Below are 115,343 nucleotides of genomic sequence, written 5' to 3'. Positions count from 1 at the left end.
TTTTCTCCTGATTTTTCTCCTGGTTTTTCCCACATTTTATTAGTCAAAAAAGCAATGATTGCAGCAAATCTATTTAAGGTTCCTCAAAAAATGCAACTCTGTGAGTTGGGGTTAGTTAAGACCTTTCGGTTCATAACTTAAATTTGAAATTTTTTATTTATTTATTTATTTATTTATTTATTTATTTATTTTTATGGAAATTAATAAGTTAATAAGCGAGAATCTGGAAATATTTCGCTTTGGATTTCCTAAGAATTTGTCTATTCTATTGTCTATTCTATTGTCTATTCTATTGTCTATTCTATTGTCTATTCTATTGTCTATTCTATTTCTAAAAATTCGGCCTGAACTGTCAATTTCACCTAGATTGAAGAAAGCGCTTAACAAAAGTGAAGAAAGATTGGAAAAGACAAAAATTGAAAAGACAAAAATTAGAAAAGACAAAAATTAGAAAAGACAAAAATTAGAAAAGACAAAAATTAGAAAAGACAAAAATTAGAAAAGACAAAAATTAGAAAAGACAAAAATTGAAAAAAATTCAAAGATTTTAGTTTGCTAATCTCTTTCAATTTTGATCTTTTTCTCTTTCTAAATGTAAAAAGATAAATTTGTAAAGATAAAAGCTCTGTTATGTAGACCCCTTTATTTCCAGTGCAACCTTTAAATAGGACCGGGACCCCATGATTTCGACTGGAGGGGTTTTGAAATTTTGGGTAACGAAATAAAACAAAGTTTTATTTAGTTATGGTAACAAAACAATGTTGTTGTGTTATAACATTAATTGTATATATATTTTGTTAAAAAAAGTTAATTTTGTGGAGGGATTTAAAATAAAATGGAAAAATGAAAAAATGAAAAAAAACATTGCTAAGTTTTATTTTATTAATTTCTGTTCTCCATTAGAAACGTTTTCCAGTGGAAATCATGGGGTCCCTCTCTGCAAACTTCTTACTAAAATTCTATTTGCTCAATCTCGTTCTAAAGTTATTTTTTAACTCTTTTTTTCCAGGTAATCAAAACAACTAACTTCATACAAATTTTAAAAAATTCACATTGGAGTGTCTTGAGCATTCCATCTTCCTGTAAGAATTTTCATAAACACATTCCATAAGTATTTTAAATAGAATTGTTTTTAGTTTATCCATATGAATGAGCAGGGTCTTTCTGAAAAAGAGGTTTTATCCCTCCTGAAAAAGGCGAAATCAGAGGATACAGATTATTATCGTGTTTTAAGTTCAATGTGCACTCATCCCCATGCAATTGCAGCGGAGGCTCACATGCTTTTTATTGAGGCCAACCTGGGGGATCTCGGGCTCTTTCCGGGAACTTATGGTTTTGAAAAGGAAGTCATCAGCATGCTGGGAGAGTTGCTCCATGCTCCTTCCCTTAGAAATTCCGGTAAGTTTTCCGACGGGGAGTTCTGTGGTTATCTTACAACCGGGGGGACAGAATCCAATATCCAGGCAATCAGGGCAATGAAGAACCTGAGTGCTCACAGAAAACCTCAGATCACAAATCCCAACATCGTAATCCCGGATTCGGCTCATTTTTCTTTTGATAAGATCGCAAATATGCTTGGAATAGAGATCCGAAGGGCTGGTCTGGACCCTGATTTCAGGGTTGATCTGGCTTCCGTGGAAAAACTAACCGATAAAAATACCATAGGGCTTGTGGGAATAGCCGGAAACACGGAATTCGGGCAGGTAGATCCTATAGAAGGTCTCTCTGAACTTGTGCTTGAAAAGGACCTTTTCCTGCATATTGATGCTGCTTTTGGGGGTTTTGTAATTCCCTTCCTTGAAAAGTCATATCCTTTCGACTTTGAAGTGCCAGGTGTTACTTCCGTCGCCATTGACCCGCACAAGATGGGCCTTTCCACAATTCCCTCGGGAGCTTTGCTCTTCAGGTCGCACAGCTTCCTCGATTCCCTTCAGGTCAAAACTCCTTATCTCACCACAAAATCCCAGTTCACCCTCACAGGCACCCGAAGTGGGGCCTCAGTTGCTGCAACCTACGCTGTGATGAAGCACCTTGGAAGGGAAGGATACAGGAAAAACGTGGAATACTGCATGGAGCTTACTGAAAAACTTGTAAAAGGTGCCAGAAAACTAGGCTTCTATCCCCTGCTCACCCCTGTTATGAACGTCGTCGCCCTCGGTGTGCCCGAACCTGACCTTGTCCGGGAACAGCTCCATGAAAAATTCGGCTGGAACGTCTCAATTGTCCGCAGCCCCAGAGCCCTCCGCCTCGTCCTCATGCCCCACACTACAACCCAGGATATCGAAGAATTCCTGAAGGCTCTGGAGAAAGTAGTAGCAGAACTTTGAAACGGCTTCGGACTTTGAAAGAGCCTTAAAATACCTTAAACTTTGGATTAGCCTTTCTCTGACTTAACTGGTTTTTTAGTTAGCTGGCTTCTGAGTTAATCGATGGTTCTGAAGCAACCAGTGATTTTGGAATATCGGTAGATTTTAAGTGGATTGGGTTTCAAGCGGCTTACATCTGAGCGCAGGCTATTCGGTCAGGTTTTTATTCTAACTATGTGAATGGTCGGATCTGATCTTATACGATCTTTTTTTCAGGTCACTCTTTTGGACTTCAGTTTATGTACAGTAAATATCTATAGGGTTATTATGTACAGTAAATATCTATAGGATTATTATGTACAATAAATATCTATAGGGTTATTATGTACAGTAAATATCTATAGGATTATTATCAAAGTAATAACATGGGGATTTGAGTAGTACATGGGATTTGAGTATATTATGTATTCTTCGGATCCGGGGTCTTCGGATCAGGGATCTCCTGATTAAAATTATCTTAATGAGAGGGGGATTTTATTTATGCAATCTTCATTGAAAATCGGAAGTGTAATGGGCATACCAATCAAGCTACACGTTACTTTTCTCCTGATATTGCCCGTTTTTGCGTACGTCTTTGCGATCAATCCGCAGCCTTTCGGGTTTTCGGGGGTTGAGCCTCCGCTGACCAGATATGCGCTCTCGACACTGACAGCTATCCTGCTCTTTGTGTCCATTCTTCTGCATGAACTTGCACACTCCTACCTGGCGATGCGGTACGGGGTCAATATTGACAGCATTACACTCTTCCTTTTCGGGGGTGTTTCGTCGATGGAAGAGATGCCAAGGGTACCTTCACAGGAAGCCAAGATGGCGTTTGCAGGGCCTTTAACGAGCCTGGTGATAGGTTTCGTTTGTCTTTTCGTTTACGGAACCTTCATATCTCCTAACTCGGCGCTTGCGGAGAACCCCGTTTTCCTTACAATCTGGATCCTCGGGGCAATGAATGTGGTGCTTGGAGTCTTTAATCTCCTGCCCGCTTTTCCCATGGACGGGGGCCGGGTGCTCCGGGCACTTTATGCCAGGAAAATGTCGTACGTAAAGGCTACCCAAAGTGCGGCAGCTGTCGGGAAGTTCTTTGCAATCCTTATGGCTATTTTCGGTATCCTGATTGGCAACCTCTGGTTCCCCCTGATAGCCCTTTTCATTTATGTCGGGGCATCGGAAGAAGAACGTTCCACTCAGGCTTCGGTGACCCTCGAAGACATAGTTATCCGGGATATAATGACCCCGGTTGTGGTCTCGGTCCACCCTTCCATGAGTGTTGAAGACCTGGTTCACTTCATGTTCGAAAATAAACACATGGGTTACCCTGTCATGGAAGGCGGTGTCCTGAAAGGAGTAGTGAGCTTTACCGATGTCCAGAGGGTTCCCATACTCGAGCGGCCTGTGCTTCTTGTCTCGGATATAATGACTAAAGATATTGTATCCATACCCTCTGACGGCCATGCGACCGATGCTCTGAAACTGGTCTCGAGCCGGAATATCGGTAGGCTCCTTGTCATTGATAATGGGAATCTGGTTGGAATCCTTTCCAGGACAGATCTTGTGCGGACCCTGAAGCTAATGAGTGAGTGAGTTCTTACAAATGAGTTCTTACAAATGAGTTCTTATGGGATCCATAACTGGATAGGTTCTTACAAATGAGTTCTTATAGGATCCATAACTGGATAGGTTCTTACAAATGAGTTCTTATAGGATCCATAACTGGATAGGTTCTTACAAATGAGTTCTTACAAATGAATTCTTACAAATGAGTTCTTACAAATGAGTTCTTATAGGATCCATAACTGGATAGGTTCTTACAAATGAGTTCTTACAAATGAGTTCTTGCAGGATTGAGTTCTTACTGTTCAAGATTCTGGAAAAAATTTCAAGGAGCAAAAAATTATAAATTGCTGGCAGGTAATTACCATACTCCAGATCTTTAAATCTTTAAACGAAGCGGTTTCAGGGTTCAGAAAAATTTTTCTCTTTTCTGGGCCGCCGCAACAGAGAGACTGATAATGGAAAAATCCGATGTCACAGATTCTCAGGACAGAGAGCCTGAGTACTACTTTCAGAGTTCTTCTCAGGATTCTATATACTCTGTGGATGAACTTGCTACCAAATCTGCGGAAGGTGATGTTTCTGCAGGAAAGTCTGAACTGTCTAATTCTTCAGCCTCCAAGCCGGAGAATGCCGAGGCGGAGGTACTTGAATCTGCGGCTGAGGCAGGAACTGTGGTCGAGGGAAAGCTGGACCTGAGCTCTGGCTTTGTTGCAGAACCTTTGGCCGGTTCAACTCCCGTTTCAAAGTTTCAGTCCACTCCGGGGGTTCAGGTTGTTGAAACCCGGGAGGCTGAGCGTCAGCCTTCAAAAATAGTGATCATAGGTACCGCTCATGTTTCGGAGAAGAGCGTGGAAGAGGTCAAGACAACCATCAGGAAGTTAAAGCCTGACATTGTGGCTGTTGAACTCTGCCGGGGGCGCTATGATTCCCTGAAGGGTAATGTCCCGGAGACGCAGCTCCCTATTAAAGATATCCTGGGTGGAGGAAAGGTCTACTTTTACCTGATCCACTGGCTGCTTGCCTATGTCCAGAAGAAGATCGGGGAAGATATGGGTGTCAAACCAGGTTCCGAGATGCTTATGGCAATTGAGGAGGCTGAGGCTGCAGGAGCTAGGGTAGCCCTTATAGACCGGGACATCCAGATTACGCTCCAGCGTTTCTGGGGTAGGATGAAGTTCCTTGAAAAAATCAGAATGCTTGGTTCTCTTGTCGGAGGGTTGATCGGAATCGGGAAAGGAGCTGATATCGATATTGATAGCATCACGGAACAGGATGTGGTCACGGCCCTTGTTAGTGAACTCAGGGACTTTGCCCCGACTGCGGCCGAAGTCCTGATAGATGAGCGGGATGCTTACCTTGCAGGTAGTATTCTCAGGACAGCAGCAGGCGGGAACAAAACTATTGTTGTGGTTATAGGGGCAGGGCACAAGCCCGGGGTTCTCAAATACCTCCAGGAGCCGAAGAGCATTCCTCCCCTGCGCAATCTCATGGAAATCCCTAAAAAGCGCTTCAGTGCGGGCAAAGCAATTGGTTTCGGGATTGTCGCCCTGGCCATAGCGGTGTTTTTGCTCCTGTTCCTCTCGGGCACACCTCTGGAACTCCTGCTAATAGCGTTTGGCTGGTGGTTCCTTATCAACGGAACCCTGAGTGCGGCCGGGACTCTGCTTGCGGGTGGTCACCCCTATTCCATTGTCACGGCTTTCCTGGTGGCCTGGCTGACTTCCCTGAACCCCATGATGGCCGCAGGCTGGTTTGCCGGTCTCGTCGAAGCAAAACAGCGTAACCCGACCACCGAGGACATAAAGGCTCTTGCAGGGATCGATACCTTCGGGGAAATGTTCAAAAACAGGTTTATGCGAGTCCTTCTGGTAGCCAGCTTTGCAAACGTAGGCAGTGTGATAGGAACTTTCCTAGGTGCCTATGTCATGGTGCAGGTAACCGGCATCGACCCGCGGGAAGTTATTCTTTCAGGTTTCAGTGCCCTAGGGTTCTGATTCTCTTTTTCTTTTATTCCTAATTTTTTTCCTTAAAAAACATTCATTCGGGCTCACAAACGGATTCGAATACTTCTGTTTTCACTTTTTCCCTCCTGAAGAAATTTCTCGTTGTGCACACGATCCATCTCCAGTGGAGGATGAGATGGAAAGCTACGATAATTGTCATCAGGATTGCGGATTTGTTGTGAATCCAGAGCCATGTGGCTTTTGTGAGCCCCATATAGACGACATACATACCATGGGGGACTCCCGAGGGTATGAAAAAGTACATGTAAAGGCCTGTGAAGGCAACGATTAGAAACAGAATTGTCAGACAAAAGTCCACCATGTAATTTAGTTTGGTTCTGTTCAGTTTTTCCACTCCGTTTATTTTTTGGTTTTTTTAATTTTACACTTTGTTTATGATCACCGGTGTTAAAATCACACTTCCTGAAACCCTTAAAGGCGAGTGTGTCCTGAAGAGGGATTATGTCCTGAAAGTTATCCACTTTATGTCCTGAAAAGCAATATGTCACTTATCTGAGTATGTTCTAAAAGTAATATGATCTGAAAAATAAAAAGAGTATCTGAAAAAGTGGAAAAGAAAGGGGTAAAACAGAAAAATAAAGGAAAAATACGTTAGAAAAGTAAAGGAAAAATACGTTAGAAAAGTAAAGGAAAAATACGTTAAAAGTAAAGGAAAAATACGTTAGAAAAGTAAAGGAAAAATACGGTAGATAAAAAGAAAGGAAAAATACGGTAGATAAAAAGAAAGGAAAAATACGGTAGATAAAAAGAAAGGAAAAATACGGTAGATAAAAAGAAAGGAAAAATACGGTAGATAAAAAGAAAGGAAAAAGCAGCCGGGCTCAGAAGAGCTCGTGCAGCTTGAACTGGTACTTGCCGAGTTTTCCGCCGTAGTTTCCTGCGGTGATCTTCTTTACACCAGGAACGGTAACTGCGGTCTCAATTCCGATTTTCATTGCCTTCTTGATGCTTTCCTCGTCAATCCCGTTGATTACTATTTCATATACAGAGTTGACGTCGGCCGGAATTTCAGTGCCTTCTACCTTGTCCTTGATGGAGGGGCAGAACTTTTCATTGGCGGTGGCTTTCATGAACGTGTATTTGTTTGCTCCGGACTTGGAGCCGCTGGCCACGATGCCTCCGGGGAAGGGAGTGATACAGCCATCAAGTTCGGCAATTGCGTCCACGGCAGCTTCGGCTGCGGTGAGGGCGCTCATCTGGGAATCTCCAAAGATGAAGAAGTTTCCACCGGCAATCCCACTTATGCCCCCGATGTTTTCCTCTGCCAGGAAGTCCCCTTCCATAATTGGAATCTTGAAGACCTTCTTGCCTGCGATTTCGGTTTCAGACTCTGTACCGTCTGCGAAGAACTTAAGTTTAAATCCTATGTTGAACTGTTTCTCAGCTTCAGGGAGCCCGTTGAATACTGCGGTGGTGGGTGCGGTCAGTACGCACTGTCCGATCCTTTCGAGAAGCTGTTCGTCGAGTGCCTTGTACCCGAAGGTGCAGATCTGGATGTAGACTCCGGGCCTGCCGTCAGGGGTCTCACTGGGGCTTGCAAACCTTTCGATCCCGGCTTCTGCGGGGCACATGATAACGGAAGTCCCAAAGCCGGTAGCTTCATTGGCTGCCACCTGAGCCCAGCGCTTTGTAGCACCGGTTATGAGGACCCTTGCAATCTTGATCGGAAACGCTTCTGCATATGTATCTTCGATTTCTACGCCATTGAGTTCTATATAAATCCCTCGTTCTTTTTTTTCGGTTGTTTTATGTTATTTTGTTGTTGTTTTTACTGTTATTCGGTTGCTATCGCTGTATTGGGATATTCTTTACTGTACATATCTTACTGTACATATAATATCGCATGTACCAATATATCAGGGCAGGTACTGTTCAACACTATCCGGCACTGTTACCTGTTTGCATCTGTTAGCAACGGTCTGAAACTGTCTGACGCTGCTCCTGCCAGTCTGCCGGCATCCTGAACACAGCCACATGGAAGTATACCTGCGACATGGAAGTATACCTGCGATTTTCTGCAGTTCATCTGCGAGTTTTCTGCAATTTCCTCCCATCATTTGCAGTTTCAATCGCAACTATCACCCGTTTACGCAGTACATGCTAAACTTTGTAATACTATTCGTATTATTAATGTCAATTATAATATTTATATTGGATATATAATTTTTCAGAGAAATGGAAATGGACCTTTTTTCAAAGAAGTTTTGAATGACCTTGAAGATATTCTTGTAGTTCAATTCAAAGGAATTGGTGTAAAGAAGTGGTGTAAAGAAGTGGTGTAATGAAGTGGTGTAATGAAGTGGTGTAATGAAGTGGTGTAATGAAGTGGTGTAAAGAAGTGGTGTAATGAAGTGGTGTAATGAAGTGGTGTAATGAAGTGGTGTAATGAAGTGGTGTAATGAAGTGGTGTAATGAAGTAGTGTAAAGAAGTAGTGTAAAGAAGTGGTGTAATGAAGTAGTGTAAAGAAGTAGTGTAATGAAGTAGTGTAATGAAGTAGTGTAATGAAGTAGTTTAATGAAGTAGTGTAAAGAAGTAGTGTAAAGAAGTAGTGTAAAGAAGTAGTGTAAGGAAGTAGTGTTAATGACCGGTTGTAAGTTCGCTTTTTAAGTACAACCTTAGATCTTTTTGCAGCCGTAGAGAGCACTTTTTACATAAAGAATTCCATTAGAGGCATCCAGTATTATCGTGCGTCCGTAATTTTTCCCGGTGTCATCCGCAACAATCGGAATACCGAGTTCAGCTAACGTTTTTTTAGCACATTTTATGTTTCTTTCTCCTATGTTCAAAAAGGTATTCGGAAACATGCTTGCTCCACCGACGATTTTTGCTTCGAGTCTTTTTCTGGAGGCTCCTGTTTTTATTGCTTCTTCTATTATGTACTCTATCCCGGAGTCTGCGTACTTTGCAGGGTTGTTCTCAAGGCGATCTCCCTTTGCACTCGGAAGCATTGCATGGACCAGACCTCCGATTCGCTCTTTCCGGTCATAGATCGTTACTCCTACACAGGAGCCAAGTCCTGAGGTTTTTAGTCTTGCAGGGCTTCTGGCTATTGCAAAGCCTCCTATCCCCACAATAATCAAGCTGGAATCAGGCATATCAGGCATTTTTCAAAGCCCTCCTTTGTGAGGGATATGATTGATTTTTGCCTTCATCCGGACCCCATTCAGGGCAGGCCTGCCGGGTGAAAATGTCTGAACTTGAGAGGGCATGGAACACACTTCAAATTTGATTTTCATACCTGATTTAACTAATTTCTGTTTCAATTTTCCGATCAATTCCTTTTCCTGTCAATATTCATTGTATAGTTAAGTTCGGCTTTTATTTTCCTGTTTGATAGTCCTCATTTCATGGTTTATTTCATGGATTATTTAACATTCCATTGATTTTTTCTAACAGGTAGTCAAGGGAAACCGGATCAAAAAGGGTAACAAAAATTCCTTTTATTTTATTTTCTTTTACCAAAAATTCGGAATCCAGTATGAGAGCTAAATCCGCCTTATAACACATCTCAGTTAGCACGTAATTGAGGATTGAGCCTAACATATCGTATGCATTGTAAGGTGTTGAAATGGAAACGTCTATATGTAAAAAATCCGCAAGGGAGGTGATATAAGTCCCTGCGAGGATGTGGCTAACCTCTTCGATCACAGACCTGTTAATCCTGTCCGCAAGGTTTGCTTCACTTTCTCCGGTTATGGCCTGGCAGAGATTTCTGGCGCTGTCTTCAGGGAAAAAGATCAGGATATAACCATTCAACTCTTTTTTGACATGCATGAAGGTTCCCATAACAAGGGAGTCTGAGGTGCCCGTGATTTTCGGTATATTTTCAATTAATTCAAACCCTGCACCCAAAATATTGGCGTGGACACCAGTATGTGTGAGCTTTGAAAGGGAAGTTGCAGAACTCCCCATCCCTATGTTTCCGATCTCTTTTAATGCTCCATACTCGAAGTTACTTAGCTTCCTGATCTCTTTTCCCATGGATATCTCCTCTTTTCCCATGGATATTTCCTTCATTTTCCTTTACGTAAAGGCGTTCTCTTGTATTGTAAGGCTTGAAATAACCGGCTGCTGTTCCGAGCAGAGTTTCCGCTTTTCCTATTATGAAAAAGCCCCCCTGGCTCAGGGATTTATAAAATTCAAGATGCAGTTGTTCCTGGATTTCTTTATTAAAGTATATCATGACGTTCCGGCAGATAATCATATCAAAATGACTCAACTTCGATCCGGATATCAGGTCATGCTGCTTGAAATGCGTGATGTTCTTCAACTGGTCGGTGACCTGGTACATCTCGTCTTTCTTTATGAAATAGCGTTCCCTTGTTTTTTCATCCACGTTTTTAAGTGAGTTTTCACTGTAGACACCTTTCCTCGCCTTTTCCAGGCTAGAAGAATCAATGTCCGTGCCCATAATGCTTATCCTGTATTTCCCAAAGTCCTTTTCCAGAAGCATGTGCAGCAGTATTGCAAGGGAATAAGCTTCTTCCCCTGCTGCACAGCCTGCGCTCCAGATGCGAATTGCTTTCACCAGTGACTTGGATTTGGATTTTATCAGGGTTGGCAGGACTTCTTTTTCAATCACCGTATAGGTTTCTGGGTTCCGGAAAAATTCACTGACATTTACGGTAAGGGCTTCAATCAGATTCCTGTATTCATCCTGATCTTTTTTAAGGATTTTAAGGTACTCTGCATAGCTACTTGAATTGGTGGCTCTGACACGTACGTTAATTCTACGCCTGAAATGAGACTCCTTATACTGCTCGCAGTTAAAGCCTAGATTTTTTTTGATGGCTTTCTTCAGCAGCTCCAAATCCGGGTCTTCCTCCTGGATTTCATCGGTTCTTAATTTCTCATTTTCCATTTTGTCCACATTTTCCAGTATCTAAGAAAATTGTTTTCCAGAGAATTTTCCAGATTTTTCTAGTGCTTTTTCCAGAGATTTTTTTAGAGATTTTTTTAGAGGGCTTTCCGGAGATTTTTCAGTGAGTAGTTTTTTCAGACAAGAGTATTGATATCAAGGATCAAGACCACATTCCCATCGCCCATAATTGTCGCACCTGCAAACCCTTTTGTCTCCTCAAGTAGTTTGCTTTTGAAAGTTTTTATTATAACTTCCTGTTTTCCCAGCAGTCTGTCAACTACAATTCCTATAACCTGTCCAGCTTTTTCCGCTACTACGACAACGAGTTTTTCTCTCTCTTCAACGGGTAACCCAAAAAGACTGTGCAACCTTAGTAAGGGGAGCACTTTTCCGCTTTCCATAGTAACTTCTTCGCCGTTGATATGCCGAACGGCTTCCTTCTGGATTTCTATATTTTTTATTATGTTGGTGAAGGGGATTGCATACCTTTCATTCCCGACTTCTACCAGCATGGCCTGATAAAGGGCGATAGTCAGGGGCAGTTTTAATTCGAACCTGGTCCCTTTCCCGGGTTTTGATTCGATTTTTATGGACCCTCCGAGATTTTCAATCCGGTTTTTTACGACATCCATCCCCACACCCCTGCCAGAAACATCAGTGACCCTGCTGGCAGTACTGAAACCATGGTTAAAGATCAACTGCATTGCTTCCCTGTCAGGAAGCTGTTCCGCTTCTTCCCGGGAGATAATCCCCTGTTCTTCGGCAGCCTTCCGGAGTTCTGTCGGGTCTATTCCCTGCCCGTCGTCTTCGATTTTTATGATGACGTAATTTTCCTGTCTCGAAGCCTTGAGCATTATCGTCCCTGTCTCTTTTTTCCCGAGTTCAAGGCGCTTTTCCGGGCTCTCAATCCCGTGATCTACTGCATTTCTCAGGAGATGGACCAGGGGGTTCCCGATTTCGTCCAAAACGGTCCTGTCAAGCTTGATTTCCTTTCCCCTTATAATGAAATCGAGTTTCTTGTTTTCTGACTTTGCAAGGTCTCTTACCATTCTGGGGAAGATATTGAGAATATGGTCAAGAGGCACCATCCTTGCTTCTATCACTTCTTCTTGCATTTCCCCGGTAAGTTTTCGGAGTTCCGAAAGTGTCTCCTCCAGTTCCTTGGATTTAAAGTCCAGAGTCAGCTGGTTGATCCTGCTTCTCGTGATCACGAGTTCTCCTGCAAGGTTCATCAACTTGTCAAGCTGTTCAGTGCTAACCCTCACGCTCTGGATGTTCTTTATTTTCGGATTGGGTTTGGAAAAGAAAGGCATTTTTCCGCCTGTTACTGCCTCACCTTCCATTTTCTCCGGCTCAAACCTGGTTTTTTCCAGTGAAGGGCCTTCAGATAAGTTTTCAGATGATATTTCAGATAAGTTTTCAGATGATGTTTCAGATGATGTTTCAGATAAGGTTTCAGACAATTTTCCAGTGGTTTTTTCATGTACAGGGACAGGTTCTCTGTAAGCCTCTCCGTAGCCCTCTTCGGAGCTCAAACTCCTTATTGACACGTCTTCTATTTCAGAAATGTTGCTAATTTCGGTTTTGATGGTGTATCCATCTTTTTTTGTTGAAAAAACCACTTCAAAATCAAGCCCGAAATTTTCTTTTTCAAGTTCATTAATACTCGGAAAGGTCCTGATAATCTTCCCATTTTCCGAAATCTTACGGATTACCAGGGCTGAACGGGCGGATTTCAGGAGACAGGTATCCTGCAGGGCAATGTGGGCGAGCATCACCTTCGCCCCATCCATTTCCGCTTCTTCCATTAATGCCCTTTCTTTTTCTGAAAATTCGATTTCTGTAGTGGGGATGCCTTCTTCTGTTATTGAAAAGGTTGTTGAGGAGCTTTCTGTTATTGAGGAGTCTTCTCCTGTCTCCGGAACTTCTTTTCTTGCCCCTAGATATAGGGAATCTTTTCTTGCCGGATATTGAGAAGTTTCTTCATCTGGATATAGGGGCACTTCTTCACTATTTTTCTCTTCTTTAGTCTCTCTCTCTTTTTCAGCCTCTTCCTCTCTGGAAAAAACCTTCTTCCCTATTGTTTTTTCTTTTGTGTTTGCAGTTATGGGTGTGTTTATGGCTCTGAGTGCTTTCAAAACTTCTCCGGGGTCAGGATAGGTTTTGCTTTTCTCTTCCTCACCGGTTTTACCTCTGCTAGGTTTGATGCCTGCATTTTTACAGGCGTTTTCCACAAGCCCTTCCAGGGAATCAAGGCATTCGAACAGAAGGTCGATTAGAGAGGCATCTAGCTTGAGCTGCTGGGTACGGATTCTTTCAATCAGATTTTCCATTTCATGGGTAAGCTCGACGATTTGCTTAAATCCCATCGTCGCTGCCATACCTTTGAAAGTATGGGCCAGACGAAACACTATATTCACATGTTCCGTATTTTCAGGGTTTTGCTCAAGTGCAAGCAGTGAATCGTTCAATTGTTTGAGGTTTCTTTCGGATTCTTCCCTGAAAATGCCCATATACTTTGACAGATCCATGATCTTTTCCCATTCGATCCTTAACTTTAGGAAGTTCTTTATTTTGCTCTACTTAGCCCTTTTTTGTGATTAATTATAAATTTCGGAAGCATTTTTAGCCAGAAGCATCTTTAGTTAGAAGCATCTTTTATCATGTTCAAGAGCTCCTTCGCAATCCTGTCCAGTGGGAGCACGAAGTCGGCAAGCTTTCTTTTTACTATTTCTCCCGGCATTCCATATACAACGCATGAACTTCGAGCTTCGGCGATAACCTTGCCACCCTTTTTTTTGATTTCTTCTGCCCCTTCCGCTCCGTCACAGTGCATTCCCGTCAGGATAAGCGAGATTATTTTCGGGCCGTAAAGAGGGGCAATGGACCTGAAAAGGACGTTGACGGAAGGCCTTGAACCCAGCTCTTTGGGTGCCCGGCTCAGGCGGACAACATCTTTTTCCCTTCCTTTTACCTTTTTTCGGACAATTTCCATATGATAGTCACCGGGTGCAATAAGCACGACTCCGTTTTCCACCACATCTCCTTCCTTTGCCTCCCTGACTTCGAGGGCTGACTTCGCATTAAGTCTCCTTGAAAGGGATGCCGTAAAGCCCAGAGGCATGTGCTGTACGATTAGGACTGCTGCGGGAAGATCAGCCGGAAGGGCGCTTATAAGCTTTCCCAGGGCTCTGGGACCCCCTGTGGACGTGCCGATTGCAATAACGTTTTTTACAGTGCCTGAAAAGGTCTCGTCACCTACCTTTCTTTCTGCCTTTTTAATCTTGTCCAGTCTTTCTTTTTCCGGGGGCTGCATGCATTCCAGGTTGTCAAGATTGGCTTTTGAGGCGGTCTTAACTTTTTTGCGGATTTCCTCCGCCATTTCCGGAATGCTCTGGCTGAAGACCCCTTCAGGCTTTGGAATTACGTCCACAGCTCCGTATTCAAATGCCGTGAGGGTTATTTCTTCAGCCTTTTCCCCGAGTGCGGAAACCATTATCACAGGGGTCGGGTACTCCTTCATTATCCTGGCAAGGGCTTTAAGACCGTCAAGTACGGGCATCACATTATCTAGAAGTATGACATCGGGCCTGAATTTTTTGATCTTTCCAAGTGCGTCCTTTCCATTGAATGCAGTCCCTATTACCTCGATTTCAGGGTCGTTGTTCAATATATCCGAAAGGACTTTTCGGATCAGGGCTGAGTCGTCTACAACAAGTGCAGTAATGGTCATTTCAGCACTTCATCTTAAAGAAGGTCTTTGTCTTGAAGCAAGTCCTTAAGGTACTTTTTCGAAAAGTGTTTTTTCAATTATCCGGTTCAATGACCTTTTTGATTACTTCCAGTACTTTATCGGGTTCAAAGGGTTTAACTATGAAGTCTTTTGCACCTATTTTTATGGACTCCATCACCACAGCCTTCTGTCCCAGGGAAGAGCACATCACTACTTTCGCCTCGGGATCCAGGTCAAGAAGCTTTTGCAGGGTTTTGGTACCCTCCATATCCGGCAGAATAATATCCATCAGCACGAGGTCCGGTTTCACTTCCTGATATTTCTGAATTGCACATTCTCCATCAGCTACTTCAGCTGCCACTTCGTGTCCCTGCTTTACGAGAATGTCCCTGATCACCATCCTCATAAATTCGGCATCGTCCACGATCATAATCCTTGCCATGTCTTTCCCCTTTTTTAGTTTTTATGAAGCGAGCGACAATAAATTATCTTCTTTCCATTTTTACTATTGCTACTTCCAGCATTAGCTGTTTTTACTATAGTGTTTTTACTATAGTGTTTTTACTATAGTGTTTTTACTAGTGTTTTTACTAGTTTTTTTACTATAGTGTTTTTACTATAGTGTTTTTACTATAGTGTTTTTACTATAGTGTTTTTACTAGTTTTTTTACTAGTGTTTTTTATAATTATTGTTTTTACGAACAAGTGTTTATATTAATTGCCGCACTTTACTAAATTTCTTGCAAATTCCCGCTTTTAATTTAGATATTCGCTTATATTCTCATATATCCTTCTTTACAGACTGCTAGTGGCATTCGCCAACCTCTGATTGAACGTATGAAGATTCTTATTTATGAAAATAAACAACTTACAGTCAAACTACTTACAATCGAGCGATTTACAACTTGTTCCAGGTTTTGAAAGTGAGACTATAAGATATATTGCTGGAATGATTGTCTCGAGGGAAAAATAATGAATTTTTTCCGATTCGAGACCGAAAGTGTAAGATATCAGAAGTCTTCGGTGATATCAATCAAAATTTTGTCTAATCACGTAAATAATATGCTGGCCGTACTATATTAAACTTTTTTGATAACTTGTAAACAAGCTACCAACTAATCTTAGAGTCTCTCGTATTTAAGAAAACGAATTTTTAAATTCTGTTTTAATATTAAAATCATGAAATATGTCATGATAAATAACTTTATATTCTTCTACAGTTTATATAGTACTTTGCAAGTTGGGGTAATCTATCTGTGGTGTCTTAATCCCTTTGTTTTATCCCTTTACCTATTATATCCTAAATTCCAATTAACAACACTTCCGGAAACTGTGTAAGAAAATATTCGTACAAAATGAAAATATTTACATACAATGAAAATATTCACGTAATTCAGAACAATGGTGTACGATAGCAGTAAAATCATAGTAAACAAGTGTTTGAAAAAGCTGGTTGGTCTGTAATATAGCCAACCTGTACAATCATTTACTCTGGTACAATTCTTTAATCTTTAGAGTTCTTATCTTGAGAGCTTGTTAATCTTGAGAGTTGAGTCATATGTCCGAAATCCTTGTTGTTGAGGATAATTTACTTAACCTTATGATTGAGGCAGATCTGCTGAAGTCTTTTGGATATGAGCCGAAGAAGGCAAAAAACGGGGTGGAAGCACTGGAAGTGCTTAATGAGGGTAGAGTTGATTTGATACTGCTGGATATGGAACTCCCGAAGATGAACGGTCTTGAATTTCTTAAAATAATAAAGTGTGATTCTGAGACCAGGGACATCAGGGTGGTTGCCGTAACAGGATACAGTGATTCTGAAAGTGAACAGCAGTTCCTTGAAGCCGGATGCTATGCTGTCCTGCCCAAGCCTATAAATTTCGGCATTTTCAGGTCCCAGATCGAAGAATTTCTGACAGGTTAAGTCCGATTCCCAAGTCCTGTACCTAAGTCCGGTTCCTGAGAGTACCGGAAGAGTTCACGATTTTAATCGCCTATTTACCAAAGGTATCAAAAAATTTATGAATTCTTAAAAATAATACCTATCGAGATATTCGGACTAAACAATCTTTAACAGGATGAGCTTGAATATTTATTTTATTCAGTTTACTTTTCCGGCAAACGCCGCTGGTGGGCTGGAAATTTGATTATGCAGGGTGGAAAAGGCTTTAATACGGACAGGTTGGAGGCTAAGGTGAAAAAAGATGCTTAAACCGGAGTTTATACTTTGTGACTAAAAACGATATCTTGCGGCTTCATTCCTGTAGGGTCTAACTATAATTAAATAATTGTTATCAGATCTGTAATATGAATTGATAAAAAAAACAATCAATATACATTATTTTTTCGAAATAGAAACTAATATTTTAGAAAAATTTATTAATAAGTAGGGTATAATACACATATGCACTTCAAGATTAAAACTATATCGGGCCACAAATACCTTTACGTCATAAAGAATGAACGAATTGATGGAAAAGTTGTCCAAACAATTCAAAAGTATGTTGGGACTGCTGACCAAGTTTATGACCTCATAATGGAAACAAAAGAAACAAGAATAGCATCCTACTCTTTTGGCAAACCAGCTGCCTTACTCAAGGCAGCTGAAGAAGTAGGCCTCATTGAAGCTATGAACAAACACATTGACAGAAAAAGCATAAAAGGCCTTACGCCTGCAGAATATCTCCTTTTAATCATCATCGGAAGATCCGAACATATCCTTAGCAGGAATGTTCTTGATGAATACTTCAAAGAAAGTTTACTCAAATTTTTCTGGAATCCCTCATATAAACTCTCAAGTCAGAACTTCCTTAACTACATGGAAAGATTGGATGAAGAAACAATCCGTAAAATCGAAATTGATGTCTCCAGAACACTAATCCAAAAAGGAATAAGGCCAACTAAACTAACATTTGACACGACTAACTTTTACACTCATATCGAGCATGGAGAGGAACTCCCAAAAAAGGGGTTCTCTAAGGATAAACGGTATGATAAGAACCTGATAGGTGTTGGCTTAACAACTTCAAACAAGAACATTCCTTTTCAGACAATTACCTACCCGGCAAACATACCTGATGTAACTTTGTTTTCAGGTTTAATTGACAACATTTGCAAACGTGTAGAAGAAATCGAGATTCCTCTTGATGAGATTACTATCGTTTTTGATAGGGGAATGAACTCAATAGATAACATAGAACATGTTCTGGATAAAATGCATGTTGTTGGGGCTCTACCTTCTTCGATGTGTAAAGATTTGTTTCAAATTCCTTTGTCCGACTTTGAAGAGGAATGGGAAAATGGAAAAAACAATATCATTAAAGCTCATCGTATTATGGGGAAATGGTATGAACAGAATTTCACCGGAGCAATAAAGTACAGTGAAATTACCAGGAGAAAACAGATGCATGAGTGGGAAACAAAAAGAGTCATGATTCTGGAGAAAATCGAAGAACTAAGATCAAGGCTTAACCACAAAGGAAGGGGAAGAAAAATGACATCAAAAGGCCTTATGAACCGGGTCGTTGATACGGTACCAAAGCAATATAGAGGACTCTTTGATTACAATGTCATTGAAAATGAAGGGAAGTTACAACTTAATTTCAGTTTAAATGAAAGTCGGGAGAAAGAGTTTCTTTCAGGGATGGGAAAGACTGTTGTATTTACTGATAAGGAAAACCTTGCAACAAAAGAAATTGTGGAAATGTATGATTCCCGAAATATGATTGAAGAGGACATAAAGTGGCTAAAGGACAGGTTACTGATACCGATAAAACCTGTATATGTAAGGAAGGATGTGAAGATAAGAGCACACGTGTTTCTTTGTGTAATGGGATTACTGCTCCACAATTATTTACTCCATTTGATTGATGATCCTGAACTGACAATTCAAAAATTGGCCACTAATCTCGAAAAGATAAGAATGAGTCTTGTCTATAGTGCAAAAGAAGAGAAAAATGCAGAGTTTGTTATAGAAGAAATGAACAAAGAAACTGCAAAAATATTTACAAAACTTCAACTTGGGAAGTATATCCCAAGTTGAAATCGTTAACTTAATTAATTTTTTATTAGACTTCAAATTATCGTAGCCAAGAGCCTTTATTTTTCAAGATCTTAGAAACTCCGGTTAAAAACACAAAAATAGGGCACGTGGTAATAGGATTTGCCCTTCTTCTGGTTTTGATCTTTTTTGTTGGGTACACGGGTTACAGCGGTATGGATGAGGTTGAGAAAAAGACCCGAGCCATTGAAAATATGACCTTTATTATTGATAGTATGGAATATGCTGTAATTTCTGAGCAAAACTATATTATTAATGGAGATCCGGCAGCAAAAGATGATGTATATAAGTATCTGGATCTTGTGCCCGAACAGGCAGAAATATCGAAGAACATATATGCAGACTATCTCGACGATGTAAATCAAGGCAGAATGGAGTTTGCTCTGGAGGCTTCCAGTGATTTCAGGGCAGAGTTTGATGATTATGTTGAGGCAGAAGAGGAACAGGCTGCCTTAGAAAGTGGGTTTGTTGTAAGAAGGGGAGAAATGTTGCAGCTGGTCGAAGAGATTTATCTGGACCAGATGGAGCAGTATAAGCAATATACTGAGGAAGGGGCTTCAAATGAGGTTCTTATTGAAAAATTGTCCAATGCGGAGGATACACAGGAAATTATAGTAATGATGCTGCAGGCCAAAAGTGAATATCAGAGTTATGCTGTTACCGGAGACCCGCAGCACGTTGAAAATTATGATCAGCTTGCAGTGGCTGTCATTGAGGAGGTTGCTGATTTAAGTTTACGCCTGGAAAAGCAGGAAAATATTGATCGTGCAGAGATGGTAATTTCTGAGTCCGAGAAAATCCGTGTAGATGTAGGGCGACTTGTAGTTCTGGAAAACAGGAAAGATGAGGCGGAGGAAAATATGCTGGTAATAGCCAGGCAGGTAGAAACCGTCACTAAGGCTGCAAGTGCTGATCAGAGGGAACAATTGAACACCCTGATCCGCGGGTCTATCAATGAAATCCTCCTGGTAACGCTCTTTTCGGTATTTCTCGGTGGTTTTCTCGTTTTCGTGATTTTGAACCTTTACAGAAAGCCGATTTACGAACTGCTAGATGCTTCCGAAAAAATATCTGAAGGAGATCTAACTGTTGAAATCAAGGGCACTTCCCGCAGTGAAATATCCCTTCTCTCCAAAGCCTTCGGCAACATGGTTGCAAACCTGCGCCAGCTTATCAGGGAAGTCCAGAAAGGTTCACTCCATCTTGCCACACTTTCGGAAGAAATGTCTGCTTCTTCCGAGGAAGTAGCTTCTGCATCAAGAAAGATTTCGGATACTGCAACTGAAATCTCGCACGGCGCAGAAATGCAGACTTCAAAAATAGTGGATATAACCCATGCAATGCAGGACATGACCCACAACATCCAGGAAGTTGCCGATAATACCCAGAAAGTTTCTAAAAACACAAACTTTGTAAATGATACGGTTAACAACATCGGGAACGTTTCCAAAGAAGTCCTGGTAAAAATGGGACGTATCCAGTCCTCCGTAGATGAAACCGAAAGCGTGATCAAAGGTCTTGACGTCAAATCATGGCAGATCAATGAGATTGTGGCGCTCATTACCGGGATTGCAGACCAGACCAATATGCTTGCACTCAATGCGGCAATTGAGGCTGCAAGGGCAGGTGAACACGGGAAAGGTTTCTCTGTTGTAGCCGATGAAGTCCGCAAACTTGCCGAAGAATCCGGGGGTGCTGCCAAGAATATTTCAGGACTGATCGATGAAATCAGGACCGTTATAGGTGACACTGTAGAGTCTATAGAAGCCAGCAAGGGTGATGTGAAGGTCGGTTCCAGTTCCGTGAAGGAGGCTCTTGAGATGGTCAACGGGATTGTTTCCACGGTCAACGAGATCACAAACATGATCGAGGACGTTGCAGCAGCTACTGAGGAACAGTCTGCGTCCATCGAAGAGATTACCTCTACCCTGGAGGATATATCTTCAATATCGGAGCAGTCCGCTGCCGGAACCCAGGAAGCTGCGGCAGCTCTCGAGGAACAGAGCGCTTCAATGTCAGAACTTGCCAGTATGGCCAACGAACTCTCTTTGCTCGGGGAAAGAATGAGGAGAGCCACCGAAAAGTTCAAGCTTGGGGATTTTGAAGAAAGGCCGGAAAACAAGGAAGATTAAGCCCCTTATTGAGGAATTGCCATGTTTGAAGAAACATCAGGACAGGATTCGGGAGTGTCGGATGAGGGACTTCAGCTTGTGGTCTTTGAGCTTTCGGGAGAAGAATTCGGGGTCGATATTATGCAGGTCTCCGAAATTATCCCGGTTCCCAGGATCACCCGGGTCCCCCAGGCCCCGGAGTGTGTAAAAGGGCTGATCAACCTGCGGGGAAAAATCATTGTCTTGATCGACCTGAATATCCGCCTGGGTTTCAGCCCGAAGGAGCGCGATGAGCTCTCCAGAATCATTATCGTGGAAGTAGGGGATACTGTCATCGGTATGCTCGTAAATTCCGTGAAAGAGGTCATGAGGCTCCCTCTCTCTTCCATTGAACCTACACCTGAAATGATAAAGTCAAAAATAAATGCCGAATACCTGAAAGGAGTCGGAAAGCTGGATGGTCGGCTTCTCATCCTCCTGAAACTGGAAAAGGTGCTTGGAGAAGAAGAAGTGGACGAACTCAATCAGCTTTCTCTGCCCGAAGAAACTACCTGATAATACCACCTTTTTTCCACTCCTTTCTTTCCGCCCCTTAGCACCCTTTTTCTGCTCTTTTCTTTCCCTCCCTTCCTAACAAAACCTTGTAGAACAGTAACTTTCTCTCCTCAACAAACTTTTTTCCCCAACAAACTTTTTTCCCCAACAAACTTTTTTCCCCAACAAATCTCTCTCTTCAACTATATTTTTATATGTTCGGATGAAATTCTAAGTTGCATGAATCCGGTTCTTATCTTCCTTTTTGCCCTCATCTGCATTCTGCTCCTGACCGCAAAATTCAGGATTCATCCTTTCCTGAGCCTGGTTTCGGTATCCATCCTCACGGGAGTTCTGGCAGGTGAACCCCTCAGGACAGTGGAAACGGTAAGTTTGGGTATGGGTAGGGTATTTTCCCACTTTGCAATTATCATTACCTGTGGGAGCATCATTGGAATCGTACTCCAGAGGACCGGGGGTACCTCCGTGATTGCCGACGATATCATTCGTTTTTCCAGGAAACCTCTTTTGGCTCTGAATTTCCTCGGTTTTCTCTTTTCCGTGCCCGTGATGTGCTGCATCCTGGCCTACGTTATCTTTGTTCCGATCGCAAGAGAGTTGGCAGCCAGGATCAACACCCCCTCGATTTCTAGTGCAACCGCCCTGGCGCTGGGTACGCTTGCCTCTTTCAATCTTGTCTACCCCTCCCCCGTGATAATCTCGGCAGCAGAAGAGCTTGGGGCAAATATTAACCTCCTGATCCTGTTGGGATTTTTGATTTCAGTTCCCACGTCCATTGCAGGGTACCTCTATGCCAGGAAATTCAGTGCTGGTGAAGGGGCAGGGACTTTAGGGCCTTTAAGGAAAAGTGAACAGGAGCTTTCAGGGCTCAAGGGGTCAGTAATCAAGGAAGGGGAATTGGAAAAGACAAATGGAAAGTTTAGAAGGCTTGAAGCCTATGCTCCTGTTTTTTTCCCCCTACTCCTTATTCTCTCCCGCGCGATCTTTGAAACCCCTCCTCCGCTACTCATGTTCTTCGGCGACCCGAACATAGCTCTTCTGATCGGGGTACTCCTTTCCTTTCTTTCCGGGAGGAGGCTGGGACTTGAAGTGCTCAGAACTCTTATAGAAAAAGCCGTGAGAAGGGGTGGGGTTGTCCTCCTTGATCTATGCGGGGGTGGGGCTCTTGGGGCAACTCTTGCCATGACAGGTTCCGGGGAGGCCCTGGGACAGATGTTCATGCAGCTGAACCTTCCCCATATCATGGTGCCCTTCCTGGTTGCTGCTGCCCTCCAGACCGTTCAGGGCTCAAGGGTCGTGACAATGCTCGTTGCTCCTTCTCTTATGATGCCTCTACTGCCCGAACTCGGGCTTCCTGTGGAAATTCTCATCCTGTCCATGGCATCGGGCACTTTCCTGTTCTCACACGTCAATGACCCCTTTTTCTGGATTTTCGGGGAACTGGCTGAAATTGAGCCTCAGCAGGTATTCAGGGCATATACCCTGGGAGGAGCCCTGATGGGTGTTGTTAGTTTCCTGCTTGTCTGCGGAGTCTATTTGATCGGTTACTGAAAAAAATGCATTATCAGTTCATCTGCCAGTTTTCTTATTCCCTTTTTTCTTATCTCTTGTTTTCTTATTCCCTTTTTTATCCATTTTTCTTACCTCTTGTTTTCTGATCTCAACTTTTGCAGGGCTTCGATATTTTAAAGGCAATGGTTTTCCCTGCAACGTTTTTCCTTTTTCACATAAGATTCTGAAAATTTGGGGTAGTACCAAAAAATTCCAAAGAAATAAATATCTGTTTTTTTATTATACTATTTCATGACGGTAATTACGGGTCTCGAGCTTTCTCCCCGGAAAGTAGATTACCTGAAATTCATTTTAAAAAAAGGAAGGACAGTGAAGACTACTGAAATTTCTTCCAGCTTTAAAGTGGATCCTTCCACGACAAGCAAGACCCTTAACGAGCTTGCAGCTTCAGGTTACCTGAACCATGTTCCTTACAAAGGGGTCGACTTAACGAAGCAGGGGGAGATGTATGCGGAGTTCCTGATCAGGAGACACAGGATCATGAGCCTTCTCCTGAGTCACTACGGGCTTTCCTCGGAAGAGGCTTGTGAGGAAGTCTCAAGGTTCGAAGCTTACGTTTCAAAGGAAGCTGTGGACAAGATCTGCAGTGCAATGGGGCACCCGATGTTCGGAGTGTGTGGAGAAATCACGCACGAAAAGTGTTTCCATGATGAGCACCGGCATGAATGACCGTCGATTGATCCCATAAATCGATTGATCCCATAAACCGATTAACCCTTAAATCGATTTACCCCCAAATAGGGCGACCTCTAAGTAGATTGACCCGTGATTATAATTTGGGTAAGTACCAACTATTAATGAAAATGTTTTAAAAATTTGGGCTTAGACCAAATTTGGAATGTACCAGACCTGATAGATTCCGGATTTATGCTGAAAAACAAGGATGAAGAGAGTGGGATTAGAGCATGAAACTTAAAATTTTGCCTATATTAGTTTTGCTGGTTGTAGGTTTTTCCCTTTTTGCCAGCGGCTGTGCGGATACGGCTCCTGAAAATAATTCTGCGGGACAGGGGGCTGAAACCGGCGAGGACGAAGAGCCCATTGTGGTGGCTGTGAGCATCCTGCCCCAGGCCGAGTTTGTGGAGAAGGTCGGGGGAAATAAGGTGAAGGTCATTGTTATGATCCCTCCGGGGGCAAGCCCTGCAACTCATGAACCTTCTCCCGGACAGCTCAGAGATGTTAGTGAAGCCAGGATGTATGCTACTGTCGGGTCCGGGCTTCCATTTGAAGAAGTCTGGATGGACAAAATAGAGGCCGTAAACAGTGAGTTTCTGATCGTGGACTGCTCGGAAGGGGTTGAACTAAGGGAAATTGCAGCCCATAATCACTATGATGAGCTGGAAGGGAGAATTGTTGAGGAAGATGCCGGGGTAGATGCCGGAGAGCGTGAAGCTGAGGAAGATGTTGAGCATGAAGTTGAGTCTGAAGCTGAATCTCACGTGGGCATGGACCCACACATCTGGACTTCCCCTGTGAATGCAAAGATCATGGTCGAGAATATCTACACTGGGCTTGTGGAAATAGATCCTGAAAATGAAGCCTACTACGCCGAAAACAGGGATTCTTACCTTGAAGAACTGGACGCTCTGGATGCGAGGATCAGGGAAAAACTGGAAGGGAAGGAAGGGCGGAGTTTCATGGTCTTCCACCCGTCCTGGGGGTATTTTGCTGCAGAGTACGGGCTTACAATGATCCCCATTGAAATCGAAGGTAAAGAGCCGAGTGTGCAGGACCTGGCACGCCTGATCTCCGATGCAAAGGAAAAGGACGTAAAGGTTATCTTTGTCCAGGCCCAGTTCAGCACCCGCAGTGCGGATGCAATTGCCGAGGAAATCGGGGGCGAAGTCGTTGTAGTGGACCCCCTGGCAAAGGACTACGTCTCAAACATGGATGAAGTATCCGATATCTTTGCCAGGAACCTTGTGTAAAGTTCCAGTATAAAGCTAAAAAAAGGATGATTGAAGGCGGACGGGAAGTTTATGGAGAAAGTGATTGAGCTTAAGGATGTCTGGGTTCGTTACGGAAACCAGGTGATTCTGGAGGCCGTGAACCTGGAACTTGAAAAGCCGGAGGGCCTGCTAGGGATTATCGGTCCTAACGGCGGGGGAAAAACAACCCTTTTAAAAGTGCTCCTCGGGCTTTTGAAGCCGTATAAGGGAAGCGTAAAACTCTTCGGTAAGGCGTCGGAAAAAAGCAGGGACCTGGTTGGCTATGTTCCTCAGTACAAGCGTTTTGACTTTGACTTCCCGATCAGTGTCTGGGAAGTCGTTTTGACCGGCAGGATGAGCCACACAGGTTTCCTGAAAAAATACAGTGATGAAGATAAGAAGGCTGCTGAGGATGCCCTGGAGACCGTGGAGATGTACCAGTATAGGGACCGTCAAATCGGGCAGCTCTCGGGAGGGCAGAGGCAGAGGGTCTTTATTGCCCGGGCTCTTGCCACAAACCCCAAACTCCTGCTTCTGGACGAGCCCAACTCCGGCCTTGACCCTCACATGCAGGACGAACTCTACCGCCTGCTGGACCGGCTCAAAAATGACATGGCAATCATCATGGTTACGCACGACCTGAGTGCAGTGTCCGTCTACGTGGACAAGATAGCTTGCCTGAACCGCAAACTGCACTACCACAACTCCAAGGAAATCCCTGTAGAGGACCTTGAGGCCACCTACCAGTGCCCTGTTGAACTTATTGCCCATGGAGTGCCTCACAGGGTGCTTGAAAGACACAACGGGGGGTCCTGATGATGACGGAGGGTTCTGAAAAAGTGAATTTAAAGCGCGATCTAAAAGAGCGATCTGAAAAAGGAGAAAGAAAAAATGTTTGAGCTTCTGCAGTACGGCTTTGTCCAGAATGCTCTAGCTGCCGCCGTCCTGGCCAGCATCGCCTGCGGGATAATCGGCGTCTACGTTGTTGTCAAGAAGATTGTCTTCATCAGCGGCGGGATTGCACACGCCTCTTTTGGTGGGATCGGGCTTGGCTATTACCTTGACATCAATCCCATGTTCGGGGTTCTGCCTTTCAGCATCCTTTCAGCCCTTGTAATGGGTACGGTGAGCAAGAAATCTAAAATCCCCGAAGACAGCGCTATTGGCATCCTCTGGTCTCTGGGTATGGCCATAGGCATAATTTTCGTTTACCTAACTCCCGGTTATGCCCCCGACCTCATGACTTACCTCTTCGGAAACATTCTAACTGTCCCCCGCCTTGATATTTACCTGATGCTCGCTCTTGACCTGGTAATTGTAGGTGTAGTCTATCTCTTCTATAAGGAGTTCCTGTCGCTTTGCTTTGATGAGGAGTTCACCACCGTCCAGGGAGTCCCGACCCAGAAGCTTTACCTCCTGCTCCTCTGTATCATCGCCCTGACCATCGTTGTGCTGATCAAGGTCGTCGGGATCATCCTGGTAATTGCGCTCCTCACTATCCCAGCCACTCTCAGCCGTAAATTCACCCATGACCTGAAGCGGATGATGCTGATATCCACCGTTTTTGGGATCGTTATCAGTATTGCGGGAATAGGGCTTTCCTATGCAATTGACGCTCCTTCGGGGGCCACGATCATCCTGGTGCTGAGCCTTGTGTACGGGCTGGTGGCTTTCGGGATGGAGGTTTTTGAAGGGAGGGGTGCCTTAAATTGAATGTCTTTTCACTATGTATATTTCTATATAATTATAATATTTTAGGTATATAACCAAAATATTATATAGAGTGAAATGCAAGACTTCTTTATACGTATCCAGTTTACTTTACATAACTTCCGTAAACAAAGCCCCAGTATTAAAGCTACAAAGGAAAAACAGTACTTTTAGGCACAATAAGGAAAAAGGGAGAATCTCGTATTCAGGTTGGGAAGTAACCTGGCTTGTAAAAGGACAAAATCGAAAAATATAAATACACATCCCCTATGAGTCGCCAGCTAAAAACGGGTAGAATGCCTGGACTCTTTGTAGCAAAAAAATTATCAGTGCCACCTATTAAAACGAAAAAAAAGAAAAACATACCCCAGGGTGATAAAATGGACCGTGATACAACCCAGGATCAAAACATAGAAGAAAACGAACATTTCGAAGGTGAACGTCTGGACCTTCCAAATATCTGCCTTCCTGAAACAGACAACGTGTTACATTCGATTTTAAACTCCTTAAATCAGAACATTGCAGATTTTTATACCTTTATGAAATTCAATAATTATCTGTCCGAGGGCCACCTCAACGTTGAACTGCTAAAAAGAAGTATGAGCATTCACAGGGATTTTGCAGCCCTGTTTCTGCACACCAAAGAAGACCTGGTATTAATTTACCCGGATTTTATAGAAAAAACGGAAAAGCTGCTTTTCAAAGGGGGAGCAAGTTCCGATTGCATAAAACATACACAAAAGATGTGCAGAGCAATAAACGATTACAAAATAGCTTTACACAGGGATGGGTTTTTGCCAGATCTTAGAAGGAATTTGCCATTAGCTGATATCTAATCAGCTTTTTTCATTTCTTTTTCACTTCTTTTTCACTTCTTTTTCACTTCTTTTTCACTTCTTTTTCACTTCTTTTTCACTTCTTTTTCACTTCTTTTTCACTTCTTTTTCACTTCTTTTTCACTTCTTTTTCACTTCTTTTTCACTTCTTTTTCACTTCTTTTCACTTAAGTTACCAGATTAAATTTACCGAAATTTGCCAGCAGCCCGAAAGGTTAAAATATAAAATGAGTGAATAGGCAGCTTAGCTAAAAAGTTTTTAACCCCTTCATTTCCACTCGAAAACAAGTTCAGAAAAGCTCACTATTGAAATATAACTCAATTATTATTTTTCACCGGCGGGCCACAAAAACAGCGTACATCTCGTACCAGTAAGGACAGAAAATCCGCTCGAACCCTGCCTCTTCCATCCTCTCCCTGAACCTCTTATGAGTATCGATTTTTTCCTGAATGTCGTCAAACGTCTGCAGCATCTCTTCAGCTTCTTGAACAGTGAGCTCCTGCTCAACCATGTACTTTTTCCAGTGAGCCCTGTAAATCTCCTCTTTCCATTCACTCCCGGGCCTGAAGATGTCCCCTTCAATAAAGCTCCCATCCGGCTTGAGAGCCTCATAAATCCGCCTGAAAACCCGGGTCTTTGCATCCTGGGGGAGGAAGCAGAGGCACTGCGTGGAAACCACGACATCAAACTTTCCTTCTCCCTCCGGGCCTTCTTTCCCCCCTGGCTCTTCGTGCCTTCCGGTTTCTTCTTTCCACTTTTCACACTCTTCCAGAATATCTCCTTCAATAAAGGTGACGTTCTTCTGCAGTTCTGGCTTCTCCTTTGCCACAGCTAGCATTTCCGGGTTTCTATCAATGCAGGTGATTCTGGCATCAGGTCTTTCTTTCCTTATCAGGCTCGTAAAAAAGCCGGTCCCGCTCCCAAGTTCGAGGATCTCGATTTTCTGGTTCTGCCTCTCATTCTTTCCCTCTGTTTTTTCATGAACCGACTCAGGTATTGATTCAGGGATAAATTCGATTATTGTAGAGAAGAAGGCCTGCCAGTTGGGAAGGCATTGTTTTTGCAGGATGTCGTAACTTGAGGGAAGGTCGTTGAAGACTGAGCCTTTTGAGGTCATTTAGCCATCTCCGGAAAAGATGTTCATTGATTCTCGGAAAACATGACTTAAATAATGGCGAGTTGCATATTATATTGCAGACAAATCTTAATAAGATGTCTGTGTATGTCAGATTAAAACAACTTTATTTTTATTTTTATATTTGGTTATACCCAAACGTTCTCTTAATGGTAAGGAAAGAAAATGCAAGAAGATACCTCGGACACCTCAGACACTTCAGATATCTCAGACACTCCCGATTCGTCAGAAGACCCTTTCGAATTACTGCAGCAAGCCACAGCTCTCTACAAGCAGGGAAACCTTGAAGAAACCCTCGACTTTCTTGTCCGGGCCGAGCACTCTGCCTTCATATCCAGAAAACCCGAGGCTCTTGTAGTCATTTACAGTATGGCAGGGGATGTCTTTTCAAGCCTTGAAGACTTCGAAAGGTCCCTGAGATATTTTGAAAAATCCCTTCAGGTCATAAAGCTGTTTGAAACCGACGATGTCGGCGATGCCGACGATACTGGTGTTGTAGAAGATAGCGGAGCAGACCTCGTTCTTACTGAATGGTCGGCGTCAAATGAAAACAAGATCGGAAAGCTCCTTTTCCGACTCGGGCAAACGGAAGATGCAGAAAAAAGGTTCAACCGGGCACTTGGGCTTTATGAAAAGCTGCTTACAGCAGATCCCGTAAATGTGCAGCACCTTTCTTCTCTGGCAAAAGTCAAAGACAACATGGGTAATTTGCTTTCCAGCAGGGGCCAGATTGATGAAGCTTGTGTGGTTCATACGGAGGCGGCTGATATCCGTAGAAGTTTACGTAAAGGAGAGTCGGAATAAGTTAGGATGCACAAATTAAGCAACGTTAAAAAAGTCATAATTACCGAAAGCTTTCCGCTCATTTTCCCTTCCTTTTGCTCTTACTTCAGGGAAAATCATCCCGTGAATCGCAGGTTTCCTGCCTGAGCATGAAGCCGGTAAATTCTGAATTTCAGGGTCATGAAGCTGATTTTATGTGGAAACCTCCACTGTATTAATAATTCGCGGCACTTCTCATATTTTGTAAAAAATCTCAGTACACCCTTAGTCTTATATTCAGTAAAAAGCATTTGGCATACAAGGCATCTGTGAAAAACGGTGTCTTAAAAACGGTTCTTTAAAAACGGTTCTTTAAAAACGGTATCTTATACACAGATGCCTACCCCTTCAACGCAAAAATCTTTTCTCCATTTCACTTGTGTCTACGATGTTTATTTTGATATTTATTTTTTTGGGTAGCATATTTTGGTTCTCTTTACGTCGATATATACCGTTTTAGGTTTTGTTGTTCCAGCCGCGCCGAAGGCGCGGGACAAGACAGCCCGGAATACACCATTCACGTAACCCCGGTTATCAGCAAAAAACCGAAAGTTCACAAATAGGTCATAGTCAAAAAAGTAGGCATCAAACCTTAAAAACAGACTTGAAAATTAAAAATCCGGTAAAAAGAAGTTGAGGCTAAAAAAGATTCAGAAACCAAAAGTCTGAATGAAAAAAAATAAGATGAAGGGATCAAGCCTTCATCCAATTATTTTTCTTAATTCAATTCCTTTCGCTCTATTTTTTCCTTATTTGCTTGTTTTACTTTCTTTTATACAGGAATAGGGCAAGCAGGCAGGTCATACAGTAAACTATTTCAAATCCAGGTGCACTTGTGCTTTCTTCCTGCTCGGCTTCCTGTTCAGCTCCCATTCCCTTATTTCCAATACCTTTTTCATTAAGCATTTCGGGCTCTGATTCAGGCTGTATATTCTTTGAATTTTCTTCCGAAACGCTTCTCATCTTACCTGTTATTGCAAAGGAAGAGAATCCAGGAGTTTCGGCTGTGAAATACAGGAATTTATCGTCTTGCTTTAGCAGGCTGACTGGAGCCTTGTCCCATTTTCCATCATTATACCTGTTAAGGATGATGGAAGATTCATCGATGTCATTTTCCTGTAGCCAAGATTTTTCGACCTTGAAGCATATAACCGCGTTTTCGATATTTTCTGGGGTCGCAAACCCTCTGTTTCCAATCCAGATATTAAAATACCTGTAAACTGCGTCGGTAGGCATTTCGGAAACCAGTGAGGATTTTCCCTTCAGCATCTCGACGATGGTTGTGGTCTTGCCTGCAGTTTTCTTTGCGTCAAAGTTAACAGACATAACGCAGGTGGCATTCTTTCTGAAATTGATTTCTACATTGTTGCTGTTTTCTATGAAGACCTGCGAAAGTTCCTTAACCTCAATGTTTTTTGCAGGCTCAGGGGAACTGCCGCCAACACCTCGACTTCCTGCGCTGCGGTGGCTGCTACCGCTGTCTCTGGAATCACCGTCCTTGGAATCATCATCTTCACTCTCTTCCGGAGAAGTTATTGTGTCTGATTCTGAATCCGTATCTTTTTCATCAGTCGCGGTATTTTCATCGGTCTCTTTAATGTCAATTGCCTGTTCCACAGAGCTGTTTTCATCCGGGAGCTCGTTACTGCTTACTGTTGCCGTGTTCTCTATGAATCCGTCTCCGCCCCCATCAGTGCTTATGTCTTCCTGGGTCACGGTATAGGTCCCTTTATAGGTCCATATCTCTCCAACATTCAGGACTCCCGGATCTACATTGTCTCCTGCCGGTCCTGTAAGTGTTATCAGTGAATCTTTCACTGAAACTCCTGTCAGGTCAACATTTCCATCATTGTTCACGGTTATCTGGTAGCTTATTACATCTCCAGCGTCTGTTACGCTGGCTTCTGCTCCCTATCCACCTACATCCGTTACCGTCTTGTTGATGGTGTATGCTGGTTCCTCTTCGATGGGTGCCTGTTCCTCTTCTATGGGTACCTTTTCACTATCTGTTTCCGGTTGCAGCTGATCCGATTCCACTGTTGCCGTATTATCTATGAATCCGTCTCCGTTCCCATTGTTGTTTATGTCTTCCTGGGTTACTGTGTAACACCCTTTATAGGTCCATATCTCTCCAACATTCAGGACTCCCGGACCCTTGTCATCTCCTGTAGGTCCTGTGATTGTTATCAGTGAATCTTTCACCGAAACTCCTATCAGGTCAATGTTTCCGTCATTGGTCACAGTTATCCTGTAGCTTATTACATCTCCTTCATTTGTTACGTAGCCCTCAGGTCCCTGACCTGCTACATCTGTTACGGTCTTGTTAATGCTGTATGAAGGTGCTCCCTATATGGATACCTGTTCACTATCCGTTTCCGGTTGCAGCTGATCCGATTCCACTGTTGCCGTATTTTCTATGAAGCCGTCCCCATCTCCGTTTGTGTTTATGTCTTCCTGGGTTACTGTGTAACACCCTTTATAGGTCCATATCTCCCCAACATTCAGGACTCCTGGATCCTTGTCATCTCCTGTAGGTCCTGTAAGTGTTATCAGTGAATCTTTCACCGAAACTCCTGTCAGGTCAACATTTCCATCATTGGTCACGGTTATCTGGTAGCTTATTACATCTCCAGCGTCTGTTACGCTGGCTTCTGCTCCCTATCCACCTACATCCGTTACCGTCTTGTTGATGGTGTATGCTGGTTCCTCTTCTATGGGTGCCTGTTCCTCTTCTATGGGTACCTTTTCACTATCCGTTTCCGGTTGCAGCTGATCCGATTCCACTGTTGCCGTATTTTCTATGAAGCCGTCCCCATCTCCGTTTGTGTTTATGTCTTCCTGGGTTACTGTGTAACACCCTTTATAGGTCCATATCTCCCCAACATTCAGGACTTCTGGATCCTTGTCATCTCCTGTAGGTCCTGTAAGTGTTATCAGTGAATCTTTCACCGAAACTCCTGTCAGGTCAACATTTCCATCATTGGTCACGGTTATCTGGTAGCTTATTACATCTCCAGCGTCTGTTACGCTGGCTTCTGCTCCCTATCCACCTACATCCGTTACCGTCTTGTTGATGGTGTATGCTGGTTCCTCTTCTATGGGTGCCTGTTCCTCTTCTATGGGTACCTTTTCACTATCCGTTTCCGGTTGCAGCTGATCCGATTGCACTGTTGCCGTATTATCTATGAATCCGTCTCCGTTCCCATTGTTGTTTATGTCTTCCTGGGTTACTGTATAGGTCCCCGTATATGTCCAGGTCTCTCCTACGTTCAGGACTCCCGTGTCCACATCGTCTCCAGTCGGCCCTGTCAGTGTTCCCAGCAATGGATCCGTCACAGTTACATTTGTGATGTCAACGTTTCCGTCATTGGTCACGTTTATCTGGTAACTTATGACATCTCCCACACCAGTTACGTTCCCTTCCGGTCCCTTTCCCGCTACATCCGTTACTGTCTTTTCTATAGTGTATGCCGGTGCTCCTTCTATGGGTACCTTTTCACTATCCGTTTCCGGTTGCAGCTGATCCGATTGCACTGTTGCCGTATTATCTATGAATCCGTCTCCGTTCCCATTGTTGTTTATGTCTTCCTGGGTTACTGTATAGGTCCCCGTATATGTCCAGGTCTCTCCTACGTTCAGGACTCCCGGGTCCACATCGTCTCCAGTCGGCCCTGTCAGTGTTCCCAGCAATGGATCCGTCACAGTTACATTTGTGATGTCAACGTTTCCGTCATTGGTCACGTTTATCTGGTAACTTATGACATCTCCCACACCAGTTACGTTCCCTTCCGGTCCCTGTCCCGCTACATCCGTTACTGTCTTTTCTATAGTGTATGCTGGGTTTGGCACAAACTCAACAATCACGGTGGCAGTGTCATTATCAGTCAGCGTGGTCGGCTGGATGATGGAGTCATCCCCTGTGGCTGTAGCGGTGTTGATGGCAGTGCCTGCGGTGGATAGAGTTACCAGTGCCGTGCCTGTGGCTGTACCTCCTGCTGCAAGGTCGTCTGCAGTCCCGTCCCCATCGATATCAGTCAGCCCTGAGGACAATGTGACAGTGAAATCATCGGCTGGATTTGAGGGTGTGCCTGCGTCGTCAATAACATTCAAATTATATAGTGGAGCAGATCCCGTGTTGATCACTACATAGCAGTACTTGACCGTATCACCTGTGGTCACTGTCAGCGATTCCACGCCGGGACAGGTGCCGTCGGATGTAGTCACAGTCTTCTGAATATTAAGCTCGGGAGCTTCTAGGTCGCCAATCTGCCTGAAGGGAATTGTTTGTTCACCACCAGGGATGGCCTCTGGAGGTTCTACGGGAACACTATCCTGGATAAAAGTCAACCGGGCATCTGTAAGAGCTCCCTGCAGGTTTCCGGTGGGGTTACTGCCAGGCTGGCAGAAGAGCTTGACGTCTATCCGAACCACTACCTGCTCCCCGGCATCGAGGTCAGTGAGTTCCACTGTACCGTGGAGTTCCGAACCTGCTGTGAAGAGAGGGCCAGTTAGGTATTCATCTGTAAGTGTTGCCACACTTCCCCCGTCATCAATTATCCCGTCGTCAATGTCGTTTTCACCGGGGATCAGGTCTTCGATTGTGCCGTAGTTAACCTTGACGTTCACGATGTCCCCGATGGCTGCACCTGACTGTCCGGTAGTATCAGCCAGGAACGAAAAGTTCATTTCGATGGTCTGTGGCCCGTCATCAATTGCTGATTGGGTATTATCTACTGCGACGGTAGCGAAGAACGTGATAATGTCCCCACAAGCAAAGTCACCGCCTTCAAGTGACTCTACGACATCCTTGTCCACGCCGATGGTTCGATTATCATAGGCGCCACCTCCTGTTAGGTGGTTATAGGACTCAGGGGATGCTGCTACAAAGTCAATAGAAAAGTCCCCGGAGGCTGCTGAAGCTGCTGGCATTGCAGGCAGCGCAATGGTCATGCTCAACATCAATGAGAGCATCAGTAAGAACGCCGAACGTATATCGGGTTTCCTGAGACGCCAATGTATGTTCATCAATCTATTCGTTAGCGTTGTGGCACTGGCCATTCTCAGTACCAAAGTCGGCAATAGCATGGGTATTGCCACAGTATTTGCAATTTTCTTATTCATTTATTCACTTCCAGTTTTCTCCTCACAATTTTTAATCGATAGTGTAGAAGTGAATTCAAAAAATCAGCATTTTTCGATAGGATACCCTAAGCCGGACAAATGCCAATTTTCAATCCTCCCCCCACTACGTAATGTATTTTAAAAAATAATATTTATGGCAAATTACTTCAAAGAGTCCATATTTCAGACACGAAAGTTCAAACTAAACAAATACTAATTTTTAATCTCTACCTCCCTATTGAATCCCTAATCATCTGAAACTTTTCGTGTTTTAGAGAATAATACTCCCAATAATATCACTAATAAGATACTAGATAATATATAATTTGGGATGGAAAAAATTTGATGGGATTTAATTTGTTAATATGGCTTTTAAATCCTATTTTTTGTGTTTTTGAGGTTTTTTAAGGTTTTTTAAGGTTTTTTTTATTTCATTTTCTTTCAGGGTTTGCTTTTCCTGGTTTTGGTAGTTTGGGACTCAATTCCTATAGTCTCTGAAATAGTGGTGAATTTTTTTCATAGGGAACATTGTCCTATTTTTTAGTTTCATTTTTAGTCTCATTTTTAGTTTCATATTTGTTTCATATTTGTTTCATATTTTTGCATTTCACAGCTGTACCCCGGTGTGCTTAACGAGATTTATGAAAAGTTCCAATTATGTAGTCTATGATGCCTAAATATACAGTCTCTGCAGCCTAAATTTAGAAACTTCAAATGAAGAGTTAGTCAAAAAATAGTACAAATATAAAATTTCTAAAGAAGATTTTACGAATTTCTGGAAAATTCCCAAAATAAACATGTGGGTTAAAAATCAAAAAATCCCAAAAGAAACCGGAAAACAGGAAAAAAATAAAAACAAATATACAAAATTTAGGTTTCAATCCTAACTAAAGTTTGTAGAAGACAAAAATAAAAAATTTAGACTTCAGTTTTCACTGAAGCCCGTAGTAGTCGATGTTCCAGTCCGCTATGGCCTGGATTTTTACGATTTCTTCCTCGCCGCCTTCCATGGTGAAGAGGTGTTTGAAGCGCTTCTGGGCGCGGAGGTACTCCTCGACGGGTTTCGGGTGCTTGACCTTTCTGACCTGGGTGAGTTCTCCATTTTCCATTTCGTACATGGGCCAGAGACAGGTCTCGACTGCGAGTTTTGCCATCTCGATAGTCTTTGAGCCGTCAAAGCCCCAGCCAGTCGGGCAGGGAGCGTGGGCGTGGACGTAGGTCGCGCCCTCGATTTCGGTTGCCTTCTTCACTTTGCGGATCATGTCCCTGGGGTAGCCGATTGAGGTGGTGGTTACGTAAGGGGAGCCATGGGCTACCATGATGGCGGGCATGTTCTTCTTCGGGCGCGGGTTTCCGAAAGAGACTTTACCTGCTGGGGTTGTGGTCGTGGAGGCATCGAAGGGGGTTCCGGAGCTTCTCTGGATCCCGGTGTTCATGTAAGCCTCGTTGTCCACACAGACGTAGAGCATGTCGTGGCCGCGCTCAAAGGCGCCTGAAAGGGATCTAATCCCGATGTCCATGGTTGAACCGTCTCCACCGACTCCGATGACCTTTGTGTCTCCTTTTTTGCCAAGAGCCTTGAGGGCGGCTTCGATTCCTGAGGCGACTGCAGGTCCGTTTTCGAAGAGGGAGTGGATCCAGGGAACCTGCCAGGCAGACTCCGGGAAGGGTGTGGTCATGACTTCAAGGCAGCCTGTGGGGTTCACCACGATACAGTTGGACCCTGCGCCCATGAGCATGAACTTTGCTGCAAGGGCGTCACAGCAGCCTGCACAGCCCCTGTGCCCCGGGGCAAGGTAGGTTTTGGGTGCGGGTTTGCTCATAGCAATTCCTCCTTGAGGTCCAGGAACTGGCTTTCAACCTTGATCCCGGAACTTGCAACCTTCTTGGCTTCTTCGATTATCTTTGCGATGCTTTCTTTGGGGATGTCCCGGCCTCCGTGCCCGATTGTGTAGCCGATGATCGGGATGTCGCACCTGCTGTTGTACATACAGGACTTGGTCTCGGTAAAGAGTGCACCCTCGTTTGTCCCGAGAGAGATGTTCTTGTCGAGCACGGCAACAGTTGCCGCATCCTTGATAGCTTTCCTGATCTGCTCCTTCGGGAATGGTCTGAAGGACCTGACTTTCAGGACGCCGATCTTTTCGCCTCTTGCCCTGTACTCGTCCACAACGTCCTTGATAGTGCCAAGAATCGAGCCCATGGCCATGATAATGACCTCTGCATCGTCGGTCAGGTACTCGTCGATAAGCCCGCCGTGGAACCTGCCGTAAATTTCTCCGAATTCCTTTGCCGCGGCCTCGATCTTTGGGAGAGCTGCCTGCATTGCCTTTTCCTGCAGGAACCTGAACTCCTCATAGGTGTCCGGGGCTGCAAAGGCACCGAAACTCATCGGATTTGCAGGGTCGAGCACGTGTTCGGGGTCATATGCTGGCAGGAACTCGTCGGTCAGGTCCTGTTCCAGAAGCACCAGGGGTTCGTAGACGTGGGAAAGGATGAACCCGTCCATACAGGCCATGCCCGGCAGGAGGACGTCCTTGTCTTCAGCGACCTTGAAAATCTGGGGAAGCATGTCCGCAGATTCCTGAAGGTCTTCGGCATAGAGCTGGAGCCAGCCGGTGTCTCTCTGGGAGATTGCGTCTTGGTGGTCGTTCCAGATATTGATCGGGGCGCTCACTGCCCTGTTTGCCACGGTCATGATGATCGGAAGCCTCATCCCGGCAGCGTTGAAGAGCACCTCGTGCATGAGCAAAAGCCCCTGGGAAGTGGTCGCGGAATAGCTCCTTGCTCCGACTGCGGAAGAACCTACCAGGGCGGAGATTGCCGAGAACTCGGACTCCACGTTGATGTACTCGCAGTTAGGGATTTCCCCGTCCGCAATGAACTGGGAGAGGTCTTCCACGATATGGGTCTGGGGAGTGATCGGGTATGCGGAAATCACATTCGGCCGACAGATCTTTGCGGCGTGGGCGACTGCATAAGAACCCTCCACAACAACCATCCTGTCTTTGTCTGCAACATTAACAGCCATTATTTCTCCTCCAGGACCATTTCGATTGCATTTGCAGGGCACTCGTTGGCGCAGATCCCGCAGCCTTTACAGTAGTCATAGTTGTATTCGAAAAAGCCGTCGCCCTTCGGGCTAATGGACATGTCCGGGCAGACAATTTCGCAAATACCGCACTTGGTGCATTTGTCATAGATATAGACCGGCCGGTAGTTTCTCCAGCCTCCTGTCTTGTTTACCAGTGTTGAACCTGGCTCACAGACTCCACCCTGAACGATCTTCATGCATATCTCTCCCGGGTCAGCTCGTAAGCTTTCTGGATGGCTTCGGCATTCTTTTCTCCAACCTTGCCGGCAAAGTGTTCTTTCACGGCGTCTTTGATGGAGTCCACATTGACTTCCCCCGTGGCCCCGGCAAAGGCTCCTAGGAGGACCGTGTTCACAATGGGCCTGCCCATGATATCGAGGGCGACTTTTGTTGCGTCCACGGCCATGACCTTTGCCCTTGTTTCAAGCTTGAGGTTTTCCGGTTTCTCTTTCGTATTGATGATGATAATCCCGTCATCCTTGATCCCGCTTGCAACATCTACTGTTTCAAGCAGGGTGGCATCCTGGACAATCACGTAGTCGGGTGTATAGATCTGGCTTCTGAGCCTTATGGGTATGTCGCTGATCCTGGTGAATGCCTGAACGGGGGCGCCTCTGCGCTCCACCCCGAAAGCAGGGAAGGCCTGGCTGAATTTCCCGTCCGCAAAGGCTGCAATGGACAGGAGTTCAGCTGCAGTGACGGAACCCTGACCGCCTCGGCCGTGTATTCTGATTTCCTTCATCTGAGCTCTCCTCTCAAACACAAATTTGTTTTTCCTGGTGATTTTTTAGCCGTTTTTCAGTAGTTTAGGTTTTAGTTGATTTTCGGTAGCTGCTTCAGTAGTTTAAGTTTTAGTTGATTTTTGGTAGTTGTTGTACAGCCAGCCAGTCTGTACCTACCGTTGATTCAATTATCTTGATTGGTCATATCCGGCAGATCCGGTTTCGAATCTCCCGTAATCTCCGGACACCGTGGCTTCTGTATGACATTGATATGAAGTTAATGTTTTGGGACGGCTTTGTTAACCTGAAAATATTGTAATTGTTTGATTATTCTTGATGTGCCTAAAATTGCTTTTAGCATATTTTCAATTATATATTCACGCCGTTTGGTGTCCCGATGTTCATGGATAATAGTGTAGTTTATTATTAGTTTTTCGGTGAGTTTAAGAGAGTTGTTTTAAATATTTACTATTTCAAATTATTTTTTAGATGAATTTAATTTACTTTTATTCAGGGTTAACCTGCTCTATGAGCCTGTTTTTCCCTACTTCTTTCGTAGACAATCCATATATTCTTAATAGGTCTAAAAATTTTAATACTCTTTCCGGCAGGAACTTTTCATCAGCTCAATTATGGACTTTGCATCTTTCAAACCGTTAATTTTTTCCCGGATATGCCGCGAGCCGTGCAGCCCCTTTGTAAACCACTGGGCCTGCATCCGCAGATTGATGGAGGACAGGATCCCATACTCCTCCAGAAGGTTGATATAGGCTTCAAAATCCTCGAACTGCCGGGTCCGCGGGTCAGGCTCAAGCTTTTCTCCGGTCTCCAGGTAGTGCCTGATCCGCCAGAAGATAAAAGGGTTTCCCATTGCCGCACGTCCGACCATAAGCCCGTCGCAGCCGGTAAACTCCAGGGCATGTTCTGCAGATTCCTCATCCCTGATGTCCCCGTTTGCGATCACGGGAATAGAAACTTCATTTTTGATCGCCCGGATCTGTCCAAGGTCCGAGCTTCCGGAATACATCTGCTCAGCCGTCCTCCCGTGAACGGTCAGGGCCAGAGCCCCCGCGTCTTCTATTAGTCGGGCAATTTCAAGGCTTTCTTCTTCTCTTCCCAGGATGCGGACTTTTGCGCTAACAGGGGTTTCCAGAGAGTCTACAAGCCCGGATATTATTTTGTGCACGATTTCAGGGGACTTAAGAAGTGCCGAGCCGCACCCTGCCCGGGTGATGCACTTTGCAGGGCAGCCCATGTTCACGTCAATCACCACAGGCCTGAGCTCTTCCTCCACTAAAAGCGCAGCCTCCCTCAGGGACTCGGGGGAATTCCCTACAAGTTGAACCCCAAAAGGCCAATCCTCCTGATCTGTCAGCCCCTTCATGAGCGCTTTCCGGTTTTCATTGATCAGGGCATCTGCATTGATCATTTCCGTGTACGTGAGATCAGCCCCGTACTGCCTGCAGAGCAGCCTGAAAGCCAGGTTCGTCACGTCAGCCATAGGCGCAAGAAGAAGGTTTCCCGGAAGTTCGGTACTGCCGATTGTCAGTTTTTTGAGCTTCATTTTTCTTAGGATTGTTTTGTTTTTGAGGCCACCGTTTTTCAGAGTGGTTAGGTGGTGTTTTTGTTTTATGCTATGCTCAATGATGTATCCGTGATATATTAAAAATTCAAAAAGACTTTGGATTAAGTTCTGAAAAGAAAGTGCTTCCTTAAAAGGGTATGGGTTTGCAAAAGAAGACCCTGAAAAAGCCGGGTTGGAGGTGAAGTAAAAACAGGAAGTGAAGTAAAAACAGGAAGTGAAGTAGATATCAAGGCCACTAAAAGTTGATGAACAGGTATCTAGAAGTTCATTTGATGGAGCCTTTAGAGATTTATGAAAGGGACAGCCTTACTGCCCCTGTATTTGAGGTTCATGAGAAGAGAAGTCTGACATGCCCCAGGTAAGGAATCCTGTACTTTGCGGTTCCTATTACCCATTCCTCCTTTACGGGCACATGATAGCTGATCTGTCCTTCCTGGTCAAAGTGTTTGTTCGTAACAGGGTTGTCCCCTTTGGTGATGTACCCTGAATAAGGGGCAATTGGACCGTTTTCCCACATTGGATCCCCGGCCTCGACGTGGTACATGGCCCTGTGGATTATTGGAGTTACCCCTTCCTGCCCGTAGGGCCGGTAGAGGATAACGTCCCCGTAGTTTCCAAAGGACTCATAGTCGGAACTTTCCCCATCTTCGTTGGTGACCAGTTCGACCCTGTCGATATTCTTGATGAAGATGATGTCCCCTACCTGCATATGAGGCTCCATGCTTCCTGACTCCACAGCTACCATGGGAGTCCAAAGCCCGAATGCCAGTTTGGAAAGAATCATGAAAGCGATCAGGACAGCCACAACTGAGAGCATGTCCTTTCCTAGGGAAACCCAGAAGTTTTCTTCTCCCTGAATCCTGTTTTCCTTGTTAGCTTCGCTCATAATCAGTCTTTTTCCCTTGATATCGCTTCAATTTTTAATGCCGTTTTATTTCTGATGTTGTTTTATATTTTATTCGGTTCATCAGTTTCTTTCGGCTTTCCATTTAATTTTTCCCTTTATTATATTTATGTTAATATTTTTGTTGGCAACCCATGTCCATCTAATACAATTTATATCTTTGTCTTAATTTTCCCCACCCTACTCTTCTTAACGTAACTACAATTTGTTTTTATCATATATTAACTTTCAATTTATTCATTCAGTCATGATATTTATATAGTTATCATCTTCTACTGATGGGCGGATGGTCCTACAGAGAACTATCTCTGTTCATTTTAATGGTTTCCAGGCCGTCCACCTGTAAGTTTTGGTATGTAACTCTTAATATGTATGTACCTTTTAATATTATGCTGAAGGAGGCTAAAGTTTTCTTTGATGATCAAAAATTTCATCAAACTCTTCAGCATAATATTTCATGAATTTTGTATCACATTAATTTTTATATTTTAAGCAGGTCTTTGCCTTGAGGCTTTGATCCGGTTAAAGTTTGATGATTAATGCTTCAGTTCAGCTTCAACCAACTTCAACCAACTTCAACCAACTTCAAATCAGCTTCAAATTACTTTTGAATAGTGTTCGGAATCATTTCCAGAATCGGGTCGGAACCATGAATGAAATCAATATCATAAGGGCGGTTGCAGAGGAAGGGTATCAGATAAGCCCGGAAGCCGCGGAACTCATCAAAGCAAGTGATGTTTCCGGGCTCCTTCTCGAATACGTCCTTTCGACCATTGATGAATCTGTTTTTGTCATTGAAGCTGAGCACATTGACCTGGCAGGCTTTGCAGCCTCGAGAGTTGAAAGGGTTTCAGGAGCCACAGATGTTGCAGGCGCTACAGGCGCTTCTTCAGAACCTGCTATTTCGGGAGAGGACAGGAATGTCCCTGGTTCCGACTTTGGCCGGGATTCGGTTTCTGATGAAATTGAGAGGCTTTCCGTTTCAGGGGATCCTTTCCTTCCGGATGCTGTTTTGGACCCTGTTTCAGATCAGGTTCCCGATTCTGCCGTTGGTTCCAAATTCGTTCCCGTTTCCGGTTCAGTTCCGGGGGCTCTCCCTGACCCTGCTTCAGGTGCTGGCTCAGATCCGGTTTTATCGGCACCTTCTGGCCCTGCAGGCAGGGCAAATTCAGCTTCAGGATCTGGGAATTCGCTTCTCTTTTCGGCTCCGTTCCCGGCTTCGAGGGACAGGCCTTTTTCTGCCGTTTCATCAGGGATGGCTTCAGGTTCTTCTTCTCCTTCCTCAGTTGTGCGTTCTATCGGCGGCCCGAACCCTGTTACTGTGCTTTCCGACATCACCGGGCATTCCACCTGCGTGGGAGAGTATATGCAGTTTGTGCAGTACTTCAGGGACAGGTACAGCAGGCTCTCCGAGATCATCAGGGGCAGGATCAATGCGCGGCCCATAGAGAGCCTGAAAGGCCGGAGTTTCAGGCGGGGAGGAGGGGAAAAAGGCTCTGAGGAGATCTCGATAATCGGGATGGTCTCAGATACCAGTACCACAACCAACGGCCACAGGATCCTTTCCCTGGAAGACCCGACCGGCTCTTTTCCCGTTCTGGTGCGGAACAGTGATAAGGACCTCTTCGAACTGGCTTCAAGCATCCTCCTTGACGAGGTCATCGGGGTCACGGGTTCGGTCACCAATGACGGAGGCCTTATGATGGCCAGCAAGATCATCCAGCCCGATGTCCCTAACAGTGCGCTTCGAAGGACCGGAGCGAAAGGAAAGGTTGTCCTGATCTCGGACGTACATGTGGGAAGTGCTCAGTTCATGGAAGATTCCTGGTTAAATTTCCTGGACTTCCTGAAAGGAGACTCAGATTCCGAAGCCCTCAAGAAAATGGCGGAGGAAGTCCGCTACCTGGTTGTTGCAGGAGACCTTGTGGACGGGATTGGGATCTACCCTGACCAGGACAAGGAACTCACTATCCTGGACGTCTACGAGCAGTACAGGAAAGCCGCCGAGTACTTCTGGGAAATTCCGAAACACATCCAGATCATCATCAGCCCTGGCAACCACGACGCTGTTCGCCAGGCAGAGCCCCAGCCCGCCCTTCCGGAGCGAATCCGGGAGCATTTCCCTCCAAACATCACTTTTGTTGGGAACCCCGCTCTTGTGGACCTTGACGGGGTTAGCATCCTGATCTACCACGGACGCTCGATCGATGACCTTGTGGCAAGCGTCCCCGGAGTGTCTTACCAGGAACCTGCAGGGGCCGTCCTTGAGATGATAAAGCGCAGGCACCTTGCTCCTACCTACGGGAGCAGGGTCTCCATATCCCCTGAAAAGAAGGACTATTTCATAATCGACCCGGTCCCGGACATAATCCACACCGGCCACGTGCACACCCTGGGGGTACAGCGCTACAAGAACGTCCTCCTGGTCAACTCCGGGACCTGGCAGTCCCAGACCGAGTTCCAGAAGCGTGTCAACCTCATGCCAGTGCCGGCCCAGGTGCCCGTTGTGGACCTTGCGGACTTCGGGGTCACGATTCTGAAGTTTGATGAATAACTCTTTCACTCTTTCACTCTTTCTCCAAAATTATTTTGCGAACCTTATATATACGACAAAGGATTAATATGGCGGAAATGTCAATGGAAAACCAGAACCAAGACCAATCATCGGGCAAACCACCCCTTCCCTTCGACATCCCGGATTTTGAGACCCTTCTGAAAAAACAGGGCTATGCCCTTGCAGGCTCCCATTCCGCGGTAAAGACCTGTCTCTGGCTCAAAAAAGCCATGAATGACGAAGGTTTCTGTTACAAGGGAAAGTTCTACGGGGTTGCGTCCCACCGCTGCCTCCAGATGACCCCTACCCTTCTCTGCAACCAGAGCTGCCTTTTCTGCTGGCGTCCGACTGAGGTTCCGGTCCCTGCACCCGGGGAATGGGATTCTCCTGAAAAGATCGTGGAAGAGAGCATTGCCTGCCAGCGCAAACTGATTACGGGTTTCGGAGGTTCTCCAAACGCCCTTAAGGAACGCTGGCTTGAGGGAAACGACCCGAATAACGTTGCCATTTCCCTTTCCGGAGAGCCGACGATGTACCCCTACCTTCCCGAACTCATCGAGGAATACGAGAAAAGGGGTTTTACCACTTTCCTGGTCACAAACGGGACAATCCCCGGGATGTTTGCAAAAGTCAATCCCTGCCAGCTCTACATGAGCCTTGACGCCCCGGACCAGGCGACCTACCTGAAAGTCTGCCAGCCGAAATCTCCCGCTCTCTGGGACAAAATTTCCGAGTCCCTGGCCCTCATGAAGGAGAAAAGCTCAAGGACAGTTATCAGAATAACCCTTGTCAAGGGAGTGAACATGTTCAACCCCGAAGGCTATGCCGAACTCATCAAAAAAGCCTCTCCTGATTTCGTGGAAATCAAGGCCTACATGCATCTGGGCTTTTCCAGGCTCCGTCTCGAACGCTCTGCCATGCCGGCCCATGCGGAGGTGCTGGAGTTTTCGGAGCAGGTCGCCAAACACCTGGGTTATGAAATTGCAGATGAATCCGAGATAAGTCGGGTGGTCCTGCTTTCAAAGGATGGGAAGAAGTCTCCGGTTAGAAAGAAAACATTAGAGGAAAATAAAGAGACTTGATTATTCCCGTTTTCTCTTTCCTTTTTCTCTTTCCTTTTTCCCTTTCCCGTTTTCTCTTTCCGTTTTCTCTTTCCGTTTTCTCTTTCCGTTTTCTCTTTCCGTTTTCCTTTTTTTCTTTCCCTCTTTTTCTTTCCGTTTTCCCTTTTTTTCTTTTTTTCAAGGTGTGGCCGGAAAATTAGAGATAAATTTTTATAATAGGAATTTTTTATAATGCCTTGAATATATTATTTATGTCTGGAGAATGGAAACACATATAAACTCAAGTTTCAATAAGGTACTAACCTATCAGGGTTATTTACTTTAATCCAATAGTATCCAAATGCTATCCAATTTGAGTATAACATGTCTCACATCTAGTGCGATTTCCGGAATGCGAACCTGAGCGGGGTTTTGCTATTTAATAAAAGGTTTTTCAGTAGCATGCCAGATGTCTGTCTAAAGATTTTTGCAGGCAAAGTTGTATGCTTCTTACCCGCAGGTTTTTAGCGTTCGGAACGGTTTTTTGTGCCCGGGATCCGGGCAATAAGACAGCTTTTTGCAGTCACGGTTGCATCAAATCCTTGCTATAGTTTTTATTTGCTGCCGGGTATCTGCCGGGTATCTGCTGCACGCTCATAGAAATGTTATGTTAAATAATTAAACTGACTGAATCATCCAATTAATGATCAAAATAACCGAATTGTCTAATTAATAATTAAATTGACTGAATTATCTACCTGAAAATTAAATTGACTAAATAATTAGATTAATACTTAGATTAACTATCGTTAGATCACTTTCTTCATCGGGGAATTTCAAAAATGACTGAACAATCAGCACACGAAAAATACGAGTTCAAAAAGAAACTTGAGGGTCTCCGGGATAAACGGGGGAGAGGCACTGAACTGATCTCCCTTTATATCCCTCATGATAAGCAGATCTCGGATGTTACAAACCAGCTAAAGGATGAACACGGGCAGGCTTCGAATATCAAGTCCAAGCTTACCAAGACAAACGTGCAGGGTGCGATCGAGTCCCTCTTATCAAGGCTCAGATATCTGGATAAGGTGCCTGAAAACGGGATCGTCTACTTTACAGGGGCTGTGGACATCGGAGCGAACAAGACCAGCATGGAAAGCGAGGTCATTTACCCGCCTGACCCCATTATCACTTACAAGTACCACTGTGACTCTGCCTTTTACCTCGAACCCCTTGAAGATATGCTCAAGGACAAGAGCACTTTCGGGCTGCTGGTCCTGGACCGCAGGGAGGCTACCGTCGGTCTGCTTACCGGAAAGAAGATCGAGTCTTTTCGCCGCCTGACCTCCACGGTTCCGGGCAAGCAGAGGAAAGGTGGGCAGAGTGCACACAGGTTCCAGCAGCTCAGGCTCATTGCGATCCACGAGTTCTACAAACGGATCGGGGACGCTGCAAGTGATATATTCATGTCGGTCGATCATAAGGACTTTAAAGGCGTCCTTATTGGCGGGCCTTCCCCTACAAAAGAAGAGTTCTACGACGGGGAGTTTTTCCACCACGAGATCCTGAAAAAGATCCTCGGGCTCTTTGACGTTGCCTACACCGACGAATCGGGCCTGTCTGAGCTTGTAAACGCAGCTGCGGACAAGCTCCAGGACCTTGAGCTAACTGCCCAGAAAAATGTGGTCCAGGACTTCTTCAAGGAACTGATTTCCGACTCCGGAAAAGTAGCCTATGGGGAAGACCAGGTCCGGGCAAACCTTGAAATCGGGGCTGTGGAAAAGCTCCTGCTCTCCGAAGACTTGCGGGCTGAAAGGGTTACCACGAAGTGCAGTGTCTGTGGATTTGAAAACAAGTGGACCCGGCACTGGAAACCCGGAGAAGCAGCACCTACCGCCGGGAACTGCCCTAAATGCGGCTCCTCCCTGGAAGTCACGGATGTAACGGACATTGTAGACGAACTCTCCGAACTTTGCGACCAGAGCGGGACAAAAGTTTTCTTCGTGTCCACGGATTTCGAGGAGGGGGCTCAGCTCATGACTGCCTTTGGCGGAATTACCGCAATCTTGAGGTACAACACGGGAATTTGAGCCCTTCTACCTTTCTCCTCTCTTTTTGACGCGGATCCGGGTTCCACATCTGATAATTTACCCGGTAATTTCCTGATCATCGGATAATTTGCCTAAAACTGCCCAATAATTCCTTATTCATCCAATAATTTTTAATCAAATCATTATTCTATTAGATCAAATTAGATAGGATCATTCCATTTGGATCATTCCATCAGGATTATCCCAAAAGATATGAAATATCAGATTTCCGATTTAATATCAGATTTAGCAGGTTAAATTTAATAATTTTCATAGGTGATTCTCTTGTTCCTTGAACTTAAAATTCAGGCTGCATCAATCTTAAAAGACGCGATCCAGAGTGCCGGGTTTGAAATCGAGGATTCCGAACTCTATTTCGAAACCTCTCCCCATGCCGACCTTGCGAGCAGGGCCGCCTTCAAGCTGGCCAGCCTTGCCAGGAAAAATCCGAAAGAGCTTGCCTCTCTTATTGCCTCGAAGATCGAAATCCCTGACGGTTCCTATGTCGGGGAAGTAAAAGCCGTAGGCCCCTATATCAACTTCTGGGCTTCCAGGTGCTACCTGGAAGGGACTGTGAAAGCCGTCCGGGCCGAGCAGGAAAAGTTCGGATGCGGAGCCCCGAAGGACAAAATCCTCCTTGAACACACTTCCGCAAACCCGAACGGACCCCTCCATGTGGGGCACATCCGCAACTCCATTATAGGGGACACCCTCGCCAGGATCCTGAAGCGCGCAGGGTACGATGTAGAGGTCCAGTACTATGTCAATGATATGGGCCGCCAGATTGCCGTTGTTTCCTGGGCTTGCGAGCGCTTTGAGCTGGATCTCTCCAAAAAGTCGGACTCTGCCATTGCCGAGGTTTACATCAAAGCCAACGCCGCTCTTGAAGAGCGTCCGGAATCCGTGGAGTACATCGACTCCCTTATGGAAAAAGTGGAGGCAGGGGATGTCGAGACCATCGAGAGCTTTGACAAGGCCGTTTCCCTTTCCGTTGCAGGCATCAAGGAAACCCTGCTGCGCCTGAACGTTTCCCACGACAAATTCGTAAAGGAATCCACCTTCCTGAAATCCGGGGCCGTGCACGATATTGTGGAGCGCATCAAGGCTACCGGCAGGACCGACATCGACAAAGGAGCTCTTGTTGTAGACCTTTCAGACTACGGCTTTGAAAAGACCCTGGTCATCCAGCGCTCGAACGGGACCTCCCTTTACACGACAAGGGACCTTGCCTACCACGAGTGGAAAGCCACCCAGGCCGACCGCATAATCGACGTCTTCGGGGCCGACCACAAACTGATCTCAGGCCAGCTCAGGGCTACCCTGAACTCTATCGGCATCCAGGAACCTGAAGTCGTGATCTTCGAGTTCGTCTCCCTTCCCGAAGGCTCCATGAGCACCCGCCGCGGGCAGTTCATCAGCGCCGACGACCTCTTTGACAAAGTAACCACAGAGGCCTTTGAGCAGGTCGAGTCCCGCCGTCCGGAAACCTCTGAGGAGTTCAAGCGCAAAGTCGCCGAGATGGTCGGCATGGGCGCTGTCCGCTACGATATCGTCAGGGTCTCTCCAGAAAAGTCCACGGTCTTCAACTGGAAAGAAGCCATGGACTTCGAAAAGCAGGGCGCCCCTTACATCCAGTACTCCCACGCCCGTGCCTCCAGCATCCTCGAAAAAGCAAAAGAAGAGGTTGCCTGGGCTCCCAATGCTGAAATCGACTCCTCCCTCCTTGTCGAGGACAGCGAGATTGCCCTGATCAAGAAGATGGCACTCTTCGACAGCATCATCGACAACTGCGCCCGGGAACTCAAACCCCACACCCTCGCCATCTACGCTCGGGAACTCGCCGACGCCTTCAACCAGTTCTACCGCTTCGTCCCCGTAATAGCCGCAGAAGACGAGCAGGTAAGGGCTGCCAGGCTGGTTCTCGCGGACTGCGCAAGGATTGTGATCGCAAACGCCCTGGATACCCTGGGAATCGGTGCGCCGGAATCGATGTGAAGAAAGCGGTTTGAAGAGCTCTATTTGAAAAAATCGATGTGAAAAAATAGAAAACCAGATCGAGAGGATAATTCCTCTCCAATTTCCTTTTCTTTCCTTTTTTGTTTTTGTCCCTCTTTCTTTTGTTTTTGTCCTCCTTCTCTTTTCACTCCAGGGTACCTTTTTTCGGCTGGATTTTCAGAGAACGGGGCTCTCACCGGGTGCCGAAGGCAGCCGGCCTTTGCATGACAGTGATTTAAAAATGAGAACAGGAATAATCGGCAAATATTTTGTCGCAAATATTTTGTTTGTCCCGGTGAGCTTCAAAAAGGCGTTCCTGTTGTCCTTAAGGTGGCTGAAAGCCTGAAATTCTAATATTCAGGAAAAGCCTGAAAAACCGGGAAAACGATAACCCTACAGTGGTATCATGAAGACGATAAAAGAAGCTTTCCAGGAATTTCTAAATGAGCAGAAGCTTAGCAGGAGTCCCCGGACCTTCAGGGATTATGAAAATTTAATTTCGCTTTTCGAGGAGTATCTGGATGAGTGTGTCCCCGATGAGCTATATGAAGAAGATAAGAAGCTCTATGAAGAGAAGCACAAGAACGAGCGCAAAGAATACTGCCAGATTTTTGACCTTGCGTACATCTCCGCTTATGATATTGAATACCTCCTTGAGGATTATCTGATTAATGATTTTAGAGCGAGTGCAACTTTCGTTGAAACCTCCAGGCGGTTTTTCCGTAAATTCCTGCCCTGGGCTCTTGAAAAAGCTTACGTTGAGCCTGACCATTATAGTGAACTTGCCAAAGTTGTGGGGGGTATCAGGGAAAAGAAGAAAAAAGCCGCTTCCCAGGTCCGGGAATTCGGGCTTAAGCTTTGCAATTATGTGGATTCACATCCGGTCGAAGAGAATCCCGACTGGAAATCTGGAGACTTCGAGATCATGAGGATTGAACCCGGAAAGCTGTGGGTAGAGGATTACCTGGATCCTTACAGGGAAATCGGGCCTGTTATGGTTTCGGAAGAGGCTAGTTCGCTGGCAAAGGTGGGCTGGTACCTTAACTTCGAAATAGTAAAAACCGGGGATTTCTGGCAGATAGTAATGGTTGAAAGTGTTTCTTCGCGCTGCCCTTAATGAAAAGTCCAGGTCCTTTCTGAATTGTTGAACATCGCCCTTTAGATATTTGAGAGAAAAGGAAGAACAGAAAGAAAAGGAAGAACAGAAAGAGGGAGTGCATGAAAACCGAATCTACAAAAACAATTCAGGAAATTTTTGAGGAATTCCTGACCGAACAGCAAAGCCGTTTAAGCCCCAAAACCTATTCGGGCTACGAAGAGGCGATGTATTACTTCAGGACATACCTCGATGGCTACGGACACCAGCACCTTAAAAGGGAAGAAAGGGAACGCTATGAAGAGTCATCAGATTCTGAAAATAAGGAGTTCTGGGAAGTCTTTGGCTCCGAACACCTCGGTTCTTCAGAAATAGACGACTTTCTTGCCGATTTTATGGTCAAAAAAATTGCAGGCAGCAGGACAGTCATGGAAACCACTGGCAGGGTCATGCTCAAGCTGGTGAAGTGGCTTCACGAAAAAGGCTACATGGCGGATGAAGAATATAAAAAAGCGTCCGAAAGCGTAAAAGAGCTTAAAGCCGACCTTCCGGTAGTCGGGGAAGTAAGCGACCTGATTTTTGATTATGTGCGGGAGCACCCGGTTGAAACCCGGTACACAAGTGACCTTGACGCATATTTCGATATCGTGAAAATCGAGCCTGGAAAACTCTGGCTCGAAGACTATCTTGAATCAGGCAAGACCGTAGGGCCAGTCATCGTTTCCGAGGAAATCAGTTCGAAGTGCAAGGTGGGCTGGACCGTTTCAATGTGGGCTGTGAAAACGGGCAGGGTCTGGAGGATTCTGGAAACCGGGTATGTGCTGCCTAGATGAATAAGGGAGAGATATCATGCAAAACACGGTTGAAAAGACCATTCAGGATGTTTTAGAGGAATTCCTGATCGAGCAAAAACAAAACCTGAAACCCCAGTCCTATTCCGGCTACGAAACCACCATGAAATATTTTGAGCGTTTCCTTGACATTTATGGCCCGGAGCGTCTGGAAGATGAGGACTTAGAAGAGGAGGGCTTGGACCTTTACGAGGAACTTTCTGAAGAGGAAGACCTGGAGTACTGTGATATTTTCGGGCCCCGACACATCGGGTACGCGGAAATGGAGGAATTCCTCGGCGGCTACGTTATCCTGAACGCGGCAACCAGCAAAAACTTCCTGAAAGTTGTGGGCAGGGTCATGCACAAGCTGGTGCAGTGGTTGCATGAGAAGGGATACATGGCCGATGAAGTGTATGAGAAAACAAACGAACGTGTAAACGAGCTCAAGGCCGATCTCCCGGCAACAATGGAAGTGGGAAGGCTGATGTCAGAGTATGCCGGAAAGTCTCCGCGCGGGAAGTACACGGAAGAGCTGAACAGTCGCTTTACCATCAAAAAAATCGAGCCCGGAAAGTTATGGCTTGAAGATTATATTGTCTCAAAGGAGCTTATAGGGCCTGTTCTCGTCTCCGGAGAAATCAGTTCCATGTGCAGGGTTGGGTGGACCGTCGTTCTCTGGATCGGAAAGAAGGGGGATGTGTGGAGGATCATTGGGAGCACTGGTGTGTATCCGCTTTCTGAGTATTGATCGGTTGTCAGGTTTCGTGTGTAAGCTGCAAATTTTGTTTTCCGGTATGTTGGTATCCTCTTTTTTTCATTTTAGTTTTTGGCGTGGGAAAGACCGTTCGCAAGCGAACGGGACAAAAACGGTTAAGTGCGGCATTCTGGTAGCTTTGGATAAGATCTCCTATCAATCTTAAATTGCCTTATCTCTTTTCCAGCTATAATTTGTTATAGCCAGTTATAGCAAGTTATAAGTAAAAACCTTGCATAAAACTAAATATGGCTGAAACGACGACCATCCAGGTTAAACAGAGCACGAAAGAAGTTCTGGAACGCATGAAAATCTACAAGCGGGAAACCTATAATGACGTCCTGGAAAGGCTGATAGAAGAGGTTCAGGAACTGAACGAAGAGACAAAAAAAGAAATTGAACTTGCCCGAAAAGCGGTTGAAGAAGGCAGGTACGTAACGCACGAAAAACTGAAAGAAGAACTTGGATTCTGAGAATGGGGTTTTGATGCGTTTTCAAATCATCTGGTCCGAACCTGCGGCAGAGCAGCTTAGAAAACTGGACCGTCAGCTAGCAAAACGCATTTTCCGTAAAGTTTCGGAGCTTCAGGAAGATCCTTACCGTTATGTGACAAAACTTGTTGGGTCTCCAAATTACCGGCTGAGAGTCGGTGACTACAGGGTGATTCTGGAGATTCAGGGCAGCAGTCTGGTGATACTCGTACTTAAAGTCGGGCACCGAAGGGAAATTTACAAATGAAAGCTTGATGTAACGTTTTTTATGCGGGTTTTCAGGTTATTTCAGTCAATTTTTATGGAGAACGCTGGGCACGAGCTATCGAGAACTGGTCAAACAAAAAAGAGACACTCTCATTGAAATGACTGGTGGTTTTGGAGACCAATCCCTTAACTAAAAATAATCAAACTTATATGATTTCCGGGAAGTTTGGACCGGAAACTGGTCAGAATATTTTAAAACGGATACTTTAACGGATTCCCTGAACAAAGTCTCTTCACTTCTAAAATTTCACGATACAATTCTTACCCGGAACAATTCCAATAGTTATAATACAGGCTAACATATTAAATACTGAATATGCAGGACGTCACATTTATCGACGGAGGCAGCCTCCCGGTCCCTGAGGGCGTTACAAGGGATTGGTTCAAGGCTGCTGCTGAGTCAAGGGCTGAGGATGAAAAGCTTTTTTCCCTCGTCAGGGAGGCTTTCCAGAGGAAAATCGATGTTGGGATTCATGTCCCCACCTACCCCCAGTACCGGGACATGATCGGGCAGTTCCTGGATATCATCAAGGATGAAAAGAACTGCTACGAGCCCTATGTTTTAAAAGAAGAGAACGCGAAGATCCTTGAGCTTGAAATCATCGATGAGGTCGCAAAGCGGTATAAGGAGGAGACCGGGGAAACCCTGGAAGTCAGGGTCTGCGTGGCGGGCCCCACCGACCTTTACCTCCAGGCTTTCGGAACTAGCATGTTCAGGGACGCTTACCACTACATGGCCATGAACATTGACCGCTTTGTCAGGAAGGCTTTTGAAACTGCAAAGAACTTCAAGATCAGGACCATTGCCCTGGATGAACCGAGCCTGGGGATGAACGACCGGATCCAGTTTTTTGACCCTGACATCGTCTCTGCGCTTACCCTGGCTTCCACCTATGCCCGGCAGCAGGGGGCTGATGTTGAGATCCATCTGCATTCCCCCTTGAAGTATAAGGTCGTCTGTGAAACTCCGATAAACGTGATCGGGGTGGAATATGCAGCAACTCCTTCTTACCTTGACCTCTTCGACAGGGAGTATCTGGAAACGTCAGGTACCTATGTCAGGCTCGGGGTTTCGAGGACTGATATTGGAAACCTCATCGGTGCCATCAACGAAAAGTATGAGGTCAATGCCTGGAAGGAAAAGGAGTATATGCAAAAGATCGTAACTGAAATGGAAACCCCGGAAGTCATAAAGAAGAGGCTTGAAACAGCCTTTGCTGTCCTCGGGGACCGGATCAGGTATGCGAGCCCGGACTGTGGCCTTGCTTTCTGGCCTGACCAGGAACTTGCGTTCAAGCTGCTAGAGAACACGGCAAAAGGAATTGATGCGTTTAATGCTGAAAACAGGGGCACGGAATAAAATTTCCAATCATTCCTTTTTTTCTTTCTGTTTTTTATTTTTCTTTCTGTTTTTTATTTTTTCTTTCTGTTTTTTATTTTTTCTTTCTGTTTTTTATTTTTTCTTTCTGTTTTTTATTTTTTCTTTCTGTTTTTTATTTTTTCTTTCTGTTTTTTATTTTTCTTTCTGTTTTTTATTTTTTCTTTCTGTTTTTTATTTTTTCTTTCTGTTTTTTATTTTTTCTTTCTGTTTTTTCGGATTTTCAGGGCTTTTCTATTTCCACATCAATTTTTTTATAATTATAGAGTCTTTCCAATAATGCTAAATCCTCCAAGGTATACTAACTGGACATGGAAGAAATCATCTTTGACGATATCGGGAGTTATCCCCTCCCTGATGGTGTGAGTAAGGAATGGGTCCAGAACGCCTTTAAGACGAGGGAGGAGGATGAAAAACTTTTCACGGTAATTAATGACGCTTTCCAGCAGAAAATCGATGCGGGAGTGCAGGTCCCCACCTATCCCCAGTACCAGGACATGAATGAGCAGTTCCTGAAGGTGATCCGGGATGAGAGCTGCTGTGACGGGCCTTTTGAAGTGAAGCTTGAGTGTGCCAGGATCGAAGAGCTTGATGCCATAGAAAGCGTTGCAAAGGTTTACAAAGAAAAATTCGGGGAAACCCTGCAGGTCAGGATCTGCGTGACCGGGCCTGCCGAACTTTACCTCAAGGAATTTGGGGGGAGGAATTATGCGGATATTTACTCTATTTTTGCAAAAAATGTTAACAAATTCGTCCGTAATTCCATGAAATCGGCAAAGAACTTCAAAATTGCCACTGTCTCCATTGACGAGCCCAGCATCGGGCTGAACCCTGAACTTGCTTTTGATAATGATCAGATTATTTCTGCCCTCACCGATTGCTCGAAGGCTGCGAGTAAATGGGGCGCTGACGTGGAAATCCACCTCCATTCCGCCCTCTACTACAACCTGGCCTGTGAGACCCCAACCATCAATGTCATCGGTATGGAATCTGCAGGCACACCTTCTTATATGGACCTTATAGACAAAAAAGTTCTTGAAGACACGGACTCTTTCCTGCGCGTCGGGATTGCAAGGACTGATATCTACACTCTTGCAGGCGCCCTGAACGAAAAGTACAACACAAACGTCTGGAAAGAGCAGGAGTACCTGCCCGAAATCGTCACGGAACTTGAGACCCCACAGGTGATTACAAAGCGGCTCAGGATTGCTTACAGGCGCTTCGGAAATCTTATTAAATACGTCGGCCCGGACTGCGGACTTGGTTCCTGGCCGAACCAGAAGATATCTTTCATGCTACTCTCAAACGTGGCTCAGGGCATCAAGGATTTCAGGGAATGCCTGTAACGATGCACGTTCCCCTGAATACCCTGAATACCTATTTTTTCCACTGGAAACCTTGCATATTTGCATCTTCTCTAAAAAATTAGGCACTTGATGCTGAAACACAGTGGAAATAAAGGGGTGAGGTTTTAAATATTTAACAGGTTTTTAAAATTGTGTTTTTCCACTCTCTTTTTCATTCTTTTTTCAGTCATTTAACCTGCCGTGCCTTCTATCGATTTCGTCCATCATGTCAAGCATTTTCCGGATAGCGGTCCGGATAGCATCGGATTGGTTCACGAATTTTTTGTTTTCTCCCACGTGTTTGTTCAGGTCTTCCAGGAGTTCCTGGGGGATTTCAACGCTTACTTTTGGCATCAGGGTCACGCTCCAGTGGTAATATTCACAGTGATATTGTTTGAAGTTATAGGGTCCAGTTTCATTGAGATAATGTTTAAGGGTGAAAATTATTAAACTGTAGCTTCCCTCTCGAAAATTTCAATGAATTCCCATGTAGATTATGTGAGATAAAATGCATTTCTTCTATTTATATTTCAGATTGATTTTTCCCTAAAAAGGCTTTTCAGGCTGTTGTTGAAGGAAAAAGACAGAAATGGAAAAAGCAAAAGGATAAACAAAAGGATAAACAAAAGGATAAACGAAAAGATAAACGAAAGGATAAACAAAAGGATAAACGAAAAGATAAACGAAAGGATAAACGAAAGTAAAAATGAGGCTCTTTGCCAAAAAAGCAATTCTGAAAAAAAACCCTTCAGAAAAGGAAGTAAATTAGCGGGCCCGAAGGGATTTGAACCCCCGGCCTACGGATTAAGAGTCCGTCGCTCTGCCTGACTAAGCTACGGGCCCACGCTTTGTTTCCTGCCTGAATGAGCGAACCTCATAACGTATCTCCATTATTTATAAATTTCGGTACGAATGCCAAAACTTATGATTTCTTCGGGTCCTTTCAAGTATAATTGCCGTTTTTTCTCTGTTTTTTCCCTACTTTTTTCACACATCAGTTAAAAAATTTACTTCCCATGTCTAAAATTTGACTTTTCATGAATAAAATCTTTATTAAATCTTTATTTATTTTGGAAGATCTCCCTTCTCGTATGCCTCAATATTTTCATTAAGTGGGCAACCAGTACTTCGGGGTTTAGAATTTTTACGATTTTCTTATATACTTCTTTAATTTGTTCGTTCTGGACCCTTTAAAGCAAACTCTTATATACAAGTGCATCTGAATATGACCAGTTAGTTGACTTATCCGAAGCTCTGTTGGGGCTCAGTTAATAAAGTTGGAGGCGTACTTCCTAAATTTGATTTCCTCAAGTTTGGTTTGCTAAGTACTATTTTATACTTTTCTGGCGCATGGAGCTTTTTTGAGTTGATTAATTAAAGTTAAAGAAATTAAGCAATTAAGTAAATTAAAGGAATGATTTTTTATGTTTAGAGATGAAAGTCGCTCTGTTCCTATCGAAGAGGGCGAAGTCTACGATGTAACTATTGAAGATATTGCCCGCCAGGGAGACGGAATCGCTCGTGTTGAAGGTTTTGTAATTTTTGTTCCGGGAACAAAAGTTGGCGACGAAGTCCAGATTAAAGTCGAAAGAGTACTTCCCAAATTCGCTTTTGCAAGCGTTGTCGAGTAATCGCGGATTAAGGAAATTAATTCAATTAAATCAATTTAATTAAAGGAATGGTTTTTATGTTCAGAGAAGAAAGTCGCTCTGCTCCTGTCGAAGAGGGCGAAGTTTACGATGTCACCATTGAGGACATTGCCCGCCAGGGAGACGGCATCGCCCGTGTTGAAGGTTTTGTAGTTTTTGTTCCGGGAACAAAAGTTGGCGATGAAGTCCAGATCAAAGTCGAAAGAGTACTCCCCAAATTTGCATTTGGAAGTCTTGTCGAGTAATTTTCGATTAACGAAGCAATTCAATTAAATCAATTTAATTAAAGGAATGGTTTTTATGTTCAGAGAAGAAAGTCGTTCTGCTCCTGTCGAAGAGGGCGAAGTTTACGATGTCACCATTGAGGACATTGCCCGCCAGGGAGACGGCATCGCTCGTGTTGAAGGTTTTGTAGTTTTTGTTCCGGGAACAAAAGTTGGCGATGAAGTCCAGATCAAAGTCGAAAGAGTACTCCCCAAATTTGCATTTGGAAGTCTTGTCGAGTAATTTTCGATTTAGTGGAATAAAGCAATTAAAGGAATGGTTTTTATGTTCAGAGAAGAAAGCCGCTCTGTTCCTGTCGAAGAGGGCGAAGTTTACGATGTCACAATCGAAGACATTGCCCGCCAGGGAGACGGCATCGCTCGCGTTGAAGGTTTTGTAATTTTTGTTCCGGGAACCAAAGTTGGCGATGAAGTCCAGATCAAAGTCGAAAGAGTACTCCCCAAATTTGCATTTGGAAGTCTTGTCGAGTAATTTTCGATTTAGCGGAATAAAGCAATTAAATTAATTCAATTAAAGGAATGGTTTCCATGTTTAGAGAAGAGAGTCACTCTGCCCCTGTCGAAGAGGGCGAAGTTTACGATGTCACTATTCAGGATCTTGCTCGCCAGGGAGACGGTATTGCCCGTATCGAAGGGTTTGTCGTTTTCGTCCCCGGAACCAAAGTTGGCGATGAAGTCCGGATTAAAGTCGAAAGAGTACTCCCTAAATACGGGTTTGCAAGCCTGGTTGAGTAAGCAGCATAAACAGGAACAGGAAGAACTTAGACTGAAAAATAATTTCTCAGATTATTTTTTCAGTCTTTTCTTTCTTAATTCTTGTATACTCCTGGGACTTTTGCTTATTTTCTCTTTATCTGGAAATTTTTTTCTCCTTGTTTTTCCCTTGCGTTTTTGCTCTGTTTTTCCCTTTTGCTTTTACTGAATTTTTTACCCACAGTTGAGTCGACATCTCAATTCGATGCTATACCTCAATTCGATGCTATACCTCAATTCGATGCTATTATATAATAGAGGATAAAATATGATTTCGAAATTCAGCTAACAAAGTTTTTACTGATGATATGAAAGGTTCCCTCAGGACCTTCAAGGCCCGGGGCAGGTCCCGGAGTGATTCCATATGAAGTGTTTTATCAAGTACCACCCCCACTCCAATACCTTTGTGATTGAAAAAAGAGCGTTTTTCGATGAGCCCCTGATGCTTGAAGGCAACTTGATTGTCGGTCAGGACGTTAATTTCTGGAAAGACCTCGTGGTTACGGGACGGCTCGAGCTTGGAAAAGGCTCAGTGGTCCAGGGGAATGTGAAAGCTGAAAGTGCCCTGGTCTGTGCCGGGGCACAGGTTCTCGGGAGCATAGACGCTGTTTCGGAACTTATCCTGCTTGACGGTGCCAGGGCAAACTCCGCATCCTGCGCCGGGGACATTTACATGCGGCCTGGTTGTGCCGTGGGCTCCGTAAACTCAGGGGGTACCCTTGAACTTGTGGGAAAGGTCACGATCAAAAAAGTAGAGCCTCTCACAAAAGTGGTTGTTAGGGCCGAAGAGTGACCCAAATTCCGTTTTTAACTTCTTTCTTTACTTTTTTAATTTATTTCTTTTACTTCTTCCCTTTACCTTGTGAACCTTTCCTGTTCCAGGAGTTTCAGGATCCTGTCCCTCAGGCGGTTGGCTTCGGGACTGGTCCGGCTCCGCGGGCGGGGGAGGTCCACTTTTATGATTTCTTTTACCCTTCCGGGCCTGGAAGTCATGACAACGATCCTGTCCGAGAGGAAGACTGCTTCGTCCACGCTGTGGGTTACGAAGAGGAAGGTTACGTGTTTTTGCTCCCAGATCTTCAGGAGCTCGTCCTGGAGGATGTTCCGGGTCTGGGCGTCCAGGGCTCCGAAGGGTTCGTCCATTAGGAGAACCTCTGGTTCGTTGGCAAGAGCCCTTGCAATGGCAGCACGCTGCTGCATGCCTCCTGAGAGTTCGTGAGGGTAGCTGTTCTTGAACTGCTCAAGGCCCACGAGGTCAAGGTACTTTTCCACCTGCTTTTGGGCTTCTCCTTTTCCTATTCCCTGCATTTCAAGCCCGAAGGTGATGTTGTCGATGACCGTTCTCCAGGGGAAGAGGGAATACTGCTGGAATACCATACCTCTTTTGGGGTCCGGACCTGTGATAGGGACTCCGTTCAGGGTAATTTCTCCTGAGGTCTGGGTTTCGAGCCCTGCCACTATTCGGAGCAGGGTGGTTTTCCCGCAGCCTGAAGGTCCGAGGAGGCAGATGAATTCCCCGTCCTCAACATCGAAATTTATGTTTTCCAGGGCCTGCGTTTCGGATTTGTCTTCTTTTTTCGAAAAAGTGCGTGAGACGTTTTTTACACTTACTCTGCCCATTTTATACCACGATCCCTGCTTTCCATCTGAGAAGTTTTGTATCCACGTAATACCTGAAGGCCCTGTCTATGACAAGTCCCAAAAAGCCGAGTAGGAGCATGTACAGAAGCACGAAGTCCATCCTGTGCAGGTGGAAGTTAAGCCAGAGCGAATAACCTAACCCTCCTCTGCTGACCCCGAACATTTCTGCGGCTACCAGGCACATCCAGCCAACACCCATGGCAATCCGGATCCCCGCAATAATGGAAGGCAAGGCTGAAGGAAGGGCGACGTAGCGGATCTGGCTCACGCTTCGGGTGCAGCCCAGTACCTTTGCAGCATCCACATGGACCCTGGGGATGTTCTTAAAGCCCGTGTAGGTGTTGATGATGATGGGAAAAATCATCCCTACAAATACTACAAATCCTGCTGCCTGGTGGGTTAGCCCGAACCACACCATTGCAAAAGGAATCCAGGCAAGAGGGGGAATTGGCCTGAGGATTTCGATTATGGGGTCGATAGCCTCACTTGCTTCTTTGAACCACCCCATAATAATTCCCAGGGGGATGCCTATGAAAAAAGCTGCAATTATCCCTATCCCGAAGTGAAGTAAGCTTGTCAAAAGGTCGGTGACAATGACTCCACTTTCGATAATCGTAAGAAGGGAAAGGACTACGTCATAAAAACTTGGAAGGTAAAGTTTGTTTTTCACAATCCATTCTGCAGTAAATTGCCAGAGGACAATTACGCAGACCAGAGAGATTACTTCCATCCCTTTTTCACGGATCGTTTTTATAAGTCTAAGATTCATAACTAGTTAGATAGTATTGATTCTTTTTTACTTTTCCGGAACACTGAGCGCTACGGGATAAATAAATTTTAACCTTCTAGCTTCTCTATTCCGAAAAGTAATCCCGAATCTGAAATTTTCTTTCTAGAAAGGGGTTTTCGTCCTTCAAATCTTTTCTTCATTAAAAATGAGGCTAAGCTGCCCCTATATGAGGGACAGCTGTTTTTATCAGTTTTTATCAATTTTCGTAGCTTTTTTTGTTTTTCCTGTGAACTCCGGCATTATTCTTCCTGTGAAGCTGCTTCATAGAAGCTTGTATCGAAGATTTCCTCTTTTGTCAGGGGTTTCTGGATGTACCCGAGTTCGTACTGGACCTGGGTGTACTGGACAGTTGAATTTGCGATCAGTTCGGGGTCAGCGATCCAGGCGCCGTCCCAGTCGGCAAGGGACTTTTCCACCTTTTCAACTTCCCAGCCGGTCTTGTCGGCGAAGATCTGGGCGGCTTCGTCCACATTGTTCTTGTTGTACTCGGTTGCTTTGATGTGGGTTGCGACAATCTGTTCAACGAGTTCGGGGTGTCCCCTGATCAGCTCCCCGCTTGCCACGAGCACGCAGCAGGCGTGGTTTGCCTGCATCTCTCCCGAGGCCACAACTGGGCGTCCGTTCCCTTCACTTTCAATGATTGCGGGTGCAGGGTGGGGCAGGAAGACGGCATCTACACTCCCTGCGGAAATGGCACTGATGGCTTCTCCCGGGCCCATGGCCTTAATATCTACGTCCGTATCAGGGTCAAGCCCGTTTTCCTGAAGCCAGTTGCGGAGCAGGGTGTCCTGGATGGTTCCCGGAGGGAAAGTAGCGATGCTGAGCCCTTCCAGGTCCTGGGGGGTCTCATACTCGAATTCGGGGCGAAGAACTAGGTCTGAACCCTGGATCTGGACTGCAGCAATAATCTTTGCGTCAAGCCCCTGGCTAAGCGCAGTGATTACTGGAGCTGCTCCAACATAAGCCACGTCCAGGTCCCCGGCGAGCATGGCCTGCATTTCAGGAGCACCCGTCGGGAATTCGTATTCGTTGATCTTTTCCACTCCGAAAGGAGCCAGGTCTTCTTCCCACCAGCCCTTTTCCATGGCTGTCATGTACGCAACCTGGTGTGTGCTTGGCTGGTATCCGAAGTTCAGTTCCGTAACTGCAGGGGCTTCTTCTGCGTCCTCTTCAGCTCCGCCTTCCTCATCGGATACGCAGCCGGACACGAAAGCAGATGCAACGAGCAATAATGTAAGGATCAATACGCCTAATTTTTTCAAAATCTCACCTCAATAATTTTCCACTATCTAACACTCTCAATAAGGGTTTCAGTCTCAATAAGGGTTTCACAGTAAAGGTTTATGACTAAGGTTTATAAGCTGGTAGACGGATTTTTCATCGGAAAATCCCGGTCAAAATTGGTAAACCTGGAGTAATAAAGGGGTATATTCTTCTATGTGTTATTATTCGTTGAAATTTACTATATATACTTTCTCAAATGCCCCCGGATTATAACCCATATGTATTAATATATCTGATTATATTTCTCATTTTGGAAGAAAATCACTAAAAAGTGTAAATTCTTTAATATCATCCAAGTTTTTTTATCCAGTATCCCAGGAGCGTTTCCATGAATGTTGCAGACAAGGTTATTAAAGCTGCATTTGAATCCGACGAAGTATTTCAAAAAACTCTTTCCACTGTAATTAAGGAAGATCTGAACCTCACTGCTGTTGATTTTGCCAAGCATGCAAATATCCCCCCAAGCACCCTCTACAAGATCCTTTCAGGGAACAGGGACCCGAACATAAAGACCCTGCGCCAGATAGTGAAGACTATCCGGGAAATCAAGGAATCCGATAGTGGAGAATTTATCGCGGTCATCGCTGCCCGCTCGGTGCTCGATAACATAGTGGAGACAAAGAAAAAGATCGCAGGCAGGCTGGTGACTATCAGGGAGTACTCGGCAACTTCCATGGAAGAGGCAATTATTGCAGCCGTACATGCTGAAAGGGATGGGGCCAAGGCCCTTGTCTGCGCTCCCATCGTAAGCCCCACGGTAGAAAAGATTCTGAACATCCCGGTCACAACCATCATCCCAAAAGGCAGTCTGATAGACGCAATCGAGCTTGCCATGAAGAAAATGGAATGACGTATTTTCCGGACTTATCAGGCAGGAAACTTATCAGGCAGGAATTTTCCCCGAACATTTCATTAAAAATTCAGCAGGGAATTTTTCCTGAAAGCTTTTTTAAAAACCGTCATTGGAAACGTTGTTGAAACCTTCTATTGAAAACTTTTATTGAAAACGTTGTTGAAACCTTCTATTGAAAACTTTTATTGAAAACGTTGTTGAAACCTTCTATTGAAAACGTTGTTGAAACCTTCTATTGAAAACTTTTATTGAAAACGTTGTTGAAACCTTCTATTGAAAACGTTGTTGAAAACTTTTATTGAAAAAGAGGGGACAAATTTTAAAAAAGAGGTAAGTCCCGCGTCTTCAATATTAACGCGGGTACTTGAAATTTGTTTTTACTTTTTTGATGTTTCGGGCTTTACTTCCTTGGTTTTACGGAATCGAGAAGTTCCTGTACTTTCTCCTGTACCATTGCAACGGTCCAGCCGCCTTTTGTGAACATGTAGGCAGCTCCTCCGGCGATTGCCAGGATCAGGGCTCCAAGGCCGTAGAGAAGGCCAGAACTCTTTTCGAGTACCGTGTAGGTGCCGGTTTCTCCGCCAACCTTAGCCGTGTAGGTACCGGGCACTTCTTCTGCGTGTTTGAAGGTAACGGTGGTGCCTTCCCCTATGCCAAGGGAAATAGTCTGGGAGCCGGCAACCGTTCCGTTCACAACAAGCTCCACATTGGTGTCTCCTGCGGCGTTGCCCGTGTTTTCAACATCTACTGAGATGGTAGCCTCTTTTTCAGCTCTTACCTCAAGCGGGTCGATCACCAGGTTGGAGTATACGAAGATTGCTTCAAGCTCCCTTACCTTCACGTTTGTGCTCTCGTCCAGATATCCCTTCTTGGTAGCACTGACCTTGATCGTACCGGGTTCGTCGGTGGAGTAGGTGACGGTTCCGTCCTCGTCGGTCTCTTCCAGGAACTCGCCGTCAATGGCGATTTCTGCGTCCTCAACCGGGTCTCCTCCGATTGCCTCGAGGACCTCGATGGTCATCGTGTCTCCTACATAGACCGTCTTCGGTGAGACACTGACGGTCATCTGGATCTTTGGCTCAATGATTTCGATGTTCGTGTTTGCGGTGGTGTACCCGTCCTTTTCGGCGGTGACCTTGTAGGTGCCTGCGTCGTCGCTGTAAGTGACCTCCCCGTCCTCGTCAGTCTTGCCCACAGTTTTTCCGTCGACCTTTACGGTCACGTCTTCAACTTCGTCTTCGCCGGCGGTCACTTCGATCGTGAATTCCTCGCCCTCAATGATTTCGTCAGGCACATCGATTCTGAGTTCCCTACTGGCTCCACCGTCGGTTTCGATCTCAACGAAGGGATAGAACCTGACAGTGCTGTCATCGGCGGTCTTGAAATTGACCTCTCCCATGATTTCAATTGTCTCATCTTCATCAAGGTTGATGTCGTCATCGTTTTTCATCGTGATGCCGCTTTCTCCGATGCTTGAGACTTCCATCTCTCCGAAGTTGTCGTCACTTTCGATTTCAAGGTAGTCGTCAGAAATCTGGAAGATACCCTCCACGAACACGGCATTGGTTTCAGCACCCGCAAAGACGTTTGAGAAGTGGACAATGATCAGGGGTATGTCTTCGGCATCGCCAAGTTCGGTTTCGTAGACATAATCCTCGTTTGACTCGACAAAGGCGTCGTCAACCGCATCTCCGTCCTTTTCGAGCTGGACCCAGACGACCTCTCCGTTAATATCAACTTCCTGGATGTTCAGGGCATAGCCTTCTTCAAGGATCAGGGCTGAGCCAGAGTACATGGACTCTTTGTCATCAGTGTCAGTCAAGACTTTGCAGAGGATGTTGTCCGAGAGGAGGCTCACATCCAGATCTTCGTCTCCAACAGTGGTTTTTTCGTCTCCCTCGTCAATGTATCCTGCGAAGTATTTCTCTGCCATGAAGCCGATTACCTGGAAATAGCCCCATTGATCATGTTCGAACTCTACAGGTTGCGGGTTTGACTCGTAGACCAGTTTATTGTCCGGGATTTCCCTGCCGCTAAGCTCTTCTATCCTCAGCTCTTCGGTCCCGATTCCTTCGTCAATGTTGTAATAGAAACCTTCAAAGTTGTAAGGGTCCCAGGTCAGGATGGGGTCATCATCCTCTGCGTCATAGACTGTTCCGCGCAGCTCATATGTGCCGGGTTCTGAGATGTCCACGTAGGGGGCAAAACGCAGGGTGTCGTCGTCATCGGCTACCTGGATCAGGATCTTACCCATTAGTTCGATGGTGTCGCCGGCGTCGAGGCTAACGTCATCTTCATTTTTCATTGTAATTCCGGAGCTGGACGCGGTCTTTATTTCCATTTCTCCGAAACTGTCTCCTTCCTCGATTTCGACGTAGTTGTCCGAGATCTGGAAGATTCCTTCTATGAATACGGCAGATGTTTCCTGCCCGGCAAAAACGGTTCCTATGTGGGCAATGATTATGGGCACGTCATCCGCATCCCCGAGGTCAGCTTCATAAACGTAATCATCGTTAGAGGAAAGGAAATCGTCATCCACGACGTCTCCGTCCTTTTCGAGCTGGATCCAGACAGTGTCCCCATTAACATCAACTTCCACAATGTTCAGGGCATATCCGTCTTCAAGGATAAAGGAAGAACCGGAGTAAGCGGACTCTTTGTCATCAGTGTCAGTGAGCACTTTGGCAAGCACGCCTTCCTTGATCAGGCTTTCGTCCAGGCTTTCCCCCTCTATAGTCGTGTTTTCATTATACCCTGCAAAGTACTTCTCTGCCATGAAACCGATTACCTGGTAAGATCCCCAGTTATTGTATTCAAAATCAGTTTCCATAGGCTCCGTGGAGTATTCGATAGCCTCCTCGTTTATACTGTCGTCTATACCTGTGATGGTCAAAGTTTCCGAGTATTCCCCATCGTCAAGGTCATAGAAGAAGCCTGAATAACTCAGGGCGTCCCAGGTATAGGTGGTGGACATGCCTTCTTCCCATATCCTGTTGCCTGAGTAGTATCCTTTGCGGACAACGTCGACGATCCAGGATTGTGATACGCTATCTCCCTCATCGGAGGTGGCAGTTGCTGTTATTGTATATTCGTCAATCTCTTCTCCTGCTTCAAACTCATCATATTCAGAGTATGTAACATCTGTGACTTCGTCTACGGAATTGCCATCCACGAACCATTCAATTGTACAGTTCTGGTTGACGGTAATGTTGAAGTCGAATGTACTGTTGGAAGAGCTTTCAGTTACTGTTTTTATTAAATCTCCATCATCTTCTTCTTCCCAGTTATCTTCACCTTTGTCCGGGTAGAAGTCTGTGATTTCCAGATCTTCTTTTTCTTCACCTACTATTGTCCATTGAATGAAGACGTCATCTTCAGGACTTCTGTTTACAACTGCTTTGATGACTTCCTCGCTTAGTTTGACAGTATATTCATAGACAGCTTTGAAGGTGCCTGAATCCGTTTCTTTTTCGTCCCCGTCAACATACCATGTGACGTTTCCTTCTTCTGTTAGTGTAACGTTGAATTCCTGTGTTTCACCAACGTTTTTTGTAATAGTTTCACTGTCGTCGGGATTAGATTCTAATACGTTTGGAACCGCAAATGCGGTTCCGCAAAGTAACCCCAGCATTAAAATTGCTGCAAGTATCTTCATTTTTTTATGGCTTTTCATGTGCGAACCTTCTGAACCTTGTGTAAAAATTGTAATTTCTGTGTATTCTGTGTAAACTTCGGTGTAAATTTAATATTAATCTAGTTGGATTTCTTTCGACTTCGCTTGATAATTTGTAGGTTTATCAGCCAATGTTTTTAATGTTATCTTTATAATCTTGAATTTTGTATTATTTCCGCTTAATGTTTATTTTCATGGGGGTGGGCTGGTCAATTGTTTTCGGCTTTTAGTTGCTGGTATCCGCGGCGTTTCACGGGAACGGTGCTTCCGTCGGGACGTTCAAGCCGAATCCCCTTTTCGTATTCCGTGCATTCTCCTATGATGCTTAACTTACATATATTTTGTACTTTTTTAAGCCGTTCGGGATTGATTGTGAAAAGGAGTTCGAAATCCCCGCCTGTGTAAAGGGCAAGTTCCAGCAATTTTTCAGGGCCGTTTTTGGAAGTTGAGGCAAAGTCCCGGACTTCCTGGAGGGTTGGGAGGGAGTTTTCCCGGATTTTGAATCCTATTCGACCTGCCTGTGCAAGGTCGTGGAGGGACATGGCAAGGCCGTCGCTGGTGTCCATCATGGAGGTGACGGAACCTGAGGCTGCCAGTTTCTGCGCCTCTTTCGTGCGGGGTACGGGTTCAAGCAGGCTTTTGATCAGGGTTTCGCTTGCCTTTTTTTTATTTCCCTGTTCATTTTTCTGTTCACCTGTCGGGCTATTATTTTGTTCACCAGCCTTTTCAAGCCCCCTCTGTTTCGACTGGAGAACCTCAAGGGCTGCCCCGGCAGATCCGGCATAGCCGGTCACGCATACAAGGTCTCCGGGTTTTGCCCCGCTTCTTCGGAGCAGCTGGTTTTTCTTCATCCGGCCAAGTACAGTCCCCGTGATGGTAAGTTCTTCGTGGGTATCGATATCGCCTCCTATCACGGTAGTTTCGCAAAATTCGGCGCAGGCACGAATGCCTTTCGCAAGCTCTTCAACAAAGCTTATTTCGGTCTCAGCCGGCATGCCGATTGCTGTCAGGATTCCCAGGGGTTTTGCGCCCATGGCTGCAATGTCGCTGAAGTTTACAGCGGCGGACATCCAGCCCATCTGCCAGGGGCTCATCCCCTCAGGAAAATCCGTTGTCCTGTGGAGCATATCGGTACTGATGACCAGGCAGTCTTCCCCGCCAAGGTCAAGGACGGCGCAGTCATCGCTCCCGGCCCCTTCCAGGACCTCTTTTCCTGCAGGAGATTTGAAAATTTCAGTTAGACGGGTAATCAGGGCACGTTCCCCGATAGAAGAGACTTTTTTCGAGTTCATGATAACAGGGTCGTAAAGGGTTTTTAGTTTTGTAGTCAAGTAAATGTGGGGGGATAGGATAAGCATAGGGGTTGATATAGCCCGGACTAAAAGCTAAAATGGACTGAGTTTCTATTGCTTATGTAATTTTTGTAACTGCAAGGGTTACACGAAAAATTTTATGGGATTTCCAGTTATCACTGTTACAGTACCGTTTATCGGCTACAGGTATAAGACTTTTGTAAACTTCAAATTGGTTTGAACCTTAAACTCTAATTCTTTAAAAATAGATGAGGAAAACTTCGAGTTTGGGCTAAAAAACTGTAGAATCTTATTAAACTGGGTAAAATCTTTTTATAGTCCCGGATGTAAATACTTACACTTACTTTATAACCACGGAAGACACGGAAAGCACGGAAGGATTGTGCCCCTATTTCCTTTATTCCGTGTTTTCCGTGGTTGAAATTTCACTTGAGATCGGTGAAGGAATTTGGGTTTTTGACTATAATTTGGTAGAATCTTATTAAACTGGGTAAAATCTTTTTAATTTACATTTTGGAAAGGCCGTCCGCCTCGCTCCGCTCTGCGGTCGGTGAGAGTCCCGGGACTCGATATCTAAAGCAAAAAAGGTATTCGGGGATTTGAAATCCTCACGCAAAGGGATTTGGGGGATTGAAATCCTCACGAAGGAGGATCAAACTTCCTCTCCTTAAACTTCTTCTCCTTAAATTTCCTCTCCTTAAACTTCCTCTTCCCCTTCTTCCGTTGTCCGGATTCTTACATTTTCCAGGAATTGCTTCGCCACTTTCCCGAGTTCAAGCATTTCTTCCCTGTCAAGGAACTGGATTTCCCGGAGGCTTTCCCGCATGCTGTGTTCGGAAATGCCCTGCTGGAGCACGTAGCTGACTTCCCGGTTTTTAACGTTTTCAGAAATCCAGGCAGCTATCCGGGCGACCTCTTCTTTGCTTCCGATAAAGTCCCGGATAAGAGTTGTCCGGAGTTCCAGTCCGGAGGTTCCGGAAGCTGCGAGCTCGATTGTTTTTGCAACTGCTGTTGCAATTTCTGCCGGGCTTTTCCTGACAGCTTCGTATTCTCCCCAGCCCACGACTTTCCCGTAAAGTTCGGGGTCATTCGGGGGGGCTTTCACATCAATGAAGAACTTGTCGACCAGTCCTTTTTCGAGCAGCTCGGCAGCCCTTTCCGGATAATAACCGTTAGTGTGGATGCCCACAAAAAGCCCGAGTTCCTTTGCAAACCTTGCCAGGGGTACGATTGCCGCCTGCATAAGGGGCTCTCCTCCCGAAAACACGGCTGCGCTCACGAAGGGCCCGGACTTTTTGATCTGCTCCTGCACGAAACCGAGTTCTTTCAGGTCTGGCTCTTCAAGGTAGGAGTGGTTCTGGCAGTAGGGGCAGCGAAGGGGGCAGCCCCGGAAAAAGACGGTGACTGCGGCTTTTCCCGTCCAGTCCATGGTGGAGAGGGAAAGCGTATTTGCGTAGTTTACTTTCATAGCAGCTATCGTTCCTTGCCGTTTTTTTTCTGGTACTAAAAAAGAAGGGGTTAAAAAAACCTCACTGGAGGTTCCTTGTCCCATAGCGTTTCCTGTCCAGGAGTTCTTGCTGTTTTCCCTTGTTCCAGCCGTCTACGGGCTGGAGGTACCCTGTGATCCTCGAGAGGTGTTCCACATTCTCCGAGCCGCACTTCGGGCATTTGTCCAGGAGGCCTGAGGCTACATAGCCACCGTCCGTGCAGACCGTCATGTCCCGCGTGAAGGCAAAGTAACCTGTCTGGGTGTTCTTTGCGATGTGCATTGCAAGTTCCTGCAGGCCGTCAGGGTCAGGGTTGCCTTCCCCGAGCCAGATGTGCATGATATTTCCGCCGTCCACGACCGGGAAGAAAGTGTGCTCGTAGTTGATCCGGTCCACCAGGGAAATGTCAGCGCCCGGCGGGATATGGGTCCCGTTCGTATAGTAGATGGGCAGGTCATGGGTTTCGTGGATTTCATGCATTGCAGCGTCCAGGTTTCCCTTGATAGTGAGCTCGGCTTTGTCTGCGTACTCTTTGTGGAGCATGTCCGAAACCGCAAAGCGCTGGGCTGTGGTTTCCGCAGGGGTCCTTGCAAGGGCGATTTCCATGCCTGTTTCCTCTGAGAGTTTCTGGGCATACATTTTCATCTCAAACATCGCCCTGATCGCAAGCTTGTACGCGGCAGGAGATTCGTGCATCTGATACCCGGTGTGGTACTGGACCATCTCGTTGATCCCGACAACCCCGATTGTATATACAAGGCTGTCGAAGTCCACCGCCATGGCGCCTTTTTCTCCCGTGTTCGGGTCTTTCGGGCGCTGGGAAGCAAAGGGTATCCTGTTCATTTTTATGAGGCTATTCATCCATCTCCGCTTGATCTTGAAAACTTCAATGGCTTTGTTCATCAGAAACTTCAGCTCATTGAAGAGTTTTTCATCGTCCTGCTCGGCTTTGTAAGCTGCCCTGGGACAGTTAAGGCTCATTACCATCCAGGAACCCATGGAAAAGTGTTTCCCGTCCTCGAAATAGAGCTTGTTATTGAATTCCTCATCATCGGTGGGGTTTGAGGAAAACTGGTAGGCACAGCACTGGTAACATGAAATGCCTTCTCCTGCTCCCCTGTATTCCGGAAGCTGGTTGTCAAAGTACGGGGTTCCGAATTTGGCAGCCAGTTCGAAGGTCATTCTGTAAAGTTCTTTATATGTCGGAAGGTCAGGGTGTTCCCTGTTGAATTCCTCGTCTTCTTCCATGAAGTCCGGCTCAAGGGAGATTTCGGGTTTCGGGAAGCTGAAAGGTTTGCCCCAGGCATCCCCTTCGAGCATGACATCCATGATGGCCTTGAAGCCAAGGCGTACTTCCTTTTCAAGCTCCCCGTAGGTCCGCAGAGCTGCCTGTTTCCCGTTCCAGACCTTGCCCATAGCAACTACAGGCTTGTCTTTCCAGAGTTTGGGAATGCCGGGGGACAGCTGTACGGAGGAAAATACGGTTTGTCCACCCCGGGCGCACATCATCTGCATCATCTCGTAGACGAACATCTGCATGAGCTGCTTGATTTCCTTGTAGGACTTGCCTTCAAGGTAAGGTGCCAGAAATGTCAGGAAGTTGTAAAAACCCTGCCCGCCTGCAAAGTTCGTCTGGGCCGAGCCCATGGCTTTCACCGCGTGGAGGAACGCAACTTCGGCATTCTTTGCGGGTTTTGCCACACTTGACTGGGTCCCTACCCCGTCGGGCATGAGCCCGTAGTAGAAGAAGTAGCGGAGGTCCCAGTCCTGGCAAAATGGCCTTGTCCCCATGTATTCAAGGTCGTGGATATGGAAGTCCCCGTTCAGGTGCAGGTCGGCAAGTTCCTTTGGCATGAGCAGGAGGTTCTGTTCCTTGGACATCTTGTCGGCTTTTTTCTTGTGGGAGGTTTCGGCATTGTTGAGCTGGTTGGCGTTGTCGTTTGCCTCAAAACCGTATCCCGTATCAATTTCATATGCATCATAGACCGAGGCCCCGACCCTGGTCATGATATTCCTCCACTCCACATGTCCCCTCTCAAGGAGAATTGTGTTCACTATTTCCCGGATCAGGGGGCCTGAGAGGAACTTTGCGTTCATCCTGCGGATGATTCTTTCAGCCTCTTTTGCGATATCGACAGCTTCTTCTTTCGTGATCGCGGGCTTGTTGTAAAAGATCTCGCTGAGTTTTGTTTCTTTCAGGAGCTGGTTCACAATGATGTTCCGGTCCCAGTTAACTATAAAACCGTCTGTTGTCCTGACCTTCGGGAGTGAGGGAAGGGACAGCCCGTCAAGCGTTTTTTGCACGGGCTGGTTGTCGGAGAGCTGGCCATCGGAGAGCTGGCCATCTGATAAGAGAGTGTCGCCTGTCATTTTACTCATCTTCACTTGCTGTTTTCAGGGACCCTTAAAGGATGCCCTGGAATTTTTCCGGATTCACTTCATCACCGTTGAATATTTCTCCATGGGTTAAGAAGGTGTCATCGACCTGTAAAACAGGTGCTGTTACCGTAAATACCCCATTGAAGCGCAGTTCGGTGAGGGCTTCCGGGGTGGACATATCCGCGACTTCGAAGTCCACTGAATTTGTTTTCAAAAACTGTTTTAACTTGTTGCACTTCGGGCAGCGTTCTGTTGTGTAGACTACTATTTTTGACATGCTTCCTGACCCTCTCTACATTTCTATTTATTGTATTTCTCCATACATATTCTATTTATTTATGGTGTGTGGGGGGTGAGCGTCCGGATGCAAAGTGCATCGCAGTAACAAAACAAAGCCCCACCCGAGTTGCCGTTCCTGAGCTGACTCTCAAGCTATATCTTGCAAATTTCCGTGTCCGCAATATAGGGACATGGAGAGCAGTTTTAGGAAGGCGACCCCATTTGATCTCGTTTTTCTCATTTTCTGGAATGGATGTTTTCAACTTTTCGTGTAGATATTCTAAATGTTCTGGAGCTTAATAACGCTTTTTCATTCCAGTTCTGTATACAACTAATACTAGTTTGTTACCATCTCTGGTCACAAATTAGGTGAACTACGTTTTTCAGTATTTTCCAATTTACTGATTCTTCAGTTTATCAGTTCTTAACTTATCAGTTTTTCCACATTTTATTATTACTTCAACATATTCGCTGTTTTGTTCAGGCTTTCCGGGTTTCGAGTTTCTGGACCCTTTTACTTATTCAACTTTTCGCCCCCTCTTCTCTGGGGGACATCACACTTCATAAAAAACCTAATTACAAAAAAATGTTATATCATTTGTCTGTTATACCCTCTGTCAAGTGTAAAAAGAGGTGTCATCCCATAGAAAAATTACTGCCTTCCGGCTGCAAACCCCTGGACAAACTCCTTGGAGGAGGTTTTGAAAAAGGAATCGTAACCCAGATTTTCGGGGTTGCAGGAAGCGGAAAAACAAACGTCTGCATCCAGCTTGCCGTAGAATGTGTAAAGCAGGGGCAAAAGGTCATTTTCATCGATACTGAAGGGCTTTCTTCTTCCCGTTTCAAGCAGATTGCCGGGGAAAATGCAAAGGAAATTGCAAAAAAAATCATAATCTACGAGCCTCTGAACTTTGAAGAGCAGTATTCGGCAGTAAGAGAAGTGGAAAAGATAGCCGGTGAGAACATAGGGCTTGTTATCCTGGACTCTGCTACAGCTTACTACAGGTTCGAACTTGAGGATGACGAAAAGAGCCTGAAAAGTCGCCGGGAACTGGCAAGCCAGATCGGTTTCCTCCACGCCCTGGCCCGGAAATTCGGCTTTACCGCGGTCATAACTAACCAGGTTTATTCCGACATCAGCACCGGCGGAGTGCGTCCCCTGGGCGGCACTTCAATGGAACACATCTCAAAGACCATCCTCCAGCTCGAACGCACTGGCGAGGGGAAAAGGCGCGCCATCCTCTTCAAACACCGCTCCCGCCCCGAAGGTTCCACCTGCTTGTTCACGATTACGGCGGACGGGCTCCGGTGATCGATTCTCCGTTGTAGGTTCTCTGTGATAGGTTCTTTTTGTGGAAACCAACGAAAAAGTAGTGGTTTAAAGAAAAAGTAGTGATGTAAGAAATCCGTAAATCCGTAAAACCTTTAAAAAAGTATAAAGTTTCCCGGAAACTTCCGGGATTTCCGGCTTCAAAAGCTGTTTTTAAAAGTCTATTTCTGCTCAGAGTTTTTCTTCCTTTTCTTTGCCCTCTCTTTAGCGTTCCCTGCTTCCGGCTATGAATTCTTCGGTCCGGCTGTAGGCTTCACCGTCCGGGTACTGGATTGCGGGGTGTTTCATGAAGTAGGAGGCTGGAGAATAGAGCACGCCGCCGATTCCCCGGTCCAGGGCAAGTTTGCAGCAGCGGATGGCGTCGATGACCACACCTGCGGAGTTCGGAGAGTCTTCCACCGAAAGCCGAAGTTCCAGGTTCATGGGAACGTCCCCGAAGAGCTTTCCTTCCATCCTGAGGAAGCAGACTTTGTTGTCTTTCTGCCAGGGCACGTAGTCGCTCGGGCCGATGTGGATATTTTCTTCCTCGAGTTTTTGGGAGAGCACGGACTGGACTGCTTCGGTTTTCGATTCCCTTTTGGAAGCCAGACGATCCTGGTTGAGCATGTTAAGGAAGTCGGTATTTCCTCCCGTATTAAGCTGGTAGGTCCGGTCGAGTTTTACCCCGCGCTTTTCAAAGAGGTCTGCCAGGATCCTGTGGGTAATGGTTGCCCCGAGCTGGGCTTTGATATCGTCTCCTATGATGGGGAGCTTCTTTTCTTCAAAACGCTTTGCCCAGGCCTCGTTGCTTGCGATGAAGACCGGCATGTTGTTTATGAAACCGATCCCTGCTTCCAGGGCGCATTCGGCATAGAAGCGGACGGCTTTTTCGGATCCCACCGGAAGGTAGTTAAGGAGCATCTCGGCGCCCGAACTTTTCAGTTCCTCCACAATCTCTTCTTTTGTGGAGTCAGGCTCTTTTGCGGGCACAAAGGTGTACTTTTCATCATAGTTTTTCATATGGCCCGAGACTCCGTCAAGGAGTTTTCCCATTTTAACCTTTACACCCATGGCCGGAATCTCAGGACAAAAAACCGTCGTGCAGTTTGGAGGAGCGAAGATAGCTTCTGATACATCTTTTCCCACCTTCCGGGCGTCGATGTCAAAAGCGGCCACAACTTCAATATCGCCGGGCCTGTACCCCCCCAGTTCCCGGTGCATCAACCCGATAGGTTCACGCATCTTATCGTTTTTGTAGTACTCAATACCCTGTATCAGGGAGCTTGCACAGTTTCCGATCCCTGTGATAGCTATTTTTATCTTTTTCATACAAGTTTACTCTCCGGTGAACACCCTGCTTATCTTAATTTGTTTGAAGTTGAATTTAGTTGAATTGAATTAGCTGAATTGAATTTATTTGAGTTGGATTAGTTGAATTTTAAGTCTTGTCTTATTTAGATCGTCACTCTATAAATTAATTCATACAAACTTTCCCTGAATATCCCCAAATACATACTTATTTTATACATATTTAAAAATCGCTGTCCAATCACTATTTATAAAAATTATATTATAAATCCTTCCAAAAGTCTTTCACTATTGCGATAAATACCTTTAGTTTTCTGCCGGCTCCGGGAATTAAAATATTTCTTTATTTTGAAAAAAGGGAAAAGGTCTATTGGAAAATTGAACCGAAAGTTGAATAGTTTTTTATCGGATGTGGGGTTTGAAAGGGAAGCCAGAGGTTTTTGGCTGGAGTCAGCTTTAAGGCAGAATCAAGCTTTACAGTGACATCAAAATTAATTTTTACACCGGACAGTGATTTGCATGAGGACGATTGACTGGAATGAGGAGTCCAATTCCGTTATGCTTGTGGACCAGACCCTGCTCCCTAAAGAGTACAGGGTAATCGAATGCAAAACCCTTAGTTCCCTCTGTGAGGCGATCAAGAGCCTCAGGGTCCGGGGGGCGCCTGCGCTTGGGGCTGCCGGGGGTTTCGGGATTGCTCTTGCAGCTTATCTGAGCAGCGCAAAGGATATGGACAGCATAATGCGGGACCTGAAGGTGGCGGGAAAAGCCATAGTATCAACCCGCCCAACAGCCGTGAACCTGGGCTGGGGCGTAAAAAGGGTCCTGAATGCTTTGTCGGACGCTTATGATGTCGCCGGGGTCCGGGACATTGCCCTTTACGAGGCCCGGGCTATTGCCGACGAAGACGTGTATATCAATAAGCTGATAGGAAAACACGGGGCTAAACTCCTGGAAGATGGGGACACTGTGCTCACGCACTGCAACGCCGGCAAGATGGCCTGTGTGGACTGGGGCACAGCCCTTGGCGTGGTACGCTCCGCAGTTGAACGGGGTAAGGAAATCAAGGTCATTGCCTGCGAGACCAGACCCCTTAACCAGGGCAGCCGGATTACCACCTGGGAACTGATGCAGGACAAAATTCCTGTCACCCTGATCACGGACTCCATGGCCGGCTGGGCAATGCGCCAGGAACTTGTAAACAAGGTGATCGTAGGGGCTGACCGGATCACCCAGGACGCCGTCTTTAACAAGATCGGGACCTATACCCACTCAGTGCTTGCGCGGGAGCATGAAATCCCCTTTTACGTTGCAGCCCCGGTCTCCAGCTTTGATTTCAAGGGCTGGGAGGGCAGTGTGAAAATAGAGATGCGGGACCCCGACGAACTTCGCTTCTTCGGCTCCGAACAGCTAGCCCCCGAAGATGTGGAAGTCTACAACCCTGCCTTTGATGCAACCCCTATGGAAAACGTGAATGCGGTCATCACGGAGAAAGGAGTGTTTTACCCGCCTTTCCTGCTGGACGAGGTGCGCGTCTGAGGGGCATTTTTCCCTTTTCCGGGCTTTCACCTCCTGAATCCATTCTTTTGGATTTATTCTACCGGGTTCACCCCCTGAATCCACTCTGCTGGATTTATATATCATAAATGTAAATTACCTGATGATTATCAAAATTGGCAGAAATATCAATTGTTCGAGTTCAATTGTTTGATCTCAACTTTGATTTCAATTGTTTGTATCTACCTTATACGAACGTCTGATATTCATCAAAAATGACCTTCCATTGATCAATAAAGGTGTTTAACTCATGGCTAAAAAATCAGGCAGCGGCCTTCAGTCCTCCGCAGGGCTGATGCGCTACTACGAAGCGGACAAAAATGCAATTCAGGTCCAGCCCAAGACGGTGCTTATTGCCGGAGCCATTGTGGGACTGGCAGTATTATTCTTGAGTGCGGCTAACGGCTTCTGGCCGTAACCATATTTTTTCCGGTCAGGGTTCCCTTGAGCAAGCAAATTCCCGGGAAAAACAAAAAAACGAATCACGTTTCTTCAGGGGCAAAAGCTCCGAAACCCGTAATTTTTCTATTAGGTTTTTTCTTCATACTTGTGGGTATTTTCGGGGTCCTGTACAACCCTGTAAACTCCGAAGCCACCGGGGCAACCTGGACCGTTTCGGAAGAGGGAATCCTCTCTTTTCCCCAAAGAGGGGAAGCTGCGTTCACTGTTGAGGTGACCGAGGATCTTTACGCCCCGGAATCCGAAGATTCCCTGAAACTGCTTACTTTTGAGAGCAGGGGCGAGAATGTCCGCGCTCTTCTGAGAATTCCCGCGGGCTCTTCTCCAGCAAGCTCTTCCCCTGCAGACTCTTCTCCCGCAAACTCTTCAGGCGCCCCCGGCATCGTCCTGCTCCCCGGGGCTGGGATTAGCAAGGAAAAAGAACAGGGCCTTGCAGTGGAACTTTCGAAGCTCGGATACGCCACTCTTACCCTGGACCAGCGCAATCTCGGAGCTATAAACCCGGAAGGAGACCTTGAACTTTACAAAGCCGGGCTCGAACCTCTCGAATACAAAATGGTTTACGATGCCCTGAAAGCCACGGATGTCCTTTCCGGCCAGCCGGAAATCGACCCTGAAAAGCTTGCCATCGTCGGAGAAAGCAACGGCGGCAGGTTCGCGATTATTGCCTGCGCCCTTGCCCCCTCCCTGCGGGGAGTGGTAGGGATCAGTACCGCGGGCTACGGCACCGGAGAAATCGATCCTTCCCGGGTAGAAGACCCTTATGTCTACAGTTTTTACCGTTCTATTGACCCGGATACCTATCTTTCCGAGCTCCCGCCGGCAAGGTTCGTGCTCCTGCACTCTTTCAATGATACCGTGATCCCGCATGAAATGGCACTTGGGACTTTCTCTTTTGCAGGGGAGCCAAAGGCGATGTATAATGTCAGCGAGGTCACACACGGGTATACGGCTTCCATGCACCCTTATCTCGAAGAGGAACTTGCACTCATTTTTATTGATTAACCGATACCTTTGATTAACCGATACCTTTGATTAACTAACCTCATAAACCTTTCAAAGTGTTTTGAATATGGAGTCTGTTCAGCAGCTTTCAGGTGTAAAGGAACTTTCTGGAATAGGTGAACGAGTTGCCGAAAGGCTGATCGAACATTTCGGGACCGAAGAAGCGGCGCTCAGGGCAATTCTCGAAGGGGACGTTGCCGCGCTTTCCGAGGTTAACGGGGTGAGCCATAACTTTGCCCTTTCCCTTGCCAGGGATGCGAAAGCCAGGGCCGAAGACTGCTCTATTTCCGATTTTTTGAAGACTAAAGAGGCAACAGACCTCTACTCCCGCCTGCTCGAACTGGTTAAAAGCTTTACACATACGCCCCATGCCCGGGACAAAATGAACCTCTTTTATCCTTACCCTGCTTCCCGCAGGGCCCTTATCGAGAAGAGAAGGGTTTTCGTGGAGGAGTATCTCGAACTTGCTCGTTCCCTTTCCGGAGATTCGGAATTTCCGGGTCTGCTCTCAAGGGTCAGGAGGCTTAAGCCCGTGCCCGGAAACCTTCGGGCAAGAGACCGTATCATTCTCTCCGGAGACCCGGAAACTTTAGGGGTTGTAAAGGAGAGGTTCCAGGCCTTTCTCCCGGTCCAGGCCGTGGAGAACCTTTCCGAATTCGTGGACCTTGCCAGGGGCTATTCCCATACGATCGTTTTTGATAACACTTTCCTGGGCTTCGACATGCCCGAGGACCTTGAGCCCGAATTTTTCCCTGACCCGGAAAAGGTGGAATTCTGGCAGGTAGTACCGGAAATGGAACTTGCCTTTTTTGCCCGGAACCTGGACTGCATCCGGGCCTGTCTGCAGGTTGTATCCGTCCTTCGCAGCCGTAATTTCAGTTTCTTTGAGGAAATGTCGGAAGAAGGGCTTGAAACCCTCGAAACCGCTCTTTCGAAGCTGGGGGAAGACGGGAAGCCGAAAGAAGGGTTTGACCCGGAACTGGACCGTCTGGGAGCCGCCCTTGAAGGGCTGGACCGCGTTCTTGCAACTGCCCTACAGGAAGCAAACCTGCGGATGAACCGGGCGCTTGAAGAGAGTTCCCTTACCCTTAGCGGGCAGGACCTCCTCAAGCTCGTAAGCGGGGGCATTGAAATCAAGGACCTGCTGGCAAAGGAGCTCTACAAACTCTATAGGGAAGAGCTTGAAGCTGTAAAGGAAGAACTGGCAGGGAAGCTCGGGCTGCTTTCGCATGAAAAACTGCTGCTGGACTCTCTTTTCTCTGATGAGATTTCCTATCCCCTCCAGGCCGACCAGGCCCAGCTCCAGCTCTTCAGGCAGAAACTTTCCAGAGGGCTGGAAAAGGCAAGGCTTTCTCGGAAAAGGGAAATTGCAAAAGTCCTTTCCGCTTACGGGGTGCTTGTAGGAAAGCTCGTCAGGGAAGTCCTGGAATTTGACCTGGGCTTTTCAGTGGGCTGCTTTGCAGAGCACTTTTCCCTGAAAATGCCGGAGCTGATACCTGATGCAGGGATCGGGCTTCTGGAAGGGGAAAACCTTTTTTTGAAAGCCAGGCATGGGGAAATTGACCCTGTCAGTTATTCTGTCGGAAAGGCAAGTTTTTTCCCTGACGCGGGAGAAAACCGGGTTGTGCTCCTTAGCGGCGTGAATTCCGGGGGCAAGACCTCCCTGCTTGAACTTCTTGCCCAGTGCGTTATTCTGGGGCACATGGGTTTTCCTGCCCCTGCAAAAAAGCTTGAGCTCGGCCCCATCGAAGAACTCTACTATTTCGGGAAATCGAAAGGGACTCTGGACGCAGGGGCTTTCGAGACCACCCTTAAACAGTTCTCCGTGCTCTCCGAAAGTTCCGGGAAACTGGTACTTGCCGACGAACTTGAGTCCATCACCGAGCCAGGGGCTTCGGCCAGGATCATTGCGGGCATCCTTGAATACCTTGTCCGAAACGAGCAAAGCCTTGGGATATTTGTCTCTCACCTCTCGGAGCTGATCCTGGAAGATACGGAGGCTGAGGTCCGGGTGGACGGGATCGAAGCAAAGGGCCTGGACTCAAACCTGGAGTTGGTCGTGGACAGGACTCCGGTCTACAACCATGTGGCAAGAAGTACGCCCGAACTGATTGTGGAGCGCCTTTTCAGGAAAACCTCAGGAAAAGAACAGGAGTTTTATGCACATTTGAAAGGAAAATTCCGGGGGTAAAGCCGCTTCATTAAAAGTCTTCTCTGTTCATCTTTTTTTATTTTTCTTCTTTGTTAAGAGATAATGTTATAAATCTTTAGTTCTATATATCAGTACATACTTTCACGTTTCTCGGGAGATTCCGGGTATTCCTGGGGTTTTTGTTGAACCAAAAACCTATATAGGGGTTGTTTTTAATCCATTTTCTATTACTACATTGAGATGTGGTTCCCTTTCAACAGGCGACCGGAAAGCTTTGTCCGGCCTGAGAAAAAAGATTAATATATCCCGGAAGTTGTTTCCTGAGAGTGTGACGGTTTTCGGCTGCTCATATCAAGCCGGAATTCGTCGTTCCGGCAACTAAAGCTTTGAACCTTATCTGGATTTATAGGGAAACCTCAATTGTGATGGTTTTTCAGGACCCGTGGGTTCGGCGTTGTTGCATCGGTATCACATCAATAACAAAATAGCATAAATATTAAAAATTAATGAAATGAACAGTGATCTTACGTTGTTAAGGATAGCTCTAAAGAAAGAACAAAATCAACTCTTGCGTGGTAGTAATGGAGCGTAACTTCCCCATCCAGTGTGCAGACTTTGACAGGTTACTATCGGATAATGTTGAAGGATCTCGGGTGGAAAGCTCCGGTATGCCTGACCTCAGTGACCCGCGCTTGTATTTGGACCGGGAGTACAGCTGGCTCCAGTTCAACAAAAGGGTGCTTGAGGAGGCTTTTGACGAGCGTAGCCCTTTGCTTGAAAGGGTAAAGTTTCTTTCCATTTTCGGAAGCAACCTGGACGAGTTTTTCATGGTCCGGGTTTCCGGGGTCCAGAAAAGGATTGTTGAAGGGGCAAAGCAGGATCGACCCGATGAACTGGCCCTGGAGCAGCTCCGCGCTGTCAGGGAAGAACTTCTCAGACAGCTTGTCAGCCACGATAAGTGCTGGAACGAGGTCCTTCAGCCGGCTTTGAGAGAAAAGGACGTCCATGTCTTCAACTATTTCGAACTTTCGAGTAAGGAGCGGGAAAAGCTAAGGGACTATTTTGAAAATAACATTTTCCCGGTACTGACCCCTCTTGGTTTTGATGCCGGACATCCTTTCCCGCATATTTCCAACTTAAGCCTCAACCTTGCCGTACTTATTGACGACCCTGATTACGGGGAGCGCTTTGCCAGGGTTAAGATTCCTCCCCTTTTCCCGAGGCTTATCCCGGTTCCTAAAGAAGGCGAAGAATGGCCCACCGGCCGGAAACTTGATGAGTTGAAAGAAGGGCGTTTTGTCTGGCTCGAACAGCTTATCGCCGCAAACCTGGATTTCCTCTTCCCGGGACAGCATATCCTGGGGGCGTATCCTTTCCGGATCACGCGGGATGCGGACCTTGGTTTTGACGAGGACGGGGACAAGGATCTCCTGACTGCAGTCCAGCAGCGGATCGGGAGGAACTATTTCGGGTCCGCTATCCGGCTTGAGACCGATTATACCATGCCGGAACGTGTTTCAGATATCCTGCTTGAGAACCTGGAGCTTACCCCTTCGCTGATGTTCAGGTTGGCTGCGCCCCTGGGCCTTTCAAGCCTCATGAAACTTACTAAACTGGACTGTCCCGAGCTGAAATATGAACCTCTTGAACCCAGGAAGCATCCCCAGCTTGCTGATAAGGAAAACATTTTTTCAGCCCTGAGAAAAGGAGACGTCCTGCTTTACCACCCTTATGACAGTTTCGAATCGGTCATCGATTTCGTGGAACATGCCGCCGACGACCCGGATGTGCTGGCAATCAAGATGACGCTGTACCGGGTGGATGACAACTCCAGGATTATCCAGGCGCTTATGAAAGCCGCGGATAGGAACAAGCAGGTCGCAGTTCTGGTAGAGCTCAAAGCCCGTTTTGATGAAGAAAACAACGTTGGATGGGCAAAAGAACTCGAACGCAAGAACGTCCACGTAGCCCATGGTTTGCCGCGCCTGAAAATCCATTCCAAGATGTGCCTGGTGGTCCGCGCCGAAAAAGAGGGTATCCGTTACTATGCCCACCTGGGTACCGGGAACTACAACGCAGTTACTGCAAAACTCTACACCGACTTCGGTTACCTCACAAGCGATTCTTTCATAGGTAAGGACGTCTCGGACCTTTTCAATGCCCTGACCGGCTACTCGAGAAAAGATCACTATACCAAACTCCTGGTCGCCCCCCAAACCTTAAGGCACCAGATTCTGGAACGCATCCGGCGGGAGATCGACCTGCACGAAAAAGAAGGAAACGGGCATATAATCTTCAAGATGAATTCCCTGGTGGACTACCAGTGCATCCTTGAACTTTACAGGGCCTCTCGAGCAGGGGTAAAGGTGGACCTGCAGGTAAGAGGAATCTGCTGCCTCAGGCCCGGGATCTGCGGGCTCAGTGAAAATATCAGGGTTACTTCGATTGTCGGCAGGTTCCTGGAACATCCCAGAGTCTACTACTTCAGGAATGGTGGAGATGAAGAAATCTTCATGGGAAGCGCCGACCTCATGCCCCGAAACCTGGATAACAGGGTTGAAGTCGTCTTTCCCATAGCAAAGGAATATATACCCCTGATACGGGACGTTGTCCTGGGGACCCACCTGAAAGACAACATCAAGGCGCGTCTCGTACTCCCTAACGGCAGGTCGGAAAGAGTCTACATGCAGCCTGAAGAAGAAGAACTCGATTCCCAGATCTGGATGCTCGAGCACAGGGGATGCTGGGATATCAAGCCCGAAAAGGGCTGAAAAGTTTGGCCCTTCTGGAGTTCGAACCTTCAGATCTTCTCCCTTCTTTTTGCCGTTCTCTTTTTTGCTTTCTCCAGATCCTTTTTTCAAATTTATTTCAGGCAGGCAGGGTTTCAGGAGTTGCACTATCACCTTATAAAGAAAAAAATCCGGAAAATAAATATCAAATAGAGTATGTGATAAATGTAATGAAACTTAGTTTGGAGTACTCGGTTTCCCAGGGAAAAGGTAAAAGGGCAGTGAGGTCTGACAGGTGATCATAAATGGAGTCCGAAAAACCTTCTGAAGGTCGGGTTGTCGCTTTCATAGACATTGGAACAAACTCGGTCAGGCTTCTCCTGGTCCGGATTAACCCGAACGGGTCCTATAAACCCCTGACCAAACAGAAAGAATCCGTGAGGCTTGGGGATAAGGAATTCATTGACAGGATCCTCCAGCCCGAAGCTATGCAACGGGCGGTCATTGTTTGCAAGAAGTTCGTGGAACTTGCCCGGGCTTACGGGGCTGAAGAGGTCATAGCCGTGGCTACCTCGGCTACCCGGGATGCCAGTAACAAGGTCCAGTTCCTCGAAATGCTGAAAAGTGAGGCAAACCTGGAAGTCTGCCCGATTTCCGGTATTGAGGAAGCCCGCCTTATTTACCTGGGGGTTTCGAGCGGGCTTCGGCTCGGGGACTCCAGAGCTCTGTTAATTGATATCGGAGGTGGGAGCACTGAGGTCTCGGTCGGGGGCGATAAACAGTACTATTTCCTCCATTCCTTCAACCTGGGAGCTATCCGCCTAACAAACATGTTTCTTCCGGACGAGACAGGGCCGGTTTCCATGGAGCGCTACAGGATGATCAAGGCCCATATCCGGCGAAAAGCCGCGCTCGTGATAAAGGAGCTTTCCAGGTACAGGATAAGCTGTGCGGTAGGAAGTTCGGGGACCATTGAAAACCTTGCAAGGATCGCTTTTGTCTACCTGCACAAAACGGGTCAGGAAAACTATGACCTCCTGGGGTATGAAGACCTGAAAACAATAGTCGGGGATCTGTGTGCCCTGCCTCTGGAAGAGCGCCGGAAGTTCCCGGGGATCAACTCCCAGAGAGCGGATATTATCATTGCCGGGGCTGCGATTATCGAGACCCTTATGGAAGAAATGGGGCTTTCCGAAATCCGGGTCAGTAAGCGGGGACTCAGGGAAGGGCTTCTTGTTGATTACCTTTCAAAGAGCGAATTTTCCTACATGATCACCCAGATGTCGGTCCGGAAGCGGAGTATCATGCAGCTGGGCCTGGCCTGTCATTTCGATGAAGAGCATGCCCATACCGTGACCCGGCTGGCCCTGGAACTCTTTGACAGTGCCCAGGCCCTGGGGATCTACGAGTTTGAGAAAGGAGAGAGGGAACTGCTAGAGTACGGGGCAACCCTGCATGATATAGGGAAGTTTCTCTCCTACGATAACCACCAGGCCCATGCCTACCACATAATCCGGGAGAGCAGTCTTCCCGGTTTCCAGCCCGAAGAAATCGAAATCATTGCCAATCTTGCCTATTTCCACAGGAAAGGTACTCCCAAGAAAAAACACCCGAACCTTGCAGGGCTAGAGAAAAGTTCCGTTAAAAGCGTGCGTATCCTGGCTGCCCTGCTTCGAATCGCCGAAGGCCTTGACCGCTCCCACACAGGGGTCATTTCCCATGTCCGTTTTTATATCGCCTCAACTGACACCGTTGTGCTTGAGATGCATGCCCGGAAAGAATGCCAGCTCGAACTCTGGGACCTTGAGAAGCACAAGAAGTTTTTCACAAAAATTTTGGGGTACAATCTGCAGTACAAGACTATCATTGAACAGGGGGCTGTACCTTTTTCTACCCTTGAGGAAGAGCCCGAACTTGAAAGTACCTGATGTCAACTATCCCTCCTCCCTGCCCTCTCTGGCTGTTGAGGAAGGGGTCTTCCCGCCTGCCGCGATAAATTTTCAGGAAAACAAAAGCTGAATGGCACCTGAAAAAATTTTAATTAATGAAACTCATGAAGGATCATCTTACAGGTTTTCGATAGCTTCTTCGATCTTTTCCCTGAACTCTTTGCTCCTGAAATTTGCCCAGGCTTCGGGGAACGTGTCGAGAAGGGTCCGGAGTTCTTCTTCTCTGGACGCCAGGTAGATTTCAATTCCTTCCATTCCTTCAAGATTTGCTTGTTTCCCGGGTTTTTTCCCGGTTTCGCTTTCTGCAAGGCCCCAGGCCCCGGTCCTCATGTAAGAACTCAGGAGGTCGATTGCGACCACGGCGTCGTGCAGGTCTCCCAGGTGGTTCTGCAGGCCCTTTAAGTCCTTGATCATTATTTTTGCATTGTCTCCCAAGACGTCTTCGAAGAACTCGAAAGTGTAGCGCAGCCCCTTGGCGGCTATCCTGAGCCTGTGCAGGCGCTCTACAGAGACGTAAGGCCCTTCCACCCATTCGGAATAGGCACCTATGTCGGAGAAGCGGGCATAAATCACTGAGGGGAGTACGTCCTTTACCCTGTGGGGAAGAGCGTCATGTTTTTTGTTGCTGGTAGGAAGCTCCCCTGCCCCCGGGACTTCAAGGAATTCCGAGAACTCCTTCTTGAAACGGGCGTATTTTTCGCTGTTCAGGTACGCAAGCATGGTCTTCCGGGCTTTTTCCCTTTCTTCTTCGAGTACGGCAAAGAGGGGTTCAAGGTCATGTTCGTGGCCCTCGGGCAGGGTTTCCAGATACTCCTCTGCCTTTTCCCGGAAAACGTCCAGATCCCGGACATCTCCCATGGCTCCCAGGGTCCGTCTAAGCCCCTTCATGTGCGGGCCCAGCTGCCTTGAGTCAAGATAAGTTTTAAAGACCTTTGATGCCGCCCGCATGCGTCTGACCGCAACCCGCATGTCATGGAGTTCTTCGATATCCTCCCCTTTCAGGGTTCCTTTTTCGTGGGACCGCATCTGACCAAACTGGTAGGAGAAAATCCTGTGGGCGACTTCTCCCATGGAATCTCCGGGTTTGACGGTGAATTTTTTGGAAGCTTTGCCTTTTTTCTTCTCTTTAGCTGCTTCTCTTTCCTTTTCGGCTTTTTCTCTTTTCTCTTCTACTTTTTCTCCGACTTTTTCTTTCGCTCCCTCTTTTTCTTCTTCAGTTTGGGGTTCATACGATTCCTCCGTCGGGGTGAACCAGAGTTTTGTGCCGAAAAGGTATTCCCAGAGTTCGCTTCGCTTTGCTGCTTTCTTTCCGGCTTTTTCCGCATCAGTTCCTATCAGCTCGATTTCCAGGGCGTCTTCGAGCTGCCGGATCCTGCCGGGCCGGACAGGGGAAGCCTGGGTTTCCAGAAGGTCTGCAATCCGGACGAAGGCTGCGAGCACCAGGGCTTTATTCTGGAGCCCCGGAGGGAGCCGGATATGTGACCCTTTAAGGGCCTGCCCGAGATTTTTTTCACTGACTCCGGGGTCCTGAAGTTCTGTAATCAGGGCGAGCATGCGTAAACTGCGGAGTTGGAGACCTTTCAGGGGGTGGCTCAGGAGAATTTCCTTACCCATCCGGGCTTTTTCTTCCCTGGATGTGGAAATCCCAATGTCTTCCATGAGGGCTGCCAGAGCCAGCAGTTCCTTCTCTTCGGGTCCAAGTCCGTGGTAGGGGGAAAGCCCGTCAAAGAGGGTAAGGGCAGCATCTCTGACCCTTTTTGCCTTTGCCTCGTCCGCACTGTAGCGTTCAAAGAGGGATTCGGAAGTCCATTCCTCGAAACCCATGGCTTCCCAGCCCTGGTCCAGTATCCCGCTTCCGGAGTTAAAGTGGAGTTCCCTGTCTGCGGCTTCGTCCGTTGCAAAGGGGAAGAAGGAAAGCCTCTCTTTTTCGAACTTCAAGTTCAGGGTTTTGATTTCAGGTTCGGAGATTTTAAATAGGAGGCTCAGTTCAGAACTCGATTTGCCCCTGTCAAGCTCCAGGAGAATTCCGGCCTGTTTCCCGTAGATATTCTTGTGTTCTCTGAGCTGCATGCAGACAGCCCTTTCCTGGTGGGTAAGCAGGGTCTTATCAGGAAGATTCCTCGCGAAGAGGAGGGCTCTTTCGAATTTGGAAAAGGGGCTCCAGCTCAGGTCGTAATTTTCCATAAGGTATTTTGAGATTGTGGCCAGGTCTTCGGATGTCCCGCCGCTTTTCAGTTCCACTTCAAGTTCGCTGTAAGTCTTTTCCCTGTTTTCGCTTTTCAGTTCCACACGGTCCAGGGCGAGTTCGGCTACGTGCCTTTCTCCAAGTTTCACCTGGCTGATAGCTCTTTTTTGTTTAAGTTTCAGGATTGGGCCCAGGTCAAAACCTGCGCTAAGTTCGAAAATCCTGTTCCTGATCCCGGCATCCGGGCATTCCAGAAGAGAAAGTCCCTCAGGCAGAAAACTGACATGTTCTTCTCTTTTGTGGGCTCCGCCTTCGAACCCCCCCAGACTTTTTATGGTTACCCAATGTCCCTCTTTTCCGACATCTTTCCGCATCCTCAGGTAGTAGCCTGATGCCATTACAGCCATGTCCTCCGTATCCAGGAAGGTGTCCTCTACGGGCTGGATCACAGTTTCGGAAAGGGAATAGTCCCCCAACCTGGACAACTTTTCAAGGTCTCGGAAGTCCGCTTCATCTATCACAAGAAACTTCGATTCGATTTCCATGCTTTCCCCTTCTTATATATGACTGCATGCAATATAGTCATTCTCGTATTATAACTTGCTTTTTATATAAAGCGGGTTTTAAGTTTAATGCGGACGAAATTGTTGATGGGAGTAAAATTTTAAAATAAGTTACACCCTATAAGCTGTATCTTATATGATTTATTACAATAAACATCATGTAAAACCTAAGGATGATTATAATTTAAAGTTACATAATTTAAAGTTACATAATTTAAAGTTACATAATTTAAAGTTACATAATTTAAGGATGAAAATAATCTAAGGCTACATAATTTAGAGTTACATAATCTAAGGCTACATAATTTAAGGATGAAAATAATCTAAAGCTAAGTATAATCTAAAAGAAAATAATTCCAAAGCCAAAAAATATTCAAAAATTCACCGCATGAATCCGGTGTACCCTTTCATAAGCGAATGGAGTAATTGCTCTTGACTAATAACGACATGCTACTCTGGGACGAGACCCTTTTCAAGGACCCCTCCGTACTCGAACCTGACCACCTTCCTGACTATTTTCCCCACAGGGACACTCAGTTGAACTCGCTCAGGTTTGCCCTTCGCCCCGCCCTGCGCGGCATGCGTCCGATGAACTGCTTGCTGGTGGGGCCCCCGGGGACGGGAAAGACCAGTGCGGTCATGAAGGTGTTCAGGGAAGTCGAGGCCCACACTACCAGTGTCGTGCCGGTGAAGGTCAACTGCCAGATTGATTCCACTCGTTTTGCGGTTATTTCCAGGATTTTCAAAAAACTTTTTGGAATTTCCCCTCCTAGCTCCGGGGTCGCCTTTCGAAAACTTTTTGAAAATGTTGTGGACTTCCTGATCTCCTCCGAAAAAGTGTTGCTCCTGGCCCTGGACGACCTCAACTACCTCTGCTACGAAGGGCATGCAAATGAGGTCATGTATTCTCTCCTGCGAGCCCATGAACAGTATCCGGGGGTCAGGATAGGGGTAATCGGGATCGTGAACGACGCCTCGGACCTCTACCGGCTTGATGCTCGGGTCAACTCGGTTTTCTTGCCGGAAGAGGTTTCTTTTCCCAGGTATGGGTATGAGGAGATCCTGGATATTTTGAGGGACCGGGTGAAGTACGGCTTTTACCCGAAGGTGGTTTCCGAAGAAGTGCTTGAAATGGTTGTCTCTTACGTGGAAAAGACAGGGGACCTGAGGGTCGGGATCGACCTGCTGAAACGTTCCGGGTTCAATGCCGAGCGGAGAGGGAGTCGCACAATTTCTTCCGAAGACGTGGAAAAAGCCTATGAGGCTTCCAAACTGCTGCATCTATGCAGGGGCATAAGCCTCCTCTCTGAGCCTGAAAAGGCCCTCCTGGGACTGGTTGCAAGGAAAGGGGAAATCCAGGCCGGGGAACTTTATAATTCTTTTCATGAACTCACAGACCTGGGATACACGCGCTTTTACGGCATGGTCAACAAACTCCAGGCCCTAAACTACGTGGACGCTGACTTTACAGGGAAAGGACAGAGGGGCAGGACACGGATAATAACTACAAAATTTAAAGCAAATGACATCCTGAACTGTCTTGAAAAGTCCTGATATTCTTTTGGCATGAAAGTATGTGTGTGCTTTCATTTTTTGTGCCTGTTATTTGAAGAATATCATGTGCGTTTTTCTTGCAAATCTTTTTAAAAAAGACCCTAATGTAGTTTAATTCTTTAAAAGACCCGGTTAAGGGACTTATAAAAGAACCTTGGAGATTCACAAGAAATTTTGTTAAAAACCTGCAACAGGTTGAATTCCTGCAACAGGCATTTTCCTGAAAACAAGTGTTTCTGGCTAAAAATTTTTAAAGAAAAAAAGGGCAGTTAAAAACCGCACCTTCTTTTCTCGTTTTCGGGGTTTGCCCGAATTTTAAACCTTATTTTCAGAAATTTACATCATTGGAGGCATTCCAGGGGGCATTCCACCCATTCCTGGGGGCATCCCGCCCATTCCGCCCATTTCTTCTGGGCTGGGGGCTGCACGGGTGGAGGCGATGATGTCGTCGATCCTGAGGATCATGACTGCGGACTCGGTTGCGGCGTTGACTACCTGGGTCTTGACTCTGAGGGGTTCGACCACAAAGGCTTCCCACATGTCAACAACCTTTCCTTCGTAGACGTCGAGACCTGCGGTCTTCACGCCTTTCTCGTGCTGGGAGCGAAGCTCCATGAGCATGTCAATCGGGTCGAGACCTGCGTTTTCTGCAAGGGTTCTCGGGATGACTTCGAGAGCTTCGGCGTAGGCTTTAACTGCAAGCTGTTCCCTGCCTTCGAGGGTTGCTGCGTATTCCTGGAGCCTGAGTGCAACTTCCACTTCAGGGGAGCCGCCACCTGCAACGAGCTTCTCGTCTTCGATTGCCACGCCTACTACACGGATTGCGTCTTCAAGGGCGCTGGCGATGCTGTCCACAACGTGCTCGGTACCGCCGCGGAGGAGGATGGTAACTGCCTTCGGGTTGTTACAGCCGGTGACAAAGGTCATGTTGTCGCCGCCAACTCTCTTTTCTTCCACGGACTGGGCATATCCGAGGTCTTCGGGGGTAATCTCGTCCATGTTGGTGATGAGCTTGCCGCCGGTTGCACGGGCGAGTTTTTCCATGTCGCTCTTCTTGACTCTGCGCACGGCAAAGATGCCTGCCTTTGCAAGGTAGTGCTGGGCCAGGTCTTCAACGCCCTTCTGGCAGAACACGACGTTTGCCCCGCTGTCGATGACCTTGTTTACGATGTCCTTGAGCATCTTTTCTTCCTGGTCAAGGAAGGACTGGAGCTGGTCCGGAGAGGTGATCGAGATTTCTGCGTCCACTTCGGTGTCCTTGAGTTCGATTGCGGAGTTCAGGAGGACGATCTTTGCATCGTTGACTTTTTCGGGCATGTTGGTGTGGACTCTTTCCTTGTCAATTATCATGCCGGGGATAAGTTCGGAATCATCTACCCTGCCGCCTACTTTCTTGACAACGTTGATGTTGTCTTTGTCCACAGTGTTCTTTTCGTTTATGTCTACAACGCTGGTAACTGCGTCCACGGCGATTTCGGAAAGAATCCTCTTGGAAGACTCTGCGCCCTTTCCGGTCATGGCTGTTTCGGAAATGCTGATCAGAAGGTTCCGGTTGGACATTTCCACGGTCATTGCCAGGGATTTCAGGACTTCAGTGGCCTTTTCGGCTGCCAGCCTGTACCCGGAGGCGATGATGGTGGGGTGGATTTCCTGTTCGATCAAATCTTCAGCTTTCTTTAACAGTTCGCCGGCGACTACAGCTGCACTGGTGGTTCCGTCTCCGACTTCTTCGTCCTGGGTCTTGGAAACTTCCACAACCATCTTTGCGGCGGGGTGCTCGATGTCCATCTCTTTAAGGATGGTAGCACCGTCATTGGTGATAACCACATCACCCATGCCGTCAACAAGCATCTTGTCCATTCCCTTGGGGCCGAGGGTTGTCCTGACTGCTTCGGCTACTGCCTTTGCGGCCATGATGTTGTTGTTCTGGGCATCCCTGCCTCTGGTTCTTTTGCTGCCTTCTCTTAAAATGAATATTGGCTGTCCTTGTCCTGCCATGTATCTAATCCTCCGTTAGCGTGAATTGGTATCTTGGAATTAAAAACGCATTTTACATGTTTGTACTTCTATATAAAGTCATCCCATTGATTTAAGTGGGACATCTGCGCTTCCGCAGCTCTTCTCATCGATAAAGCCGGTGCAAACTCTTTCTTCTAAATCTCAATTCCCGGGGTCAACTTGAGGCGGATCTGCTTTTTCCTCAGGAAAGGAAATTGTTCATCAGGGTCAATTTCTATAATTTTTTCAACATTTCTGCTCCTGATAAACTTGTTTTTTACTACCCTTCATAATTATTCATTGTAAAAAAATATTTGCTGATGCCTATCTTTTAAAGGCGAGGATTTTACGGAGTTCAATTTTCCAGTTAACCGGTTTAATGGTTTAACTAGTTTAATGGTTTAATGTTTTGGATAAATTTGATCTTTTAATGGTCTAATGTTTTGAACGAATTTGATCTTTTAATGGTCTAATGTTTTGAACGAATTTGATCTTTTAATGGTCTAAGTAATTTAATGTGATTGGGGGTCTTGTAATCTAAAAGATGATGCTTTTAAGGGTTTTATGGTTTGAACATATTGAAATTTCTAATAGTTTAATGGTTTAAAAGGATTGAAAGGTTTTAATAGTTTAATGGTCTAATTATTTAATAAGTTTAATATAGGTATGAACTAATAATATACTTCAATATTTTAATGGAAAAATTAATATCTTAAGTACTTCTAATATAAATATTATAATACAGATATAGTCCATTTTCTGGTTTGGTAGAACAGATTGGTCAAAATACTGTAATAGAAAAGTTAATATCTCATGTCTCCATAATAAAATTTTGGGGGACTTTATGGCTCAAGTCAGAAGTAAAGTATTGGGTATAGACCTTGGGACCACCAATTCGTGTACAGCAATAATCGAACTCGGGGAACCGAAGGTCATTACAAACTCAGAAGGAAAAAGGCTTACACCTTCAGTTGTAGGTTTTTCAAAAAAGAATGAACTGCTTGTGGGAGAACTCGCCAAAAGGCAGATAGTTTCCAATCCCGAGAATTCCGTTCAGTCCATAAAGCGATATATGGGAAAACCTGACTACAGGGTGCCGCTGAACAACGAGCACTATACACCGCACGGAATCTCTGCAATGATTCTCCAGAAGCTTAAAGTCGATGCGGAGAAATACCTTGGGGATGCTGTTGGAAAAGCCGTGATTACGGTTCCGGCTTATTTTAACGATTCTCAGCGCTTCGCAACGAAAAAAGCTGGGGAAATGGCAGGCTTGGATGTACTGAGGGTTATAAACGAACCTACAGCGGCAGCCCTTGCCTACGGCCTGAGAGACGGTGTCCAGGACCAGAAAATCCTGGTTTACGACCTCGGCGGCGGAACTTTTGATGTATCGATCCTCAAAATCAAACACGGTGTTTTCGAAGTGCTGGCTACCTGTGGGGATACTGAACTTGGTGGTGATGACTTCGACCGGAAAATCGTCGATTATTTGCTCTCGGAGTTTAAGGAAGCCGAAGGGACCGATCTCTCTGAAAATGTGGAGGCCATGCAGCGTATCAAGGAAGCCGCGGAGAGATGCAAGGTTGACCTGTCTTCCCTTATGACTGCAAACGTTGATCTCCCTTACATTTCTGAAAATAAACGTCTGGATATGGAGGTCTCAAGGGAACAATTCGAAGCAATGACCGAGGACCTTGTTAATAAAACCATTTCAATCATGGAAAAATCCCTGAAAGATGCAGGCCTTTCTCCTCAAGATATTGATGAAGTCATTCTTGTGGGCGGGTCTACCAGAATCCCTGCCGTAGCGAAACGGGTAGAAGATTTCATGGAAAAATCCCCCCTTCAGAGCATTAACCCTGATGAAGTTGTGGCTATGGGAGCGGCTGTCCAGGCCGGGATCCTCGGAAACGAGTACCTGAAAAGTTCCGGGAACCAGCAGGTCGATGGCGGCAATCTTGTGCTCCTCGACGTCACCTCTCTTACACTGGGATTCGAAACCGTAGGGGACACGACGGCATTCATAATTCCCCGGAACACGACGATACCTACCAGAAATAGTAAGGTCTTTACCACTCATTATGACAACCAGGAGGTTGTCAGGGGTAAGATTCTTCAGGGAGAAGAGCAGGAGGCATCCAAAAATGTGGCTCTGGGAACAATTATCCTGGAGAATATTCCTCCCTCTCTGAAAGGTGTCCCGCGGATAGAGGTTACTTTTGATATCGATGCCAACGGCATAATAAACGCAACAGCCAGAGACCTTGCAACAGGAAATATGCGCAGCGTTACTATCGAAAGGCCTGCAGGGCTCAATGACTGACATCTCAAGCTAACAAATGAGATCTTTCAAAGGGGGAAAGGCAGTGGATTACTATCAATTGCTGGACATTCCCAGGGTTGCAAACCCTGAAGACATTGAATACAGGTATCATGAACTTGCAAAAAAATACCATCCTGATAGGTCTAAATCCCCTGATGCCCATGAAAAGTTCATAAAAATCAAAGAGGCTTACGAGACTCTAAAAAATCCTCAGAAAAGAAAGGTATACGACGCGTCCCTGCCCCCTGAAGAAAAGGCAGTGGAAGCTTCTTCCGAACCAGAGGATTCCGAGGGGTTTTCTTCCGATTCCGATGCACCTTCTCCGGACTCGTCCATTTCTCCAGTTCCCGATCAGCCTGTTTCAGGTTCTAAGGGTGCTTTCAAATTGACCGGCATTTCCTACGTTTCTTTTAAATCCGATCGTGAATCCTACTCGTCCAGCCCTGCTTCCTCCTCCAAAGGTCCCGGTGAATCCGGAAAACCCAAGAGGTCTAAATACCTTCCTTCTGAAAAGAGTTTGAATCGTCATGACCGGTCGAAAGAAGTTTCATACGGCTCAGGCCAAAACAGTGCAGGGCAAAACAGTGCGGACTGGTCCTATGTGAAAGTTAAATATGAAGGACTTGATGAAGATATTGATGACGATACCGGCAAAAAATCCGGGTTTTCAGCAGGTTTCGTCTTAAGGAAGGCTTTTCGTTATGCTGTTGTCCTTATCTGTATTTTCCTGGTCCTGACGATTGTTTCTCCCGACCTTGTGGGGGCAAAGGCTTCAGGATTAGGTGCTGTAACAGAAACTTTTGATAAGGTGGTGCTTTTAGCAAAAAGCCTGATTTGAGTGCTTTGATTTGAGTGCTTTGATTTGAGTGCTTTGATTTGAGTGCTTTGATTTGAGTATTTTGATCTGAGTATTTTGATCCGAGTATTTTGACCTGTATGTTTTTTCCTTTTTTCAGGCTTGAGTCCCGGGAAGGCTTGAAAGCCCGGCTTCTATTTCTTTAACTTTGTCAAAAGCAATCCCGAGAGGGACCTCAAAGTCCTCATACCCACTGTGCTTCCTTGATCCCTTGCACCCGAAGGAAAGCCCCAGGCCTTCCCGGAGGGCGAGCACCGTACAGTCCCCGCAGACGGAAGCAGCGCCCAGGGTATCCATTTTTGTCCTTTCTCCTTTCGCGTATGCGCTGGCCTGGACGATGCGCATGGCTTTTTCGGGTTTCAGGAAAAGGATCAGTACGTCAAAATCTCCTTTGTTCAGGGAAAGGGGCTCGATTCTTACGGAACAGAATTTTTTATCGAACCTGGGAAGTGCCAGAACCGCCTTTTCAGCAGCCTGCGGATCCCTGTACCTGCCGGATTTCAGGTAGTAAGCAGCCGGGCTCTCTTCCGAAAGGCCGAGCACGTAATCTCCCGGGGAACAGCCCTGCCCCGAGATCCTGAAAGTTTCCCCGAAACGGGCTTTGTGCACGAGTTCGCAAAAGAGCAGGTCGGATTTTTCGGGAAGGATTTCACTGCGAGCCTCAGCAGCTTCTTTTCTCCCGGTCTCTTCTTCCTCAGTTTTTCCTTCTCCGGGTTTCCCTTTTACGTTTTCTTCTCCCATTTCAAAGGTCACGCATACGGGTTCCCCGGTTTCCATCAGCCTGCTGAGTTCCGGGAAACCCTTGACAGCGGATTTTTCACTCTGCATGAGGCACATTCCTCTTTCGGTCCCTTATTTTTTATTCAAACTCAGCTTTAACCGTGGTGAAAATAGGGCCTCTGATGTCGATCTTCTTATTCTTGCCCGTGATGTAGCGCTGGGCCATGGGGCCTATCCTCAGGTTGACTTCCGAAGGGACCTTTACAATCCTGACCCTTGTGATGTGTTCCTCTGCCCCGGACATTGCGGCTTCTTCGATTTCCCGGGCAGCCTGGGCGGCAAAAGCTTCTATGAAGCGGATCCCGGCCATTGCGGAGTGGTTTTCAAAGGCTTTCTTCCATTTTTTGGTGTTCGGAAGCCCCAGGATGTCCCCATTATAGGCGACGACTTCATTAAAAGCTGCGGGACCGCAGAGTTTTGTCTCTTCCTCGGGTTCGATTACGGATACCTTTACCTTCTTTCCGCAAATTTCCCCTTCCCAGGCAGGGAAAGCGCAGGGGCTAGGTTCGCCCCCGTGCAGTTCGCACTGGGTAACTACTGCTTCCCCAATGGCCCTGCCTTCGGGGGTTTCCGGGACCCTGTCAACGTATATCTGCTTTGCAAGCTCGCTGTCGGAAATCTCCCATTCACAGTACTGGGGGATCTGCGGATAGGTCAAAGAGCGGATGTCGGGGGCGTCGTGGAGGATCATGGCAAGGCGCTCGACTCCGAGCCCCAGGTTCATAACCGGACACGGAATGTCATATTCGGCAAGGGCTGTCGGGGAATAGATCCCGAAGGTTGCGACCTCTATCCAGCCGTCCGAGTACTTGGAGTTTGAACCCACGAGTTTCGGGTGGAAAGCAAAGACTTCGATCTGGGTGTCAGGCACATAGTACTTGCTGCGTTTTTCGTCGGGCCTGAAGAGGAACTTTTCAAAGCCGAACTGGGAGAGGAGACCTTCTGCAACGGCTTTCCCGTGGTCTACAGTCACGTCCTCGTCCATGATTACGCAGGAAGCCGAGTAATAGGTCATGAGCCTGGAAGCGTCTTCCTGCTGTTCCCGCCTGAAACAGCGGTCCACTGAGAAGAAATGGAAGGGAGGTTCTTTTCGCTCAAGCAGAGCACCAAGGGAAATGAACCAGCCGCTGGTCATGTGGCTGCGAAGGGTCTTTGTGCTTGCCACGGGCACCAGTTCCTTGAATTCCGGGAAAACCCGGTCAATCATCTCAGCCACAAGGGCGTCCGAAACCTCCAGGGCTGCGGAAATTTCAGGGACCAGGTCGTCTCCTTCAACCTTGCCTTTCTTGTATGCATGGAGAACTTTCCTTATTTTGTCAACGCCTTCTTCCCCTACGTCTCCAAGGATCTCCATGACCCGGGCGATTCTCTCGTCAGAAATCCCCACATTCGGGCGGGGCAGGCCTGCCAGGTAGAAACAGCGGTCCAGAACTGCCAGGGCTTCGCTTCCGAACTGTTTGTGGACTTCTTTTTCATCCACGATCAGAGGGTTCATCATTTCTTCAAAGCCCATGCGGAGGTAAGCTTCCCTCAGCTTCTGTATGGTGTCATAGACCGGGTGGGCTTTCCCGTACTTCAGGGTAGTCCTGGGATAACGTTCGTTCAGGGAAGGGGTTTTGATCAGGTTTTTCCCCTCGTTCCAGGCAAGGTCAAAGTTCTCCTTTGTTTCCTTTTTTATCTTCTCTGGATCAAATCTCATGGGTATCCTCTTGTGATTGATTATCGGAATCCTTTATCGCAGTGCTATATTCATCTGCTCATTATGAAGTTTGAATTATGGTTTGAATTATGGTTTGAATTATGGATTTCCGCATTATGAAATTTTGTATTATGAAATTTTGTATTATGAAATTTTGTATTATGATTATGAAGTTTACATTATGGGAATCCTGTATTATGAAGTTTGAATTATGGGTATTCTGAATTCTGGAAGTCTGCTTAGTGTGGTTAATGTGATTTACCGTGATCCCGGGCCAATTTGTTCCTCCGGGAACGGTGCGGGTCCAAGCTTGGATTCCAGTTCTCTCATTGCCGTTTCCAGTTTCTTTTGCTGGATTGCGTTGATGAGGTCTCCCCTGGTCTTTTCGATCAGGCCGCGGGCTACGTCGGTCTTTCGCCTGAGCCCCCGGGTTATCGCGTCCGGGTAGTCAAAGTCCATAAGGACTGCATGGATATTTTCCATTATCCCTAAAAACACTTCGGCTTTTTCCAGGGCTTCCGTCCTTATAAGGTCCAGGACATGCCTCCTGAGTTCTCCCACAACGTCTCCGAGCCCGTTCAGGTAGGCTGCATATCCGATGCTCAGGGTTTCCGGGGAAGGCAGTGTTTCAGGTTTTTCTTCTTCCCTGAGCAGGTCTAAAAGGATGGAGGCTTCTGCAAACTCCTGTTGGGCGTGTTCCACAAAGCCTGCGTGGTAAATGTCAGAGTGCTCCTCGAAGAGAACATCAAGCTTGAAAAGGGCTTTTTTTGCTTCTTCGATGTTCTTTTCGGCTTTTTTGAAATTCTGTCCGTGCAGGGCAAACGTAGCGGTCCGGCAGTCCCTAACGACCTGCCGGGAAAGCTTTAGTCCTTCTTCTCTTACCCTATCCTTTGCCTCAAAATTTTCCCTTACCCTGGCTGAAATTTCTTCGAGCATTTATTTCATTACCCCCTCGAGAAGGCCCGGTTCAAACCTTTCCCTTTGTGGATTGTACAGGATTTGTTCAAAGTTTGCTGAATACTTCCAGCAATTTTCCCTTCAAACATATTATGCCTATCGGTGACATCCATATTTCTTAAAATTTGTAACTTCTCTGTTTTCCCGGAGTTTCCGGAGTTTTTCGTGTTTCTATAAGCTCCGTTTTGATAGGCTCCTTTTCGATAAACTCCGTTTTGATAAACTCCGTTTTGATAAGCTCCAATAGATCCGAAATGAGGCTTCTAATTCTGCTTCACACGGAATGGATAAAAAAGAAGTAAAGGGTATTTTTTCCCTATTTTCTGTGCCTGGCTTTCCCGGAAGCGCACTCGTTTCGGAGTGCACCCGCATCAGCCGACAGTATATATGAATTATAAAGATGACGTTTCCCTGCTGTCTTTTTTCAGAACAAGGTGACCTTTTGGGCTTTAAACAGGGAGGTCTTAAAAACGTATTCGAAGCGCGCTTTCCGTCTCCGAAGCTTTAAGTTCGTTTTTAGCGTGTGTATTCGGTTTTTTATTCTGGGTTTATCTCAAGAGTTGAGAGATAATTTTGTTCTTTGGAAGAATTGTGTCCTTTGAGAAATTGTGTTTTTTCTTGTTTCAAGTGTCAATTTAAGTGCCACTCACTCATCAACGGATTTACTCGTCAACGGGAATGGTTTCGAGCTGGCTTGAGAGGTTCCAGATAAGGGTTCTTGTGTGCAGTGGGAGGTTTGGGTCGTTGCTGACGTCCTCGAGAATGGAGATGCTGGATGCGGCCCTGAGGAAAAGGGGCTCGGAATCATTGGTAAGGATATCCGTGATTTCGTTTACGGAACGCCTGATATTTCTGGGAACCGACGAGTCGTTGGTTATGCTTTCTAAGACATGGAGACATTGCCTGATAACTTCTGTTGAATCAACTGATGACATTCAAATCACCTTCGGTGGTTAATTGTAATGTAAAATAAGAGCTAGCTAATTTAGTGTAAGACAGGTTTGTTATATAAAATATTATCGGTAATTCCCGATATTATCATTTTTTTTATTTTCTCATTGTCTTTTGGTATAGTGTTTTTATTTCCCCTCTGTTTTTCCTTTATTCTGGTCTTTTCTTGGCTTGATGCCGTTCATGCTCCATTATCCGAAAGTAACTCGAGGTTTTTCCTTTATTCTGGTCTTTTCTTGGCTTGATGCTTTACTTTTTTCTGGTCTTCTTCTTTTCCTTGATATTTTCCTTCACCCCGATGCCTTCTTTTATCCTGGGGTTTTTCCCTCGAAGGGCATAATTGAGGTAGCTTAATATATATGGAGCGGAAAGGAGAAATCTTATAAGAGAAGTACGAATGTGTGCAGAGAGGATGGTTAACACATGGATTCCGAGAAAGATCAGAAGGTAAAAAGAATAGCTCGCTTCCTTGAACTCGGAGGTACGATGCTTGCCGAGCACTGCAAAGTTTGTGGTGCTCCGAAGTTCAGGTACCAGGGTCAGGTAATCTGTCCACTCTGTGATGTCCGGGAGGAAGGAGAAGAGGAAACAGAGGCATCCATAGAAGCAGTCCCGGAAGCTCCCGTGGAAAGGCCTGCCCCGGAAACCGGAACTTTGCCCGAGAAAAGCAGGCCCTGGTATGATACCAACAAGGAAGTCCAGGAAAGCCGTCAGAATTCCTGGTTCGAGCCCAGGAGAGCAGAAGCAGCCGTGGAAGTAGAAGAGAGGGTCCCGCAGTTCAGGGCAGAGGTACAGAGCCCTGTCCCCGAGAGCAAAGAGCTGCCCCGGCAGAAGGCTGCAGTACAAAATGCCGGACCTGCTGACGTCCTCGAACTTCAGGGAGACCGGGCAGAGCTTGAAGCCCTGCTCCTGAGAAAACTCATCAGCATTGCCACTTTCCTGCAGGCTGAAAAGGATCCCCGAAGGGTCATTGAGGAGTTCGAACTGATTGAAAAAGGTCTGAGCCTTATCGAGAGTTTGAGAAAATACTGAGAAAATACTGAGAAAATACTGAGAAAATACTGAGAAAGGAATAAAGAAAGGAATGAATACTCAATTCTTGCCCTGGTTGATGATTTAAATTTTAGAGGCTGACGGTTTGAGGATTTAAGGGTTAGAGGCTGACAATCGTCCCGGTACTCTCAGGTAAGAGCGCCCTGACTCGCTGCAAGGAGATGGAATGCGCCGGAAAATTATCTTCGGGCATATTTTTCCTTTCAGGTTTACGGCTCCTCCCCGCTTCACGCCGTTGCCCCTCTTGCTGTCTTTTCTCCTCTTATTTGCCTGGGTCAAGGTTTCTGCAGATTTTTATAAAGACTTCGGTATTTTCATCTCTGTATATTTCTACAAATATAGAACTTTCGATATTATTTTTAATAGATCCTGATTTATCGTTACAATTCCGGCCCTTCATTTTCTCAGGTAGGGTTTCTATTTCTCATTTTATGAATCCTGATTCTGTGGGGGAAAGATTTTTCGTTATCAGATGGAAGGTATTTTTTCTATTGTGAAAATATTTTTCAAACTCTCTTTGAAGACAGTTCATATATCACTATTTATCATTGAGAATAAAGCCCTTTTTTCCGGATCCTGTTCCAGACCCCTTCTTTTATCTATCACGATTTTTCATAAATTTATTTTAGAAGTCTTTATATTTTAGAAACTCACACTTTACTATTGAGAGGTGATGAAAGCATGCGAGATATGTCCAGAGGTCTGGTTTCATATCTATTTACCTTTCTAGAATTGCTTTGTGGATTGGTCCTTCTGGTTCCTTTCGGGTGGATCGTCCTCCTTTTCTGCATGCTGTCTGAACCGGAAAGTACCGTGCTTGGGCATCATTTGAAAAGGCGTTGCAACCTTAAAAGGTATTAAAGAGACCGGTTCTCTCTCGTGGGAATTCCCTCCAGGGAATTTCCTTTTTAAAAAAACGGAATTTTCCGGGGTCTGCAGGGTTAAATGTTATTGTTTCATGTACTGATAAAAGCGGTTTTCCTCTGACGTTGTCCGCTTCCTCCTGGTCATTATATGGTTTTTATTTCTGCAGGGTCCTGGCTTTTATATTTTAAATCCTGTTTTTTTTTCTTTTTATCCTTTGTACTGACTCGTTACGATTTCTCTTATCCTGGCTGCGGTTTTCGGGCCGATCAGCTTTACCTTTTGAAGCTCTTCCGTGTCGGCGTTCATGACAGCTTCCACGGACCCTAAATGGAGGAGGAGGTTTCTGGCGGCTTTGGGTCCTATGTTGGAGATTGCGGAGACCAGGTATTCCTGCTGCTCGGCAAGGGTACTGGCGGACTTTTTCCCGTGGGGGTTGACCTCGCGTTTTTCTCCTATCTGCTCGCGCTTTGCAAGCACTTTCAGGATTGAAGCCGTTTCTCCTTCGTCCCGGGAATAAAGGATGGAAACCCCGAAATCGATGGCAATGGACGCCAGGGAGCCGTAAATAGCATTCGGATTGAGCTGCCTTGCGGTGAACAGGTCTTCACCTTCGATAATCAGGACAGGTTTTTCATACACCCGGGCAAGGTCCGAGAGCTGGGCAAAGAGGTTGCGTTTTCCGTCAATCAGGGAACTGGCAAAGTCATCGGTGCGTTTTCTCTCAACCGCTACACGGTCGCTCACCACATAGTCTCCGACCTCCAGGGCCTTGAAGCTCAGTCCCACCCCCATCCGGTCGAGGGATTTTGCAACCCCGCTTTTCGTTTCCCGGTGGTCGATGACTACTCTGAGGGTTTCGCCCCCTGTTTCGTCTGGAACTTCAAACTCCCCGAGGGTCTTTTGCTTTTCGAACTCTGCACCTGCTTCTGCACCTGCTTCTGCTTCAGTTCCGTTTTCAAAAGCCGAAAGGCTGGTGGTCTTTTTCGAACACAGAGCAGACTCCAGGCCGTGCATGCTGTTCAGCATCCTTTTTTCCTTGTTTTTGCTGCTCCAGTAGTAAGCTTCATCCCTGGTCCCTTTCGTCACCAGCACGACGACCCTGCCCTTATGAAGCCTCCCGGTCCTGCCTTTGCGCTGGATGCTCCGGATTTCCGAGGGGATTGGTTCGTAGAAAAGCACAAGGTCGGTGGAAGGGATGTCAAGCCCTTCTTCTGCCACGGAAGTCGCTACCAGGACGTTGTATTCCCCTTCCCTGAATTTCTCTATGATTTCTACCTGCTTTTTCTGGGTAAGTCCTTTATCTTTGTACTTCGAACTCTGCCCCACAAAGCGGACAGGGGAAAGACCCGGAACTTCGGAAAGGGCATCCGTGACCATTTCCGCAGTATCCCTGTAGTTAGTAAAGACGATAACCCTTGATTCCGGGCTTCCTTCAAGCTGTCCGGATACGATTTTTTGTGCCAGGCCGAGTTTCGGGTGCTCGACTTCCCCCATATTTTCTTTTAACATGTGGAGGGCTTTTCGCATGTACAGGTCTTCCATCAGCCGTTTTGCGGCTTTGGTCCCGCCTTTTGCAAAGGCTTCCTGTCCGAGTTTTTCCAGGTATTTTTTAAGGGCAAGCACTCCCTGAGTCTCGATAAGTTCTATGCCGTGGTTCAGTTTCATCATCTCTGCCAGGACCGAAAGGGCGGTAAAGACTGCCGGGTTTCCTTCCCCCCGTAGTTCGGACTGGAGACTTTTCTGGAGGGCCAGCAGGTCTTTCTTGGACATGTTTTTCCGGGCAGCAACCGGAAAGCCCAGTTCCCCGAGTTTCCCTATGCGGTCGTCCATGATTATTTCAAGCAGGTCCCTGACCTCCTTCATTTCGGGTGGAAGGTTTACCTTTACCCATTCGATTTCCTTTTCCTGCACATAGGGCCTGACGTCCCTGTCCTTTTCCGTTTTCACCGCAACGTTCTCGATATGGAGGGCTTCGCAAACCTCGGCAATTTTCTCGTCGGAACTCCCGGGGCTTGCGGTAATCGCCAGGATGTGCGGGTTTTTGGCAGCTTCAAAGTACTTTTCCGCAATGAAAGTGTAAGCGTAATTCCCAACAGCCCTGTGGGCTTCGTCAAAGGTGACATGGCTTACGTCCTCGAGGCTGATCCGCTTTGTCAGGATGTCGTTTTCGATTACCTGGGGCGTGGACACGATCAGCCTGCCTTTTTCCCAGAGCTTTTCCCGCTCCGCAGGAGAGATGCTCCCCGTAAAGGTCAGGACTTCCTCTTCGGGGATGTTCATTACCCTCCTGAAAAAAGACGCATGCTGCTCCACCAGGGGTTTGGTCGGGGAAAGCAGGAGGGCTTTTCCCCCGAAACGCTGGAGCCGGGAAGCAATAACAAAAAGGGCTATGATGGTCTTTCCAAGGCCTGTCGGGAGCACCACCAGGCTCGGACCCTCCAGGGCTTTTCCTGCCAGGTTGAGCTGGTAGAGCCTCTGCTCCACGGTATCGGGTTTTATAAGCGGGTGCTTGATGTAGGAAGGCTCGTTCGTGAAGAGTGTGTCTTTCATTTCGATCCAGTGGCCTCAGTTTGTGCTGTCAGTTTATGCTCTTGGTTTATGCTGTCAGCCTAGTGATATACTTCAGTGCTCTCAGCTTAGTGTTATCAGCCTGGTGTTATCAGCTTAGTGATATTTCAGTGCTGTCAGTTAGTACTATAACACGTCCGTGTTATAAAAAAAGTAATAAAAAATAAAAAGTTTGCTGTGGACCCTGTTAAGAGCCCTTATTTTACAGCTTTTTTGCAGCTTCAAATTGCAGCTTAGGATTGCAGGGATTCAGAAGTTGAAGGGTTTGCCTGCGGATTCGAAGCTCCTGCCCCTGTAGATCAGCTCGTAGAGCACGTCTTCGATGCCTTCGACCGGGGCTCTGATCTGACGCATGGAGTCCCTGTCTCTGATGGTGACGGTTTTGTCTTCCAGGGTGGTGTAGTCAACGGTGACGGAGTAGGGAGTTCCGATTTCGTCGTTTCTCCGGTAGCGGCGTCCGATGGTTCCGGAATCGTCGTAGGCGACCAGCAGGTTCTTTTCCCTGAACTTTGCCAGGATTTCCTTTGCAGGGTCTGCAAGTTCTTTCCGCGTCAGGAGCGGGAGGACTGCCACCTGGACAGGGGCAACGGCACTGGAAAAGCGCATGACCAGACGGGTTTCTTCTTCAGCTTCGTCCTCTTTTTTGGCTTCGGCTTTGCCCCCGGTTTCGACTGCGGTTTCCGAATCCCCTTCTTTTGCTTCCCCGGCGCCTTTCAGCCCGGACTCGGTTTCCTTTGCGGCAACGTCCTCTTCTTCAAAGGCGTGTTCCATGGTCCCGTAGAAGATCCTGTCAATCCCGTAGGAGGGCTCGATTACATGGGGCACGACTGCCTCACCGCTGACCTTTACGGTCTCTTCCGCAAACTCCACCATGTCGGAGCTGACGCTGACTTCTTCTCCGTCCACCGTCACTTTGATCTCGGCCTGGCTGAGTTCGGCTTCGGAGAGCTGTTTGAGGGCTTCTGAAACGGCTTTTGCCTTTCCCTTGAAGATGGGGCCCAGCTTTCCCATGTTCGGTTTTACGGTGAAGCGGGTGACCATCTTCGGCTCGTCGTATTCCACGTAGACGTAAAGCTCGGTCTTGCTGACCTTTGCGTGGGCGTTCAGGTCGTAGTCGGTCCTGTCGGCAATCCCCACGGTCTCGACCCAGCCGAAACGGTCCATCTCAATCTCGGCGTCCCAGCAGTCGATTGCGTAGTGGGCCATCTCGTCTTTCAGGTGCTGCCTGAACCTGAGCCTTGAGGGGTCGATCCCGATCTTTGTGAGGAACTCGTTTGTAAGCGCGAGGTTGTAGCCCAGGAACTCGTGGGCAATGACTCCCTTTTCGACTGCGTCCCGGACGGTCATGCGGACGGACTCGCCTTTCTCCTGCCCTTCCTGGGAGTAGAGTGTAAGTTCTTTGTCTGCGAAGCGCTCGAAGTTCGGGTGGCTCTTATCCCTGGGATCGGTGAAGATCTCACACTCAGCCTGGGTAAACTCCCGGAGCCGGATTACACCCTGCCGGGGTGCGATTTCGTTCCTGTAGGACTTTCCGATCTGCACTGCCCCGAAGGGGAGCTTTTCCCTGTAGAAGCGGGACAGCCTCTGGAAGTCCACGAACATCCCCTGAGCCGTTTCCGGCCTGAGGTATCCCTGGCGCCCGGTCCCCGGCCCGATGGTGGTTTTGAACATCAGGTTGAATTCGTAGGCGTCGTTGAACTCTCCGCCGCATTCGGGACAGGTGATTCCCTTTTCCTTAATGACCTGCGTAAGCTGTTCCGCATTCAGGGTCCCTGCCGCGTCCATGACGTTTTCCACCAGGTGGTCTGCCCGGAACGCTTCACCGCACTTCTTGCACTCGCAAAGGGGGTCTGAAAAGCCGCCCACGTGCCCGGACGCTACAAAGACGTCCTCGATCCCGATGGTCGGGCACTCGATCTCCATATGCCCTTCCTGAATAACGTAAAACTCCCTCCAGATCTGTTCGATCCGCCGCTTCAACGTGCTCCCGAGGGGTCCGTAATCGTAAAAACCACGGCTTCCGCCGTAAAGCTCAAAAGAGTTCCAGAGAAAACCGCGGCGTTTTGCCAGCTCGATAACCTGCTCGTACTTGTCCATTTTATAAATCCTCGTGATGATTGATTGGGGGGTATTGGATGATTGTGAATTCGTGATTTGTCCGGAATATTAGAGGGATAACGGATTCATCATATTAAATTTATACTGGTCTGAGGTTGGGGAGGAGGGTTGAGGTGGGAAGGAGGAATATGAAAGACGTACAGAGCCTTTATGCTGGATTCTCAGTTTTCCTCTATAATTTACGTTAATTTGATCCTTTCCTCTTTTTTATTATATTGTTAGATTACGTAATATGTTTTGAAGTAGGCTTATTAAAATTACGATCAAAGTTGGAAAACCTTTTATCTTCTAATATGTTTATTGAATGATGAATTTAATCAGCTTTAATTTTGTTTCTGGGATTTATTATGTCATATAATTATTCACAAATTGATAGGGATAATTTAAACTGGTTTTCAAAAGACACTTCTAAGGCTACTTTACTGAGTATAGAGTTGTTTGTAGGTCGTTTGAGAGGGTTAAATCCTTTCGAAATTAAATTTAATTATCCTATATCTGTTATCGCAGGTAAAAATGGTTCTGGGAAATCCACTTTACTTGCTTTGGCAGCATGTTCGTTTCACAATGATGAAGGTGGGTTTAAACTTCTTGAAAGGGAAAAAGGATATTACACATTTTCAGATTTTTTCATCCAGTCAAAAGAGGAAGTCTCGCCTGATGGCATAGTCATTGGATACAAAATACTACATAATAACTGGACGCCAACTAAAAAGATGCCTAGAGGCATTGGTGCTGGTTTGCAGTTTAGGAAAAAGAAAGTCGGTGGTAATTGGAATAAATATTCAAAAAGAGTTCACAGAAATGTTGTATATTTCGGTATCGATAGAGTAGTTCCTCACTCTGAAAAAAGTGTTTCGAAAAGTTATAAAAATCGTTTTAAAAATATTGAGTTCCATGGGTGGGAAGAAAGTGTAAAAAATATAGTTGGGAGAATATTAAATAAGAATTATGATGAATTTTGGTACAAAAAACACACCAAGTATCAGTTGCCAATGGTGAGAGCCGATGGTAAATTATACTCAGGATTTAACATGGGAGCTGGTGAAAATGCGCTATTTAAAATATTTTCTACAGTACATTCTTGCCCTGATGGTGCTCTTTTTATCATAGATGAAATTGAATTAGGGCTGCATGAAGAAGCTCAAAAACGTTTGGTTGATGAACTGAAAAAAATATGTAAGCAAAAACATATACAAATTATTTGTACAACTCATTCTTCTACGATTATGAGCAATCTCCCTCCAGAAGCGAGGTTCTTTGTAGAAAGCATTGGTACTAATACCATTGTTAGCCCTGGAATTTCATCTTTGTATGCGGCTGGGAAGCTGGCTGGAGAGAATAGCAATGAATTAGATATTTTTGTTGAAGATAGTACTGCAAAATGCTTGATTGAATCATCCTTGTCAAACGAAACTAGGTTGAGAGTTAATATATTAACTATAGGTTCCTCCTCAGCAGTAATTAGACAGCTTGCAGCTCGTTATAAAAATATAAAAAAGGGAGAATGTATTGCAATTCTAGATGGGGATAAATATTCAAAGTTAGTTAGCTTATGTAATCAATTTTTAAAAATGTTGGAGAACGCCGGTGACAAAGAAGTTGCTGAATCATATGTCAAAGAGAGATTGAAATTTTTACCTGGTGATACTTGGCCTGAAAAATGGATCTTTTCAGAGCTAAAACAAAAATATGGATCAGAGTTGGCAGCAGAACTTTCACTGGATGATTCACTGGATGAGGTTCGATTAAGTGGATATTTGGATGAAGCGATAAGGGCTGGAAAACATAATGAATTCCAAACTATATGTCAAAGAACAAATCTTGGTATGTCTGATGTTAAAAACCTATTTTGTAGAAGTGCTGTGAAATGCAACAAGGAATCATTTGAAGAAATAAAAGTATGTATTTTAAGTTTCCTCGAATAATTATTCTTGGAGAGTTTAATGCTCAATTTAATTTTAAATGAAAATCTCGAAGAGGTTATATGCAAAACCTGAACCCCAAACTCGAACTCACAACAAAATCCCTAACCTCTCTCCAAGAAATCCTCTCCGAACCCTACTCCCCAATAATCCGGGACGCCGCTCTTCTAAGATTCAACCGCAGCGTCGAAATCTTCAGCAGGCTCCTGAAAGACTACCTCTGCGTCCATGAAGGCTTAGTATGCGATCTACCCAAGCCCTGCATGAGGATGGCGTTCAAGGTCGGGCTTATGGATGAAGAAGAAACGGTGCAGGCACTTGAGATGATCGATCAGAGGGAGGAGGTTGAGAATATTACCGAGCATGCTGACTTTGAGGAAGTAGCGGAAGAGATCTATCACCAGATAAGGGATTACTGGGTGCTGATGGATAGGGTTTGCAGGCGGGTTGTCGAAGCGATAGAGGCAGAGGGTTAAAAGGTTCTTTTTTTGGGGGTGCTTTTGTTGAACGTTGTGTCGGGTTGGTTCTGGTGTCCCCCGGGCGAAATATAATAATAGAGTTGTAAAAATCGGGCAAATTGTCCCTGCTTGGTTATCCCCGGAAACCTTTTTTGGATCTGCTTCATAGGTACCGGCACTCTCACCGGTCAGCTTGCTGACCGGCTTTTCCCATAAATTGTATTTTAATGAACAAGAAATGAATCCGGCTGTGGGGCGAAATGTTCAGAAAAAAATGCAAGGGACGATTTTGGAATAGCTTCCCCTGTTTTTGATTCCTGATGACGTAATTGAGCTTTTTCTTTTGTATTTCAGAGTTTTTCCTGCTCGGGCCGCGCTGAAGCGCGGGGAAAAACAGACGGAAGATGGCTATTAATGTTGCTCTGTTTTTTGAGTCATTGAGTTTGAAACTCTCCCTGCCCTGGAATCTCATACTTCAAGTGCTCATACTTTGAATGTTGCGTGGGGTTGGTTCTGGCGCCCCCAACGAAATATAATAATAGAGTTGTAAAAATCGGGCAAAAATTCCAGGAAACCTTTTTTGATCTGCTTTCATAGGTACCGGGGCTCTCACCGGTCAGCTTGCTGACCGGCCTTTTCCATAAATGTATTTTGAAGACTAAAATGTATAAATTTTAGAATATGTGCGCTTGTTTTCGATTGCTAATGGCATCATTGTGTTCTTTTCTTTTGCATTTCAGGGGTTTTCTTGCTCGAGCCGCGCCGGGGCGCGGGGAAAGACAGACGGGAGACGGCTATTAACGTTTCCCCGTCTTTTTGATTCCTGAGCCGAATGTTCTCTTTTTCCGGTTTTTCGAGACAAATATTTAAAAGATTGATGCCGAGTACTAATTATGGATGCTATCTCGACTTTGAAGGAGCATGAGAAACTTATCCGGCAGAAATTCGGGGTAAAAAGGATCGGGATATTCGGCTCTTTTGCGAGGGGGGAGGAAAGGGAAGATAGCGATCTTGACGTACTCGTTGAGTTTGAAGAGGGTCAGAAAACATTCGATAATTACATGGACCTGAAGTTTTACCTGGAAGACTTATTTGGCAGGGATGTTGACCTCGTTACTGAAAAAGCACTCAAGCGGCAACTTAAGGATATCATCATGAAGGAAGTTGTGTATGCCTGAGAAAAGTCCTGTTCTTTATTTGGAGGACATTCTTGACTCGATTGAAAAAATTCAAAAATACCTGGGCGATTCTTCCTTTGACGAGTTTTTGGAAAATGAAATGCTAATAGATGCTGTAATCCGGAATCTTGAGGTAATAGGAGAAGCTGCCGGACATATTGCCCCTGAAATCCGTGTTAAATATCCGGAAATAGAATGGAAAAAGATTGTGGGTTTGAGAAATATCCTGATCCATGATTACTCTGGAATTGACCTTGATATCGTCTGGGATGTCATAAAGTACAGGCTCAATCCCCTGGAAACAAATGTAAGGCAAGTTCTCAAGGAAGAGAAAAGCCATGAAGGATGAGGCTTCTTCTCAACTCGCCGTTGAGTTCTTTTCTTTTGATTTCAGGGGGTTTCTTGCTCGGGCCGCGCCGTGGCGCGGGGGAAGACAGAAGGGATACGGCTATTTAACGCCGCTTCGGTTTTGTTTTTTCGGATTCACAGGCTTTTACCCGGTTTTCGAGACAAATATTTGAAAGATTGAAACCGGTTTTGCCTTTTTACCTTGAGGATCCGGAAGAATCCTTTAATTTTTTGACAGTTTTTCAGGAAGCTAAGCGGGCAGTTAAAAAATAAATGCAACATGATAAAAAGCAAGTGTCTTGATTATTTTTGATTCTTAAAAGCTTTTTTAAGCTCTTTTGTCCGGAATTTCAAGGTGTTTTCGGCTCAGCCCTAAAGGACATGACGAATTAACGGCGACTAGTCAACACCGCTCTTGCATTTGTTTTTTTGTTCAAAGCTTCTTTTCAAACCCTATGCCCCGCCATTCTTTACTTTTCATGTTCTGTTTTTGCTTCTTGTTCAGGCGGTTTATATGTGGATTGGAGGGCTAGAGCATCATTAATGCACTCATTTATAATTTTTTATATTAACCCAAAATTTATTAATATGATCGATATGTAAAGCTAGATTGCACGGGGGTGAGAAAAGGATGTTTTCGTTTGAAGATGCCTTTTCAGGGCATTATTGATAATAGGATACTTTATGAGTATTCGTTAAATGGGTATACGAATACTTTGTGGGTATACGTTATCACTCACATTTCGAATTCTGGTATTTTTGTACAAATTAACGGTACAAGTGTGCCATTCTGTTGAGACCCTATTAATCAAATGGCCAATATACAGAAATTAATATCTCACATTGGCAGAGGGTCGAAATGTGAGTTTATCAGTGGGGTATGATTAAAATGTTTGAAAGAAGTTTAAGAGAAATTGTAAAACTTATCGTTGAAGAAAGAGAATTAAGTATGGAACTGGTTGTGGAATCACTCCACAGCCTGGAATTTCTGGCAATAAAGGTGATAATGATTTCTTTGAGCCTGTATCACCTATATGAGTATGCGGTTAAGACTATTTTTTAAGCCGCAATTAAGTTGAATTCAAAGCATTCCCTCAATTTCCCCTTTTATGTTTTTGTGGGGGATTATTTATTCGCTTTACAGGCGCGTTTTAAGGAATGCTTCAGGAATTGTTTGAATTCAATGTAAAAAGAGAGTCCAGGGCTCAGCAAACGCCAAAGAAACAGCCTTGAAATTTCATATTTCTCTTTAATTTTTTATTTTTGTTTTTGTTTTCACTTTTGTTTTTGTTTTCACTTTTGATTCTGTTCTTCGAATGGTGATTATACTGACTAACAACAATTTGAAAAGTTCATTGTAGGCACTTTTCAATGCAGATTCTTAAGAAAATGAATCACGATTTCAGGGGGGTTCCCCTCCATTAATTTTAAATCATCAGCAAACTTAAGAGTGAAGCTAATGTCCCCCAAAATCCTTGTTACAAATGATGACGGTGTTTATTCTACGGGTCTCAAAGCTGCTTATGAAAGCGTTGCGGACCTCGGGGAAGTCACCATCTCGGCCCCTGCCATGCAGCAGAGCGGGGTCGGGCGTTCGATCTCTATTTTTGAACCCCTGAGAATCACGAAAACGGATATCGGAGGAATTCCTGCCAATGCCGTTGGCGGGACTCCCACGGATTCGGTTATTCTCGGGATTTTTACGATCATGAAGGAAATGCCGGACCTCATCCTTTCAGGCTTCAATATCGGGGAAAATATCAGTACGGACACGATCACGACTTCCGGGACCATAGGAGGGGCCCTTGAAGCCGCAAGCTATGGTGTTCCGGCAATAGCGGCTTCCATCCAGGTCCTGGAGGAAGGAGAAAAATTCGACGACCCGCGGGACTACCACCGGGAACGCTTCGAAGTTGCGATAAAGGTCGTAAACAGAATTGCAAGAAACGTCCTCAAACACGGCATGCCCGATTCCGTGGACCTCCTGAACATAAACGTCCCCTTCCACGCCGAAGAGGACACACCCATAGACATCACCCGCCTCGCCCGGAAGGTTTTCAAAACCGACGTGGAAGAGCGGCACGACCCGCGCGGCAGGCCCTACTACTGGATCGCAGGAGACCTCATAAAGGAAGAAGCCGAAGGGACAGACGTGCATGCCCTTATGCAAAAAGAACACATCTCAATAACCCCCATATCCCTGGATTCCACAGCAAGGATCGAGTTTTCAGAAATTGAGAAGTATTTTTGAATCAGGCAAGTCTGACAATTAGGTATGCCTGACAATTAGGCGTGCCTGACAATTAGATAAATCTGAAAAATTAGGCAATTCAGAGAACCTGAATAAATCAGAAAAATTGGACGTCTTCAAGTCCTAAAAACCAGATAAGTTCTAACAATTAGATGAGCTTATGCCATTTTTCACAGAATTCCTTAGTTTCCAATAATATTGGCTAATAAAAATTATTTGCCGAAAAAATTTGTTTTAAACATTTTTAAAGTAATTATATGCCTAAATAAAGGTATAATAGCAATTAGATGTTGTATTAATCGTTTAATAAGTAAAATAGGAGCAAATAGGAGTTTCAAACATAGTAAAAAATTATATTTTTATACATTCTATGATAAAAAATCATATTAAATATCAATTTAAAATTTATATATAACATAAATTAAGTATTTATGATTAAAATTTTTAATCTGCATTTTGAGGAGTACTAATTTAAAAGCATTATATGTAATTTTTTGGATAAATAAGTATTCTTAATCTTTTTTTACCGTTTTAAAGCATTTTAGTAAATTTTGGCATAAGCTCAGATAAGTCCAAAAAAGTGGAAGTACATTGGGGATTCAAATCCATAAATCAGGATTTTTCTTCTTCCCCGTCTTTTTCTATTTTTAACGAAATCTCTGTCCAGTTTTCGTCGATTCCGTGCAGGCATTCCGCCATTGCTCCTACGGTGTTGGTGAAGATTTTCCTTATAAAGTCGTTCATCGGAACTTTCTTTCCATCAATTACGAGTTCGGTTTTCACTTTTCTTCCTCCTTCTTTTCCTTTCTTTCCTTTTTTCCTTTCTTTTATGCTGTTTTTTATTGCTCTTTGTTACTTCAATTTTTTTCCCCTGTAACCTTGAGTTCTATTCTTTTCTTTTCAGCGCCAGCTATGTAATAGGGCTTTCTCCGGCTTACCGCAAGCCTCAGGAGCTTTTCGATCTCTTCCGGATTTTCTGCCTCTATGGCGTCTACCAGGTTGTCGTTTACCAGCAGGCAGGGTTTTAATTTCCCGTCTGCAGTGACCCTGAGCCTGCTGCAGTTGGCGCAGAATTCGGAGTTGTCCATGGGCTGTACGAACTCCACTTCCACCCCGTCGATCATGTACTTTTTCCGGTGGTGCAGGTGCCGGACCCTGACCTCGCTCGCCCTCTCTGCCAGGGTTTTTTTGAGGGATTCCGAATCGATCATATACGGGGAGAGTTCCGGGTCGATGTCCATGAGTTCAATTAGCTGCAGAATGACCTGGCCCTCGTAGGGGCGGACGAAGTCCATCATGGCATCGATCTCGCCGTCATTTACGCCTTTCAGGAGCACCATGTTCAGTTTTACCGGGGTCAGGCCCGCTTCAACGGCGCTGTCGATTCCTTCCTTCACCTTTTCCAGGGTGCCCGGAGGAGCTCCGGTTATTGCCTCGTACCTTTCCGGAATGAGGGAGTCAAGGCTCACATTTACCCTGTCCAGGCCCGCAGCTTTCAGGGATTTTGCGCGTTTTGAGAGCAGGACGCCGTTGGTAGTTGCCGAGACCTCCTTCAGGGGTGGAAGGCAAGCCAGGATTTCCTCGAAATCCTTTCGGAGCAGGGGTTCTCCTCCTGAGAATTTGACCTTGCGGACCCCGAATTTTGCCGCTGTACGGACGATTTCACAGATTAGTTCCGGAGGCATCTCTTTTTCGGAAGGGCCCCGCGTGCAGCCTTCCGAGCCTTCGTTGTGGCAGTACATGCAGGCAAGGTTGCACCTCTCCGTGATCGATATGCGCAGCCCCGTTACTTTTCGTCCGTAAGGGTCTGCCAGGGGCAGAACGTTTTCAAAAGTATCTTTTCCTGCTCCTGTTTTCTTTGTTGCTCCGAATGATGTTTTTTGAGCATTGAGTTCAGGCCTGTCTTCTGACATGGGTTTCCAGCCTTTTCATTTTTTTATAATTATAATTCTAATTGTAGTTGTAATTCGAATAATTGTAGTTGTAATTCGAATTATAGTTTTTTGCTCCCGCAGCTGAAAAACGTCACTGCAGAAGGCGAAAATGGTCTCTGAAATAAAAACCGGTTATGTATAGCCGGTAATATACCTAATAGTAGGTAATATAAATGAGTAGCGCAGGTCCGGGATAAACTCAGGTGAAAGGAATTTTATTCTTCGGCTCCCGGATAGGTTTTTCATTTTTATAAAAAACGTCCCTATTTATATTTCTTTTTATAGTCCTATTTATATCTCCATTTGTAACCCTATTTATAACCCTATTTGTAAAATTTTCTGCACGGGGCTTCAGTGTCTCAGGTTCTCAGAGTTTTGCAGCAGCCCAATTAATATATATTAATCTGTACAATAGTGAGCAAATGACAAAAGGAATACTTATTGCAGGAACCCACAGCGGAGTTGGAAAAACCACTGTCTCCATGGGTATAATGGCGGCCCTCAAGCACAGGCAGCTTAAGGTCCAGCCTTACAAAGTTGGCCCGGATTACATCGATCCCTCTCACCATACCGCAATTTGCGGGCGTCCTTCCCGGAACCTGGATACCTATATGATGGGCACGGACGGGGTTGGGGAAACGGTTGCAAGAACCTCCGGAGATGCCGAAATCTCTGTCGTTGAAGGGGTAATGGGGCTCTTTGACGGAATGGACTCTACGGAAATTGCAAGCTCGGCGCATGTTGCAAAGATCCTTGACATTCCGGTACTTCTGGTCATCAACGTGCACGGGATGTCCCGAAGCGCTGCAGCTCTCCTCAAGGGCTACTCCGAGTTTGACCCGGAAGTCCGGATTGCAGGCGTCATCCTGAACAAGGTCGGAAGCCCCCGCCACGGGGAAATGATCAAAAACGCTCTTCCCGGGGATATACCCATTGTAGGAATGATCCCGCGGAGGAAAGATATCGAGGTTCCCTCCCGGCACCTCGGGCTGTACATGGCTCATGAAAAGGACTACAACACTGCCGAAATGGCGGAATTCATTGAGGAAAATGTGGACCTTGACGCAGTTCTCGAACTTTCTGAACCCTGTTCCGTTCCTGAAATAGAAGAAATTCCTGATAAGGAAGCGGACGTAAGGATAGGGGTTGCCATGGACGCAGCATTTTGCTTCTACTACCAGGACATGTTCGACGCCTTCCGGGCCTGCGGGGCTGATATCGAGTTCTTCAGTCCCATGAAAGGGGAACTTCCGGACGTGGATGGGATCTATTTCGGAGGCGGCTACCCTGAACTCTACGCCGGGGAACTGGAAGTTTCGAAGACCACCCGCGGCTTAAAGGACCTTTCAGCCGACGGCCTGCCCATCTACGGGGAATGCGGAGGGCTGCTATACCTCTGCGGGACCTATGAAGTGGAAGGCCGGACCTACAAACTTGCAGACGTCGTTCCCGCCGACACCCGCATGACAAATCGCTTAAGAGGCCTCGGGTACACCGAAGCCCGCCCCCTTGACAAAAATTTCAGTTCCCACAACCTCAAAGGGCACGAGTTCCACTACTCCCTCACCGACTGCGACAGGGACGCCAGGTTTGCCTACGAAATGCTCCGCGGAAAAGGCATCCAGGGCGGTTTTGACGGGCTGATTGAACACAACACCCTGGCAGGGTACATGCACGCTCATCCCTCTACCTTCCCGGTAGAAAAGTTCGTGGAAAAGTGCAGGGAATACAAACGGAAGTGAGTGAAAGGAAGAAAAAAAGCAATTCTATAAGAAGAGGGAGAAGGCAATAGGATTTAAGACCACTTATTCTACTTCTTTTTTTATTAATTTTGCTTCTTCTTTTTTTTTCCTGCTTCTTCTTTCTTTTCCTTTTCTCCTCTTTTCCCCTCTTTCTCCTTCTGCTCTCCTTTATTCTCTTCCTTTTCCCTATCCCTGTTCTTCAGGAAAACTTTTCTCTCGTAATATCCCAGGGGGTGGCTGATCTTTGCGCAGATCCCGTCCTTTCCTACGCAGTTCCCGTAGGTCCGCATGGTGTCGCAGGCAGGAGGTTTGTACTCGTTGCCCGTAGCTCCGGCGATGTGCTCGATCTGGTAGAGGGTTTTTTCCGCGTCAAAGTCAGGGGAGACGTTGAAGAGGTTCAGGATTTCGTCCACGGACATCCCGACGTTCAGGAGAAAAGAGGTCATGGCAAAGCGCATGGAATGTGCCAGGTTTACCCCGCCCTGCACGTTTGCCAGAGCATGGGTGATACAGGGGGGGAAGAGTCCGGGTTCCACAACTCCGAAATCCGTTGCTCCGAACTTTTTCTTCTGGACCTCGAACTGTTCTTTGATCTCGGCAGCGTGCGGGGCGCAAAAGGCTGAAATCTCTTCGGGGATTTCGGGGATTGGAAAGGACTGCTCGATGCGTTCCCTGACGGCTTCCTGGAGCAGCCTTGCGAATTCTTCCCTGGTAACCCGGACTTTTCCTGCACGGAGCTGGCGGTTGGTCAGTTTCCAGGCGGGGTCTTTTAAGGAATTCGAGAACCTGATGTAATCCGTAAAATGCATGCTGAAATGTGTTTCCCGGGGTTCGGCGGAGATTCCAAAGTCCTCCCCGAATTCCAGCAAAAAATCGTTACTTTCCGTTTTCAGGAGAGTATAGGCAGCTTTTGCCTCTGCCAGGGCATAGCGCCGGGTAAAGAGCTGGTCATCAATACACGCGACCAGCATCCTGGCAAAAGGATAAGAAAGGAGTTCTGAAAGGACCTGGGCTTCCCCATTGAGGGGAGATTTTCCAATCTCTCCTTCGAGCGCCTCTTTTACCCGTCCTATCCCCCGGGCTCTGGCAGCCCGGTAGGCACGGGAATTGAGGAGGCTATCCAGAGATACCCCCAGGCTTTCCACGTAAGCAGATGCTTCTGAAACAAATGGGTAGTATGCCAGTTGTTCATTTTCCATAAATGTTAGTCCGACTCAATTCTCGGAGCCAGAAGATAGGAGATCTTTCCTGCCCCGTTTGCGATTTCAAAATCGATCAGGATTGGGAAGTCTCTGCCAAGGGAGAGGGTAACCTCGTTAATCTTGTTTGTGGGTTTGACAATATCGGACAGGTAGTCCAGGGAGAAGAGTGAACATGCATCTCCAGACTTCATGTCGATCAGCTGGTCCCTGCCCATCTCCAGGCGGACCTTGTCGGTGTCGCCTTTTGCTTCCATGTAAAAGGTATCGTCGGAAATTCCCATGAGCATGTGGTCACTGATCTTTTCGGACGCCTTTACAGCCCGCCTCAGGTCAGCTCCGTTAAGGACGACTTTTGCGGGCAGCTCGAGCTGGGGTACCCGCGGTTCTGCCCGGATGGTTGAGGGGTCAAGGAGGGAAAGGGTGTAAGAAAGCCCACCGACGTCGATA

Annotated in this window: 93 protein-coding genes, 1 tRNA gene and 3 pseudogenes (1 of these 97 only partly in view); 52 read left to right on the top strand and 45 right to left on the bottom strand. The window is 46.1% G+C overall.

Annotation, left to right across the window (positions count from 1 at the left end):
- The first annotated feature begins 1,145 nt into the window (after positions 1–1,145).
- The 3 genes from mfnA (at position 1,146) to MSMTP_RS17725 (ending at position 5,908) form a co-directional block, all read left to right on the top strand.
- Positions 1,146–2,327, top strand: a complete 1,182-nt coding sequence (gene mfnA, locus MSMTP_RS17735; protein WP_048182286.1) for a tyrosine decarboxylase MfnA — start codon at positions 1,146–1,148, stop codon at positions 2,325–2,327.
- A 519-nt stretch (positions 2,328–2,846) separates the two neighbouring features.
- Positions 2,847–3,941 carry a CBS domain-containing protein gene (locus MSMTP_RS17730; RefSeq protein ID WP_048182283.1) on the top strand — a complete coding sequence of 365 codons (1,095 nt, stop codon included), beginning with the start codon at positions 2,847–2,849 and terminating at the stop codon, positions 3,939–3,941.
- Positions 3,942–4,369: 428 nt separating this feature from the next.
- Positions 4,370–5,908: a TraB/GumN family protein gene (locus MSMTP_RS17725; RefSeq protein ID WP_048182280.1), complete on the top strand. Its 1,539-nt coding sequence runs from the start codon at positions 4,370–4,372 to the stop codon at positions 5,906–5,908.
- Positions 5,909–5,951: 43 nt separating this feature from the next.
- Here the strand turns inward: MSMTP_RS17725 and MSMTP_RS17720 are convergent, their stop codons facing one another.
- The 8 genes from MSMTP_RS17720 to MSMTP_RS17685 all read right to left on the bottom strand — a co-directional run bounded on the left by MSMTP_RS17720 (position 5,952) and on the right by MSMTP_RS17685 (position 14,975).
- A complete protein-coding gene (locus MSMTP_RS17720; protein WP_082090687.1) occupies positions 5,952–6,239 on the bottom strand; it encodes a DUF4405 domain-containing protein in 288 nt (95 codons plus the stop codon).
- A gap of 520 nt (positions 6,240–6,759) precedes the next feature.
- Complete coding sequence (gene fhcD / locus MSMTP_RS17715) at positions 6,760–7,653, bottom strand: formylmethanofuran--tetrahydromethanopterin N-formyltransferase (RefSeq protein WP_048182276.1); 894 nt, start codon at positions 7,651–7,653, stop codon at positions 6,760–6,762.
- A 901-nt stretch (positions 7,654–8,554) separates the two neighbouring features.
- Entirely contained in the window at positions 8,555–9,034 is a 480-nt protein-coding gene (locus MSMTP_RS17710) for a chemotaxis protein CheD (protein WP_048184014.1), read from the bottom strand.
- Between the two features lie 262 nt (positions 9,035–9,296).
- The gene (locus tag MSMTP_RS17705; protein ID WP_231582848.1) at positions 9,297–9,941 is read right to left on the bottom strand and encodes a chemotaxis protein CheC; all 645 of its coding nucleotides are present in this window, start codon (positions 9,939–9,941) and stop codon (positions 9,297–9,299) included.
- Positions 9,892–10,800, bottom strand: a complete 909-nt coding sequence (locus MSMTP_RS17700) for a protein-glutamate O-methyltransferase CheR (protein ID WP_082090686.1) — start codon at positions 10,798–10,800, stop codon at positions 9,892–9,894. Before MSMTP_RS17700 ends, MSMTP_RS17705 begins: the two co-directional genes overlap by 50 nt.
- Positions 10,801–10,934: 134 nt before the next feature.
- Entirely contained in the window at positions 10,935–13,331 is a 2,397-nt protein-coding gene (locus tag MSMTP_RS20115) for a chemotaxis protein CheA (protein ID WP_048182271.1), read from the bottom strand.
- 110 nt (positions 13,332–13,441) lie between these two features.
- Positions 13,442–14,533, bottom strand: coding sequence for a chemotaxis response regulator protein-glutamate methylesterase (locus tag MSMTP_RS17690; RefSeq protein WP_048182268.1), 1,092 nt, complete (start codon positions 14,531–14,533; stop codon positions 13,442–13,444).
- A 73-nt stretch (positions 14,534–14,606) separates the two neighbouring features.
- Complete coding sequence (locus MSMTP_RS17685; RefSeq protein ID WP_048182265.1) at positions 14,607–14,975, bottom strand: response regulator; 369 nt, start codon at positions 14,973–14,975, stop codon at positions 14,607–14,609.
- Between the two features lie 1,116 nt (positions 14,976–16,091).
- Between MSMTP_RS17685 and MSMTP_RS17680 the strand changes: the two genes are divergently transcribed.
- The 5 genes from MSMTP_RS17680 (at position 16,092) to MSMTP_RS17660 (ending at position 22,810) form a co-directional block, all read left to right on the top strand.
- Positions 16,092–16,457, top strand: coding sequence for a response regulator (locus MSMTP_RS17680; RefSeq protein ID WP_048182263.1), 366 nt, complete (start codon positions 16,092–16,094; stop codon positions 16,455–16,457).
- Positions 16,458–16,937: 480 nt separating this feature from the next.
- Entirely contained in the window at positions 16,938–18,575 is a 1,638-nt protein-coding gene (locus MSMTP_RS17675; protein WP_048177107.1) for an IS1634 family transposase, read from the top strand.
- Between the two features lie 107 nt (positions 18,576–18,682).
- On the top strand, positions 18,683–20,725 hold the full coding sequence (locus tag MSMTP_RS17670) for a methyl-accepting chemotaxis protein (RefSeq protein ID WP_231582847.1): 2,043 nt from the start codon (positions 18,683–18,685) through the stop codon (positions 20,723–20,725).
- A 21-nt stretch (positions 20,726–20,746) separates the two neighbouring features.
- Positions 20,747–21,259, top strand: a complete 513-nt coding sequence (locus MSMTP_RS17665; RefSeq protein ID WP_048182257.1) for a chemotaxis protein CheW — start codon at positions 20,747–20,749, stop codon at positions 21,257–21,259.
- Between the two features lie 219 nt (positions 21,260–21,478).
- Positions 21,479–22,810 (top strand): GntP family permease, encoded by a 1,332-nt coding sequence (locus MSMTP_RS17660; protein WP_048182254.1) that lies wholly within the window; start codon positions 21,479–21,481, stop codon positions 22,808–22,810.
- Between the two features lie 18 nt (positions 22,811–22,828).
- Here MSMTP_RS17660 and MSMTP_RS19560 read toward each other — a convergent pair whose 3' ends face one another.
- Positions 22,829–22,969 (bottom strand): hypothetical protein, encoded by a 141-nt coding sequence (locus MSMTP_RS19560; RefSeq protein WP_156153887.1) that lies wholly within the window; start codon positions 22,967–22,969, stop codon positions 22,829–22,831.
- Positions 22,970–23,062: 93 nt separating this feature from the next.
- Here MSMTP_RS19560 and MSMTP_RS17655 point away from each other — a divergent pair, with 93 nt between their 5' ends.
- From MSMTP_RS17655 to MSMTP_RS17635, 5 genes are all read left to right on the top strand, one after another.
- Positions 23,063–23,500 (top strand): metal-dependent transcriptional regulator, encoded by a 438-nt coding sequence (locus MSMTP_RS17655; protein WP_048182251.1) that lies wholly within the window; start codon positions 23,063–23,065, stop codon positions 23,498–23,500.
- 236 nt (positions 23,501–23,736) lie between these two features.
- A complete protein-coding gene (locus MSMTP_RS17650; protein ID WP_048182248.1) occupies positions 23,737–24,759 on the top strand; it encodes a metal ABC transporter solute-binding protein, Zn/Mn family in 1,023 nt (340 codons plus the stop codon).
- A 51-nt stretch (positions 24,760–24,810) separates the two neighbouring features.
- Positions 24,811–25,575: a metal ABC transporter ATP-binding protein gene (locus MSMTP_RS17645; protein WP_048182245.1), complete on the top strand. Its 765-nt coding sequence runs from the start codon at positions 24,811–24,813 to the stop codon at positions 25,573–25,575.
- Between the two features lie 75 nt (positions 25,576–25,650).
- Positions 25,651–26,472 carry a metal ABC transporter permease gene (locus MSMTP_RS17640; RefSeq protein WP_048182241.1) on the top strand — a complete coding sequence of 274 codons (822 nt, stop codon included), beginning with the start codon at positions 25,651–25,653 and terminating at the stop codon, positions 26,470–26,472.
- Positions 26,473–26,849: 377 nt separating this feature from the next.
- A complete protein-coding gene (locus tag MSMTP_RS17635) occupies positions 26,850–27,305 on the top strand; it encodes a hypothetical protein (RefSeq protein ID WP_048184008.1) in 456 nt (151 codons plus the stop codon).
- A gap of 332 nt (positions 27,306–27,637) precedes the next feature.
- On the opposite strand, the gene MSMTP_RS17630 is transcribed toward MSMTP_RS17635, so the two are convergent.
- Positions 27,638–28,423, bottom strand: a complete 786-nt coding sequence (locus MSMTP_RS17630; RefSeq protein ID WP_048182236.1) for a class I SAM-dependent methyltransferase — start codon at positions 28,421–28,423, stop codon at positions 27,638–27,640.
- Between the two features lie 183 nt (positions 28,424–28,606).
- Here MSMTP_RS17630 and MSMTP_RS17625 point away from each other — a divergent pair, with 183 nt between their 5' ends.
- On the top strand, positions 28,607–29,245 hold the full coding sequence (locus MSMTP_RS17625; RefSeq protein WP_048182233.1) for a tetratricopeptide repeat protein: 639 nt from the start codon (positions 28,607–28,609) through the stop codon (positions 29,243–29,245).
- A gap of 780 nt (positions 29,246–30,025) precedes the next feature.
- Here the strand turns inward: MSMTP_RS17625 and MSMTP_RS19815 are convergent.
- The 12 genes and pseudogenes from MSMTP_RS19815 to MSMTP_RS17580 all read right to left on the bottom strand — a co-directional run bounded on the left by MSMTP_RS19815 (position 30,026) and on the right by MSMTP_RS17580 (position 40,671).
- Complete coding sequence (locus tag MSMTP_RS19815) at positions 30,026–30,880, bottom strand: PGF-pre-PGF domain-containing protein (RefSeq protein ID WP_255351057.1); 855 nt, start codon at positions 30,878–30,880, stop codon at positions 30,026–30,028.
- Positions 30,881–31,078: 198 nt separating this feature from the next.
- Positions 31,079–31,147: pseudogene (locus MSMTP_RS20440) on the bottom strand (hypothetical protein); the annotation flags it as partial.
- A gap of 27 nt (positions 31,148–31,174) precedes the next feature.
- Positions 31,175–31,591, bottom strand: a complete 417-nt coding sequence (locus tag MSMTP_RS19810) for a DUF11 domain-containing protein (RefSeq protein ID WP_082090684.1) — start codon at positions 31,589–31,591, stop codon at positions 31,175–31,177.
- A gap of 18 nt (positions 31,592–31,609) precedes the next feature.
- Positions 31,610–31,897: pseudogene (locus MSMTP_RS19805) on the bottom strand (hypothetical protein); the annotation flags it as partial.
- A gap of 24 nt (positions 31,898–31,921) precedes the next feature.
- A pseudogene (locus tag MSMTP_RS19800) lies at positions 31,922–32,281 on the bottom strand (hypothetical protein); the annotation flags it as partial.
- 24 nt (positions 32,282–32,305) lie between these two features.
- Entirely contained in the window at positions 32,306–34,213 is a 1,908-nt protein-coding gene (locus MSMTP_RS19795; RefSeq protein WP_052718454.1) for a DUF11 domain-containing protein, read from the bottom strand.
- 1,103 nt (positions 34,214–35,316) lie between these two features.
- Positions 35,317–36,207: a pyruvate synthase subunit PorB gene (gene porB, locus MSMTP_RS17605; protein ID WP_048182227.1), complete on the bottom strand. Its 891-nt coding sequence runs from the start codon at positions 36,205–36,207 to the stop codon at positions 35,317–35,319.
- Complete coding sequence (gene porA / locus MSMTP_RS17600) at positions 36,204–37,415, bottom strand: pyruvate synthase subunit PorA (protein WP_048182224.1); 1,212 nt, start codon at positions 37,413–37,415, stop codon at positions 36,204–36,206. The genes porB and porA overlap by 4 nt, the downstream gene beginning before the upstream one ends.
- Complete coding sequence (porD, locus tag MSMTP_RS17595) at positions 37,415–37,675, bottom strand: pyruvate synthase subunit PorD (protein WP_048182221.1); 261 nt, start codon at positions 37,673–37,675, stop codon at positions 37,415–37,417. Before porD ends, porA begins: the two co-directional genes overlap by 1 nt.
- Positions 37,672–38,220 carry a pyruvate ferredoxin oxidoreductase subunit gamma gene (locus MSMTP_RS17590; protein ID WP_048182218.1) on the bottom strand — a complete coding sequence of 183 codons (549 nt, stop codon included), beginning with the start codon at positions 38,218–38,220 and terminating at the stop codon, positions 37,672–37,674. Before MSMTP_RS17590 ends, porD begins: the two co-directional genes overlap by 4 nt.
- A gap of 572 nt (positions 38,221–38,792) precedes the next feature.
- Positions 38,793–39,764: a tRNA dihydrouridine synthase DusB gene (gene dusB / locus MSMTP_RS17585; RefSeq protein ID WP_048182216.1), complete on the bottom strand. Its 972-nt coding sequence runs from the start codon at positions 39,762–39,764 to the stop codon at positions 38,793–38,795.
- Positions 39,765–40,113: 349 nt separating this feature from the next.
- On the bottom strand, positions 40,114–40,671 hold the full coding sequence (locus tag MSMTP_RS17580; RefSeq protein WP_048182214.1) for a S26 family signal peptidase: 558 nt from the start codon (positions 40,669–40,671) through the stop codon (positions 40,114–40,116).
- A gap of 667 nt (positions 40,672–41,338) precedes the next feature.
- Between MSMTP_RS17580 and MSMTP_RS17575 the strand changes: the two genes are divergently transcribed.
- The 11 genes from MSMTP_RS17575 (at position 41,339) to MSMTP_RS17515 (ending at position 54,533) form a co-directional block, all read left to right on the top strand.
- Positions 41,339–43,243: a DNA-directed DNA polymerase II small subunit gene (locus tag MSMTP_RS17575; protein ID WP_048182211.1), complete on the top strand. Its 1,905-nt coding sequence runs from the start codon at positions 41,339–41,341 to the stop codon at positions 43,241–43,243.
- A gap of 83 nt (positions 43,244–43,326) precedes the next feature.
- The gene (gene twy1 / locus MSMTP_RS17570; RefSeq protein WP_231582846.1) at positions 43,327–44,325 is read left to right on the top strand and encodes a 4-demethylwyosine synthase TYW1; all 999 of its coding nucleotides are present in this window, start codon (positions 43,327–43,329) and stop codon (positions 44,323–44,325) included.
- A gap of 800 nt (positions 44,326–45,125) precedes the next feature.
- The gene (gene prf1 / locus MSMTP_RS17560) at positions 45,126–46,373 is read left to right on the top strand and encodes a peptide chain release factor aRF-1 (RefSeq protein WP_048182205.1); all 1,248 of its coding nucleotides are present in this window, start codon (positions 45,126–45,128) and stop codon (positions 46,371–46,373) included.
- A gap of 285 nt (positions 46,374–46,658) precedes the next feature.
- Positions 46,659–48,368, top strand: coding sequence for an arginine--tRNA ligase (argS, locus tag MSMTP_RS17555; protein ID WP_048182203.1), 1,710 nt, complete (start codon positions 46,659–46,661; stop codon positions 48,366–48,368).
- Positions 48,369–48,774: 406 nt separating this feature from the next.
- Positions 48,775–49,485 carry a hypothetical protein gene (locus tag MSMTP_RS17550; protein WP_048182199.1) on the top strand — a complete coding sequence of 237 codons (711 nt, stop codon included), beginning with the start codon at positions 48,775–48,777 and terminating at the stop codon, positions 49,483–49,485.
- Positions 49,486–49,586: 101 nt separating this feature from the next.
- Entirely contained in the window at positions 49,587–50,297 is a 711-nt protein-coding gene (locus MSMTP_RS17545) for a hypothetical protein (protein WP_048182195.1), read from the top strand.
- A gap of 16 nt (positions 50,298–50,313) precedes the next feature.
- Positions 50,314–51,045: a hypothetical protein gene (locus MSMTP_RS17540; RefSeq protein WP_048182193.1), complete on the top strand. Its 732-nt coding sequence runs from the start codon at positions 50,314–50,316 to the stop codon at positions 51,043–51,045.
- 254 nt (positions 51,046–51,299) lie between these two features.
- Complete coding sequence (locus MSMTP_RS17535; protein WP_048182190.1) at positions 51,300–51,524, top strand: hypothetical protein; 225 nt, start codon at positions 51,300–51,302, stop codon at positions 51,522–51,524.
- 13 nt (positions 51,525–51,537) lie between these two features.
- Entirely contained in the window at positions 51,538–51,789 is a 252-nt protein-coding gene (locus MSMTP_RS17530) for a type II toxin-antitoxin system RelE/ParE family toxin (RefSeq protein ID WP_048182187.1), read from the top strand.
- Between the two features lie 336 nt (positions 51,790–52,125).
- Positions 52,126–53,169, top strand: coding sequence for a methionine synthase (locus tag MSMTP_RS17525; protein ID WP_048182183.1), 1,044 nt, complete (start codon positions 52,126–52,128; stop codon positions 53,167–53,169).
- A 329-nt stretch (positions 53,170–53,498) separates the two neighbouring features.
- On the top strand, positions 53,499–54,533 hold the full coding sequence (locus tag MSMTP_RS17515) for a methionine synthase (RefSeq protein ID WP_048182179.1): 1,035 nt from the start codon (positions 53,499–53,501) through the stop codon (positions 54,531–54,533).
- A gap of 183 nt (positions 54,534–54,716) precedes the next feature.
- Here MSMTP_RS17515 and MSMTP_RS17510 read toward each other — a convergent pair whose 3' ends face one another.
- The gene (locus MSMTP_RS17510; protein ID WP_048182176.1) at positions 54,717–54,887 is read right to left on the bottom strand and encodes a type II toxin-antitoxin system ParD family antitoxin; all 171 of its coding nucleotides are present in this window, start codon (positions 54,885–54,887) and stop codon (positions 54,717–54,719) included.
- Between the two features lie 415 nt (positions 54,888–55,302).
- A tRNA-Lys gene (locus MSMTP_RS17505) sits at positions 55,303–55,376 on the bottom strand.
- Positions 55,377–55,957: 581 nt separating this feature from the next.
- On the opposite strand from MSMTP_RS17505, the gene MSMTP_RS17500 reads away from it, so the two are divergent.
- The 6 genes from MSMTP_RS17500 (at position 55,958) to MSMTP_RS17475 (ending at position 58,012) form a co-directional block, all read left to right on the top strand.
- Positions 55,958–56,164, top strand: a complete 207-nt coding sequence (locus tag MSMTP_RS17500; protein ID WP_048182174.1) for a TRAM domain-containing protein — start codon at positions 55,958–55,960, stop codon at positions 56,162–56,164.
- 56 nt (positions 56,165–56,220) lie between these two features.
- Entirely contained in the window at positions 56,221–56,427 is a 207-nt protein-coding gene (locus MSMTP_RS17495) for a TRAM domain-containing protein (protein WP_048182171.1), read from the top strand.
- 55 nt (positions 56,428–56,482) lie between these two features.
- Positions 56,483–56,689 carry a TRAM domain-containing protein gene (locus MSMTP_RS17490; RefSeq protein ID WP_048182171.1) on the top strand — a complete coding sequence of 69 codons (207 nt, stop codon included), beginning with the start codon at positions 56,483–56,485 and terminating at the stop codon, positions 56,687–56,689.
- A 42-nt stretch (positions 56,690–56,731) separates the two neighbouring features.
- Positions 56,732–56,938 carry a TRAM domain-containing protein gene (locus MSMTP_RS17485; protein WP_048182169.1) on the top strand — a complete coding sequence of 69 codons (207 nt, stop codon included), beginning with the start codon at positions 56,732–56,734 and terminating at the stop codon, positions 56,936–56,938.
- Between the two features lie 56 nt (positions 56,939–56,994).
- Positions 56,995–57,201: a TRAM domain-containing protein gene (locus MSMTP_RS17480; protein ID WP_048182166.1), complete on the top strand. Its 207-nt coding sequence runs from the start codon at positions 56,995–56,997 to the stop codon at positions 57,199–57,201.
- Between the two features lie 382 nt (positions 57,202–57,583).
- Positions 57,584–58,012, top strand: coding sequence for a polymer-forming cytoskeletal protein (locus tag MSMTP_RS17475; RefSeq protein WP_048182163.1), 429 nt, complete (start codon positions 57,584–57,586; stop codon positions 58,010–58,012).
- 62 nt (positions 58,013–58,074) lie between these two features.
- Here the strand turns inward: MSMTP_RS17475 and MSMTP_RS17470 are convergent, their stop codons facing one another.
- The 3 genes from MSMTP_RS17470 to MSMTP_RS17460 all read right to left on the bottom strand — a co-directional run bounded on the left by MSMTP_RS17470 (position 58,075) and on the right by MSMTP_RS17460 (position 60,912).
- Positions 58,075–58,839, bottom strand: coding sequence for an ABC transporter ATP-binding protein (locus MSMTP_RS17470; protein ID WP_048182161.1), 765 nt, complete (start codon positions 58,837–58,839; stop codon positions 58,075–58,077).
- Between the two features lies 1 nt (position 58,840).
- Positions 58,841–59,590, bottom strand: coding sequence for an ABC transporter permease (locus MSMTP_RS17465; RefSeq protein WP_231582845.1), 750 nt, complete (start codon positions 59,588–59,590; stop codon positions 58,841–58,843).
- A 299-nt stretch (positions 59,591–59,889) separates the two neighbouring features.
- Entirely contained in the window at positions 59,890–60,912 is a 1,023-nt protein-coding gene (locus tag MSMTP_RS17460) for an ABC transporter substrate-binding protein (protein ID WP_048182154.1), read from the bottom strand.
- 350 nt (positions 60,913–61,262) lie between these two features.
- On the opposite strand from MSMTP_RS17460, the gene MSMTP_RS17455 reads away from it, so the two are divergent.
- The gene (locus MSMTP_RS17455; RefSeq protein WP_048182151.1) at positions 61,263–61,784 is read left to right on the top strand and encodes a helix-turn-helix domain-containing protein; all 522 of its coding nucleotides are present in this window, start codon (positions 61,263–61,265) and stop codon (positions 61,782–61,784) included.
- A gap of 403 nt (positions 61,785–62,187) precedes the next feature.
- Here the strand turns inward: MSMTP_RS17455 and MSMTP_RS17450 are convergent, their stop codons facing one another.
- The 5 genes from MSMTP_RS17450 to MSMTP_RS17430 form a co-directional block, all read right to left on the bottom strand.
- Complete coding sequence (locus MSMTP_RS17450; RefSeq protein ID WP_048182148.1) at positions 62,188–65,460, bottom strand: S-layer protein domain-containing protein; 3,273 nt, start codon at positions 65,458–65,460, stop codon at positions 62,188–62,190.
- 209 nt (positions 65,461–65,669) lie between these two features.
- A complete protein-coding gene (thiL, locus tag MSMTP_RS17445; RefSeq protein WP_369799610.1) occupies positions 65,670–66,791 on the bottom strand; it encodes a thiamine-phosphate kinase in 1,122 nt (373 codons plus the stop codon).
- A 679-nt stretch (positions 66,792–67,470) separates the two neighbouring features.
- Complete coding sequence (locus tag MSMTP_RS17440) at positions 67,471–68,241, bottom strand: anaerobic ribonucleoside-triphosphate reductase activating protein (protein ID WP_048182145.1); 771 nt, start codon at positions 68,239–68,241, stop codon at positions 67,471–67,473.
- 61 nt (positions 68,242–68,302) lie between these two features.
- A complete protein-coding gene (nrdD, locus tag MSMTP_RS17435) occupies positions 68,303–70,630 on the bottom strand; it encodes an anaerobic ribonucleoside-triphosphate reductase (protein WP_082090679.1) in 2,328 nt (775 codons plus the stop codon).
- Positions 70,631–70,664: 34 nt separating this feature from the next.
- A complete protein-coding gene (locus tag MSMTP_RS17430; RefSeq protein ID WP_048182139.1) occupies positions 70,665–70,916 on the bottom strand; it encodes a glutaredoxin domain-containing protein in 252 nt (83 codons plus the stop codon).
- 588 nt (positions 70,917–71,504) lie between these two features.
- Between MSMTP_RS17430 and radB the strand changes: the two genes are divergently transcribed.
- Positions 71,505–72,230: a DNA repair and recombination protein RadB gene (radB, locus tag MSMTP_RS17425; protein ID WP_048182136.1), complete on the top strand. Its 726-nt coding sequence runs from the start codon at positions 71,505–71,507 to the stop codon at positions 72,228–72,230.
- Between the two features lie 222 nt (positions 72,231–72,452).
- On the opposite strand, the gene MSMTP_RS17420 is transcribed toward radB, so the two are convergent.
- Positions 72,453–73,556 (bottom strand): inositol-3-phosphate synthase, encoded by a 1,104-nt coding sequence (locus MSMTP_RS17420; RefSeq protein ID WP_048182134.1) that lies wholly within the window; start codon positions 73,554–73,556, stop codon positions 72,453–72,455.
- Between the two features lie 498 nt (positions 73,557–74,054).
- On the opposite strand from MSMTP_RS17420, the gene MSMTP_RS17415 reads away from it, so the two are divergent.
- The 7 genes from MSMTP_RS17415 to MSMTP_RS17385 all read left to right on the top strand — a co-directional run bounded on the left by MSMTP_RS17415 (position 74,055) and on the right by MSMTP_RS17385 (position 83,365).
- A complete protein-coding gene (locus MSMTP_RS17415; RefSeq protein ID WP_048182132.1) occupies positions 74,055–75,074 on the top strand; it encodes an S-methyl-5-thioribose-1-phosphate isomerase in 1,020 nt (339 codons plus the stop codon).
- Positions 75,075–75,342: 268 nt separating this feature from the next.
- Positions 75,343–75,510: a preprotein translocase subunit Sec61beta gene (locus MSMTP_RS17410; protein ID WP_048182130.1), complete on the top strand. Its 168-nt coding sequence runs from the start codon at positions 75,343–75,345 to the stop codon at positions 75,508–75,510.
- A gap of 26 nt (positions 75,511–75,536) precedes the next feature.
- Positions 75,537–76,556 carry a S9 family peptidase gene (locus tag MSMTP_RS17405; RefSeq protein WP_231582844.1) on the top strand — a complete coding sequence of 340 codons (1,020 nt, stop codon included), beginning with the start codon at positions 75,537–75,539 and terminating at the stop codon, positions 76,554–76,556.
- A gap of 67 nt (positions 76,557–76,623) precedes the next feature.
- Positions 76,624–78,747, top strand: coding sequence for an endonuclease MutS2 (locus tag MSMTP_RS17400; RefSeq protein ID WP_048182129.1), 2,124 nt, complete (start codon positions 76,624–76,626; stop codon positions 78,745–78,747).
- A gap of 542 nt (positions 78,748–79,289) precedes the next feature.
- Positions 79,290–81,479 carry a polyphosphate kinase 1 gene (gene ppk1 / locus MSMTP_RS17395; protein ID WP_052718453.1) on the top strand — a complete coding sequence of 730 codons (2,190 nt, stop codon included), beginning with the start codon at positions 79,290–79,292 and terminating at the stop codon, positions 81,477–81,479.
- A 5-nt stretch (positions 81,480–81,484) separates the two neighbouring features.
- Entirely contained in the window at positions 81,485–81,736 is a 252-nt protein-coding gene (locus MSMTP_RS17390; protein ID WP_156153886.1) for a hypothetical protein, read from the top strand.
- 6 nt (positions 81,737–81,742) lie between these two features.
- Positions 81,743–83,365 carry a Ppx/GppA phosphatase family protein gene (locus MSMTP_RS17385; protein ID WP_048182123.1) on the top strand — a complete coding sequence of 541 codons (1,623 nt, stop codon included), beginning with the start codon at positions 81,743–81,745 and terminating at the stop codon, positions 83,363–83,365.
- A gap of 138 nt (positions 83,366–83,503) precedes the next feature.
- On the opposite strand, the gene MSMTP_RS17380 is transcribed toward MSMTP_RS17385, so the two are convergent.
- Positions 83,504–86,116, bottom strand: a complete 2,613-nt coding sequence (locus MSMTP_RS17380; RefSeq protein WP_048182120.1) for a CHAD domain-containing protein — start codon at positions 86,114–86,116, stop codon at positions 83,504–83,506.
- A gap of 450 nt (positions 86,117–86,566) precedes the next feature.
- Between MSMTP_RS17380 and MSMTP_RS17375 the strand changes: the two genes are divergently transcribed.
- Entirely contained in the window at positions 86,567–87,688 is a 1,122-nt protein-coding gene (locus tag MSMTP_RS17375; protein WP_048182118.1) for an ORC1-type DNA replication protein, read from the top strand.
- Positions 87,689–88,024: 336 nt separating this feature from the next.
- Here MSMTP_RS17375 and thsA read toward each other — a convergent pair whose 3' ends face one another.
- Positions 88,025–89,686: a thermosome subunit alpha gene (gene thsA / locus MSMTP_RS17370; RefSeq protein ID WP_048182116.1), complete on the bottom strand. Its 1,662-nt coding sequence runs from the start codon at positions 89,684–89,686 to the stop codon at positions 88,025–88,027.
- Between the two features lie 844 nt (positions 89,687–90,530).
- Between thsA and dnaK the strand changes: the two genes are divergently transcribed.
- Entirely contained in the window at positions 90,531–92,012 is a 1,482-nt protein-coding gene (gene dnaK, locus MSMTP_RS17365) for a molecular chaperone DnaK (RefSeq protein WP_048183987.1), read from the top strand.
- Positions 92,013–92,055: 43 nt separating this feature from the next.
- Complete coding sequence (locus MSMTP_RS17360) at positions 92,056–92,850, top strand: DnaJ domain-containing protein (protein ID WP_231582843.1); 795 nt, start codon at positions 92,056–92,058, stop codon at positions 92,848–92,850.
- A 114-nt stretch (positions 92,851–92,964) separates the two neighbouring features.
- On the opposite strand, the gene MSMTP_RS17355 is transcribed toward MSMTP_RS17360, so the two are convergent.
- The 4 genes from MSMTP_RS17355 to MSMTP_RS17340 form a co-directional block, all read right to left on the bottom strand.
- Positions 92,965–93,696, bottom strand: coding sequence for a DUF169 domain-containing protein (locus MSMTP_RS17355; protein WP_048183984.1), 732 nt, complete (start codon positions 93,694–93,696; stop codon positions 92,965–92,967).
- A gap of 31 nt (positions 93,697–93,727) precedes the next feature.
- Positions 93,728–95,347, bottom strand: coding sequence for an O-phosphoserine--tRNA ligase (gene sepS, locus MSMTP_RS17350; protein WP_048182110.1), 1,620 nt, complete (start codon positions 95,345–95,347; stop codon positions 93,728–93,730).
- 258 nt (positions 95,348–95,605) lie between these two features.
- Complete coding sequence (locus MSMTP_RS17345) at positions 95,606–96,283, bottom strand: haloacid dehalogenase (RefSeq protein ID WP_048182109.1); 678 nt, start codon at positions 96,281–96,283, stop codon at positions 95,606–95,608.
- 683 nt (positions 96,284–96,966) lie between these two features.
- Positions 96,967–97,239, bottom strand: a complete 273-nt coding sequence (locus MSMTP_RS17340) for a UPF0147 family protein (protein WP_048182107.1) — start codon at positions 97,237–97,239, stop codon at positions 96,967–96,969.
- Positions 97,240–97,678: 439 nt separating this feature from the next.
- Here MSMTP_RS17340 and MSMTP_RS17335 point away from each other — a divergent pair, with 439 nt between their 5' ends.
- A complete protein-coding gene (locus tag MSMTP_RS17335) occupies positions 97,679–98,287 on the top strand; it encodes an Sjogren's syndrome/scleroderma autoantigen 1 family protein (RefSeq protein WP_048182104.1) in 609 nt (202 codons plus the stop codon).
- A gap of 1,095 nt (positions 98,288–99,382) precedes the next feature.
- Here MSMTP_RS17335 and MSMTP_RS17325 read toward each other — a convergent pair.
- On the bottom strand, positions 99,383–101,725 hold the full coding sequence (locus MSMTP_RS17325) for a DEAD/DEAH box helicase (RefSeq protein ID WP_048182099.1): 2,343 nt from the start codon (positions 101,723–101,725) through the stop codon (positions 99,383–99,385).
- A gap of 267 nt (positions 101,726–101,992) precedes the next feature.
- On the bottom strand, positions 101,993–103,840 hold the full coding sequence (gene glyS / locus MSMTP_RS17320) for a glycine--tRNA ligase (protein WP_048182098.1): 1,848 nt from the start codon (positions 103,838–103,840) through the stop codon (positions 101,993–101,995).
- A gap of 368 nt (positions 103,841–104,208) precedes the next feature.
- On the opposite strand from glyS, the gene MSMTP_RS17315 reads away from it, so the two are divergent.
- The 7 genes from MSMTP_RS17315 (at position 104,209) to surE (ending at position 110,018) form a co-directional block, all read left to right on the top strand.
- Positions 104,209–105,786 carry an ATP-dependent endonuclease gene (locus tag MSMTP_RS17315; RefSeq protein ID WP_052718450.1) on the top strand — a complete coding sequence of 526 codons (1,578 nt, stop codon included), beginning with the start codon at positions 104,209–104,211 and terminating at the stop codon, positions 105,784–105,786.
- Positions 105,787–105,845: 59 nt separating this feature from the next.
- Positions 105,846–106,259, top strand: coding sequence for a nucleotidyltransferase substrate binding protein (locus MSMTP_RS17310; RefSeq protein WP_048182095.1), 414 nt, complete (start codon positions 105,846–105,848; stop codon positions 106,257–106,259).
- A gap of 875 nt (positions 106,260–107,134) precedes the next feature.
- On the top strand, positions 107,135–107,419 hold the full coding sequence (locus tag MSMTP_RS17300) for a nucleotidyltransferase family protein (RefSeq protein ID WP_048182088.1): 285 nt from the start codon (positions 107,135–107,137) through the stop codon (positions 107,417–107,419).
- The gene (locus MSMTP_RS17295) at positions 107,412–107,768 is read left to right on the top strand and encodes a DUF86 domain-containing protein (protein WP_048182084.1); all 357 of its coding nucleotides are present in this window, start codon (positions 107,412–107,414) and stop codon (positions 107,766–107,768) included. The genes MSMTP_RS17300 and MSMTP_RS17295 overlap by 8 nt, the downstream gene beginning before the upstream one ends.
- Entirely contained in the window at positions 107,758–107,940 is a 183-nt protein-coding gene (locus MSMTP_RS17290; RefSeq protein WP_048182080.1) for a hypothetical protein, read from the top strand. The genes MSMTP_RS17295 and MSMTP_RS17290 overlap by 11 nt, the downstream gene beginning before the upstream one ends.
- Positions 107,941–108,656: 716 nt before the next feature.
- Positions 108,657–108,830, top strand: coding sequence for a hypothetical protein (locus tag MSMTP_RS19550; protein WP_156153885.1), 174 nt, complete (start codon positions 108,657–108,659; stop codon positions 108,828–108,830).
- A 396-nt stretch (positions 108,831–109,226) separates the two neighbouring features.
- Positions 109,227–110,018 carry a 5'/3'-nucleotidase SurE gene (gene surE, locus MSMTP_RS17285; RefSeq protein ID WP_048182077.1) on the top strand — a complete coding sequence of 264 codons (792 nt, stop codon included), beginning with the start codon at positions 109,227–109,229 and terminating at the stop codon, positions 110,016–110,018.
- 612 nt (positions 110,019–110,630) lie between these two features.
- On the opposite strand, the gene MSMTP_RS19790 is transcribed toward surE, so the two are convergent.
- Both MSMTP_RS19790 and moaA read right to left on the bottom strand, forming a co-directional pair.
- The gene (locus tag MSMTP_RS19790; protein WP_197076111.1) at positions 110,631–110,801 is read right to left on the bottom strand and encodes a hypothetical protein; all 171 of its coding nucleotides are present in this window, start codon (positions 110,799–110,801) and stop codon (positions 110,631–110,633) included.
- A 74-nt stretch (positions 110,802–110,875) separates the two neighbouring features.
- Positions 110,876–111,931 carry a GTP 3',8-cyclase MoaA gene (gene moaA, locus MSMTP_RS17280; RefSeq protein ID WP_082090677.1) on the bottom strand — a complete coding sequence of 352 codons (1,056 nt, stop codon included), beginning with the start codon at positions 111,929–111,931 and terminating at the stop codon, positions 110,876–110,878.
- A gap of 443 nt (positions 111,932–112,374) precedes the next feature.
- Here moaA and MSMTP_RS17275 point away from each other — a divergent pair, with 443 nt between their 5' ends.
- Complete coding sequence (locus tag MSMTP_RS17275) at positions 112,375–113,694, top strand: cobyrinate a,c-diamide synthase (RefSeq protein WP_048182075.1); 1,320 nt, start codon at positions 112,375–112,377, stop codon at positions 113,692–113,694.
- Positions 113,695–113,777: 83 nt separating this feature from the next.
- On the opposite strand, the gene priL is transcribed toward MSMTP_RS17275, so the two are convergent.
- Positions 113,778–114,893: a DNA primase regulatory subunit PriL gene (priL, locus tag MSMTP_RS17270; RefSeq protein ID WP_048182071.1), complete on the bottom strand. Its 1,116-nt coding sequence runs from the start codon at positions 114,891–114,893 to the stop codon at positions 113,778–113,780.
- A 5-nt stretch (positions 114,894–114,898) separates the two neighbouring features.
- On the bottom strand, positions 114,899–115,343 hold the 3' portion of the coding sequence (locus tag MSMTP_RS17265) for a DNA polymerase sliding clamp (protein ID WP_048182067.1). It continues 293 nt past the right edge of the window; the window shows 445 of its 738 coding nt (coding positions 294–738); its start codon lies beyond the right edge, outside the window — the gene reads right to left on this strand; the stop codon is at positions 114,899–114,901.

Origin of the sequence: Methanosarcina sp. MTP4, from assembly GCF_000970045.1 — an archaeon.
GTDB lineage: Archaea > Halobacteriota > Methanosarcinia > Methanosarcinales > Methanosarcinaceae > MTP4.
The sequence above is the reverse complement of the archived record's forward strand: the minus strand, read 5'-3'. Positions and strand labels throughout refer to the sequence as shown.

Coding starts and splice junctions, on each gene's coding strand:
- mfnA (WP_048182286.1), top strand. CDS start 1,146: ATGAATGAGCAGGGTCTTTCTGAAAAAGAGGTTTTATCCCTCCTGAAA.
- MSMTP_RS17730 (WP_048182283.1), top strand. CDS start 2,847: ATGCAATCTTCATTGAAAATCGGAAGTGTAATGGGCATACCAATCAAG.
- MSMTP_RS17725 (WP_048182280.1), top strand. CDS start 4,370: ATGGAAAAATCCGATGTCACAGATTCTCAGGACAGAGAGCCTGAGTAC.
- MSMTP_RS17720 (WP_082090687.1), bottom strand. CDS start 6,239: ATGGTGGACTTTTGTCTGACAATTCTGTTTCTAATCGTTGCCTTCACA.
- MSMTP_RS17710 (WP_048184014.1), bottom strand. CDS start 9,034: ATGCCTGATTCCAGCTTGATTATTGTGGGGATAGGAGGCTTTGCAATA.
- MSMTP_RS17705 (WP_231582848.1), bottom strand. CDS start 9,941: ATGGGAAAAGAGGAGATATCCATGGGAAAAGAGATCAGGAAGCTAAGT.
- MSMTP_RS17700 (WP_082090686.1), bottom strand. CDS start 10,800: ATGGAAAATGAGAAATTAAGAACCGATGAAATCCAGGAGGAAGACCCG.
- MSMTP_RS20115 (WP_048182271.1), bottom strand. CDS start 13,331: ATGGATCTGTCAAAGTATATGGGCATTTTCAGGGAAGAATCCGAAAGA.
- MSMTP_RS17690 (WP_048182268.1), bottom strand. CDS start 14,533: ATGACCATTACTGCACTTGTTGTAGACGACTCAGCCCTGATCCGAAAA.
- MSMTP_RS17685 (WP_048182265.1), bottom strand. CDS start 14,975: ATGGCAAGGATTATGATCGTGGACGATGCCGAATTTATGAGGATGGTG.
- MSMTP_RS17680 (WP_048182263.1), top strand. CDS start 16,092: ATGTCCGAAATCCTTGTTGTTGAGGATAATTTACTTAACCTTATGATT.
- MSMTP_RS17675 (WP_048177107.1), top strand. CDS start 16,938: ATGCACTTCAAGATTAAAACTATATCGGGCCACAAATACCTTTACGTC.
- MSMTP_RS17665 (WP_048182257.1), top strand. CDS start 20,747: ATGTTTGAAGAAACATCAGGACAGGATTCGGGAGTGTCGGATGAGGGA.
- MSMTP_RS17660 (WP_048182254.1), top strand. CDS start 21,479: ATGAATCCGGTTCTTATCTTCCTTTTTGCCCTCATCTGCATTCTGCTC.
- MSMTP_RS17655 (WP_048182251.1), top strand. CDS start 23,063: ATGACGGTAATTACGGGTCTCGAGCTTTCTCCCCGGAAAGTAGATTAC.
- MSMTP_RS17650 (WP_048182248.1), top strand. CDS start 23,737: ATGAAACTTAAAATTTTGCCTATATTAGTTTTGCTGGTTGTAGGTTTT.
- MSMTP_RS17645 (WP_048182245.1), top strand. CDS start 24,811: ATGGAGAAAGTGATTGAGCTTAAGGATGTCTGGGTTCGTTACGGAAAC.
- MSMTP_RS17640 (WP_048182241.1), top strand. CDS start 25,651: ATGTTTGAGCTTCTGCAGTACGGCTTTGTCCAGAATGCTCTAGCTGCC.
- MSMTP_RS17635 (WP_048184008.1), top strand. CDS start 26,850: ATGGACCGTGATACAACCCAGGATCAAAACATAGAAGAAAACGAACAT.
- MSMTP_RS17630 (WP_048182236.1), bottom strand. CDS start 28,423: ATGACCTCAAAAGGCTCAGTCTTCAACGACCTTCCCTCAAGTTACGAC.
- MSMTP_RS17625 (WP_048182233.1), top strand. CDS start 28,607: ATGCAAGAAGATACCTCGGACACCTCAGACACTTCAGATATCTCAGAC.
- MSMTP_RS19795 (WP_052718454.1), bottom strand. CDS start 34,213: ATGACCATTGCGCTGCCTGCAATGCCAGCAGCTTCAGCAGCCTCCGGG.
- porB (WP_048182227.1), bottom strand. CDS start 36,207: ATGAGCAAACCCGCACCCAAAACCTACCTTGCCCCGGGGCACAGGGGC.
- porA (WP_048182224.1), bottom strand. CDS start 37,415: ATGGCTGTTAATGTTGCAGACAAAGACAGGATGGTTGTTGTGGAGGGT.
- porD (WP_048182221.1), bottom strand. CDS start 37,675: ATGAAGATCGTTCAGGGTGGAGTCTGTGAGCCAGGTTCAACACTGGTA.
- MSMTP_RS17590 (WP_048182218.1), bottom strand. CDS start 38,220: ATGAAGGAAATCAGAATACACGGCCGAGGCGGTCAGGGTTCCGTCACT.
- dusB (WP_048182216.1), bottom strand. CDS start 39,764: ATGAAGCTCAAAAAACTGACAATCGGCAGTACCGAACTTCCGGGAAAC.
- MSMTP_RS17580 (WP_048182214.1), bottom strand. CDS start 40,671: ATGAGCGAAGCTAACAAGGAAAACAGGATTCAGGGAGAAGAAAACTTC.
- MSMTP_RS17575 (WP_048182211.1), top strand. CDS start 41,339: ATGAATGAAATCAATATCATAAGGGCGGTTGCAGAGGAAGGGTATCAG.
- twy1 (WP_231582846.1), top strand. CDS start 43,327: ATGGAAAACCAGAACCAAGACCAATCATCGGGCAAACCACCCCTTCCC.
- prf1 (WP_048182205.1), top strand. CDS start 45,126: ATGACTGAACAATCAGCACACGAAAAATACGAGTTCAAAAAGAAACTT.
- MSMTP_RS17550 (WP_048182199.1), top strand. CDS start 48,775: ATGAAGACGATAAAAGAAGCTTTCCAGGAATTTCTAAATGAGCAGAAG.
- MSMTP_RS17545 (WP_048182195.1), top strand. CDS start 49,587: ATGAAAACCGAATCTACAAAAACAATTCAGGAAATTTTTGAGGAATTC.
- MSMTP_RS17540 (WP_048182193.1), top strand. CDS start 50,314: ATGCAAAACACGGTTGAAAAGACCATTCAGGATGTTTTAGAGGAATTC.
- MSMTP_RS17535 (WP_048182190.1), top strand. CDS start 51,300: ATGGCTGAAACGACGACCATCCAGGTTAAACAGAGCACGAAAGAAGTT.
- MSMTP_RS17530 (WP_048182187.1), top strand. CDS start 51,538: ATGCGTTTTCAAATCATCTGGTCCGAACCTGCGGCAGAGCAGCTTAGA.
- MSMTP_RS17525 (WP_048182183.1), top strand. CDS start 52,126: ATGCAGGACGTCACATTTATCGACGGAGGCAGCCTCCCGGTCCCTGAG.
- MSMTP_RS17515 (WP_048182179.1), top strand. CDS start 53,499: ATGGAAGAAATCATCTTTGACGATATCGGGAGTTATCCCCTCCCTGAT.
- MSMTP_RS17510 (WP_048182176.1), bottom strand. CDS start 54,887: ATGCCAAAAGTAAGCGTTGAAATCCCCCAGGAACTCCTGGAAGACCTG.
- MSMTP_RS17500 (WP_048182174.1), top strand. CDS start 55,958: ATGTTTAGAGATGAAAGTCGCTCTGTTCCTATCGAAGAGGGCGAAGTC.
- MSMTP_RS17495 (WP_048182171.1), top strand. CDS start 56,221: ATGTTCAGAGAAGAAAGTCGCTCTGCTCCTGTCGAAGAGGGCGAAGTT.
- MSMTP_RS17490 (WP_048182171.1), top strand. CDS start 56,483: ATGTTCAGAGAAGAAAGTCGTTCTGCTCCTGTCGAAGAGGGCGAAGTT.
- MSMTP_RS17485 (WP_048182169.1), top strand. CDS start 56,732: ATGTTCAGAGAAGAAAGCCGCTCTGTTCCTGTCGAAGAGGGCGAAGTT.
- MSMTP_RS17480 (WP_048182166.1), top strand. CDS start 56,995: ATGTTTAGAGAAGAGAGTCACTCTGCCCCTGTCGAAGAGGGCGAAGTT.
- MSMTP_RS17475 (WP_048182163.1), top strand. CDS start 57,584: ATGAAGTGTTTTATCAAGTACCACCCCCACTCCAATACCTTTGTGATT.
- MSMTP_RS17470 (WP_048182161.1), bottom strand. CDS start 58,839: ATGGGCAGAGTAAGTGTAAAAAACGTCTCACGCACTTTTTCGAAAAAA.
- MSMTP_RS17465 (WP_231582845.1), bottom strand. CDS start 59,590: ATGGAAGTAATCTCTCTGGTCTGCGTAATTGTCCTCTGGCAATTTACT.
- MSMTP_RS17455 (WP_048182151.1), top strand. CDS start 61,263: ATGAATGTTGCAGACAAGGTTATTAAAGCTGCATTTGAATCCGACGAA.
- MSMTP_RS17450 (WP_048182148.1), bottom strand. CDS start 65,460: ATGAAAAGCCATAAAAAAATGAAGATACTTGCAGCAATTTTAATGCTG.
- MSMTP_RS17440 (WP_048182145.1), bottom strand. CDS start 68,241: ATGAAAGTAAACTACGCAAATACGCTTTCCCTCTCCACCATGGACTGG.
- nrdD (WP_082090679.1), bottom strand. CDS start 70,630: ATGACAGGCGACACTCTCTTATCAGATGGCCAGCTCTCCGATGGCCAG.
- MSMTP_RS17430 (WP_048182139.1), bottom strand. CDS start 70,916: ATGTCAAAAATAGTAGTCTACACAACAGAACGCTGCCCGAAGTGCAAC.
- radB (WP_048182136.1), top strand. CDS start 71,505: ATGTTATATCATTTGTCTGTTATACCCTCTGTCAAGTGTAAAAAGAGG.
- MSMTP_RS17420 (WP_048182134.1), bottom strand. CDS start 73,556: ATGAAAAAGATAAAAATAGCTATCACAGGGATCGGAAACTGTGCAAGC.
- MSMTP_RS17415 (WP_048182132.1), top strand. CDS start 74,055: ATGAGGACGATTGACTGGAATGAGGAGTCCAATTCCGTTATGCTTGTG.
- MSMTP_RS17410 (WP_048182130.1), top strand. CDS start 75,343: ATGGCTAAAAAATCAGGCAGCGGCCTTCAGTCCTCCGCAGGGCTGATG.
- MSMTP_RS17400 (WP_048182129.1), top strand. CDS start 76,624: ATGGAGTCTGTTCAGCAGCTTTCAGGTGTAAAGGAACTTTCTGGAATA.
- ppk1 (WP_052718453.1), top strand. CDS start 79,290: ATGGAGCGTAACTTCCCCATCCAGTGTGCAGACTTTGACAGGTTACTA.
- MSMTP_RS17385 (WP_048182123.1), top strand. CDS start 81,743: ATGGAGTCCGAAAAACCTTCTGAAGGTCGGGTTGTCGCTTTCATAGAC.
- MSMTP_RS17380 (WP_048182120.1), bottom strand. CDS start 86,116: ATGGAAATCGAATCGAAGTTTCTTGTGATAGATGAAGCGGACTTCCGA.
- thsA (WP_048182116.1), bottom strand. CDS start 89,686: ATGGCAGGACAAGGACAGCCAATATTCATTTTAAGAGAAGGCAGCAAA.
- dnaK (WP_048183987.1), top strand. CDS start 90,531: ATGGCTCAAGTCAGAAGTAAAGTATTGGGTATAGACCTTGGGACCACC.
- MSMTP_RS17355 (WP_048183984.1), bottom strand. CDS start 93,696: ATGCAGAGTGAAAAATCCGCTGTCAAGGGTTTCCCGGAACTCAGCAGG.
- sepS (WP_048182110.1), bottom strand. CDS start 95,347: ATGAGATTTGATCCAGAGAAGATAAAAAAGGAAACAAAGGAGAACTTT.
- MSMTP_RS17345 (WP_048182109.1), bottom strand. CDS start 96,283: ATGCTCGAAGAAATTTCAGCCAGGGTAAGGGAAAATTTTGAGGCAAAG.
- MSMTP_RS17340 (WP_048182107.1), bottom strand. CDS start 97,239: ATGTCATCAGTTGATTCAACAGAAGTTATCAGGCAATGTCTCCATGTC.
- MSMTP_RS17335 (WP_048182104.1), top strand. CDS start 97,679: ATGGATTCCGAGAAAGATCAGAAGGTAAAAAGAATAGCTCGCTTCCTT.
- MSMTP_RS17325 (WP_048182099.1), bottom strand. CDS start 101,725: ATGAAAGACACACTCTTCACGAACGAGCCTTCCTACATCAAGCACCCG.
- glyS (WP_048182098.1), bottom strand. CDS start 103,840: ATGGACAAGTACGAGCAGGTTATCGAGCTGGCAAAACGCCGCGGTTTT.
- MSMTP_RS17315 (WP_052718450.1), top strand. CDS start 104,209: ATGTCATATAATTATTCACAAATTGATAGGGATAATTTAAACTGGTTT.
- MSMTP_RS17310 (WP_048182095.1), top strand. CDS start 105,846: ATGCAAAACCTGAACCCCAAACTCGAACTCACAACAAAATCCCTAACC.
- MSMTP_RS17300 (WP_048182088.1), top strand. CDS start 107,135: ATGGATGCTATCTCGACTTTGAAGGAGCATGAGAAACTTATCCGGCAG.
- MSMTP_RS17295 (WP_048182084.1), top strand. CDS start 107,412: ATGCCTGAGAAAAGTCCTGTTCTTTATTTGGAGGACATTCTTGACTCG.
- MSMTP_RS17290 (WP_048182080.1), top strand. CDS start 107,758: ATGAAGGATGAGGCTTCTTCTCAACTCGCCGTTGAGTTCTTTTCTTTT.
- MSMTP_RS19550 (WP_156153885.1), top strand. CDS start 108,657: ATGTTTGAAAGAAGTTTAAGAGAAATTGTAAAACTTATCGTTGAAGAA.
- surE (WP_048182077.1), top strand. CDS start 109,227: ATGTCCCCCAAAATCCTTGTTACAAATGATGACGGTGTTTATTCTACG.
- moaA (WP_082090677.1), bottom strand. CDS start 111,931: ATGTCAGAAGACAGGCCTGAACTCAATGCTCAAAAAACATCATTCGGA.
- MSMTP_RS17275 (WP_048182075.1), top strand. CDS start 112,375: ATGACAAAAGGAATACTTATTGCAGGAACCCACAGCGGAGTTGGAAAA.
- priL (WP_048182071.1), bottom strand. CDS start 114,893: ATGGAAAATGAACAACTGGCATACTACCCATTTGTTTCAGAAGCATCT.